Source organism: Aerococcaceae bacterium DSM 111021 (genome assembly GCA_020112395.1).
Lineage (GTDB): Bacteria > Bacillota > Bacilli > Lactobacillales > Aerococcaceae > Ruoffia.
Genome location: JACCEK010000001.1, coordinates 922,743 through 1,038,085 on the forward strand (window position 1 = coordinate 922,743; position 115,343 = coordinate 1,038,085).

A 115,343-nucleotide genomic window follows, 5' to 3' on the forward strand; every position below is an offset into this window, starting at 1 on the left:
TGCGAATGGGGCTGGAAAATCAACTTTTCTAAATATATTATCTGGTGAAATTTCACCAACTACCGGAAACGTTAGTATGGACCCAGATGAGCGTTTGGCTGTATTAAGCCAAAACCACTATGGTTTCGAAGACAACACTGTTATTGAAACTGTCATGATGGGTCATAAAGAATTATACGAAACAATGAAAGAAAAAGATGCTATCTATATGAAAGCAGACTTTACGGATGAAGATGGAATCCGTGCTGGTGAATTAGAAGGACTATTCTCTGAAATGGGTGGATGGGAAGCTGAATCTGAAGCAAGTGATATGCTTCAAGGTTTAGGTATCACTATCAGTATGCAAAACCAATTAATGCGTGAATTAAATGAGGCTGACAAAATTAAAGTTTTACTTGCTCAAGCACTATTTGGTAAACCTGATAACTTATTACTTGATGAGCCTACAAACGGTTTGGACGCTCCAGCAATTGATTGGTTAAGTGATTTTATTATGGACTTCCCTAACACAGTTATCGTTGTATCCCATGACCGTCACTTCTTAAACACCGTATGTACACATATGGCGGACGTGGACTTTGGTAAAATTAAATTATTCGTCGGTAACTACGATTTTTGGTTACAATCAAGTCAATTAGCTGCAAGAATGAATGCTGACCAAAATGCTAAAAAAGAAGAACAAATTAAAGAATTACAAGACTTTATTGCTCGCTTCTCTGCGAACGCTTCTAAATCTAAGCAAGCAACATCGCGTAAGAAAATGTTAGATAAAATCACTTTAGATGATATCCAACCTTCTTCACGTCGCTACCCATTCGTTGGATTCTCACCAGATCGTGAGATTGGAAATGACCTGTTACGTGTTGAAGGTATTTCTAAAACAATCGATGGAGAAAAAATATTAGATAACATAACCTTTACACTAAGTCGTGAAGATAAAGTTGCTTTCTCAAGTCGAAATGACAATGCAACTTCTGCATTATTCGAAATTTTGATGGGGAACATGGAACCAGATAGCGGAAAAGTTGAATGGGGAGTTACAACGTCTCAAACTTACTTACCTCGTAATTCTGGTGATGAATTCGACGGTGTCGAATTAAATATTGTTGATTGGTTAAGACAATATGCCTCTAAAGAAGAACAAGATAATACATTCCTACGTAGTTTCTTAGGTAGAATGTTATTTAGTGGTGAAGATGTTATGAAATCAGTCAATGTTTTATCTGGTGGGGAAAAGGTTCGCTGCCTACTATCTAAGATGATGCTTTCAAAAGCAAATGTTTTAGTATTAGACCAACCAACTAACCACTTGGACTTAGAGTCAATTACAGCCTTAAACGAAGGTTTAATTAAATTTAAAGGTGCCATTTTAATGGCTTCTCATGACTTTGAAGTATTGAATACAACATGTAATCGTGTTATTGAAATAACACCGAATGGTTCGTTTGACCGAATTAATTCAACATATGAAGATTTTGTAAACGATCAAGATGTTCAAAACCGTATTGAAGCTTTATACAACGCCTAAAACAGATTAAAAGGAGACTTAATTAATATAATGGAAGTTTTTGATTTTGAAGATGTGCAAATGATCCCTAATAAAAGTATCGTACAAAGTCGTTCTGAGTGTGATACTACAATCAAGTTTGGTCCTCGCGAGTTTAAAATTCCTGTGGTACCTGCTAACATGCAGACAGTCATGAATGAAGAATTAGCTGTATGGTTCGCCGAACAAGATTACTTTTATATTATGCACCGCTTTGATGAGCCGGGTCGTATTCCATTCATTAAAATGATGCATGAAAAAGGACTTTTCGCTTCGATTAGTGTAGGTATCAAAGATTATGAATATGACTTTGTTCGCCAACTAGCTAATGAAAATATTATTCCTGAATATATTACAATTGATGTCGCACATGGACATTCTGAGTATGTGATTGATATGATTCGCTTTGTTAAAGAGTACTTACCTGAAACATTCTTAATTGCAGGCAACGTTGGTACACCTGAAGCGGTTCGTGAATTAGAAAACGCTGGAGCTGACGCTACTAAAGTTGGTGTCGGACCTGGTCGTGTTTGTATCACTAAGCTAAAAACTGGTTTTGGAACTGGTGGATGGCAATTAGCTGCTATTCGCGCTTGTGCTAAAGCAGCAACTAAACCAATTGTTGCTGACGGTGGTATCCGCCATAATGGTGATATTGCTAAAGCAGTACGCTTCGGTGCATCTATGGTAATGATTGGTTCATTATTTGCAGCACACGAAGAAAGTCCTGGTAAGTCGCGCGAAATCGATGGTAAAATGTACAAAGAATACTTCGGTAGCGCTTCTGAACACCAAAAAGGTGAACACAAAAACGTTGAAGGTAAAATCGAAATGATCCGTGCACGCGGAAAATTAATCAACACTATGATTGAAATGCAACAAGATTTACAATCTGCTATTTCTTATGCTGGTGGTAATAAATTAGATGCATTACGTCATGTAGATTATGTTCTAGTTCGTAATACTATCTATAACGGTGATAAATAATCCATTAATTTAATAGTCAAATAAAGGATGTTATATTAGCTTAAATTGCTAATATAACATCCTTTTTCCTTTATATAATACTTCCTTCAGGCAAAACTAGACAATATAAACGTTAAACCAGCATAGATTAAAAAGTAAATTAAAGTATATACGATTAGAAGAATCAGATAGAGTTGGCGTTTAAAGTATAAATAACCAACAAATTCTCGAATAAAAGCATTCAATGTAAAATACCATTTTGTCCGCGACCCAAATCCAATACAATCTAAGCCCGCTTCTTTTGCAATAAGCAATGCTCTAAAGACATGGTAAGCGTTCGTTACAACAGCAAATTTTGCCCTCTTAGAGTCCATCATAGCGTGTGAGAATAGTATATTCTCTTCTGTGTTTGTCGCCTTGTCCTCGAGGATAATTGCCTCTTGAGGTACGCCTTTCTCTATTGCATAGACTGCCATTGCAGATGCCTCAGCTACAACTTCATCTTCACCCTGCCCACCGGTCATAATCAACTTAATCTTCGGATTCTTCTTGTAAAGTTTAATTGCCTTGTCCACTCTACTTGCCAAAAGAGGTGTCACCCTCTTACCATCAAGTCCAGCACCTAAAACAACCAAGTAGTCTAAGTCAGGTTTAGAAAAATGTGCTAAGTTTAATACCATTGTTATCGTATAAAGATTGATAACAACCAAAAAAAAGATAATCAATAGAGTGATATAGACATAAAATGTATTATAAATTGTGTGTTCAGTTAAATCTGAAACGACCGGCCATACAGTAAGATATAAAATCAGCGCAACAGCAAACAACAAAGATAAAAGATTATTAAATCTTAACCCTTCACGCTTTATCAGCATCAAGCCACTATATAAAAATCCACCTATAATAATAAAGGGTCCAATTAAGAAAATGATTAAAGACAGTATTGCCAATATAATGAGCAGTGCTATCTGAGCATTGCTCACTAGTAAATAAAAGATGGACACCCCAATACATAAAACAAATAATAGAAATGATAACCCTAACATTAATCTTCTTGGTTCAGTGTACCAAATGTACATAAGAAAAAAACCTGTAATGCCTGTAGATAGGAACAGTGTTAAAAACATACTTTCACCTACTTAAAATTTTATCGTACTTATATTTTATATACAGCATTATTTTATTATAAATGTTCGTCTAATATTATATCATTGATTCTACTTCGCTTACAAACATACTTGTCATAGTCATATTCTAGGTGTATACTTTTTATTATTATACTCATCAATTTATTATTTAACAATCAGTGTATCTATGGTTATAATGATATAAGATAATTAAAGAAAGAGAAGTGAAGTTAATGGGACGTAAATGGATGAATATCAGAGAAAAGAAAGCAAAACAAGATCAAGACACATCCCGTGTTTATGCAAAATTTGGTATTGAAATTTATGCAGCAGCAAAATCAGGTGAACCTGATCCCGAGTCAAATCAAAAATTAAAATTCGCCATAGAACGTGCTAAGACTTACGATGTTCCAAGACATATTATCGATCGAGCAGTTGATAAAGCGAAAGGGGCTGACGATGAGCAATTCCAAGAGTTACGTTATGAAGGTTTTGGTCCAAGCGGTACAATGGTCATCGTTGATGCTTTAACTAATAATGTTAACCGTACTGCCGGTAATGTCCGTTCTTTATACGGTAAAAATGGTGGAAATATGGGTGTGAGTGGTTCAGTTAGTTATCTTTTTGATAATACTGCTGTCTTTGTTGTAGCTGACCAAGATGCAGAAGAAGTGATGATGGCTCTACTCGAAGCAGATGTTGATGTTCGTGATGTTCAACAACAAGAAGAACAAGTTGTTGTTTATGGTGAACCAACTGATTTTAGTCATATTAAAGAAGCTTTAGAAGCATTCGGTATTGAGAAATTTGATGTAGCTGAACTTGAAATGCTTCCTAAATCCGAAGTATCACTTGGAGAAGATGATTTAGCACAATTTGAAAAACTTATTGACGCACTTGAAGATGACGAAGATGTTCAAAAGGTTTATCATAACGTTGATTTATAAGACAAACTAAATTTTAAAAAGGAGACATTATGCCACTACCAGACTTTTCACTTGTTCGAAGCAATGGTGAACCCTATCGCTTAAATGATTACAATAATCATGTACTGTTGATTGTTAATACAGCTACACAGTGTGGATTAAATAGTCAGTTTGAAGAACTTGAACAACTCTATAAAGATTTTCAAGAAAAAGATTTTACAGTCATTGGCTTTCCGAGCAATCAATTTAAACAAGAAGATCAATCAAATGACTCTATGGCCGAAAATTGTAAAATTAATTTCGGTGTCACTTTTCCGTTGAATGAACTAGTCATAGTAAATGGTAAAAACTCTGAACCCGTCTTCCAATGGTTAAAACAAGAAAAAGGCGGCTTACTCAATAGTGAAATAAAATGGAACTTTACAAAGTTCTTAATTAATCGTCAAGGTGAAGTAGTGAAACGATACCCCCCTACAACAAAACCAGCGAATATCAAGAAAGATATTCAAGACATATTATAAATAAAAAAATGGTGCTCTTTATTAAAATGAGCACCATTTTTTACTTTAAACTTATTTATTAGTTACTGATTTTACTACATAACCACGGTTTTCAATTGATTTTACTAATTCATCAATTTTATTTGAATTAACACTCATAACTATGCGAATCGCGTTTTGCACATGATAGTACACAATCATGTGCGTTAAGTTGTTTTCTGACTCAACAAGTGCGTCTCCAATCTCTTCGATAACACCTTCCTGGTCTTTAGGTAATTCAACGACCAATGTTGTACCCGGCTCACGCGAACCCGAGATATCAACGAACGCTTTAAAGATATCTTTATCAGTTATTACTCCAACTAAGTTATCTTCAGCTAAGACAACCAATACACCTAAATTATTTTCAGCCATAGTTGTTGCTGCTTGATCGAGTAAAGTATCTGGATTAACTGAGAATAACTTTTTAGCCATAATATCTTCAGCAGAAGTCTTCTCTAATAAGTAATTAATCTCGTTTCTACTTAAACTTGTTGCATTAGATGGTAAGTTACGGTTAATTAAATCTTTCGTAACCATACCAACTAGTTTGTTGTTCTTTAATACTGGTAAACGATTAATATCATGTTTACGTAATAAGTCTTGAGCCTCAGTTACAGAAGTCTGAGGTGTAATCGTAATTAATTCTGTTGTCATATAATCTTTTACGTACATTTTTATCCTCCTAAGTATGCTTTTTGAACTTCATCACTCGCTAATAACTCTTCACCAGATCCAGATAACACAACTTTACCTGTCTCAAGTACATAACCTCGTGTTGCTATCTGTAATGCCATATTAGCATTTTGTTCAATTAAAAGCACGGTTGTTCCCTGTTTTTGGATAGATTCAATAATACTAAAGATTTCTTTAATAAAGATTGGCGCTAATCCCATCGAAGGCTCATCTAGTAACAACAATCTAGGTTTGGACATCAGTGCTCGCCCCATTGCAACCATCTGCTGTTCCCCACCTGATAATGTCGCAGCATCTTGTTTTAACCTCTCACTTAAGACTGGGAAACGTTTATACACGTTTTGAAGATCTTCTTCCATCTGATCCTTATCTTTACGTAAGAACGCGCCTAATTCTAAATTCTCTTTTACACTTAGTCCTTTAAATACATGACGGCCTTCAGGTACTTGAGAAATACCGGCTTGAACAATCTTTTTAGGTGAAAACTTCTCTAAATTCTTACCTTCATATTCAATTGACCCACCTGATGCTTTAACTAAGCCAGAAATAGTTCTAAGAATCGTTGATTTACCAGCACCATTGGCACCGATTAAGGTAACAATTTCACCTTCGTTTACTTCAAAGCTAACATTACGCACCGCATTAATCATGCCGTAATTTACTTGGAGATTATTTACTTTTAACATTAACTATCCCCTCCTAAATATGCACGAACAACATCTTCATTTGACTGAATTTCTTTAGGTGTTCCTTCTGCAATCAAACGACCATACTCTAGTACATAAATTCTTTGACAAATATCCATAACTAATGACATATCATGCTCAATTAACACAATTGTCAACCCAAATTGCTCACGAATCTGCGCAATCAATGAAGTTAAATCAGCAGTTTCATTAGGGTTCATTCCTGCAGCCGGCTCATCTAAGAATAATATCTTTGGATTCGTTGCTAAGGCACGAACTATCTCTAATCGACGCTGTTGTCCATAAGCTAAATTTCTAGCTTTATCATTCGCGTGTTTTGCTAAGTTAAAAATTGATAACAGTTCAAATGCTTTTTCTCGCATTTGTTTTTCTGTTTGATAGTAAGCAGATGTTCTAAAAATACTTGAAATCACTGAATTGCCATTTTCACGATGCATCGCAACTTGAACATTCTCAAGTACAGTCATATCTGGGAATAAACGAATATTTTGGAATGTTCTAGCTAAGCCCATTCCATTAATCTTATCCGGTCTCTTACCATTCAGTTCTTTCATTTCGCCATCAACTTTTAAGTTAATTGTCCCTTCAGTAGGTTTATAAACACCTGTTAGAAGGTTGAAAAACGTTGTTTTACCTGCTCCGTTTGGACCAATTAATCCGACTAATTCACCTTCGTTTAGTTCTAATGAAACATTCGATACGGCTGCTAATCCACCGAAGTTTTTCGTTAATTTATTGACTTCTAATAGACTCATGAAATGGCCTCCTTATCTTCACGTCCAACTAATTTATTTACAATACTACCAAACTTAAACTCCCATGTTCCTAATAATCCACCTGGACGGAAAATCATAATTAGAACTAAAGCTAACGCATAAATTACCATACGTAATTGTCCGTAATCTTGTAAGACTAAGTTAAGTAAACCAAGTAAAATTGCTGCGATAAATGTACCAGTGTAACTACCGATACCACCAAATACTACAATAATTAAGACGTCAATCGATCGGTTAAATGTGTAGTCACTCGGAGTAACAATTCCAATAAATGTTGCTTGTAATGATCCACCAATCGCAGCAGTCATTGCCCCAATAACAAATGCCATTACTTTATATTTTGTAACGCTAACTCCCATTGCTTCTGCGGCAATTTCGTTTTGATTGATTGCTAATGTTGCTCGCCCACTACTACTATACGTGTAACAAACAATCACTGCCACAATAATAATTAAGAAAATATAAACTAAATCCCATGTTGTTACTAATGGAATACCACTAATCCCAGCAGGACCATTTGTAATATCACGTAAGTTATTAATTAAAACCCGGATAATTTCACTTACCCCTAGGGTTGCGATGGCTAAGTAGTCTCCTTTAAGTCTTAATGTTGGAACACCAACAAGCAAGGCAATAACCATCGCTATTACCATTCCAACAGCAATACCAACAAATAAACCAACAGTACTGTTATCCATCTCTTTAGTAAAAATCGCAGCTGAGTATGCTCCAATTGCAATAAAACCAGCATGTCCTAATGAGAATTGACCTGCAACTCCTAAAATTAGGTTTAATCCAGCTGCATAAATAATATTCAACATAATAGTCATTAATGTAATTCGGTAGAATGGATTAATAACTCCTGTAGAAGTTAGGAAAAAGATAGCCGCAAAGCCAAATAGCGCTAGCGCTAACCACGATATACTTCGTAAATGTATTCTCTGCATGTTCTCACCTAAACTTTCTCTTTAACGTTCTTACCAAATAATCCCGAAGGAAGTACTAGTAAGATAACAATTAATAAACCATAAACTACTGCGTCTTTATACATTGATCCACCCATAAAGGTTACGATTGTTTCTAGAATACCAATGACATATCCACCAACCATTGCCCCTGGAATCGACCCTACTCCACCAACAACGGCGGCAACAAAGGCTTTAAGTCCTAACGCAGTCCCCATACCTGGTGAGATTGAATTATAATATACCCCAACTAGGACACCAGCAATACCTGCAAGTCCTGAACCTAATGCGAATGTAAATGAAATAACACGGTTTACATCAATTCCCATTAATTGTGATGCTTCTGCGTCTACCGCAACAGCTCGCATCGCTTTTCCCATCTTTGACCGTTGAACAATAGTATAAAGTATAATCATTAAAATCATTGTAATCACAAATACTAATATTTGCTTAGAGTTAATAACAATATTACCTACACGATAAATCGTTGTCTCAAGAGGAGATGGAAATGCCCTAACTTCTGGACCTAAGAAATAAATCATTATATTCTGTAGAAAATAAGACACTCCAATAGCCGTAATTAATGAAGCAACACGAGTTGAATTACGTAAAGGCTTATATGCAACACGTTCAATAACGACTCCTAAAATTGCACAAAATAACATAGCAACAAACATTGCTAAAAATAAGTTCATCTCTAGAACTGTGACTAAGAAGTACCCAACAAAGGCACCCATCATAAAAATATCGGCATGTGCAAAGTTAATTAGTTTAATCGTACCATATACCATCGTATAACCTAGGGCCATCAATGCGTATATACTACCTAAAGCAACACCATTTACTAGTTGCTGCAAAAATAGTTGCATAATAAAAATCCTTTCTTGTTAAAATTTAATAATTTATAAGAGTATAATATAGACTTTCTAATATTACAACCGATTTTCTTAAAATAATTAGTGTTTCTCTAATAAAAGAGCCTTTATTTTAGAAGAAAACGTTTTATCTATATTTGTTAAGATAGTATTTGATTGATAATTTCTGAAAATCATTAGATATGTTTGGTTTTAATCTTTTTCTAATAAAAAAAGCTGTAAGCTAATAACAAAGCTTGTTAATAGCTTACAGCATTATGACTTTATTATATGCTGTTACTCATCAACACTAACAGCTTCTACATTTTCAACTTCACCGTTTGTTAATTTCAACATTAGAACTTCTTTAACTGGGTTATGTTCTTCATCAATTGAGAATGTTCCTGTTAAACCATCAAACTCTTCAGTTGCTGCAATAGCATCTGTTATTGCTTGAGGGTCAACTGATCCTGCACGCTCAACTGCATCTAATAATAACATTGTCGCATCGTAAGCTAATACCGCAAACTGATCGGCTTCTTTACCATATTCAGCTTCATAAGCTGCTAAGAATGCTTGTAAATCTTCATCTTCACTTAAAGGAGAGAAATGTGAAGTATAGTAAACATCATTAACATTGCTTGCTCCTGCTAATTCAACTAACGTTTGGTTACCAAGGCCATCTGCACCAAGAATCGGTTGAGTAATACCTAACTCACGCGCTTGTTTGATTAATAAACCAATTTCAGTATAGTATCCGGGCACATAAAGTACGTCAAATTCTTGTGATAATAATGAAGTTAACGACGCTGTAAAGTCAGTATCTCCAGATTGGAATGACTCAGTCGCAACAACTTGTCCACCTAATGCTTCAAACGAGTCTGAGAACGCTTGTTGTAATCCTGTTGCATAATCTGTTGATTGATCGACGAATAGTGCAGCATTTTGTGCACCTAATTCGTTACTCGCATATGTTGCAGCTGCACGTCCTTGGACTGCATCTTCAAACGGTACACGGAATAAATACTCAAAAACATCACCATTGTCATCTAATGTCATACCATTACCAGTTGCGGCAGGTAAAATTGCTGGAATCCCTGCTTCTTGGATAACTGGAATCTGTGCGCTAGAATCCCCTGTAGTTGCTGGCCCTACAATTCCTACAACACCTTCAGATACAAGACGCTGAGCAACTGATGCAGATTCAGTTAAATTTGATGTATTATCATACTCAATATATTCTACATCGCCACCTAAAAGACCACCATTTTCATTCACTTGTTTAATTGCAAATTTTGTTGCTTCTGACATAGGCGTACCATATGCGGCAGCATCTCCAGTTAATTCGTAGTTACCACCAATTTTTACAGTATCTTGTGCAGAGACTTGACCTGCTCCTAATAAACTCGAACCGACAGCTAAACCTGTTAATAACGACAACGCTAATTTTCTTAATTTCATTATTTGTTCCTCCTAAGGAATAATTTGTCAACAAAAAACCTGACCTAGAACTTTTATCTAGGTCAGGTCTGCTCGTCCACTAATCGAAAAGCGTAAACGTAAACCCATCCTAGACTTTAATCTATGCGGGCATCAAAATACCTCAGCACCTCATAGACACAAACGATAAATTTCCGTGTTTGCATCTACTTAGTTTAGACACAAACACTATCTAATGATAATGCTGATAATAACTTCTTGATTGTTTAATACACTTTTTTTCATAATGAATCCCTCTTGTCTTTTGTTGTTAAATATATATTAAACAATATATGAGAGAAAGTCAACATGTATTTTAATTTGATTCTCATCTTAGATTCATTTTTTAGTGTCATTTGATATATTTCACTCATATAGTATACTTTAATTTAATTATTTCTTTATATAATCATTCATTCATGTTTAAATAAGAATATGATTAAAATCTTAAATACAAGGAGTTTTACTAATGAAATCACAAAAATTAGCTATTATCGGTGTAGGACACGTAGGTGAACATGTTTTGGCTTACGCAAGTTCTTCTGATTTGTTCGCAGAAATTGTTGTTGTGGATACTCGACAAAATATTGCTTTCGGAGAAGCACTCGATCAAGTTCATGCGACTGGTTTATTATCAAGACACAACGTGAACATCTACTCCTCGACTGATTATAATGATGTACGCGATGCTGATGTCATTATAGTTGCTGCTACTCACGTGTATCCACATGGTGAGGTGCCTGCCGACCGTCAAGAGTTGATAACTAACAATGCTTCAATAATCCGCTCTATTATGAAGAATATTAGTGAAGTAACACAAGACGCTATTATTATTTTTATTACGAATCCTGCTGATACGGTTATTTATATGGCAGCTAATGAATTTGCATATCCTAAAGAACGCATGATGAGTACTGGTTGTATGCTTGATTCTGCCAGACTACGTTATATCATTGGTAAGCATTACGGCGTTGATCCGAAATCAGTGAGTGGTTACATGATGGGTGAGCATGGTTATAGTGCTGTTCCTATTCTAAGTCGTTTAAGTATCGCTGGAATTCCTTATGAAGAATTATCTGAATACTATCCTAATATTGAACCTTTAAAAGTTGAAGAGATACAAGAAAAAGTTGTTCAAGCTGCTTATGAAGTTTTTGATAACAAAGTGGGTGTTACAAACGCTGCAGTTGCTCAATCATCAATTGAGTTAGCTCGTGCTATTCTATTAGACGAGCATTCAATTTATCCTGTAAGTACGCCATTATTGGATGGGGAATATAATACAGACCACCCGGTAGCTTTCAGTACTCCTACGATTGTTACACGCCAAGGTTGGACAAAACGTTTTGAGGTTTCTTTAAACGAGTGGGAAACAGAGAAATTAAATGAATCAGCGGCAAGTATCCGTGCTTCAATTGATTTAGCTGAATCTTTATTATAAAACCATACTTTTAAGCTGAGATATTCCAATCTCAGCTTTTTTACTTGATCTTTTTGCTGTGAGTGTGTGTCATTGCGTTTACAGCTTATTTCAAATGAGTATGTGATAACTACGGAGTTGACTGAACTTGAGCCAAATGGGTAGGCGATATGTCTAGAGTTCGCCCAACTTGCGCCAAATGGCAGTTCGATATGTCTCAAGTTCTCCGAACTCAAACTTTATCAGAGCAAATAGAATTCAAGTTCAGCCAACTTAAACTTTATTGGAGCGGATAGAATTAAAATCATATTATTCACTTCAATTTAGTCGTGAAAAGAATCAATGTTAGATAGTTAATTCATATTGGAGGGTAACGGTAAATTCATGTGAGGCGTCAAAGAAGAACTACCGCATTAGAAACCGTGTTAACGATAGTGACCTACGGGTTTAATAGGTAGGGTAGCCGTAAGCTCTCATGTTTAATGCGGGAGTATTTGACTTGAGAGCTGAAGACGGTCTCGCATCAAAATGAATTTATCGTTACCACGGAAATATGCGAAACACTCATACACAGTAGTAAAATAGTTAATTTTCACCATATAAAAAGCAGAAGAGCTGAGCTCTTCTGCTTATATTATTTTGTCAGACTTATTCTGCAGTAACATTTTCTGCTGAAGCGATTTCTCCGTCTTGCAATTCAATCATAACCGCTGGTTTGACTGGGTTATGGTTTTCATCAATAGCAAAGGTACCTGTTACACCAGCAAACTCAGTTGTTTCTGCAATTGCATCTGTAATAGCTTGAGGATCCGTTGAACCACTACGTTCAATAGCATCTATAATTAACATTGCCGCATCATAACCAAGTGCATTCCAAGTACCGCCTTCTTTACCGAACTTAGCTTCAAATGCAGTAAGGAAATTTTGAACGGATTCTTCTTCACTTTCATTTGAGAAGTGATCAGTATAATAAACGTCACGCGCATTTTCAGCTCCAGCAAGTTCTACTAATACCTCACTTGAAAATCCATCTGGTCCGATAATAGGTTGTTCAATACCCATCTCACGTGCTTGCTTAATAATTAATCCTGCTTCTGTATAGTAAGCTGGGATATAAATAACATCAAAATCTTGTGACATAGCTGTTGTTAAAATAGCTGAGAAATCTGTATCTCCAGCAGTGAATGAATCTTCACTCACTATTGTTCCACCATGACTCTCAAATTCAATATTAAAATTGTCTGCTAATCCACGAGAATAATCTGATGATTGATCGACCAAGACTAGTGCGTTCGTTGCAGCTAAATTTTCAGCCGCAAATGCCGCTCCAGCACTTCCTTGATACGAATTATTAAAACATACTCTAAAGAAATACTCTAAAACATCACCAGCAGAATCGAATGTAATATCATCATCTGTTGCTGATGGTGATACCATAGGGATGTTTGCCTCACTAAAGATAGGCAACTGAGCTTGGGTATTACCTGTCGTAGCTGGTCCAACAACTCCGACTACACCATCTGAAACAAGTCTTTGAGCCACTGATGCAGATTCTGTCACATCGCTTTGGTTATCATAACTGACAATTTCTAACTGTTGCCCATCTAATACGCCACCATTTTCATTGATTTCTTCAACAGCTAATTCTAATCCCTCTAGCATTTGTGTACCATAAGAAGCAGCTTCACCTGATAATTCATAGTTAGCCCCAATTTTAACAGTATCTTGCGCTAATACGGGTGTTGATGAGAAAAGTGCCGATGCAATTGTCATGCCCGCAATAAGTTGTTTACCAATTCGTTTAATTTTAATATTCATATTCATGTTTTCCTCCAGTTTTTATAAGTTTTACCTTCCGGCAGGCTCAGTAATAACAGGCCTGCCACCATTAATCGACTATCGTTATCTAATTGCAAATTACTTTCTAAAGCACCCATTATTCCCTCCCCCTTCTTATAATAAACATATATATAGTATATATTATACAAAAAAATGAGAAATAGCAAGGCTATTTCTCATTTTTTTTTAATATTCAGTTTGTTTAATGATTTTTTGTATCTGGATTAGTCGGTTCGACAATCCCTTCTACTTGATCTAAAGTAGCTATATCTTGCTCTGTCAGTTTAAAGTCAAAAATATCTAAATTAGCTTTAATATTTTTTGGTGTCTCTGATTTTGGTAGTGGCAAGAAGCCTTTTGCAAGCGACCAATGTAAAGCCACTTGTGCTGGTGATTTACCTTCATAATGACTCGCCACTTCTATCACTGTTGCATCTTTGAATGCAGTTCCGTGTCCTAAGGGGCTATAAGCCTCAACTAAAATTTCTTTATCATTACAAAAATCAACAACTTCTTTTTCTTCCCAGCCGGGTGCTAATCTTATTTGATTAACCGCTGGCACAACTTGAGCAGTTTCAAGTATTGCTTCTAAATGATGAACATAAAAGTTTGATACACCTATTGATCGTACTTTACCTAACTTTCGTAATTCTTCTAAACCTCTCCACACTTTTTTATTTCGTTCTTTCCAACCATCATTTTCTCTAACCGCTTTAGGATTTGGCCAATGTATCAGAACTAAATCAATGTAGTCTACTTTTAGCTTTTCTAAGGATTCATCAATGGAAGATAAAGTGTCCTCGTATGTATGGATATTATTCCAGACTTTGGTTGTAAGATAGATAGTTTTGCGATCAATCCCTGAATCCTTAATCGCATCACCAATACTATTTTCATTACCGTAAATCTGTGCCGTATCGATATGACGGTAACCTGCTTTTAATGCTTCACTTACAGCATTATATGTAGCTTCACCTTCTTCAATCTGCCACGTTCCAAAACCGATTGCTGGGATTTTATGTCCATCATTTAATGTCATGCTTTCAATCATTCATGCATCCTCCACCTTTTTCACATTATCTAAGTGTACTTTAATATGTTTTATAAAATGTTTGAGTACTTCTACCCGTGCGTATTTTTTTCGATTCGTAGCTATCGTATACCAAGGAGCATTTGATGTGTTGGTACGATCCAACATTTCTTCCATCGCATTCACATAATTATCCCATTGTTTCCGATTACGCCAATCATCTTCAGTTATTTTATAGTTTTTAGAGGGTTCTTCTTGGCGATCTTCAAATCGTTGTTCTTGCTCATCCTCATCAATATACATAAAGAATTTCATCACAATGGAACCGTGATCTGTAAGAACCTTTTCGGTATGATTGATTTCATCATAAGCACGTTCCCATTCTGACTCAGAAGCAAATCCTTCCACTCGTTCAACAAGAACACGCCCATACCAAGTACGATCAAAGATAACCATGTCTCCATCTTTTGGAAATTTATTCCAAAATCTCCATAAATAATGATAAGTATTTTCTAATTCCGTTGGTGCTTTAATTCCATAAATACGGTAACTTCGGGGATCAATATGACGAGTTAGGCGTTGTATCGCTCCGCCTTTTCCTGCTGCATCAACACCTTCAAATGCTGTTATAATTGCAATACCTTTTGTAAAGCACTCATAGACTAAATCGGCTGCTTCTTTTTGTAAATCCTCTAATACATTATCGTACTCTTTATCTGATATAGTCTTCGTCAAATCATACTGTTCTAATTGAGCTTCTTCTAATTGGTAGTTACGATTAGACATATTAGTCCGCTCTCGTGCTAATGAAACACGTTCAATTCCAGATGTGATTTCTTCGATTGTTATTCCAAGAACTGTTTTAGCTGCTAACTTACGGTCTACACCATTAATAATATTCCAGGGACTTTCTGGAACATCTGTTTTCTTTAGTACTTTATCGAACCAGTCTAAATAATCATCATAGTGTTTATTTTGTTCATAATCATTATCTGACAATAAAAACTGTCGAAACTTAGATTCCTCTAAAGCAGCTATATTTTCGCTTTGAGTATCCTTTTGAATATGCAGAAAAAACTTAATAACAATTGTGCCGTCATCTAATAACATATGTTCTAGATTTAATAATTCTTCTGTTCTTTGTTTTAGCTTATCATCTGATCGTTCATCTTTATTGAATACTTGAGAGTAAAAACTTTGATCAAAAACAACCATCTCTTCGTGATTTGGTATTTTTTGCCAAAAACGCCAGACGCTTGGATGGAGATAGTCAATATCTGTACGTGAATCAAATAATTCAACTTTTACATATCGAGGATCTAATTCCCGTGTTAAATCATTGATAATATCCCCTTTTCCCGAACTTTCCCAACCATCTATTAAAATAAGTACAGGTATTTTTAATCGTTGGACAATCCGCTGTAGTTTATCGATTTCTTCACCTAAGTTAGAACGTTTAAAATTATCATAGCGATCATCAACATCATCGAAATTATAATTTTTTAACATATTTTCACTCTCCCTTTCAATATAATACAAACTTGAGATAAGATTATGATTGAATTTGTGCCTTTAGTGTCTATAACTCAATATCAAAATTCACTTCATAAACGCTTTCGGTAAGTAGCCCGTCATAGTCATATCGCCCAACAAGCATACTTAATTCTTCACTAGCATCGATGATTCTACCATTGATTTTTAAAATATCATTTTGAGTCCGTCCATCTTCCTGTGCGGTAAATGAACCTGACTTACCATCAATTGTTCCTTGAAACTCAGCGAATCCACGGATTAATTCTGGAGTTACATCCTCTTCAGATTGATGTATTAAATAATTCGCTTCAATCGTTCCAGTAATCTCTTTACTTCTAATTTCATAACTTACATTCCAAACAGTAATGGTTTTATTTTCATTATTAGTAGGTATACTTTGTTTAAAGTCTCTTTTTATTTTTCCTGTGGTTGACACTAACATGGCACTCATCCTTTCTTATTTCGTATAGTTTAGCATTATTCCACACTGAGTTCTAATAATACTCACTAATTATCAAATCAATCTCTATCAGACTTGATACTGATTGCAAATCGGAGAATTATTGGTTGTTTAAATAGATCTTTCTGTTTATAATTTAATTAATCATTGCTGAATGCAAACTTCTTCAGTATAATTTGATTGATATAAAATGAGAAAAAGGTGAGAATATGAATTATAAAAGTACCCGTAACTCGGAAAACATCGTAACACCCTCTCAAGCTATACTGCAAGGTCTTGCGACTGATGGTGGGTTATATGTTCCAGAATCATTCCCTAAATTTGACTTAGATTGGGATAAACTTAGCCAATTTACTTATCAAGAAATGGCACAGTTTATTTTAAAACCATTCCTATCTGATTTCTCAGATGACCAATTAGATCGTTGTATAGAACTAGCATACGATAATAAATTTGATACGGAAGCAATCGCTCCAGTTGTTGAAATCGATAATCATTACCACTTAGAACTATTCCATGGTTCTACGATTGCTTTTAAAGATATGGCATTATCAATCTTGCCATACTTGATGAAAACCTCAGCTGAAATTAATCATAATAATAATGAAATTGTTATATTAACAGCGACATCAGGTGATACTGGTAAAGCTGCTATGGCTGGTTTTTCAGATGTTCCTGGAACGAAAATCATTGTTTTCTATCCTAAAGGTGGAGTGAGCTCCATTCAAGAACAACAGATGTTGACTCAAACAGGTGAGAATACTCATGTTGTATCGATTGTTGGAAACTTTGATGACGCTCAAACTGAAGTTAAGAATTTATTCAACGACATCGTTTTGCGTGACGAACTCCAATCGTATAATAGTCAATTTTCATCAGCAAACTCTATGAATATTGGCCGTCTTGTTCCACAAATAGTATATTATTTTTACGCATATGCTCAACTTGTAAAACAAGGTAAAGTCAAAGCAGGTAGTGATATTGATTTTAGTGTTCCTACTGGAAACTTTGGTAATATATTAGCTGGCTACTATGCTAAACGTTCTGGCTTACCTATCGGTAAATTACTATGTGCTTCAAATGACAACAAAGTGTTGTATGATTTCTTCCAACAAGGTGAGTATAATCGTCAACGCGAATTTATCTTAACAATTTCTCCGTCAATGGACATTATTGTCTCTAGTAATCTAGAACGACTTGTTTTCCACGCGGTTGGAGAAGACAGTGCACGATTAAGCGAATTAATGAATCAGTTATCTCAAGATGGTCGTTATGCTCTGACAGATAATGAACGATCTCATTTTTCAAACTTCTTATCCGATTATGTTACTGAGGATGAAACGAAAGAAGAAATTAATTATGTATATAAACAAACTAACTACATTATGGATACACATACTGCGGTTGCATCTAAAGCTTGGAGAAATTTAAATCAACAAGGGCTTACAACAAATCCAACAATTATTGTCTCAACAGCAAGTCCATATAAGTTTCCAGAAGCCGTGTTATCTGCCCTTGGTGTTGAAGCTGAGTCCTTGAATGATAATGAGTTGCTGACTCAACTAAACAATCTATCTAAAGTACCCTTCCCACCAGCGATTGATGGTCTACTTGATGCAACAAGACTGCATGACACAACGATTGAAGTGTCAGAAATGCGTGAATTTGTTCAAAATGTTGCAAAAAAATAAATTATTTAAAAAGAGTTAAGGATACAATTAGATGTCCTTAACTCCTTTTTTAATGCATTGTCATACCGCCTGTTACATTAATTGCTTGACCTGTCATATAGGCTGATTCATCTTGGGTTAGAAACTCAACAACACCTGCAACATCCTCCGGTTGCGCTGTTCGACCAAGTGGTACTTGTGAACTATCTTCTGCATAAACTTCCTCAGCAGTCATCCCTCTTAACTTACCGCCATCTATTCGTTCACGGTGTTTCATTGGCGTTTCAACAATACCAGGACATACTGCATTCACTAATATGTTATGAGTTGCTAATTCAATTGCAGCAGTCTTAGTTAAACCGATTAAAGCATGCTTAGATGCAACATAGGCACTTAATCCTCTGTAGCCATTTTTACCGGCTTGAGAAGCGATATTAATAATTCTTCCCGATCGATTATTTTCGATTATTTGCCTAGCAAAGACTTTTGATAATTGACAGACAGCAAAAACATTTATATCAAAAATATCTTTCCAATCACTTAACTCACTCTCTACTAGAAAGTCCATTCTAGAAATACCGGCACTATTTATAATTACATCCGGTACACCGTGTGTATTAACAATGAATTGACTCCAATTCTTAAACTCTGTAAAGTGAGTTAAATTGAATAATTCTTGAAATTCTTTCTCATTACGACTAGCTTGAGTATGTTCTATATCAACATTGATAACTCGATGTCCTTTCTCTAGAAACCGTTTCACACATGCTTGTCCAATTCCTGAATTCCCACCGGTTACTAACACTAACTTCTCTGGCACTTCTTTGACCTCCTAACTAAATTTATTCTTTTTCTACATCAAATACTGGTACTAATGAATTTCCATAGTGTTCAGTAATAAAGTTCGCAACATTCTGTTGTTGATATGCTTCTACTACTTGTTGGTAAACTTCGCTCTCTTTATCCTCAGTTCTTGAAACAATAATATTTATATAAGGTTTCAAATCTTCTGCTTCTGGATCGATTTCTAACGCGAAAATTGCGTCATTTACTGGATCGATACCAAAGTCAATCGCCAAATCACTATTCGTAATTCCAGCTGCTACATCAACTAATGCTTGTGGAATAATAGCTGGATCTGTTTCTACTATGTCTAAATTTAACGGATTATCAATAATATCAATAATTTCTGGTAAGTGTCCTTTACTCTCATCCACCGTAATTAAACCTGCTCGATCTAAAACAATTAATGCTCTTCCCATATTTGTTGCATTGTTTGGAATTAGTATTGTATCATTCTCTTTTAATTCAGATATATCAGAAATATTTTCCGAAAAAATATTCATTGGACTAATATAAGTATTGCCAACAACTGAAAAATCATAGCCTTTATCGCTTATCTCTTGTTCTAAGAAAGCATTATGCTGAAAAGCAGTAATATCTAAATCACCTTCTGCTAGCGCTTGATTGGTGAAAATACCATCATTGAAACTAATTAACTCTATCTCGATATCATCACCTAAATTCTCTTGAACTTTTTCCCATATCGCATTATTTGAATCCCCAATAACACCCACCTTTACTGTAGTTTGAGCACTAGCAAAGACTGGACAAAGGATTGTAAAGGCAAATAGTACAACGATAATTTTTTTGATAATTTTCATAATATAGTTTCTCCTTCTTTGGCTTTAATAAGAAAATGTTAAATCTGTTACTTCATTTAAAACGTTATAATAGTTTTCACTAAAGTATCGTGCCATTGGCAGATTTTGGTCTAAAAAATTACCACAATCATGTGCAGATGCACCTGGTATCTCTCCTTCAAATTCAGAAATATATTTAAATGTTTTCTTTAATAAATTTAAAACACCTTTTGGTTCTACTTTGTCTGTTAAGATTAAATAAAATCCAGTACGACATCCCATTGGTCCGAAATAAATAACTTCATCCTTAAACTCAGGATCATTACGTAAATACGTTGCAGCAATATGTTCGATAGTATGTATTTCGGCTGTATTCAATACTGGTTCATAATTTGGAGCAACAAATCGTAAATCATATGACTTAAGAGTTTGTCCACCCACTTTGTCTTCTCTTGATAAATATAGACCAGGATTCAATGTTAAATGGTTTACTGTAAAACTTGCAATTTTATCCATATATCTTATTCCCCTTTTCTTTGTTTAGGCGTGTTTGGTTCATTAAGTGTTTATATTGTTTTACTGGCCAGTAATTTCAATATATTTAGATAGAATATCTTTCCATAAAAAAATACCCATCCCTTTATTTATCAATTACTTGATAAACAAAGGGACGGATACTTCCGTGTTACCACCCAAATTTATATTTGTTTTACAACAAATACCTCATCAATTCCATATTAAATTCATGAAACTTGGCAATATAACGGTTGCTTTCCGTTTAAATAGCGTTAACCACTTAAATACTCAGAGCTCATCTTCACTGTCTCAATAATTGTACCCTTTCTCACCATCCGGGCTCTCTTGACCATATTTCAACAGTTACTCTTCTCTTCAATGTAATATTATAAGATTAATATAAATCTAATGTTTAATGAATATTATCATCATTTTATAATATAGTCAACTGTTTTTAAATAAAAACCCTTAGAGACAAATTCTCTAAGGGTCTGATAATCTATGCTTTAGTTTTTTCTTCTTTAACCCACGTATCTATTGTTTCGATTTCTTTAACAATATATGCGTGTAGCGCTGTGTTTAACTCTTCAAATCCCGCGATTTCTCGTATTGGAGTAAAATCATTCACTAATTCACTCATGAATGCTTCTAATAACCCATCTTTTAAATCAAGTGATTTATTAATAATAGTATGTAAGCTACCAATTAATTGATAACGGCTTCCAATTAATTCCCCAAAATCATTCGACTTATCACGTTCTTTAATTAATACGACACGTCCTAAATAATAATCATAGAAAGCGATATAAGTTTTACCATTAAAGTAATAGTTTAATAAAACTTCACAGTCAGACAAAGAGAAGTCTTTCTTGCGCTTTAAACTAAGAGTATCATCTACAGATTTATTTACTGTAGAGAAAATATCTTTGGCAATACTTTCTTCATTTGTTAAATCAGAAGCAATGTCCTCAATATTAAATAAAGGTGTATTCCAAACAGATTCACGACGGCTAAAACGGAAGAAGTATTTATAATAATCGTGTAATAAGTAGCTACGACGACGAATGTTATAAACGATGTATTTTTGTGCTGAATCTTCCACATATTCAGATGCTAAACGGATTGCTTGACTCTCAGTAATATATTGCATTAATTTCTCTCCTTAATTATACTAATAATTAGTTATACCTATGATACCATTTTATAATTATCAATTGAATGCTTAAATGGTTAGTTTTGCTTATATTATTTTCAAAACTTACCACAAAAATAGAAATGAGGGTAATAATGTATATTAGACAAACAAAAACAAGTGAAATTCCAGAGGTTATAAAGATTATAGACTATGGTCGACAACTACAAAGAAAGAATGGGAATAATATTCAGTGGCCTCCACATTACCCTGTTGTGAGTGATATTGAAAAAGATATAGCGAATAATTTTAGCTATGTATGTGTGATTGACAATGATGATGATACTGATCTACCAGCAGAAAGTATCGTAGCTACGATGTGCATTCAAGAAGGTGATGACCCGACATATCAAATGATTGATGGTGCATGGTTGAATGATTTTCCTTATGTAACTATCCATCGAATTGCTTCAAACCAACAAGTTAAAGGCGCAGGAAGCTTTTGTATGCAGTATGTTCTGGATAACTATGATAATGTAAAAATAGATACACATGAGAAAAACTCGTCTATGATTGCATTGATTCAAAAGTTTGGTTTCGAACATTGTGGAGAAATTACGATTGCTGATGGTACACCACGTGTAGTTTTTCAGTACTCAAAACATTAATATCTACCTCTTAACTTGAATAAAAAGTTAAGAGGTTTTATTATGACTGATGTTGTATGTAAGCGTATGTACTTTAAACGCTTATTCCCGTGAGAACTGTTCGGTCACCAAAACTGTTGGACTGACTTCAGCAATTAACGACGGCTAACGCCTTGTTAAAGAATTTCTGATTTGGTTGACTACAGATTCTTTATGTCGCTTTCAGTTCTACGGACTCTTGTGCGTCAAATCATTTTTTTACTCCGGTACTTCACTGAAAACGTTCTGACATCACAGTAAATTTATCGATGTAACGGAAATATGTAACCCTCTGATACTAATATAATGACAGAAAAAACCTACAAGCGAATGCTCATAGGTTGTTGTTTTAATTATTTAAATGGATCTACTTCGTAGTCGACGCGCATTAAGAATAAACCATTTGGTGGGGCTGTTGGCCCTGCTTCATTACGGTCTTTTACATCCAACAAACGTTGCATCTCACTCACAGGTTTTAACCCATCTCCAATTTGAAGAAGAGTACCTACAAGAATTCGAACCATATTGTACAGGAAACCTTTCCCATAAAATCGAAATACTAATTCGTTTTCTACTTCATCTATCCAAGCTTCCGCTTCTAAGACATGACGAACTTTATTCTCGATTTCAGTCTTAGTAGAACAGAAACTTGAGAAATCATGTTCTCCAATTATGATATTTAGTGCATCTTGGATACGTCCTAAGTCAAAAGAGTAGGGATGATGTGTCGTATACAATCGTTTAAATGGATCAGGAAAATCATTTATATCTACGCGATATTGATATTCTTTACCAATCGCATGATACCTCGCATGAAATCCGTCTGATACTTGAGCTACATCGATGATTCTAATAGACTGGTCTAAGATACTGTTTAATGCTTTTCGCATCGAATTAGGCTGTATTTTTGCCGGATAATCAACATGTACTACTTGTCCAAGTGCATGAACTCCAGAGTCCGTTCTTCCTGACGTTGAATTTTTAATTAACTCACCTGGTTTAGACTTAGCCATTAAATGTAATGCTTTTTGTAACGATTCCTGAATGGATAGTCCATTGGGTTGTATTTGGTAGCCGACATAGTTAGTGCCATCATATTGAATTTTTAATGCATAACGTGTCGTCATTTACTTTCCCCTCCTAATTTCGTATCGTTTAGCCAACTACAAAGCGCAAAGCTATAAGCGATACAGTTACGAATAACAGTACAACAACAGCATAAGCGTCTATTTTAGAATATTTTAACTGTCTATATTTTGTTCGGCCTTCTCCGCCTCGATAACCACGCGCTTCCATAGCAACAGCCATCTCATCGGCTCGATTAAAAGCACTAACGAAAAGTGGAATTAAGATTGGTACCATCGCTTTAATGCGATCAATAAAACTACCTTCATCAAATTCAACTCCACGTGCTCTTTGTGCATTCATAATTTTTTGAGCTTCATCCATTAACGTTGGAACATAACGCAAAGCAATGGATAACATTAATGCTACTTCATGAGCTGGGAAGCCTAAGCGAGTTAATGGACGTAATAAGTGTTCTATTCCATCTGTTAACTCTAAAGGTGCTGTCGTTAAGGTCAAGATCGTTGACATCATAATAATTAATACTAAACGCATAAAGATATATACGGCATTCAGTACACCTAAGGATGTTATTGTGATTGGACCTAATTGAAAGTATACCGTTCCTCCAACTGTGAATAACATTTGAAAGACTACCGTAAACATAATTATCCATAACATCGGACGAATCCCACGTAAAAAATATGAAATAGAAATATCACTCAATTTAATAACTAAAAATACAAAAGCCGCAAGTAACAAGTATGACAACCAATGATTAGCAAGAAAAACAATTACGATAAAGAAAAAGCTTCCTAGTAATTTTGTTCTCGGGTCTAATTCATGAATGACTGACTCCCCTTGAATATAACGACCTAAAAGTAATTTATCAAACATTACTGTGACACCTCTTTTCCTAGTGTCTGTGACTGTTTAATTTTCACTATTTCATCTGCTAATTGATCAATTGTAATGGGTTGAGCTTCTTTAATATAATTCGTATGTAGATTGTTATCTATATCTTTGAAGAACTTCAGTGATTGTGGCAGCGACAATTGCAGTGATTCAAGCTTACTTTCATCACTAAAGATATCCAGTGGCGCACCAGATTTAGCAATCGTTCCGTTTTCCATGACTATAACATTATCAGCATATAAGGCCACATCTTCCATCTGATGAGTTACTAATACTAGAGTTAAGTTTTGTTCTTTGTGTAAATTCACAAACATCTCAAGCATATACTTTTGTCCTGCTGGGTCTAAACCAGCTGTTGGTTCATCTAATACAAGTACATTTGGCTCTAAGGCTAAGACCCCAGCAATAGCAACTCTTCTCATCTGTCCCCCACTCAAATCGAATGGTGAACGATCATACAAATTCTCTGGTAAACCAACTAATGATAGTTTTTCTCGTGCAATACGTTCAGCTTCTTCTTCTGATACTCCGAAATTTAATGGTCCAAACATAACATCTTTTAAAACAGTTTCTTCGAATAATTGAGATTCAGGAAATTGAAAAACAACACTTACTTGCTTTCTCAATGCTTTAAGATTTTTATTCTTAGAATCATGAGTGATTTTTTCACCATTTATTGTTATTGTACCTTGTGTTGGCCTCAGTAAAACATTTAAATGTTGAATCAGTGTCGATTTTCCAGATCCAGTATGTCCAATAATTGCAGTTATCTTTCCTTTTGGAATATTTAAACTGACATTACTTAACGCTGAAACAGCGAAAGGACTATTAGCATTATATACATGGTCTACGTTGTTAAATACGATTGGATTATCCATTGTAATAAAGCCTCCTCCTCGAAATATTCGTCAGGTACTTCCACTCCACGTTCTATTAATGCATGTTTCAACTTTTGAGTGAAAGGTAGATCAAGTCCCATATCAATTAAGTTTTCACCCAAATTAAAGATATCTTCAGGAACTCCTTCATTTTGCTTCTCTCCTGCTTGCATAACAATAATACGATCTGCTTTAGAAGCTTCGTCAATATCATGAGTAATAGAAATAACAGTTAAGTCATGCTGTTCTTTTACTTTTTCAATTGCTTCAATAACTTCTTCACGACCCAACGGATCTAACATTGCCGTTGCTTCATCAAGTAGAATAACATCCGGTCGTAATGCGATAACACTTGCTAAAGCAACACGTTGTTTTTGTCCTCCAGATAATCGAGCTGGTTCTTTCTTTTTATGATCTGACATTCTAACTTGCAGTAATGCTTCATCAACTCGTTGAATCATCTCTAGACGTTCTACTCCATTATTTTCGAGGCCGAATGCCACATCGTCTTCAACAGTTGCACCTACGAATTGGTTATCTGGATTTTGGAACACCATTCCAACTGATCTTCTAGCTTCCCAAACGGTTTCTTCATTTAATAATTGACCATTAATGAAGACTTCTCCACTTTCGGGTACTAACAGACCATTCATTATTTTAGCTAAAGTAGATTTACCAGAACCATTCGGTCCGATTAATGCAACCCATTCTCCTTTATGAATGGATAGATTCACATTTGATAGTGCAAACGAATCTACACCTTGATACTGAAATGATATATCTTTTAGTTCGATGATAGGGCTTGTCATAGTCATCTTCCTTTCGCGACGCATCTTGCTGTTTTTTTCATAGTTAAATATACCATTAATGTTGTGAAAATTTCTCACTAGAATCATAAACTTAACTATAAAAAAAGCACTTACGATAGAAGCACATTGATTGGAGGAGAAAATCTCCTCCAATCTAAGCAATAAAAATATTGCTTGTGCATTAGAGCTAGACCAAATTATTGATCATAACACTCTCCATCATTAAGTGACTAAACTATTGGTTCTTATTTAACTATTAAACTAACTCTAAGATTACCATTGGAGCTGCGTCACCACGTCTTGGACCTTTTTTAAGGATACGTGTATAACCTCCATTACGGCTTTCATAACGGTTAGCATAATTATCAAATAAACGATCTAATACTGATTCAATGATTACTTCGTCATCTTCGATACGAGCATCAGCTATTTCGCGGCGTAAGAATGAAGCTGCCTTACGACGTGAAGCTAAGTCACCTTTTTTACCTAATGTAATCATTTTTTCAACAGTTTTACGAACTTCTTTAGCACGAGCTTCAGTTGTTACGATACTTTCGTTGATAATTACATCAGTCGTTAAATCACGTAGTAATGCTTTACGTTGAGTACTTGTACGTCCTAATTTACGGTATGCCATTAAGATTCCTCCATTTCTTATATAATAAACCCTATTGATCTACTATTCGTCGTCTTTCAGACCTAGGCCAAGATCATCTAATTTGCCTTTAACTTCAGCTAATGATTTACGTCCTAAGTTACGAACTTTCATCATTTCTGCTTCTGTTTTGTTTGTAAGTTCTTGAATTGTATTAATTCCAGCACGTTTTAAGCAGTTGTAAGAACGAACAGATAAGTCTAGTTCCTCAATTGTCATGATAAGAACTTTTTCTTTTTCTGCTTCTTCCTTTTCAACCATAATTTCAGCTTCACGAGCTTCATCGTTTAAGTTTACAAAGATATTTAAATGTTCAGTCAATATTTTTGCAGCTAAACTTAATGATTTTTCTGGACTAATAGATCCGTCTGTCCAAATGTCTAAAGTTAATTTATCGAACACATTTTTTTGACCAATGCGAGTATTTTCTACTTGATAATTCACTTTTTCAATTGGTGTATAAATTGAATCGATTGGTAATACACCGATTGGCATATCATCAGTCTTATTGTAGTCGCTACGTGCATAGCCTCGACCGTTTGAAACATTAATTCGCATGTTCAATTCTGCGTCTTGAGCTAAGGTACAAATATGTAAATCAGGATTTAAAATTTGTACATCATTATCATGAATAATGTCTGCAGCAGTTACTGTTTTTGGACCCGTAACATTTAATTCAATTACTTTGCTTTCATCCGTGTGCAATTTAAGGGCTAACTTCTTTAAGTTTAAAATGATCGTTGGAACATCTTCAACTACACCATCGACTGTAGCAAACTCATGTAGTACACCATCAATTTGAATATTAGTTACTGCTGCACCTGGTAAGGAAGATAGCAGAATACGACGTAATGAGTTTCCAAGAGTTGTTCCATATCCACGTTCTAATGGTTCAATCACGATCTTGCCAAATTTTTCGTCTTCACTGACTTCAACCGTTGTAATCTCTGGTTTTTCAATCTCGATCATTAGTAATTTTCCCCTTTCAATACGTTATGTCTCAATGATAATTTTGTAGCAACATTAATATATTTCAATTATAAAGCAATTATCATTAAACACGACGACGTTTTGGTGGGCGAGCACCATTATGTGGGATTGGGGTAACGTCACGAATAGCTGATACTTCTAATCCAGCTGCTTGTAATGAACGAATTGCTGATTCACGACCAGAACCTGGTCCTTTAACTGCAACTTCTACAGATTTCATACCATGTTCCATTGCGCCTTTAGCAGCAACTTCTGATGCCATTTGAGCTGCGAATGGAGTAGATTTTTTTGATCCGCGGAATCCTAATGATCCAGCTGATGACCAAGAAAGTGCGTTACCATTCTCGTCAGTAATCATAACGATTGTGTTATTGAATGTAGAACGAATATGTGCAATTCCACGTTCAATATTTTTTCTGTCGCGACGACGTCTACGAGCTTGTTGTCTTTTTGCCATGAAGTCTTAACCTCCCTTTTAAATTAATTAATTATTTCTTACCTTGTACTGATTTCTTAGGACCTTTACGAGTACGTGCATTGTTTTTAGTGTTTTGTCCGCGAACTGGTAAGTTACGACGGTGACGGTTACCACGGTATGAACCGATTTCTTGTAATCGTTTGATGTCTAAACTTACTTCACGACGTAAGTCACCTTCAACTTTGATTCCGTCAACAATAGAACGTAAACGGTCTAATTCATCGTTTGAAAGATCTTGCACGCGAGTGTTCTCAGATACATTTGCATCTGCACAGATTTGTTTTGCTGTAGTATTCCCGATACCAAATACATATGTTAATGAAATAACGATACGTTTGTCACGTGGAATATCAACTCCTGCTATACGAGCCATAGACTAGTTTCCTCCTTCTTCTTAAAATTAACCTTGACGTTGTTTGTGTTTTGGATTTTCGCAAATTACCATTACTTTACCGTTACGGCGGATAACTTTGCATTTCTCACAAATTGGTTTTACTGATGCTCTAACTTTCATCATTTTCCCTCCTTAAACTTCTTAACCATCGACTATTTAAAGCGATATGTAATTCGACCTTTAGTCAAATCATAAGGAGACATTTCAACTGTTACTTTATCTCCTGGCAAAATACGGATATAGTTCATACGAATTTTACCTGAAACATGAGCTAAAATTTCGTGGCCATTTTCTAATTCAACTTTGAACATTGCATTTGGCAAGGTTTCTAAAATTATTCCTTCTACTTCAATAACATCATCTTTAGCCATTAATACTTCCTCCTTTTTTTACCAGTTAGTGAAATGCTTTTGTATCTATTCTCCAAGAATATTACGTATCTCACGATAAACTACTTCAATCGGATTTTCACCACTAATGCGGTGTAGTATGTTTTTATCATCGTAGAATTCTAAGATCGGTTTGATTGATTCCATCTGTAAGTTAATACGGTGTCTAACTTTTTCAGGTTTGTCGTCTTCACGTTGATAGAAATCGTGAGAACCACAGCTATCACAAACTCCGTCAACAGAAGGTGGATTGTATACTTTATGATAAGTAGCTCCACAGTCACGACAAATAATTCGACCACTTAGACGTTCTTCTAGGACTTCTGAATTAACATCAATATAAATAACAGCGTCAATATCAGAATTCATATCTTTTAAATTCTCTTCTAGTGCATGTGCTTGTTGAAGCGTTCTTGGGTAGCCGTCTAACATAAATCCATCAGCTTGAACATCTGTTTGTGATAAACGCTCGCGAACTAAGTTGTTCGTAACATCATCAGGCACAAGATTACCAGCATCAGTATATGATTTAGCTTCTAATCCCAATTTCGTTTCATTCTTTATTGCTTCACGGAAGATATCCCCTGTAGCAATATGTACCATTGGATAGTCTTTGGAGATATGTTCACTTTGTGTTCCTTTCCCTGCTCCGGGAAGGCCCATTAATAAAATATTCATATATAAATCGTCCTTACTTATTTAGTATCGATGAACTATTGATAAAGAAATCCTTTATAGCGACGTTTAACCATTCTACCTTCGATTTGTTTAGTTGTCTCAATTGCAACACCTACAACAATCAAAATACTTGTTCCACTTAGTGATATATTCATTGGTATTTCCCAGATAAATCCAGCAACAATCGGCAAGACGGCAATTAATGTTAGATATAATGCGCCGACCCCACTTAAACGATTAATTAGTCGTGTAATAAATGTCTCAGTATCATTACCAGGACGTACACTTGGAATATAAGCGCCTTGTTTCTGTAAGTTTTCTGCTACTTTTTCAGGGTTAACCTGAATTAATGAATAAAAGTATGTAAAGGCAATTAATAAGACAGTATAGAATACTGCACCTAATGGATGTTGTAAATTAAACAAGTTTCCGAAAAATTGCATCACGGGTCCAGCGTTTTCTGTACTTAAGAAAGAAAAGATAGTTTGCGGTGTTGTTATAAATGATGTTGCGAAAATCACGGGTATAACACCAGCAGAGTTAATCTTTAACGGCAGGTGAGCAGTATGTCTGGCACCTGAAGCTTTCTTAGAGTGATGAATTGGAATACGTCTTTGTGCTCTTTCCATTAGAACAACAATTACAATACTTATTACGATAACCATAACAATTGCTAGTAAAATTAACAAGTTTTGAGTAAGCTCGCTACCTGCTATACCAGAAATTGAGTTTTGGAAGAATCCGTAAAAGTCTTTAGGTACTTCTGCGATAATACCGGCAAAGATCAACATTGATACTCCGTTACCGACACCATTACGTGTGATTTGCTCACCTAACCATACTAGGAACATTGTTCCAGAAGTTAAGATTAAAGCTATCGTCAAGTATGTAGCAGTTGTTGGGTTATCAATTAGTCCTAAACCAGATAACTGGTTGAATCCAAATGATAAACCTAAAGATTGAATAAATCCTAAAACTATAGCCGCGTATGTAGTTGATTGATTTAACTTACGTCTACCGACCTCACCTTGTTTGGCCCACTCGGTAAATTTAGGTACTAAGTCCATCTGCAATAATTGCATAATGATTGATGCTGTAATGTATGGTGAAACACCCATCGCAAAGATAGAATATCTCTGAAGTGCTCCCCCACCAAAAGTATTCAATAAGCCTAATACCCCAGTATTACTTAATGATTGTAAAGCTCCAGCATTAACGCCTGGAACTGGGATATGTGAACCTAAACGGAATACTGCAAAGATAAACAAAGTAAAAAGAATTCTACGTCGAATATCTCTAACAGCGAATGCATTTTTCAAGAAGGAAAACATTAAATCACCTCGATCGATCCACCAGCAGCAGTGATTGCTTCTTCAGCAGATTTAGAGAACTTAGCAGCTTGTACTGTTAATTTCTTTTCTAAATTACCATCACCTAAAATTTTAACTCCTGACAATTCGTTTTTCACAACTCCAGATTCAATTAATAAAGCTGGTGTAACTGTTGTGCCATCTTCAAAACGGTTTAATGTTTCTAAGTTCACTACTGCATAATCTTTACGATTAATGTTAGTGAAACCACGTTTTGGTAAACGACGGAATAAAGGTTGTTGTCCACCTTCAAATCCTAAACGTACTCCTCCACCTGAGCGTGCTTTTTGACCTTTTTGTCCACGACCAGCAGTCTTTCCGTTACCTGAACCTTGACCACGCCCAACACGGTTACGTAATTTGCGAGATCCTTCAGCAGGTTGTAATGTATGAAGTTTCATTCCTTCGGCACCTCCTTATATAAGATTTTATACTTAAGCTTCTTTGACTTCTACCATATGGCTTATTGTACGAACCATTCCACGAACAGATTCATTATCTGGTTTTACTACAGTTTTATTAAGCTTTGTTAAACCTAATGCCTTTGCAGTTTGAATTTGGTTTTGTTTACGTCCAATAAAGCTACGTTTTAATGTAATTTCTAAGTTGGCCATTAAATGTCCTCCTATCCTAAAAGTTCTTCAACTGACTTGCCACGTAATGCAGCAACTTGTTCAGCTTCTTTAAGATTTTTTAGACCTTCAATAGTTGCAGTAATCATATTAATTGGTGTGTTTGAACCAAGTGATTTACTTGTTACGTCAGCAATTCCAGCTAACTCAATAACGGCACGAACTGGGCCACCAGCGGCAACTCCAGATCCGGCTGTTGCAGGTTTAAGTAATACTTGACCTCCACAGAATTCACCAATAACTTCATGAGGAATAGTTGTTCCTGATGTAGGTACTTTAATCATGTTTCTCTTAGCATCTTCGATTCCTTTACGGATAGCTTCTGGTACTTCTTGAGCTTTACCTGTACCGAAACCAACGTGACCATTTTTGTCACCAACGACTACTAAAGCAGAGAAACGTAGACGACGTCCACCTTTAACAACTTTAGTTACGCGGTTAATGGCAACTACGCGATCTTCAATTTCGCCTAATGTTGCTGGATTAATAAATTCCATTAAACAGTGTTCCCCTTTCTATTAAAATTCTAAGCCGTTTTCACGAGCAGCTACAGCTAATGCTTCAACGCGTCCGTGATATACATATCCACCACGGTCAAATACAACTGCTTTATGTCCAGCAGCTGTTGCGCGTTCAGCGATTAATTTACCAACTGATGCAGCTTGTTCGACTTTAGTTCCATTTGATTTAACTTCTTCGTCTTGAGAAGAGGCACTGACTAGCGTCACACCCGCTACGTCATCAATTAATTGAGCGTAGATGTTCGTATTCGAACGGAATACGTTTAAGCGTGGGCACTCTGCAGTACCAGAGATTCTATTACGGATACGTAAATGTCTTTTCTTACGTAATTTATTTCTTTCTGGTTTTGAAATCATTTTGTCACCTCTTTAATTTTATTTATTATTTACCAGTTTTACCTTCTTTACGGCGAACAAATTCACCAACATAGCGAATTCCTTTACCTTTATACGGCTCTGGTGGACGAACTGCACGAATGTTTGCTGCTAATTCTCCAACTTTTTCTTTGTTGAATCCTTGAACTACGATTTGTGTGTTTGAAGGAACTTCAAAATCAACACCTTCGCTTGCTTCAAATTCAACTGGATGTGATAAACCAACACTTAAAGTAAGTTTGTTACCTTGTTTTTGTGCACGGTAACCAACACCAATTAGTTCTAATTCTTTTTTAAATCCTGTAGATACACCCTCGATCATGTTAGCAATTAACGAACGAGTAGTACCATGGATTGAGCGGTTGGCTTTATTGTCATTTGGACGAGTGAAAGTGATTTCGTTATCCGCGATTTCTAATGAAATTACTGGTGATAATTCACGAGTTAATTCGCCTTTTGGCCCTTTAACAGTTGCTGTAGTACCATTTAGTTCTACGGTAACTCCTGATGGAATTACTACAGGTTTTTTACCTATACGACTCACAGTACCGCACCTCCTTATATTTTATAATATTTATCTACAAATTACCAAACGTATGCTAGGATTTCTCCACCGATACTTTCGTTTCTAGCAACTTTGTCAGTTACTAATCCACGAGAAGTTGAAACGATCGCGATTCCTAATCCGTTTAATACTTTAGGGATATCTTCTGATTTAGCGTAAACACGTAAACCAGGTTTTGAAATACGTTTTAGTCCAGTAATAACTTTTTCGTTATTACGTCCGTATTTTAAGTTTAATTTAATTACATTTTGTTTGTTATCTTCAGTTACCTCATAACCTTTGATGAAACCTTCGTTTTTTAAGATTTCAGCAATTGCCACTTTTGTATTAGAAGATGGTGCTGTTACAGATGTATGTTTTTGTGCGTTTGCATTACGGATTCTTGTTAAAAAATCTGCAATTGGATCTGTCATTACCATGTGTATTTACCTCCTTAGATTAAAAGTATTTGAATTACCAGCTTGCTTTCTTAACGCCAGGAATTTGTCCTTTATAAGCAAGTTCACGGAAGCAAATACGGCAAAGTTTGAACTTACGGTAAACTGAATGTGGACGACCACAACGTTCACAACGTGTATATTCTCTTACTTGGAATTTTGCTGTACGACGATTTTTTTCTACCATTGATTTTTTAGCCAATACGATTCGCCTCCTTTATTATTTTTTAAACGGCATACCTAACTCTTTAAGTAGGGCATGTGATTCTTCATCAGTTTTAGCTGTTGTAACGATAACAATGTCCATTCCTCGAACTTTATCTACGTTATCGTAGTTAATTTCCGGGAAAATTAATTGTTCTTTAACACCTAAAGTATAGTTTCCACGACCATCAAACGCTTTGTTTGAGATCCCTTGGAAGTCACGTACACGTGGTAATGATACTGAGATTAATTTATCTAAGAAATCATACATTCTTTGACCACGTAAAGTAACTTTAGCACCAATTGGCATTCCCTCACGAAGACGGAATCCAGCAATCGATTTCTTTGCTTTAGTAATAACTGGTTTTTGTCCAGTTAATAATGTTAATTCTGCAACTGCTTTGTCTAAGTTCTTAGCATTTGAAACGGCGTCACCAACACCCATGTTAACAACAATTTTGTCAACTTTTGGTACTTCCATTACTGAAGAATAGTTGAATTGTTCAACTAATTTGTTAGTGATTTCGTTTTTATATCTTTCTTTTAAACGGCTTTCCATTAAAGTTTGTCCTCCTTCCCAAAAAAATTAGTTAAGTGTTGTATCAGATTTTTTAGAGTAACGTACTTTTTTACCATCTTCGAAACGGTAACCAACACGTGTTGCTTCTCCGTTTGAATCTACTAATTTTACGTTTGATACATGAATTGGAGCAGGGAATTCTTCGATTCCACCTGTTGCCATTTGAGTAGGTTTTTGGTGACGTTTGTGGATATTTAACCCTTCAACGATCACTTTATCTTGCTTAGGTAAAGTTTTAAGAACTGTTCCTGTTTCGCCTTTATCTTTACCAGTAATAATTTTTACTGTATCTCCTGATTTAATGCGCATGAATTGTTTCCTCCTTCGTAATTGGATTAAAGAACTTCTGGAGCTAATGATACGATACGCATAAAGTTGTTTTCACGTAATTCACGTGCAACTGGTCCAAAAATACGTGTTCCACGAGGTGTCTTATCATCACGAATAATGACACATGCATTTTCGTCAAATTTAATATAAGACCCATCACTACGACGAGCTCCTGTTTTTGTGCGTACGATTACTGCTTTTACTACTTCACCTTTTTTGACAACTCCACCAGGTGTTGCATGTTTAACTGTTGCAACAATTACATCACCAATGTTAGCTGTTTTACGACCTGATCCACCCAGTACTTTAATAGTTAATACTTCACGTGCACCAGAGTTATCGGCAACCTTTAATCGACTTTCTTGTTGAATCATTCTGATGTCCTCCTTCCGGTTTCTTCTTTATGTATTAGATAATTACAGCTTCTTCAACGATATCTAATAAACGGAAGCGTTTCGTTTTAGATAAGGGACGAGTTTCCATAATACGAACGATGTCGCCTTCTTTAGCGCTATTGTTTTCATCATGTGCTGTATATTTCTTTGAATATTTAACACGTTTACCATATTTAGGGTGTACTACACGAGTCTCAACAACAACAGAAATTGTTTTATCTCCTTTGTCTGAAACGACACGACCACGGTAAACTTTACGTTTGTTACGTTCTTCAGTCATTTAACATCTGCCTCCTTTTATTATTTAGTCAGTTCTTGTTCACGTAAGACAGTTTTAATACGAGCAATTGTTTTACGTACTTGACGTAAACGGGCAGTGTTTTCTAATTGTCCTGTTGCTAATTGGAATCGAAGATTGAATAATTCTTTTTTATATTCTTTTTCTTTGTTAACCATATCAGCAGTGGATAATTCTCTAATATCTTTAATTTGCATTCGATTCACCACCATATTCTTCACGTTTTACGAATTTTGTTTTAATCGGTAATTTGTTTGATGCCAGACGGAAAGCTTCACGAGCTACCTCTTCAGAGACTCCATCAATTTCAAACATGATTTTACCACGTTTAACTGGTGCAACCCATCCTTCTGGAGCACCTTTACCTTTACCCATACGGATTCCGATTGGCTTAGATGTATACGACTTGTGAGGGAAGATTTTAATCCATACTTTCCCACCACGTTTCATATAACGTGTCATAGCGATACGAGCTGCTTCGATTTGACGGTTTGTGATCCATTTAGATTCAATAGCTCTTAAACCATATGTTCCAAAGTCAATGTTTTTTCCACCTTTTGCTTCTCCACGCATTTTACCACGGAATTCACGACGGTGTTTTACACGTTTAGGTACTAACATGATTAATTTCCTCCTCTCTGATTGTTTTCAGTTGCTGCAGGAAGGATTTCTCCACGACAGATCCATACTTTAACACCTAGTTTACCGTATGTAGTATCTGCTTCTTCCCAAGCGTAATCAATATCTGAGCGAAGTGTATGTAATGGAACTGTACCTTCACTGTAGTGTTCAGTACGTGCCATATCAGCACCATTTAAACGTCCAGATACTTGTGTTTTAACTCCTTGTGCACCAGCACGCATAACACGTTGGATAGCTTGCTTTTGAGCACGACGGAATGCAACACGGTTTTCTAATTGACGAGCAATATCTTCAGCTACTAATTTAGCATCTAAGTTTGCTTGTTTGATTTCTACAATGTTGATGTGTACTTTTTTACCAGTTAAGTTATTTAACTTAGTACGTAATGCATCAACTTCAGATCCACCTTTACCAATAACCATTCCTGGCTTAGCAGTATGAACTGAAACAATAACACGGTTAGCTGCACGTTCAATTTGGATTGTCGAAATTGAAGCGTCTGAAAGTTTACCGTAGATGTACTCACGAATGCGTAAATCTTCATGTAGGAATTCGGCATACTTCTTATCAGCATACCACTTAGCATCCCAATCACGGATTACGCCAACACGCATACCAATTGGATGTACTTTTTGACCCATGTATTATGCCTCCTCTTTCTCTGATACCACAATTGTGATGTGGCTTGTTCTCTTGTTAATTGGTGAAGCTGATCCTTTTGCACGTGGACGGAAACGTTTCATCGTTGGTCCTTCGTTCACGAATGCTTCACTAACAAATAAGTTCTCTAAATCTAAATCATAGTTGTGTTCCGCGTTAGCAATTGCTGACATTAAGACTTTCTCGACAGCAGGTGATGCTGATCTTGGTGTGAATTTCAGTATAGAAATTGCTTCACCTATGCTTTTTCCTCTAATTAAATCAGTTACTAGACGAACTTTACGAGGGGCAATGCGGATTGTTTTTGCTGTTGCTGTTGCAGATGTAATTTGTTCTGACATCTAAATTCCCTCCTTTATTAACGTCTTCCAGTTTTCTTATCGTCATTTGCATGACCTTTATATGTACGAGTTGGTGCGAATTCACCCAATTTATGCCCTACCATATCTTCTTGGATGTATACTGGGACATGTCTACGTCCATCATATACTGCAATTGTTAAACCAATGAAGTTTGGGAAAATTGTTGAACGACGCGACCATGTTTTAATAACTTGTTTTTTCTGAGCATCTGCTTGAGCTTCTACTTTTTTCATTAAGTGTGCATCAATAAATGGCCCTTTTTTCAAACTACGACTCACAGTGTAGCCTCCCTTCGAAAATTTAATCTATAGCGATTATTTCTTACGTCCACGAATAATTAATTTACTTGATTTTTTCTTCTTGTTACGAGTTTTAAGACCAAGTGTCTTTTTACCCCATGGTGACATTGGACTTGGGCGCCCGATTGGAGCTTTACCTTCACCACCACCGTGTGGGTGATCGTTAGGGTTCATTACAGATCCACGAACAGTTGGACGTTTAGATAACCAACGTTTACGACCTGCTTTACCAATGTTAATTAATTCGTGTTGCTCGTTACCAACAGTACCGATTGTTGCACGACATGTTGATAAGATCATACGAACTTCACCTGAAGCTAAACGTACTAATGTATATTTACCTTCTTGACCTAATACTTGAGCACTTGTACCAGCAGAACGAACTAATTGTCCACCTTTACCTGGTTTTAACTCAATATTATGAACAACAGAACCAACAGGAATGTTGATTAATGGTAATGCATTCCCTACTTTGATATCCGCGTCTGCACCAGATTCAATCTTTTGACCAACTTTTAGTCCTTTTGGTGCGATGATGTATGTTTTGATTCCATCTTCGTAGTTTACTAATGCGATGTTCGCGCTACGGTTTGGATCATATTCGATAGTTTTAACTGTTCCAACTACGTTATCTTTGTTACGTTTGAAGTCGATAACACGGTATGCACGTTTGTGTCCACCACCGTTGTGACGAACTGTAATTTTACCTTGGCTGTTACGACCAGCGTTTTGTTTTTTCGATTCTATTAATGATTTTTCAGGAGTTTTAGTTGTAATCTCTGAGAAGTCATAACCAGTCATATTACGACGACCGTTAGTTATCGGTTTGTAGTGTTTAATTGCCACTCGAATTCCCTCCTACTTGACTTATTTTAGTGAATTATTCTGCGTCTTCTGATTCGAATAATTCGATGTTAGCTGAATCAGCTTTTAATGTAACGATTGCTTTTTTGTATTTACGTGTGAATCCTGAATGACGACCCATACGTTTTGCTTTTCCATCAACGTTGATAGTATTTACTTTATCTACTTTAACGCCTTCAAACATAGCCTCAACAGCTTGTTTAATAAGGTTTTTGTTAGCACGACGATCTACTTCAAAAGTGTATTTATTATCGTCAATGTTATACATAGATTGCTCAGTAATTACTGGACGTAGGATTACTTCTGAAAATTCCATTATGCTAATGCCTCCTCTACTGTTGATAATGCTGCTTGTGTGATTAATACTCTGTCGTAATTTACAACATCTAATACGTTCATGTTGTTCTCATCAATAACTTTAACGTTATCAATGTTACGAGCTGATAAGTATGCGTTCTCGTTGTTGTTTTCTAAAACGATTAATGTTTTAGTATCTAAGCTTAAGTTAGATAAAATACCTTTAAGGTCTTTTGTTTTTGGTGCATCTAAGCTTAATCCATCAACAACTACAAATTTATCTTCAGCAACTTTTTGTGATAATGCTGATAAAATTGCTAAACGACGAACTTTTCTTGGTAATTTGTAACTGTATGAACGAGGTGTCGGACCAAAGACAACTCCTCCACCAACCCATTGTGGTGAGCGGATAGATCCTTGACGTGCACGACCTGTTCCTTTTTGTCTCCAAGGTTTACGTCCACCACCGCGAACTGCGCTACGGTTTTTAACTGCGTGCGAGCCTTGACGTAATGATGCACGTTGCATAATAATTGCATCGAACATAACACTTTCGTTTGGTTCGATACCAAAGATTGATTCGTTTAACTCAACTTCTCCAGCTTGCGATCCGTCTTGTTTAAATAAAGTAACTTTTGTCATTCTCGTTCCTCCCCTCTTAATTAGTTAGATTTAATTGCTTTTTTAATTTGTACTAAAGATTTTTTCGATCCCGGTACGTTACCTTTAATAAGGATAACATTATCTTCAGGATTAACTGCTACGATTTCTAAGTTTTGAATCGTTACTTGCTCACTACCAGTTTGTCCAGGTAATTTTTTACCTTTCAAAACACGTGATGGTGAAGCTGCCATTGCCATCGCACCTGGGCGACGATGGAAACGAGATCCATGAGACATTGGTCCACGAGCTTGGCCGTGACGTTTAATTACCCCTTGGAAACCTTTACCTTTTGAAGTTCCAGTTACATCGATGATGTCTCCGACTGCGAATGTTTCTACAGTGATTTCTTGCCCTACTTCATAATCTCCTAGCTCGACATCACGAAATTCGCGAATGAAGCGCTTAGGAGTAGCGTTTGCTTTCGCTACATGACCCTTATGAGGTTTGTTAGCTAATACTTCACGTTTGTCTTGGAAACCTAATTGTACAGATTCATATCCATCTGTTTCATTTGATTTCACTTGTAATACAACGTTTGGTTGAGCTTCAACTACTGTTACAGGGATCAGCTCACCATTCTCCGTAAAGAATTGCGTCATTCCTACTTTTGTTCCTAAGATTCCTTTGGTCATGAGTACACCTCCATTTTTTTATTTTGTTTTATAACTTAATTTCTACGTCTACACCACTTGGTAAATCTAATTTCATTAATGCATCAACTGTTTTAGCAGTTGGGTTAACGATATCGATTAAACGTTTGTGTGTGCGCATTTCAAATTGCTCACGTGAATCTTTGTATTTATGTGGTGAACGGATTACTGTATATACCGAACGTTCAGTTGGTAATGGGATTGGCCCTACAGTTTGTGCTCCTGTTCTTTGTGCAGATTCTACGATTTTATTCGCTGATACATCAAGTGCACGATGCTCATATGCTTTCAGACGAATACGAATTTTTTGGTTTGCCATTGTTTTTTCCTCCTCCGTCAAATTTGTTAAATTGACTTGCTCCGCAAGAATTACCGACTACACTGGTCATTGGCAACTCAGCCTAGCGTGTCGCAACCTCTCGCTTCATAGCTCGCCCGCCTCAAATAGCAGGGGGCTGTGTTACGTTCAGTAGAAGTAAATCTACTTATGACACAACGAATATTATAACGAAACTTCCGAATAGAATCAAGCTTTTTTTGCATTTATTTTCCAAAAAACTTTATTTGTTTTCTAGATGCCGTTATTATACGCTTTTGTGTCTTAATTTATCACTTTAAGTATTTTAATGCAAAACAATCTTAAATGAAAGTATTATATTTAATTATTTTCAATACTTTTTTTAATTGTACATATAATGGAAGGAACAGAAAAAAATAGCTAAGGAAATCCTTTTGAATTCCTTTAGCTACTTTAGTTTTTAAGTTTTTAACCATTCACAAGTTTTTCTCGGATTTTCGATGAGAAGTATTCAATCGCTAGGATTAAAATTATCAATCCTATTAGTATTGATCCAACCTCACTCCAGCGATAAGCATTCATCGCAAAGATTAGAGGCGCTCCAATACCACCTGCTCCTACTAAACCTAATACAGTTGCGTCTCGTAAGTTCATATCAAAGCGATATATTGTTGTTGATAAGAAGTTAGTGAAAAGTTGTGGAATGACACCATATCGAATCTTTTCGAATGTGTTACATCCCGCCGCTTCCATTGCTTCTAATATCCCACCGTCAATTTCTTCTATTGTATCAAGGTATAATTTAGAAACCATTCCAATAGAAGTAATAGACATTGTCAGAACACCAGCGTATGCTCCTGGTCCTGTCACTCGGATGAACATCAATCCATATACAAATGATGGAATCGTACGTACGATTACAAGTAAGGTCCTTACTATAAATGACAGGACTGGACCAACAATACTTTGTGACATTAAGAATGCGACCGGTATTGCAAGTATCGACCCAAAAATTGTTCCTAAAAATGCAATACAAATTGTTTCAAATAATAAGTACGGAACACCATCATCAGAGAAATTAAATAAGAATTCTAAATCCGGCGTAAAAATCCCTGTAATTATATTACTTGCGATTGTCGATCCTCTACTATCTATTCCGTTAAATTGAACTCCCGTCATCGACCAAATTAATAATCCAATTAAAATGGCGAATATTGTAATGTAGTATACTCGGCGGTCGGGTTCACGTTCGAGTTGTTTATTAATCATATTATTCATTCTTGATGCCTCTTTCTAAGTTAGTCGTTGGCGATAATATTCACTAATTTGTTCAATGATAAATACAACTACCATTAGTATTAATAAAATCATCCCTGCATTCGCATAATCACGCCAACCTAATTCTTGGTTTAAGATTAAGCCAATACCACCTGCACCTACGTATCCTAATATCGCTGCGTATCGAATATTACCTTCAAAAGCGAAAAGTGATACTGATAAGTACGTTGGCATAATTTGTGGTACCACTGCGTAACGGAATGCTTCGACTTTCGATAACCCCATTGACTCCATAGCTTCGAATGGTCCCATATCAATATTCTCAATGTTTTCATACATTAATTTACCAATATATGAGAAAGTAAAGATGAAGATTGCTATTGTCCCTGCAGTCGTTCCAATTCCGAATACAAATGTTGCAATTGAAGCTGTGATTAGTGTTGGTAATGTACGTGTAATTGACAAAAATAATTTAAAGATACCAGTAACCCAACGACTTTGGATTAAATTCGCAGAAGATAACATAGCAATAGGTATTGCTACAATCGCTCCAAGAACTGATCCTAATAAAGACATTTGAATTGTATCAATCATTGGTCGCCATATATTGCTTGAATACTTCCAATTTGGTGGAATCATTTGACCTAAGATTACAAAGAATTGCTCTCCTCGTTCAGCTAACACTGATAATTCAGTTTCAGTAACCCGAAGTGCTATAAATGTAAAAATTAATAATAATAAAATAATCAGTGGCACTCTTGTAGCTTTCTGATAAACGGACTTACCATTAGACAAAGTTATTTCTTTCGGTTTAAAAATGCGATCATAAAGTTTTAATTCCACTCATCTCGCCTCCTATAACGGTGTAATTGAAGATTCAACAACTTCAACTGGTTGGTTTTGGTAAATTTTGTTTAATACCTCTTGATTTACTTCACTTGAAGGACCGTCATAAACAACTTCACCTTTTGCAATTCCAATTATGCGATCTGCATACTCTAATGCTAAATCAACATGGTGAATATTTATAAGAACTGAAATATTCATTTCTGTATTAATACGTTTAAAGTCATCCATAACTACTTTTGCCGTTACGGGGTCAAGTGATGCTACTGGCTCATCTGCTAAAATAATCGATGGGTTTTGTGCTAACGTTCTTGCTAGGGCAACACGTTGTTGTTGTCCACCTGATAGTTGATCAACTCGTGTATAAGCTTTGTCTAAAATCCCTACTTTATCTAAAGCTTCTAATCCACGGATTTTATCCTCCTTCGTGAAACTTCCTGTAAGTTTTCGCCAAAAAGGTAAGCCTGGTACACTCGACACTAATACATTGTTTAACACACTAATACGTGTGACTAAGTTAAATGATTGGAAAATCATACCAATTTTACGGCGGAAACGTCTTAATTCTTTTGAGCTTAAACTTGTTACATTTTCATCATCAACAGTTAAAGTCCCTTCGGAAATACTGTGCATACGGTTAATACATCGTATTAAAGTTGATTTACCAGCACCCGATAAACCAATAATTGCGACAAACTCACCTTGTTCAATCGTTAAATTAACATCTTTTAGAGCTGTTACACCATTTGGATATTTTTTACTTACGTTTTCAAATTTAATCATATTATTACAAACCTTTCTTCAAGCAAATAAGAGCTAGGATAGATCCTAGCTCTTATATCTATATAGTAAATTTAGTTATTAGTTCGATTGGTCGCGCAAAATTTGTTGTGCTTGACGCTCTACATCGTAGTCAGCACTTTCTGCAATTTCATAACCTTCATGAGCATAGATAGCAATGATTTCTTTTCCTTCGTCAGTTTCAGAAATATTGATAAATGCTTCTTGTAAAGCTGCTTTCAATTCATCAGTCATAGCGTCTGAATTATTACTTACTGAAATAGTATCGTTATAAATACCTGGCGTTACACCAATAACATCTGTATCTGTCCAGATATCATTTTCTCCGCCTAATTCAGCTTCCCATTGATCAACATAGTCGCGACGTCCGTCAGCAAATACAGTTAAAACATCTACTTGTCCAGATGCTAAACGTGCAAATGAGTTTAAGTATGAATCAGCTTGCACTAAGTTTTCAAGGTCGCTTAAGTTATGTCCAAAGTTATCTTGTAACCAAATCGTTGGATAGATGTAGCCTGCTGAAGAAGATGGACTCATTACTGACCAGTTAGCAGAGTTTAAATCTTCAAACGATAATTCTTCACCGTTATTTACTTTATCAGCTAATTCGCGTCCTTTTTCAGACGGTCCAGCGATCATAATAGCACGGTAATAGGTAACTTGTTCATCTGTTGCTTCAGTTGGTTTGTTAGCATTCCATTCAGCTGGATTCTCTGAATCGTTACTTAAACCAGCACGCGTAGAAGTTAATATCACTTCAGCACCATCATCATATAGTACGTAAGTTCCACCAGGAATAAATCCTATATCAATTGTTCCAGCTGATAATCCTTCACCAACACCTTCATATGAAGTACCAACAGTGATATCAACAGAACCCACTTCATAACCTAGTTTTGCTAATTCATCAATCAATAATTGCTCTAAAGGCTCAGTTGCAGTAACAATTTCTTCTGGATCTCGCGATGGTACAAACCCAATGGATAACTCATCAATCTGGGTCGTTTCTTGAGCAGCTACAGCTGGCATTGCTACAGATACAAGTGTTGCAGCAGAAGCTACTGTTAGCGCTGCTTTCTTAAACCAATTTTTTAACATAAAAATAATTCCTCCCTTATTTTCATAACGTGTACATTATATAGCACTTTCATAAAAAAGACTAACCTATTTATGTAAATTTTATGTAAATTTTCTTTACATAGATTATTTATATTTGTTAATAAAAAAATGTTCATCTTATTTGTTGTAAAAACAAGAACTAGGAAGAGTAAATTTTTCTAATTAGTTAGCTATTCTAATGATTCTTTTCTTCTTCAAAGTAATTTGATGTTATATTAGAAATCAAAATCAATCTATTATTCTCTAAAATACTCAAAAAAGCTCACCTCGAAAGGTGAGCTTTTAACTTGAATTAATATTATTCAGCTGAGATTGTTATGTCTTTCAAGCTTACGTTACCTAAAGCATCTGGCTCTAAGTTTTGAACGTGGTCTTGAATTACATAGTTACTTGTGTAGTAATAAATTGGAATAACTGGCATCTCTTCCATGAAGATTGCTTCAGCATCTAATAACATTTGAGTACGTGCTGCTGGGTCTTCTTCAGCCGCAGAAGCATCAATTAATTCCTTGTACTCTTCATTTCCCCATCCAGTATCGTTGTTACCAGTTTCGGCAGTACGATACATATCTAAAAATGAGATAGCGTCGTTGAAGTCAGCAATCCATCCCATACGTCCAACTTGGTAGTCAAGAACGTTTAGACGGTCTAAGTATACTTGCCATTCTGTGGAATCAATTTCAGCGTTGATTCCTAAGTTAGATGCCCATCCAGCTTGGATAAATTGAGCAATTGTTGAGTGAGCTTCACTATCGTTAATTGAAATATTAACTGTAATTTCGCTTGGATCAGAATAACCTAATTCTTCCATAGCAAGTGCTAAGTATTCGTTTGCTTCTTCGAATGCAGCATCTTGCATGTAACCACGGTCTTCTTCAAATCCTTCAATTGTTGGAGGAACTACACCTAATGCTGGTAATTGTCCACCTTTAATGACGTTATCGATTAAACCTTGACGGTCAATAGCTAATGATAATGCTTTACGTAAGTTAACGTTTTGCATTAATTCATCCGTTGTATTTAATTTGTACCAGTAGATTGCTGCATAAGGAACTGTGTTTAACTCATCATTAGCACGGTACATGTCAATTGAGTCCAGAGAAACTGTTCCGTAAGGAGTTCCTAAATAATCTAAGTTACCAGCTTGGAATTCAGCGTTTGCTGTTGATTCTTGCTCGATAATTTGGATGTTAACTGTTTCTAAAGCTACATTGTCAGCATCCCAGTATTCTGCATTTTTAGCTAACACTAAGTCACTGTTGTGGTTCCATGTATCTAAACCAAAAGGTCCGTTAGTTACATATGTTTCACCAGCGTCAGCAGCCCAACCTGTAGCATCAGCATCAACTGTTGCTTGGTGAACTGGCATATAAGTGTAGAATGAAGTTAATTCTAAGAAGTATGGCGTTGGGTTGTTTAATGTTACTTCTAATGTGTAATCATCAACAGCAGTAACACCTACAGCGTCGGCTTCACCTTCACCAGAGTTAAATTCTTCAGCACCAGCAATTGGGTAAAGAATTGAAGCATATTGAGAAGCAGTTTCAGGGTTTAATGCACGTTTCCAAGCATACTCGAAATCGTTCGCTGTAACTGGATCTCCATTTGTCCATGTTGAATCTTGACGTAAAGTAAATGTCCATGTAAGGCCATCTTCACTTTCTTCCCATGATTCAGCAACACCCGGTTCAATCTCACCGTGGTTATTGTGTGTTAATCCTTCAAAAACGTTACGAATAACTGATCCTGAAGTAGAGTCTGTCGCTAGAGCAGGGTCTAACGTTGGTGGCTCTGTACCAATCGATAAGTTAAGTGTCGCTGCGTCTTGTGCAGATGCAGTAGTTTGCGCTAATGGCGCTACACTTAATAAAAATAAACTAACTAATGTAAGTACTTTTAAGAACTTTTTCATTAATGTTCCTCCTTTTAATTTATATCTAATAATATACAGTATTTATTAGAATTTAACAAGGGCACTTGACATATTTATTTAATTATTAAGCGGTTTAATGATTGATATACTAATAATCTGGCATTTACTCATATCGTCATTATTTTATAACGATTGATTCAAATAACTTATAATTAGGTAGATTTATTCACAGAATAGATTTTTAATCATATCAATATGTTCCTGAACTTTTTCCGGTGTAGGACCACCGTCTACTTGACGACGGTTAACACAAGCTGACAAATCAATCGCATCATAAATATCTTCTTCAAACAATGGATGCTCTGCTTGATACTCAGATAAAGCGAGTGTCTCTAATGTCTGATTCGTCTCCACACAGTGTTGAATAATGTTACCAGTCACTTGATAAGCATCACGAAACGGTAAGCCTTTAGCAACTAAATAATCTGCACAATCAGTTGAATTAATGAAACCAGTACTCGCTGCCTGATACATCTTATCTTTATTGGCAATTGTCTCATCAATCATTTTAGGTAATAATGATACCATCATTTTGATTGTATCTATCGCATCGAATAACCGTTCTTTCTCTTCTTGAATATCTTTGTTATAAGCTAATGGGATTCCTTTCATGATTGTTAACACAGCCATTAAATCTCCATATATTCTCCCAGACTTGCCTCTAAAGAGTTCATGGATATCAGCGTTCTTCTTCTGTGGCATAATCGAAGACCCGGTAGAAAATGTATCTTTTAAAGACAAAAATTGAAATTCTTGCGATGTCCATATAATTACTTCCTCACTGTAACGACTTAAATGCATACTCAAGATTGAAAAAGCAGATAATAATTCAATACTATAATCTCTATCTGACACAGCATCTAGACTATTACTTGAGTAGTTATCAAATCCTAACAACTCCGTTGTATATTCACGGTCTAAAGGAAATGTGGTTGTCGCTAATGCTCCAGCACCTAGCGGCATCGTTTTTTTAATTCGTTTAGCTACATCTTCTAAACGTCCGTGATCTCGACGGAACATCTCTACATAAGCCATTAAGTAATGTCCATATGTTATTGGCTGGGCGCGTTGTAAGTGAGTGTAACTCGGCATGATCGTTTCTAAATGCACCTGTGCTTCATCAGTGAACGCAAGCATCACTTTTTCTAAAGCATTGATAATCAATTCAACTTCATCTAAAGCGTAAACTTTCATTGCTGTTGCTACTTGATCGTTACGACTTCTTCCTGTATGAATCTTCTTACCAATATCTCCTAACCTTCGCGTTAATTCTGCTTCTATAAAACTATGTATATCTTCTTCCTCTAAGTCAATTTGAAGTGTTTTATCTACATATTCACTTCTCATTGACTCCAACTCTTCTACCAAACGCTTGGCTTCATCGGTCTCAATAATACCTTGCTTACCTAGCATTTTTGCATGGGCAATACTTCCACGCAAATCTGCATCGAATAATCGAATATCTACAATAATTGATTGATTGAATTGATAAGCTGATTGAGACATTTCTTGATGAAATTCATTGCTCCAAATTGCCATGTATAAACCTCCCTTTCTTAACGTTTGTTAGAGAAGACCCAATCTCTTTTGAATCTTCGTTGGTAAAGTAATTACATTAATATATCCTTCTGCGTCATGATGATCGAATAAATCATCTTCTCCAAAGCCTGATACATCTTCATCAAATAAGGCAAACTCACTTTTCAATCCATGAGGTATTATGTTTCCTTTATATAATTTCAGTTTCACTTCACCCGTTACTGAGGATTGTGTATGATTCATAAAGGCTAAAATAGAATCGCTAGCCATTGAATACCATTGACCGTTGTAGATTAACTCTGCGAACTCCATAGATAAATGTTGTTTTAATTTTATTGTTTCTTTCGTTAGAGTTAAACTTTCTAAACGTTCATGTGCATCCATTAAAAGTGTGGCACCAGGTGTCTCGTATATACCTCTCGATTTCATACCAATCGTTCTGTCTTCAATCCAATCAAGTACTCCGATTCCATGTTTCCCTGCAATTTTATTTAATCTTTCTAACACTTCATGTGGTTTCATTGTTTCGTTATTCACAGCCGTTGCCTTCCCATGTTCAAATGTAATTTGAACAACTTCAGCTTCATCCGGAGTAGCTTCTAATGCCTTAGTAATATGTAAAATACTTGAGTAATCAACTGCATTTTCTGGACTTTCGATGTCACCACCTTCGTGACTGATGTGCATTAAGTTTTCATCTTCTGAGTATATCTTTTCAATTGTAGATGTAACAGGCACTCCTTTTAAAGCCGCATATTCAATGGCATCTTCACGTGATTTAATATCCCAAATTCTCCATGGTGCTACTATTTTCATCTCTGGATCGAAAGCAGCAATACCTGTTTCAAAACGTACTTGATCGTTCCCTTTACCTGTACAACCATGACATATTGCAATTGCCCCTTCACTATGAGCAACAGCTACTAATTCTTTTGCAATTAGTGGACGCGCTAAGGCTGTACCTAATAAGTATGTACCTTGATATTTTAAATTGCTTTGAATAGCTGGATAGACATATTCCTCTACCAAGACATCTGCAACATGTGGGTTATAAAACTTGCTTGCGCCTGATGCAATAGCTTTTTTCTCTACTGCTTCCCAGTCTTCCTTCTGACCAACATCGACACACACTGCGATAATATCCGCATCATAATTTTCTTTCAACCATGGAATCGTTATCGACGTATCTAATCCACCTGAATATGCTAATACAATTTTATCTTTACTCATAATTATTCTCCTTTAAGTTCCGTTTTTAATAATTGCTTGTCATACTCTACCGCAACCGTAATCAACATCTTCAAACCTACCTTCAATACATCTTCATCAATGTTAAACCTTGGATGATGTAAAGGATATTGCGTTTCTTTAGTATTATTATTACTCCCTAGCATAGCGAAGGTAGCAGGGATGACTTGACTATAAGCCGAGAAATCTTCGCCAAACATTCCCGGATTACGGCTTATTACTTTCACTTTTAGTGAATTTTCCACGATTGTTTTAATCATTCTTGTCTTAACTTTGTCATTCGAGACCGAACGCGCCCCATGTTCAAAATTAAATTCATAAGTAGCATCGTAATAACCACAAATGCCATCTAATATTTGTTTCATTTTGGCTTCGATACTTTCAGCTACCTCTTTATCAAAGGTTCTAATATTACCACCAAATTCTAAGGTATCAGGGATAATGTTAAGTGAGACACTATTACCTGCATTAATGTAAGTATTAGATACAACTGCTGATTTCTGTGCATCTATTTGCTGCGACGGGATTTCAGTGAACGCTTGTATAAGCTTACTAACAATATTAAGAGGATTAACTGCTCTATATGGATCGGAAGCGTGTCCTCCTAAACCATAGAGTGTAATTTTGTATACATCTGAACTGGCAGTAACAGGACCTTCTTTAATATCAATGTATCCAACTTCAAATTCTGGTGATACATGTTGTCCGTAGACAAAGTCTAAATCATCTAGCAGTCCTGTTTTCATTATTTCTTCCGCTCCTCCAGGAGGTAGCTCTTCAGCATGTTGGAAGATACAGTAAATATCGCCAGTTAATATATCAAAATGATCGTCCAGCCATTGGCAAGCGGTCATTAACATCGCAGTGTGTCCATCATGGCCACACGCGTGCATAACACCTTCATTTTGTGAGCAATATATTAATTCCTCTAATTCTTCTTGAATTGGAAGTGCATCGAGATCAGCCCGTAAACCAATTTTACTTCCTGGATTCGCTGTTTTGAATATCCCAATAACACTCGTTTTTGTCGGTTTAATCACTTCTACATGATTCAGTGTTTTTAGGAACTGCTCAACATAATTAACAGTACTATGTTCATTAAAAGATGTTTCAGGATATTGGTGTAAATGTCGTCTACGATGAATTAGTACATCTTCGTATTGGTTTAAATTGTTTAAATATTCAAGTGTCACTTTAATTCCCTCATTTTTCTTATTCTTGTGCGGCGCTAGCTTTTTGAATATTCTCTTCAAAAACTTTATCTAAGTCTCCATTCTCTTTTGCTTCAGTAATAACTTTATTAACAATTTCTAGCAATTCTTTATTGCCTTTTGTCATCGCAACAGATGTTCCTAGGAGTTCATTATCTATGTCAATGCCTTCCACCACTGTCATAATATCCCCATAATTATTTAAATATTGTTGAAGTGTTAAGTCAGACATAAAGATTGCATCCACCTTTTTAGCTTTTAATCCTTCAACCAAATCTCCATTTTTACTCATTGATACTAATTCAACTTCAGGTAAATGTTCTTTCAAATAAATTTCTTGAGTTGATGTTAATAAAGCTCCTACTTTCTTTCCTTTGAAATCTTCCAGAGTTTTAAAGTTATCAATTTGATCACTCGCTACCGAAAATTGACTAACGGGTTCATAGTATGAAACTGAGAAATCAACTACGTTTGCTCGTTCCTCTGTATTAGACATTCCGGATATAATTAAATCTATTTTATTCGTATTCAATGTTGGTATTAAAGAATCAAATGCACGGTTATCAATGACGAGCTCTACACCAATCTCATCGGCAATCATCTTCCCTAGTGATGCGTCGATTCCAACAACAACTGCCTCGCCGTCTACTATCTCAACCCATTCAAAAGGCGGATACTCTGCATTCATTCCTACAACGAGTTGACCTTTTTCTTTTATTTCTTCTAATGTGGCTGCCTTAACATTTACCGCTGATAATACAAAAATACTCGCAACAAAGATTAATATTATTTTATATATTTTTTTCATTTGATTTGCTCCTAATTTGTTATTTTTATTAAGAAATAAACACTCGACTAAGCTTTTTATGGTATAAAAAAACTCCGTCTCTATCGCTGCATAAAAAAATGCAACGATAGAGACGGAGTTTAATCCGCGGTACCACTCTAGTTAACTCGTTCATATGGCCATATGAACTTCATTCACTCTGTTTGTTAACGCTCAGACAGCGAAGTTAGCTATGTGTTCACTAACTTGTCTCATAAGTGCGGTTCAACTACTCATAGATAAATAGGCTTCCACTCTGTCCTATCTCGCTGTTATCGAATCGTAATTTACTCTCTTATTCTTTGACTTATTTATTAACTTGAAAGTATTCTACCAACTCAAAAAGTGAATGTCAACACTTTAATTAAAATTATATTAGATTCTGATTATATTGCTGAGTTTTTTCTTACTATTCACATTATAATTAGTATAAAATCGTTGCTCTTATAATATAAAAACACAAGTACCGAAACGATACTTGTGTCTAAACAATCCTTATTAAATTGTTGTTTGTTGTCCCATCCATCTGTCTAAGTCAGTCTTAGCTGCGTAAACATAATGTTCTGGTCCGACTTCATGAGTTGAAATTTCTTCGTCGAGCACTTCTTCGTGTGAGTATGGTACACGTTGACGCTTACTCTCACTAATTGGATCAGGTTTAGGTACAGCTGATAACAATGATTTTGTATAAGGATGCACTGGATTATTGTAAATCTCATCTGCATTCCCTAACTCAACAATCTTACCACGATACATAACAGCAATACGATCTGAGATGTATTTAACCATTGATAAATCATGGGCAATGAATAAATATGTTAACCCTTGCTCACGTTGGAACTTCTTCATTAAGTTAACAACTTGCGCTTGAATCGAAACATCTAAGGCAGAGATAGGCTCATCCGCAATGATAAATTTAGGTTCTAAAGCCAATGCACGGGCAATTCCGATACGTTGTCTTTGTCCACCTGAGAATTCATGGGCGTAACGTCCAGCATGCTCAGCGTTTAATCCAACTGATGTTAATAACTCATCAATTCGATCAAGTCGTTCTTGACGATTCTTGTACAAACCATGAATGTCAAAACCTTCACTTATGATTTCTCCAACAGTCATACGCGGATTTAAAGAAGCATATGGATCTTGGAAAATCATTTGAATGTCAGTAGCTAATGCTTTAGCTTCATCATGTGATTTATCTCCACTAATAAGTCTTCCATCATAATGAATTTCTCCATCAGTGATGTTATATAATCCAATAATAGAACGTCCAGTTGTTGACTTACCACTTCCAGATTCCCCTACTAAACCAAGTACTTCACCTTCATAAATATCAAAGGAAACACCATCTACCGCTTTAACTGGATTTTTTTTCTTACCAAAATATTGTTTTAAATTCTTAACTTCTAGTAATTTTTTTCTCTCCATCAATTATGCATCTCCTTTCGCTTGTGATGTATAACGATCGATACGACTTTGAATTACTTCCGGAACCGGGATATTAGGCGCGTCTTCGTGCATTAACCATGATTTAACATAATGTTCGTCATTCACTTTAAATAATGGTGGTTCTTCTTCATAATCAATTGCTAAAGCGAATTGATTACGCGGAGCGAATGCGTCCCCTTTAGGTGGATCAATTAAGTTTGGTGGAGCACCTGGAATTGTATATAAATCTTCGTCATTATTACTATCTAAATCTGGCATCGAGCCTAGTAATCCCCATGTGTATGGATGTTTCGGATTATAATAAATTTCATTAGCTGAACCATACTCAACAATTTGTCCAGCATACATTACTGCAACCTTATCAGCTACGTTCGCCACAACACCTAAGTCATGCGTAATAAAAATAATCGCTGTTTCAGTTGTTTGTTGAATTTCTTTCATTAATTCAAGTATTTGAGCTTGAATTGTAACATCCAAGGCTGTTGTGGGTTCATCAGCAATAAGTAACTTTGGCTCAGCTGCTAATGCTATCGCAATAACCACACGTTGTCTCATTCCTCCAGAGAATTCATGAGGGTATTGTTCAAAGCGTTCTTCCGGGAAAGGAATTCCAACTAATTCTAATAACTCAATCGCGCGACGTTTTGCATCTGCATTATCTATATCTTTACGGTGAATTTTGAATACTTCAGTAATTTGATGTCCAATTTTGATTGTTGGATTTAAAGCAGTCATCGGATCTTGGAAAATCATTGCAATATCATTCCCGCGAATCTGTGTCACTTCATCTTCACTCAAGTCTAATATATTCTTACCGTCAAAGATAATCTCTCCTTGATCGTAGTTACCTGGAGGTTGAGGAACTAAGCGCATAATCGCGTTACTCGTTACACTCTTACCTGATCCAGATTCACCAACGATAGCTAGTGTTTCACCTTTTTTTAGTTCAAAATTAACCCCACGAACTGCGTGTATTTTACCAGCATACGTTTTAAAAGAGATATGTAAATCTTTAACTTCTAATAAATTATCTGTCATTTATATCACCTTATTTCCGTAATTTAGGGTCAAGTGCATCACGTAAACCATCACCAACAGCATTAAATCCAAAAATTGTAATTGAAATTAATAAAGCTGGGAATAATAGTCTCCATGGTGCCGTTAGGATTGCTTCATTTCCTTCTGAAGCCATAGTACCCCAACTTGCAAGTGGCGGTGTAACACCTAAACCAATATAACTTAAGAATGCCTCATTAAAAATAGCTGCTGGTATTTGTAAAGTCATTGTTACAATGATTGAACCCATTGCATTAGGAATTAAATGTTTGCGAATCAAATGAGATGCTGAAGCACCTAATGTTCTAGAAGCTAGTACATATTCTTGTTCTTTTAATGACATAACTTCTGCACGGACGATACGTGCCATTCGAATCCAACCAGTTAATGACAATGCGATAATCATCGGTACTAAACCTTGTTGTAATACTACTAATAACAAGATGATGATTAATAATTCTGGTACAGAGTTTAAAATATCACAAATACGCATCATGATATTATCAACACGTCCTCCAATTAAACCAGAAACACTACCGTAAACAACTCCAACAACTAAGTTAATAATTGCTGCTGATATACCGATTAGTAGAGAGATTCTTGCCCCTACCCATGAACGCACAAAAACGTCACGTCCTAAGTTATCTGTTCCAAACCAGAATTCCGCCGATGGCGCAGCGTTATACACACCTGTTTGTTCTGCATAATCATATTGAGATAGGATTGGTGCAAAAACAGCCATAATCGCGATAAATCCTAAAATAGTAATACCAACAATAGCTAACTTATTACGGATAAATGCACGCATAACCTCGCCCCAGAAAGAGATCGACTTCTCACTTAAGATGTCTGTATCTGCTTCACGACCACCAACTACTTCAAAATTCTTTTGCGATAGTACTTGTTCTTCAGTCATAATTAGTTGTCATCCCCTTCTAGTTTTATACGTGGATCTAGAAATACATACAAAATATCAACAATTAATACAGCTGCTAAAAGTACAATAGCAAAGAACACTGTAATACCCATGATTAATGTATAGTCACGGTTATTGATACTTTGAACAAAGTGTCGACCAAGTCCAGGAATGGCGAATATATTTTCAATAACAAAACTACCCGTTAAAACCCCGGCTATTAATGGACCTAAATAGGTCACTACTGGTAGTAGTGCATTTTTTAGTGAGTGTTTAAAAACGATTCCCCATTTTTTTAATCCTTTAGCTTTAGCTAACTTGACATATTCGGAGGTGTTTTGTTCCAACAAACTAGACCGTGTCAATTTAGCTATATTCCCCATAAAACCTAAACCTAATGCAACTGCCGGTAAAAGGATATGCATGGATGTCTTCCACCCACTGATTGGGAACCAGCCTAATTTTAAACCTAATTGGTACTGCATTAACCCTGCAAGTACAAATGATGGAATCGAGATTCCTAATACCGAAATAATTGTTGCGATATAATCTCCTGCTTTATTATGGTACATTGCAGAGATTATACCTAATAATACTCCAAAACCAATTGCAAAAAATAATGACGCCGCACCTAATGTTACTGATACTGGGAAGCTTTCTGCGATCATATCATTCGTTGATCTTCCTCGATATTTCATCGACTCTCCAAAATCAAATGTTGCAACATTTTTTACATAAGTAAAATATTGCTCATACCATGGATCATTTAATCCATATGCTTCGTTCAACTGTTCTTGAATTTGTGGTGTAACCACTTGTTGCTCAGCCGCAAAAGGATTACCTGGTGCTAGTCGCATTAGAAAGAATGTAACAGTTACAATTACGAATAATGCCAAAAGGCTGTGCCCAAAGCGTTTCAAGATATACTTAGTCACGAAATTTCCTCCTTATTTATTACATCATAATTTATGATGTGATTTTAAATCAAATTCCTTTTCAAATTTGAATTTTCCTTAGAATTATATTATACCAACGCTATTATCAATACGCTTCTGTTATCAATAATTACCAAACGTTAAATAACACCCCTATCGTGCAATGCACACAGAGGGTCAATATAATCATTCATACATTATATCAGAAACGAATGCGAATAAAAATGTTAGATGAGTATAAAGTTAGTTTATTTAAAAAGTTTGTTATTATAATTTCATTTTTATAAGTTTTACTTATAAAATTCGAATAAACTACACATTTTTCTAAACAAATAATGCAATCCAAAATAATAAACCTCTAAAGATCAGCACGACATTGTGCACCTTAGAGGTTTAATATATATTTGATTTTTAGTTTGAACTTCCATCTACTTCATAGATATTTGCTACTTCTCCATCAACTAAGTGTAGCATTGGTGCTGGTTTAACAGCATTATGCTCTTCATCAATGTAAAACTCACCTGTAACCCCACCCGTAAAGCTTTCCATGTTTTCGATTGCATCTCTTACTGCTGTTCGATCAGTTGAACCTGCGTCTTCAATTGCTTGGAATAATAATTTAGCTCCATCGTAACCTAATGCTCCAAAAGTATCTGGTGTTTTACCAAATTTCTCTTCATATGCGTCTACGAATGCTTTTCCTGCTGGGTCTTCAGTTCCTGTATAGAAGTTTGATGTAAAGTATACGTCTGTTGCATTACTTGCTCCAGCTAACTCTACGTAAGCATCACTTGCAAAACCATGTCCACTTAAGATTGGTTGAGTTAAGCCCATTTCACGCGCTTGTTTAGTGATTAACCCACCTTCAGTATAGAATGCTGGTAAATAGATAACATCAAATTCTGTTGCTAATAATGTTGTTAATACAGCTGAGAAATCTGTATCTCCACTTGTATATGACTCTTCTAAAACAACTTCATTTCCTAGTGCTTCCCATTCAGCGATGAACGGCGCTGCTTGCCCTACTGAATAGTCATTTGATTGATCAACTAAAACAACTGCTTTTTGTGCATCTAATTCATCTGTAGCAAAACGTGCTGCAGCATTTGCTTGGTACGTATAAGAAAACGCTAAACGGAATACCCAGTCTAGTACATTTCCATCATCATCTAAGGTCAAATCATCAGCGGTTGCAGCAGGAATAACCGCTGGAATTTCTGCTTGTTGCGCTACTGGACTTTGTGCTAAAACTAAGTCTGTTGCTCCGGGACCGATTAGTGCTACGGCTCCCTCTTCAACTAAACGTGTCGCTACAGATGCTGTCTCCGTCTTGTCTGATTTATTATCATAGTGCAAGATTTCTACTTGTTGTCCATCCAATAATCCACCTTCAGCATTCACTTCTTCTACAGCCAATTGTAGTGCTTCATACATTGCTTGACCATACGATGCTGAGTACCCTGACGTTTCCATATTAGCTCCAACTTTAATTGTTTCGCTCTCCTCTTGTGCTAATACAGATAAACTAGATGAAGATGCGAATAAAGTGACACCAGCTAAAAGACTTAAACCTAATTTTTTAAAGTTCATAATATTCCTCCTGTTTGTTTGGATAATAAGTATCGATGAATAATCTTAATATAATAATATCGGAAATGTCATATTCTATAACTAATCACTTCTTTCCAGATTTAACAAAAAAAGTAGCCACCCATTCGTTGAATGGATGACTACTATCAAGCCCCATTCATAACTTACACGAATAGGACTGAAACACATTAGATTTTTAATCTAAGGTTTAAGTCCTGGTCTTAATAATAATAATAATGTTATTATTCTGTAAGTTATGCATAGTTCTCTCTCTTTCCGTTAATCATTTTCTAATACACTTATAATATACTTTACTCTTTATAATTGCAAGGAGTTTCTATGATATTCTGTATACAACCTCAAATATTTCACCTACTACGAGTGAATCTTCAGTGAACTCGGTTCCATATCTCGATGCTTCTTCTTTAAAGAACTCTATATGGACGCGTCGCCAATACTCTAATGACCGATCTCCTTCGCCTTCAATGTAAGCAAATTTCTCATCAAACTCTTTAAAAGGCTGAATTATAACTTGAGAATTTTTAATAATACATTGTGCATTATTCTGGCTATCCAAAATTACACTATATGTCATGTTATTTGGAACAGGTTCATCTTCAAATTCATAACCTTCGTATAATGAAGCAGTCGCACATTTCGTTCCTTCTAGAACTAAAGCTAGTAATTTATCAGGTGCTGCCCCAAATTGCCAAGCATCATATCTTTCATGACTTAAATCCATATGGCCTTTTTGTTGATACTCCTGCCATAATTCTGATGCATTCATGTTTATTCTGCTCCTTCTATCTCTAACCATGATTGAATGAGTTCATTTAACCGGGAATAATCTTCGTGTTTGATTATAGAATATCGAACTGTATTCTTTAAGTTTTCATCATCGTAGAAGCGACCAACATATCCATTTTTCTCTAAATATCGACCTAATTTCAATGCTTTACCTCCATACGTAAACACAAAATTCGTATGACTTTCATTTACATACATCACATTACTTACTTGATTAAAAGCTTTAACTAACATATCTCGAGCATCTAACTGATAAGTTGCAAATTCATTTACCCAAGCTTCATCTTCTAAAAATACTGTCGCTAGATTCATACCTACATGATCCAATGGATATGGATGATTTATTCGAGTTATTTTATCGTATGTTAAGCCTTGAGCTATAATGATTCCAATTCTTAAACCTGCTAATCCATAAATTTTGCTCATTGTACGAATAATTAAAATATGGTCACCTTGAGGTCGTTTATAGGATTCACCAAATTCAATGTATGCTTCATCTATAACAAAATATCCTTGAATATTTTCCATAGCATCTGCAACTTGTTGTAGCTCTTCTTCACTAAACATCAAACCTGTTGGATTATGTGGATTAGAAAGTATAAATAACGATGGTTTTTCAATATTTATCAATTCAATTATTTTTTGAATTTCAAACGTATAGTCACTTTCACTTTCCACTTCATAAAAAGGTAATTGTAATTGTTCAGCGTAGTCTCTATACATAAAGAAATCGGGTGTAATTGTCATAACACCCTTTTGTCCTAATGTAATAAAAGCTTTTTGAATCCACTCATCTGCACCACTTGCTAATTCAATTTGAGTTGGATCTAAATCATTTTGTTTGGCATATATTTCTTTTAATTGTCCTAATTCAGTATCTGGATACTCTTGAAATTGTGTTCTTTTAAAAACTTCATCCATATATTCTTTTTTGATAGGTGATATCGGACTAGTGTTCCTATTCATAATAATCATCATTCTACCTCTTCTCGTGAAATATATTCTATTATATCACTAATATTTTTAATTGAAATCTAATAATTATTATTGTTTCAACAAAAAAAGCATTCCCAAGGGAATGCTTTTCATTGTTTGTTGTTTTGGAATTATTTGTTAATTGAAATAACAGTTCCAGCACCAACAGTACGTCCACCTTCACGGATAGAGAAACGAGTTCCCTCTTCCATAGCGATTGGGTGAATTAATTCTACAGTGATTGTTACGTTATCTCCAGGCATTACCATTTCAGTTCCTTCTGGTAAGTTGATGATTCCTGTAACATCAGTTGTTGTAAAGTAGAATTGTGGGCGGTAGTTATCGAAGAATGGAGTATGACGTCCACCCTCTTCTTTAGATAATACATAGATCTCAGCCGAGAAAGTAGTATGTGGCGTAATTGATCCAGGTTTAGCTAAGATTTGTCCACGTTCGATGTCATCACGTGTAACACCACGTAATAAAGCACCAATGTTGTCCCCTGCTTCAGCATAGTCTAACATTTTACGGAACATTTCAACACCAGTTACGATTGATTTTTGAGTATCTTTGATACCAACAATTTCAATTTCGTCTCCAACTGTAACTTGTCCACGTTCAACACGTCCTGTTGCAACAGTACCACGACCAGTAATTGAGAATACGTCCTCAACTGGCATCATGAATGGTTTGTCGATTTCACGTTCTGGTTCTGGAATGAATGTATCTACAGCTTCCATTAATTCTAAGATTTTAGCTTCGTAATCAGCGTCGCCTTCTAAAGCTTTTAATGAAGAACCAACGATTACAGGAACATCGTCCCCTGGGTAATCGTATTCTGATAATAAGTCACGAACTTCTAATTCAACAAGTTCTAATAACTCTTCATCATCAACCATATCAGCTTTGTTTAAGTATACTACGAAATGTGGTACACCAACTTGACGTGATAATAAGATATGCTCACGAGTTTGTGGCATTGGACCATCAGCTGCAGATACTACTAAGATAGCACCATCCATTTGAGCAGCTCCAGTGATCATGTTTTTAACGTAGTCCGCATGTCCTGGCGCATCGATATGTGCGTAGTGACGGTTAGCAGTTTCATACTCAATATGTGAAGTATTGATTGTGATTCCACGTTCTTTTTCTTCAGGTGCGTTATCGATTGAAGCATAATCTTGTGCTTCACCGAAACCATTTTTAGCTAAAACTGTTGCGATTGCAGCAGATGTAGTTGTTTTACCGTGGTCAACGTGTCCTAAAGTCCCAATATTAACATGGGGTTTCGTACGTTCAAATTTTTCTTTTCCCATTATGTAATCCTCCTAAAATATATGTAATCTAATTATAGATTATTTTTTAACCTATCGAAATGATTATACCGCGAAAGGAAGGTAAATTCAACCATTTACCTTCCATATATTCACGATAGTAGCAAGCCTTGTGCTTACTATTTTAACGGATTATCTACCGCTATGTTTTTCGATAATTTCTTGTTGAATTGATTTTGGAACAGCTTCATAGTGGTCGAATTGCATAGTAAATGTACCACGACCTTGAGTAGCTGAACGTAAAGTTGTCGCATATCCGAACATTTCAGATAAAGGAATGAATCCTCTAACAATTTGCGCGTTACCACGAGCAGTTGTACCATCGATGTGTCCACGTCTAGAGCTCACGTGTCCCATTACATCTCCTAAGTACTCTTCAGGAACTGTAACTTCTACTAACATCATTGGCTCTAAGATTGCTGGATCAGCTTTCTTAGCTGCTTCACGTAATGCTAATGAAGCTGCAACTTTAAAGGCAGTCTCAGATGAATCGACATCATGGTATGAACCATCGTAAAGCTTAGCTTTAACATCGATTAATTGGAATCCAGCTAATACACCGTTTTCCATTGCATCTTTAAGTCCTGCATCTACTGCTGGGATGAATTCACGAGGAACTGTACCACCAACGATTGCATCTTCGAATTCATATCCGCCACCTTCTTCATTAGGTGAGAATTCAATCCAAACATGTCCGAATTGACCTTTACCACCCGATTGACGAACGAATTTACCTTCAGCTTTAGTTGAAGCACGGAAAGTCTCACGGTATGAAACTTGTGGAGCACCAACAGTAGCTGAAACTTTGAATTCACGTTTTAGACGGTCAACAATGATGTCTAAGTGTAACTCACCCATACCAGCGATGATAGTTTGTCCAGTTTCGTGGTCAGTTGTCGCACGGAAAGTTGGATCTTCTTCAGCTAGTTTAGCTAAGGCTGTAGACATTTTGTCTTGGTCTGCTTTTGAATCTGGTTCAATCGCAACGTTAATAACTGGCTCTGGGAAGTCCATAGATTCAAGGATCACTGGAGCGTTCTCAGCACATAAAGTATCACCAGTAGTTGTATTCTTAAGACCTACCGCAGCAGCGATATCTCCTGAGAATACTTCTGGGATTTCTTCACGTGAATTCGCGTGCATTTGTAAGATACGTCCTACACGCTCACGGTTATCTTTAGTAGCATTCAATACATAAGAACCTGCTGCTAAAGTTCCTGAATATACACGGAAGAATGTTAAACGACCAACGAATGGATCTGTCATAACTTTAAATGCTAATGCAGCAAAGTCTTCAGAGTCATCCGCGTGATGTTCTAGAGTGTCATCCGTTCCAGGGATAGTACCAATAATTGGTGGTACTTCTAAAGGTGATGGTAAGAAATCAATAACACCGTTTAGTAATAATTGAACACCTTTGTTCTTGAATGAAGAACCAACATATACAGGGTAGAACTCAACCGCAACTGTTGCTTTACGGATTGCCGCTTTAAGAGTATCAACATCGATTTCTTCACCTTCAAGGTAAGACATCATAATGTTTTCGTCTAAGTCAGCAACAGCTTCAATTAAGTTAGTACGCCATGTGTTAGCTAAGTCTTTCATGTCTTCTGGGATTTCGATTTCTTCAACGTTTTCCCCTAAGTCATCATGATAGTGGAATGCTTTCATTTCAATTAAGTCAATGATTCCGTTGAAGTTATCTTCGGCACCAATTGGTAATTGAACTGGGTGAGCATTAGCTTCTAAACGAGCATGAAGAGTTTCAGTCGCGTTTAAGAAGTCTGCACCTAGTTTATCCATCTTATTGATATATACAATACGAGGAACACCGTATGTAGTAGCTTGACGCCAAACTGTTTCAGTTTGAGGTTCAACACCTGATTGAGCATCAAGTACAGTTACTGCACCATCAAGTACACGTAATGAACGCTCTACTTCTACAGTAAAGTCCACGTGACCTGGAGTATCAATAATGTTTACGCGGTGGTCATTCCATTGTGCAGTAGTTGCAGCAGATGTAATTGTAATTCCACGCTCTTGTTCTTGTTCCATCCAGTCCATTTGTGATCCACCATCGTGAGTTTCACCGATTTTGTGAATACGTCCTGTATAGTAAAGAATACGCTCTGTAGTAGTTGTCTTACCAGCATCAATATGGGCCATAATACCGATGTTACGCGTTTTATCAAGAGAAAATTCTCTCTTTGCCATTCTATTTTACCCCTCTTTCAAATGTATAATGAGCAATTGTTCTTCGCTTATGCAATTTTTTGCATAAAACAACTAGCAAATTTTTACCAGCGGAAGTGAGCGAAGGCTTTATTAGCTTCAGCCATTTTATGGATGTCTTCACGTTTCTTAACAGAAGCACCTGTATTATTAGCTGCATCCATTAATTCTCGTGCAAGACGAGTTTCCATTGTTTTCTCCCCACGTAAACGTGAGTATTGAGTTAACCAACGGATAGCTAAAGTATAACGACGTTCTGGACGAACTTCAACTGGTACTTGATAGTTAGAACCTCCGACACGACGAGCTTTAACTTCTAACAATGGCATAATATTTTCGATTGCTTGGTCAAATACTTCTAACGGTTCTTGACCTGTTTCTTCACGAATAATATCGAAAGCTGAGTATAAGATTTTAGAAGCTTTTCCACGTTTACCATCAACCATAATACGGTTAATTGTACGTGTAACTAATTTTGAATTGTAAATTGGATCTGCTAATACTTCACGTTTAGCAACATTACCTTTACGAGGCATTCAAACTCCTCCTTTCATAAGGAATTAATTTTATTTTTTAATTTATTTAGGTTTTTTAGTTCCGTATTTAGAACGGCTTTGACGACGATCTGTAACACCAGCAGTATCTAGTGCTCCACGAACGATATGGTAACGTACCCCTGGTAAGTCTTTCACACGTCCTCCACGTAATAACACAACACTATGTTCTTGTAAGTTGTGTCCTTCACCTGGAATATATGCTGTAACTTCCATTAAGTTAGATAAACGAACACGCGCGTATTTACGTAACGCCGAGTTAGGTTTCTTAGGTGTCATAGTACCAACACGTGTACATACACCACGTTTTTGTGGAGACATAGTCGTTGTTGTTTTACGTTTATAACTGTTATATCCAACGTTTAAGGCTGGAGAGTTTGATTTAGTCGTTTTAGCTTTACGAGGCTTATTAACTAATTGATTAATTGTAGGCATGAATTGTCCTCCTCCCGTCTTCTTTTCTTAGTCCACACTTCCAAGTGTGTCATTTTAAAGTAAAAATTCAATTAAACAACATCCCTGTTGTTTAAGGTAAGAGTTTTAAAGCAGTCAGCACGACTGATGACCAGGTATCTGTCATTAAAACACCTTAGGTATAGTATCATGAGGATTTGTTTTCGTCAATAGTATTGAGCAATTTTTTTAAAAATAATCCGGCTATCTGATTAATTCCTGCAGATAGTCGGATTATTTTGTTTATTTATCAGCATTGATGAAATCATATTTTTCTGGTTCATCTCGAAACTTTCTTACAACATAGGGACAAGTCGCTTTAATTTTCTTACCTTCTTTGTCCATTGTAGAAACTAATTCATCTACTAGTTTACCTGCAATACCTTGCCCTCTTAGAGATGGGTCAGTATATGTATGGTCAGCGATTACCACTTGATCGTTTGATGAACTAGGTGGAAATGTAATTTCTGCCAGCATCTTATTTGATTCATCGCGATAAACAATTGCGTTACCTTCACGTTTAAACTCCATTAAATCGCCTCCTTGATATCTATACTAATAGTTTATCACGGATAGTTGAATTAACTAAATTTAATGCTTTTGGGTATCAAGTAAGTATAAACTCTAGTTGTTACGTAATGTTGGGAATAATAATACATCACGGATTGATTGTGCATTCGTTAATAACATAACTAAACGGTCAATTCCGATTCCTAATCCACCAGTTGGTGGCATACCATATTCTAATGACTCTAAGAAATCCTCATCAACTGGATGCGCTTCGTCGTTTCCTTGATCTTTCTCATCCATCTGAGCTTCAAACCGCTCACGTTGATCGATTGGATCTGTTAACTCTGTAAAGGCATTCCCATATTCATGTCCAGCAATAAAGAGTTCGAATCGATCTGTAAATCTTGGATCTTCTTGATTTTTACGTGCTAATGGCGAAATTTCAACTGGGTGGCCGTAAACAAATGTTGGTTGAACTATTGTATCCTCACACTTATCTTCAAAGAAATTATTAATAATGTGACCAATAGTTGTGTCATGATCATTAACTGTTACGTGATGTTCTTTAGCTAGTGCTTTCGCTTCTTCGTATGTCATTTCTTGCCAGAAGTCTACATCTGTTGTGTCTTTAATGATATCTACCATATGTACACGACGCCAATTAGTCTCTAAGTCAATTGTTTGGCCATTATACTCAACAATACCTGAACCTAATACTTTATTAGCAACATGTTTAATTAATGACTCTGTTAAGTCCATTACGTCTGTATAGATACTATAAGCTGTATACACTTCTAACATAGTAAATTCCGGGTTATGTGTTGTATCAACACCTTCATTACGGAATACACGCCCAATTTCGTATACACGTTCAAATCCACCTACTACAAGACGTTTTAGATGTAACTCTAAAGCGATACGTAAGTAAAGTTCCATATCTAATGCATTATGGTGTGTAATAAATGGTCTAGCGTTCGCTCCACCCGCTAAATTATGTAAAACAGGTGTCTCTACTTCCATATATCCATGATCATCTAAGTAGCGACGGATTTCAGATATAATCTGTGAACGATTAACAAAACGCTCACGGCTCTCATCATTACTAATTAAATCTAAGTAACGTTGACGGTAACGTTGCTCAACGTTTGATAATCCATGATATTTATCTGGTAACGGGCGTAAAGCTTTTGTTAAAGGTGTGAATGATGTTGCACGGACTGACAATTCACCTGTATTTGTTTTGAATAAATATCCTTCAACACCAACAATATCACCTAAATCGGCTTGTTTGTACCATTCATAGCTCTCTTCACCAATCATATCTTTACGTACATAAAGTTGAATACGACCTTTCATATCTTGGATATGTGCAAATCCAGCCTTACCTTTACCACGTTTTGAAACCATACGACCTGCTACTTTAACGTTAATATTTTCAGCTTCTGCTAATTCTTCTTTTTCAAGATGATCGAATTCACTTACGATAGCTGTTGAATAGTGTGTTCTTTCAAATCCCGCATCAAATGGATTTACACTATCTGATTCTGACATCGATGTCATTTTCTCACGACGAACTACCAATTGGTCATTTAGTTCTTCATGTGTTTGTTCTTGATTATCACTCACGACGTTCACTCCTTATTCCTTAATTACTGCTCTTGAAAATTAAAGCACATATACCAAATAAAAACAACGATTGTATCCATTATTCTATTCTTATACTGCGCATCTTATCTTTGTTTTAGTCTTAATCTAGCAATGCATTCAATTCTTCTTCACTGAAGTTGTATGTCTCGTTACAATAGTGACATACAACTTCTGCTCCATGATCTTCATCAATTAACTCTTGAATATCATCATTTCCTAACAGTTGTATCCCATCAGAGAATCGTTCTTTCGTACAATGACAATTAAAATTTACATCTAGGTAATCTAATATCTTAGAATTATGTTCCCCAACTAATCTATCTAGTAATTGTTCTACAGTTAGACCGCTATTTAATAGATCAGATACCCGACCTAAATTATTAATTTTATCTTCTAAAGCAGAAATAGTTTCTTCTGTTGCCCCTGGCATGACTTGAATCATAAAGCCGCCGGCTTGTGCAACAATATCCCCTTTATCAACTAAAACACTTAGTCCAATAGATGAAGGCGTTTGTTCTGACACCGCCATATAATAGGTAAAGTCTTCTGCAAGCTCCCCACTGATTAATGGCACTTGGCCTGTGTAAGGTTCGTAGTTTTCAATTTGTTTACTTACTTTTAAGAACCCTGGTAAGCCTACGGCACCTTTGACATCAATTTTGCCTTCTTCATTTGAATCTAAGGCAACTTGTGGGTTATTTACAAAACCTCTCAAGTTCATTTTTGCATCACTTGTCGCTAGGATTCGACCTATTGGTCCTTCCCCTGTGATATCTGCAGTTATTTGGTCATTCCCTTTTAAATTCGCAGCGAGTAAGGCTGTCCCAATTAAAGTTCTCCCTAATGCAGCTGTTGCAGTGCGCCAAGTATCGTGACGTCTTCTTGCTTCTTCAACTGTATTTTTCGCATCAATCACATACACTTTAACTTGCCCATCAAAGGCAAGCGCACGTAATAATTTATCAGTCATATGTTCATTCCTCCATGAAAATTCCATGTTGCATTATAATGTATTACCTTTTTATTTTCAACTAACATATAATAACACACATTCTTTAGTGAAATCATCATCAAAAGGTCTTTTCTCACTTTCACATATCTTACCACCAAGTCAGTGAAAATACACACAGAATAGAACAAAGCTCTCCAAGTTTTCACTTGTAAGAGCTTTGTTTTATTTATTCTTTTATATAGTCTCTTAAATTCCATGATTTACTGTAGTAACTTGAGTCAATCTTTTTCAGTTTGTCTGAAATCAGAGGTTCAAACTCCATCCAATCTAAGATATCTTTTTCTAAGTCCAGTCCTTGAGCAATTTCAGTTAGCACAAGTTTTGAATCTTTATTAATTTCAAATACAGCTCTGTCCGTCACAATGATGATTTCTTTGCCATTAGCAATGGCTTCCTTACTTGAGAAAGTAATATATGACAAGTCTGATTTAAACTTCTTATCGACACCTGCGTGATTAATGACTAGTTGTCCATTCTCTACGCTAGTTTCCCCTTTAACAGTAAAGGTTCCAATAAAGATTATTTTTGAAGCACTTGCTGAAATATCGATCATACCACCTGGACCAATGAGCATATCTCCAATTTGTGTAGTATTCATATTCCCATTAACATCCATCTGACCAAAGCCCAACACAGTTGTATCTACGCCACCCCCGTGATAATAATCAAACATATCTAATGTATTGATAATCGCATCTGCATTATAGTTCGTACCATAATTATAATCTGAGGCTGTCATTCCACCGATTGCACCTAAGTCTGTGTTCAGAGTGAACTGTTCTAATAGATCGGCCTCATTAATTAACCGTGACACTTTATCTGCCATTCCAACGCCAATATTGATAAAACTGTTTGGCTTTAACTCTCGCACCGCCCGTCTTGCGATTACTGTTTTGTTATCGAGGGGTAACTTCCGACTCTTCACTTTTGGTGTTCTAATTTCATTGGATAAGAGCGGACTATACTGGGTCATAAAGGTTTGTTGATGGTATTCTGGTTTAGCTTTTACAACATAATCAACAAGTACACCTGGTACGTCAACTTCTTTAGGTGGAAGCGTTCCAGTTGCTACGACGTCCTCAACTTGAGCAATGACAATTCCACCTGCGTTCTTCGCTGCCATCGCAAGCGTCAGTGCTTCGAGTTTCAAGGGTTCATGAGTAAAGGCTAAGTTCCCTTTTGGATCTGCATAAGTCGCTTTAATAAAAGTCACATTGATGGGTAAAGGTTTAAAATACAACCATTCCTCCCCATTCACTTCCGTAACTTCTACCAATTCTCCGGCTGCTTTTGCACGATCATTAATGCGTCCCCCATCTTGGCGAGGGTCTACAAAGGTTCCAATACCTACTTTACTCCACACACCCGGTCCTTTGGCTGCAGCATCTCGGTAGAGTTTACCAATCACTCCTTGTGGAATCATATATAATTCATACTGATTTGCGAGAGCGGCTTTTGCTGATAAGGGCGCTCCACTCATATGAGTTCCGATAAAACGTTTTAGTAAACCGGGTTCAAGTAAGTAATCCATCCCCGTTCCTTCACCGCGACTCATTCCTGCCACAGCTAATAAAGTAACGTCTTTTGGGTGTTGATTTTCTTTGTAGTAGGCGCCTAGTTCTTTTAATAACTCTTCTGGCATACCTCCTAAACCATAGGTCGTTGTCGCAATCTGAGCCTGATCTGGAACATATTGCATCACATCTTTTACTGAGATTTCTTTTGTATCCATCTATACACCTCTTATATTGTTGATAAAAAAGTAGACTCAGTGTTTGCCACTCAGTCTACTCAATGAATTTTTATTTAGTTGACCTTTAATTCGCTTAATTTGAATTTAATTGTGTCATTCGTGTGTGGACTTGATCAAAGTCTTCGAGCATTTCAGTGAAGATATCCGATACCGGCTTAATCTCGTGTACTCGACCAATGCCTTGTCCCATACTTAATTGTGATCCATCGATATCTCCATTTTGCATCGCTTCATAAGAGCGTCTACCTGAAATTAATGGCATCAATTCTTCTAAAGTTGCTCCATTCGCTTCTGCTTTAAGAATATCTTGAGCCATCTTATTATTAGCTACGCGCATCGCATTGCGGAGTGACTTCATTGTTAAGACTGTCCCATACTCTGGAACGGATAATAACGCTTGGCGATATGCATCAGATGCATTCACTTCAGGCGTCGCAAGGAATCGAGTTGACATTAACACACCGTCCACCCCTAAAGCCATGGCCGCATACATACTTTTACCATCAACAATTCCACCTGCCGCAAGAACAGGTACATCTAACTCTTCAGCGGCTTTTGCCCAAAGAATTTGACCACTAACTTGATCTAAGCCTGGATGACCGCCGCCTTCTGCTCCAACCATTGTTATGATATCCGCCCCGTCAGATTGAGCGGCTAAAGCGTGTCGAATTGACGTCACTTTATGAATGACTATGATCCCAGCATCTTTCAGTGGTTTAATAAATTTGTCTGGTCTTTGTCCTGAGGTTTCAACAACCGGTACCTTTTCATCAATTAATACTTGAATATAATCATTAATTACCGCCGGCATCACAACTTCTGGCACTAAAGAAATATTAAAAGCAAAAGGTTTATCGGTTAAGCTACGCATTTTTCGAATCTCTTCTCGCAAGGCATCAACATCTGGAAAAGCCATCGCTGGTACAATTCCCAATCCACCTGCGTTAGATACTGCTGACGCTAACTCTGCTAGCGACATATATTGCATGGCTCCTTGAATAATTGGGTACTTAATGTTTAATAGTTCAGTGACTCTTGTTTGCATCGAATCATCTCTCCTTCAAATTTCGATGATGATAGAGCGATGATTTTAAACAAATAACAAACTATTTTCTATTAAGTTTTGTTACCCATTCCTAGCTCATATCTAATCATCTAATAAAAAATCGTATTTTAATGTGTCATTTTCAAAATGAAAATTATTATATATAGATTGAAAAACAAAATCTTCCACTTTAGAATAATGCTGCTTCTTCTCTCGCATTAATGTTGGGATATACGGAATTGGATCCTCAAAACGCTTTTCTACTACACCGATTTGATTCAGCCTTGAAATAAACATACTAAAGTAGACTGTTGGTAAAAGAGCGATTAATTCGTTGTAGATCACTGTTTCTATCATATAATCCCACGAACTTGAGGTAAATAATTGCTTTGCTGTACTATTATTTTCTTTTAATTTGTCTTCAACAAAATAATATACAGCATCTTTTTTGTTATAGGTTACATAATGATAGCTGTCTAAGTGGTTCCATTTTAATAAACGTTTTGTAACGAGTGGATGCTCGGGTCCCATAAAGGCCACAACTTCAGTTCGAACTAAGGGGTGCACTTCATAATTAGACGTATCAAAATCTTTCGGTGGAGCTAGAACTGCGATATGAATCACATTATCTTCTAGCATTTGTTGTAACTCATTCGTACCTGCTTCAACAATTTCGATATGTGCATCTGGATTCTCAATCAGAAAGCGAGGAATAAACTTATTGAAGAAGAATCGTAAATACGTTGGGTGAATCCCAATTTTAATCGTCCCTTTTTGGAATAAAGATTCCCTTTCGATGACATGCTCAAGGCCATTATATTGATTTAATACTTTTAGTGCGGATTGATACACATGCATTCCCGAATCAGATACATTCACGATTCGCCCATTTTTTCGATTGAATAAAGAAACTCCCTGTTGATGTTCAAAGTTTTTAATAAACTGACTCAACGCTGACTGAGAAACAAATAAATTCTCAGCCGCGACAGTCAGGTTACAATCTGATTGTACAATTTCTACAAAATATTGCATTTGACTAATTTCCATCATTCTAAGCACCTCAAATTCTTAATATTTCTGAATAGTATTGTATGCTTACAGTGTATCACAGCAATACTAATTCCCTTTGAATTTTGGTTGCCTTTTACTTAAAAATGCTGCAACCGCTTCAGAATGATCATCACTTAACGAACTAGCCCTCATATACTTCGCTTCTAAAAGGTTCGTATCATCCATTTGAGGATATAAGATGCTCGCTAATAAAGCTTTTTGGTATGCTAATGTTTGAGTCGGTCCATGAGCTAGCTTTTGTGCTAATGCTTGGGCTTCATCAAGTAAATCTTCATCTGCAACTTTACTATAAGCGAGGCCATATTCGACTGCCAATTCCGCATTAATTGGTTCATTCAACATAATATGTTTCATCGTTCGGTATGATCCTAAAGCTTGTTGTAAATTGTACATCAACCCAGTATCTCCCGGGAAAGCCATATTAATAAACGCCGTAAGTAAGCGACTCTGAGTCCCCATCACAATGAAATCACATGATAATGCGAGTCCTAAGCCTGCTCCTGCAGCCACACCATTAATGGCTGCAATCACGGGTTTTGAATTTTGTCGGATACTTCGAACCATTTCTCCTGTTTTAAGGACACCGTCTTCTGGTATTCCTTGTCCGGTATCAATGAGGTGTTGGAAGTATTTAACATCTCCTCCTGCACAGAAATACTTGCCTGCTCCTGTTAAGATAACCGCCTTTACTTCTGGATTTTGATCGATATCTACCATTACATCAATAATTTCTTGATATGTCGTTTCTGAAAAAGCATTTCCATACTCTTCTCGATTAATTGTAACGGTCGCGACTTGGTTCTCTATTGTGTATAGAATCGTTTGATACATTACTTATCTCCTTACTTTCATTAATTAAGGTTTAGTACTAATGAATATATTCAAAAATACCTGCAGCACCCATACCGGCTCCGATACACATTGATACCATTCCATATTTCGAATCTTTACGTTTACCCATCTCAGCTAATAAGCGTGATGTCAGCACTGCTCCGGTTGCACCCAGTGGATGTCCTAAAGCAATTGCTCCTCCGTTAACGTTTGTAATATCTGTGTTTATTCCTAATTCACGAATTGAAGCTAGCGCTTGAGAAGCAAAGGCTTCGTTTAATTCGATTAAGTCCAAATCTTCTAGTTTTAAGCCCGTTAATTCTAAAACTTCTGGAATAGCATAGGCTGGTCCGATCCCCATATATTTCGGATCGACCCCTACAGCTTTATAACCAACAAAGCGGGCGATTGGCTTCACGCCTAATTCTTTTACCTTTTCGCCTGACATGATGACAACAAAACTTGCGCCGTCACTTACTTGCGATGATGTTCCTGCAGTGACAGATCCGTCTGCTTTAAAGATTGTTCTTAGTTTCCCTAAAGTTTCAGTTGTTGATTCTGGACGAATTCCTTCATCTTTGTCGAATTTTACCTCTTTAACTTGAGGTCCATTTTTTGTGTATTCAACTTTATGTGTTGTTACGGGGATGATTTCATCATCAAAGCGTCCTTCTGTTTGTGCAGCATGTGCACGTTGATGACTTTGCACTCCAAATTCATCCTGATCTTCTCGAGTGACATTATATTTAGTTGCGACATTTTCAGCAGTGAGTCCCATTGGATACGAAACACCTGAATCTTCTGCTTGTAGTGTAGGGTTGTTTGTTACTTCATTGCCTCCCATTGGGACTGAACTCATGAACTCAACTCCACCTGCTACCAATACTTCTGATTGACCAGCCATAATGGCATTTGCAGCAATGGCAATCGTTTGTAATCCTGATGAGCAGTAACGGTTCACTGTCTGTCCTGCAACAGAGTAAGGTAATCCTGCTCTTAAAGCAATCGTACGAGCAAAATTCATACCTTGAATTCCTTCTGGGAAGGCACAACCAACAATCACATCTTCGATAAGCGCTGGATCAAAGTCGCCATCAACACGATCGATGACACCCTTTAATACTTCAGCTGCAATATCATCTGGACGGTCGTTGGCAAGGGCTCCATTCGCTTTTCCTTTTCCAATAGCCGAACGTCCATAAGCAACGATATAAGCATCTTGCATAATTAATTCATTCCTTTCAAGTTTCCGTATTAATTTCTTAACGGTTTACGCGTTTGTAACATATGCGAAATTCGTTCGAATGTCTTTTGATTTTTACTTAATTTTAGGAAATGTAGTTTCTCAAGATGTTGTAACCATTCTTGATTAACATAGGTTCCTTCTGGGAGCTCTCCACCTGTCATTACATCTGCAATCGCCAGTCCTAACTCCATGTCATAATCACTAATAAAGTGTCCTAGGCGCATTGAATCTAATTGCCCTTCGACCACTGCTTTAAAGTTTGTTCCTAAGGCTGGGAAGTTAACTTTTGTTCTTTGAATGTAATTTACTTTAGTTAAATAAGTTAATTTCTCAATGGCTACGTCCACAACTTTATCCGCATTCATAATAATGTCATCTGACCCTCTTAAGTAATATTTACGACGGGCTTCATAAGCACTCATTGAAACATCTCCAGATGCAATACGTGTAATAACTGCACCTAAAGTCTTCATCTTACTTGCTTTTTGCTCGTCTCGAGTCATTACGCGTTCTGTTAATTCTGCTAGGCCACCGCCACCAGGAATAAGTCCTACACCGACTTCAACTAAACCGATATAACTTTCTGCCGCTGCTACAACATAAGGAGAGGCTAACATTAGTTCGGCTCCACCACCTAAAGCGCGTCCTCTAACTGCTGTAACAATCGGTTTACTACTGTAGCGAACGCGGTTCACTGCTTCATGTAACTCGCTTATTGTTTTACCTATTAAAGTATCGACTTCCTCGAGTTCAATGGCTTTCTTCATCATATTCAAGTTAGCTCCCGGACTAAAATGTGGTCCATCCGAGTAAATAACCATTCCAGAATAATGACCTGACTCTAACTCGTCTACAGCTTTTATCAGCCCTTTTGTTAGTCCTTCATCAATGGTGTTGTTTGGTGTATGGAACTTGAATAATAATTGATCTGTGTTTATTACACTTAATGTTGTATCGTCATCTTTCCAAATTTCTTTCTCTATACGATCTTCAATCGGTGTAATATTTTCAAGTACATCGCCTTCCTTATAGAAGCTTTCTGTTCTATTTGCTACCCATTCAGGTAATTCACCCACTTCGGCTTGGATTCTTTCTTTTACACGGTCAAAGCCCATTAAATCCCACAGTTGAAAAGGTCCGACTTTCCAGTTAAAGCCCCAAACCATTGCCCGGTCAATGTCTTTATAATCATTTGCCGCTTTTGGAACATTATTTGCCGCATAGAAAAATGTGCTTCTCAATGTTTCCCATAAGAATTTACCCGCCTTGTCTTCTGCTTTAAAGATAACATCTAAGTTTTCTTTTAAGTCACGTCCAAAATGAGATAATATTTCTAATTGAGGTTTGCTTGGCTCGACGTACTCCATAGTTTCGGGATCTAATACTAGACGTTTACGTCCTTCTTTTTTGTAGAATCCATAACCTGCTTTATTTCCCAAAGCTCCTTTTTCTAATAGTTTTGGTAAAAGCGATGAGTTGTTGAAGTAAGGTTGCTCACTAGGATCTTTCATTAATCCACCTACAACAAAGGCAGCAATATCATTTCCGACTAAGTCTGATAAACCATAAGTTCCTGTTCGAGGTCTTCCAATTGCTTTACCTGTTAAAGCATCCACCTCAACAATTGATAAGCCGTCACGCTCTGCACGGTACATAATGTCTGCCATCGCATGTGTTCCTGTTCTATTGGCGATAAAGGCTGGGACATCATTAGCAATCACAACACCCTTTCCTAAGACATCTTCTGAGAATTGTTTAACTACTTCTACCGTTTCTTCAGATGTATTCTTCGTTGGAATAATTTCTAATAATTTCATATAGCGCGGTGGATTGAAGAAATGCATCCCTAAGAAACGTTCTTGTTCGCCGCTTTCGAACACTTTAGCAATTGCTTCAATTGGGATTCCAGATGTATTTGTTGCTAGAATTGCTTCTTCTTTAGCGACCTGTTTAATCTTTGTCCAAATATCGTGCTTGATTTTAATATCTTCTTTAACAGCTTCAATAAAGATATCTGAATCTGATGGTTCCACTAAATCATCGGCAAAATTTCCATAAGATAAGTTCCCTTCGAAATTCAAATCATATAACATCGATTTCTTTTTGTTTGTAATTCTGTCATAACCCGCTTTAGATAGTTTATTACGATTTTCTTCGTCAATTACAACGTCTAATAATTGCACTTTAATCCCTGCATTTACAAGTAGGGCTGCAATTTGACTTCCCATGACACCTGCACCTAATACGGTTGCTTTTCTAATTGTCATTATTATTTCCCTCCAAAATATATCGTTTTACTTTAAAAGTGACTCAGCCATTTCCAAATTTGTTTGGAAATGACTGTCTCTTGATAAATATTAGTTAAATGCTGATTGTCCAGTCATTGCTCGTCCAATTACTAAGGCATTAATTTCGTGTGTACCCTCATATGTATAAACAGCTTCTGCATCAGAGAAGAATCTTGCGATATCGTAATCGACAACAATTCCGTTCCCCCCACAAATTCCTCGACCCATTGCTACAGTCTCACGTAAGCGAAGAGCATTAATCATCTTACCTACTGAAGTAACGATTTCGTTGTAGTCACCATTCTCTTGTTGGCGAGCAATTTGTGAACAAAGGGCCATGGCAGATGTTACGTTTGCTTGCATCATCGCTAATTTCTCTTGAACTAATTGGTAATTTGAGATGTCTTTTCCAAATTGTTTACGTTCAGTTACATATTTAAGGGTTGCTTGAAGTGCTCCTGCCATCGCTCCTGTTGCCATGAAAGCTACGCCTGCACGAGTTGAGTAAAGAACTTTAGCAATATCTTTGAAACTATTGATGTTTTGTAGGCGATCACTTTCATCTACTACGACATCTTTTAAGTGAATATTTGCGTTTGGTACAATACGAAGTGCAATTTTATTTTCAATAATGTCAATGTCTAATCCTTCTTGACCTGCTTTGACGATAAAGCATTTTGGTTTGTTTGTTTCTTCGTCTCTTGCATAAACTGGAATCAAGTCAGCGACTGATGCGCCACCAATCCAACGTTTAGCTCCATTAAGAATCCATTTGTCACCTTCACGACGTGCTGTCGTATCTAAGCCCCAAGCAACGTCAGATCCATGATCAGGTTCTGTTAAAGCGAAGCAAGTACGTAATTCATGACTCGCTAATTTAGGGACATATTTTTGAACTTGTTCTGGACTACCTCCAAATAAGAATGAATTAAACCCTAAGCCCGAGTGAACTCCAATTAAAGTATTTAATGATACGTCAAATCTCGACATAGCAAAGGCAAAGAAAAATTGGAATAATTGACTCGTTTGTTTCTTACCTTCTCGACCTTCGAATAATAAGGGGTTTGTATAGTATCCTAATTTACCGATATCTTCAAAAAACCCTTCTGGCACTTCAGCATCAACCCAAGCTTGATTAACTACTGGACGATACTTTGTTTCTAGCAGTTCCACTAATTGTCTTAAAAACTCAACTTCTCCATCTGTTAAACCTTCGCTAATGTTTAAAATATCCTCAGGGAATAATTGTTTTAATACTTCTTTTCTGTTGTCCATTTTTAATTGCCTCCTAAAATTTTCAATAACATTTATTACTTACACAAAAATGATAACGTTTACAATTCATATAATACGCTGTTAACTGGACCCCGTGAAATAACGGAACCTTATCTTATACATTAGAATGCTTAATAAAGAGGCGTATTATTATTTTTGCTCATTTAAACGGTTGAGTTATTAGCACAACTAATAACATTCATAAGAACTACATGGGTAAACGGCTGTCCTGAGCGGAAGTTTATCATTGTGTATTATGTAAACTTAATAGACAGCATAAAAAATCCCGACTATTCAGCCGGGACTTCAACCTTAAATATTCAATTCATCAGCTATTGTTGATTTTGCATAGTCATTCATCATCTTCCCTAATTCTAGACGATCTGGCTTTCCAACAGAGTTTACTGGAATTTCATCAATCTCTAAGTATAGTTTTGGTACTTTATAACCTGCAAGGTTTTTCAAGCAGTATTCATCTAAGACTTCTCTGTAATTATCTGAACCGAGGGCTTCTTTATTCAGCATGATAGCCGCAGATACAGATTCACCAAATTTAGGATGTTCATATCCTAAGACAATTGCCGAGCGAATTAGAGGATGTTGACTTAGAATCGCTTCGACTTCTGATGGCAACACGTTTTCTCCACCTGTAATAATTAATTCTTTCAGGCGGTTAACTATAGTAATCTCACCTAATTCATTAATAAAGCCCATGTCTCCTGTTCTAAAGAAGCCATCATGGAAGGCTTTTTCATTTTCTTCTGGTAAATTCCAGTAGCCTGGTGTGACATTTTTACCTTTAACGAGTAATTCTCCGATGTCTCCCACTGGGACTTCTTCTAAATCTTCATTAACAATTTTCGCTTCAACAAACATCAGCGCTTGTCCAATTGATTGTGGATTGTTCACTGCATATTCGTATTTATTAAAGGTTAATAATGGTGCTTCAGTTAAACCATAGGCATTAATAATAATTTTACCCATTTGTTGGAACACTTTTTGAACTGCTGGTAAAGGAGGTGAACCCCCAGAAACAAGTAGTTCAATATTCATAACATTCTCAGGTTTAAATTCCGGATGGGCGATAATGGCATAGTACATCGTTGGGATTAAAACTAGAACAGTCGGTTCATACTTCACGATCCAATCATTAATGGTTTCATGATTGAAGTATCTTTCTAATACGATTGTTCCTCCAACCATTAACATCGGAATGACAATATCAATAAAACCTAAGATATGGAACATAGGCGCACTCGCAATTGTTTTCCAATCACTCGTCATATTCCAAGATAAGTTTTGATTAAAACCATTATTTAAGTAACTTTCATGCGTGTGTATAACACCTTTCGGTCTACCCGTTGATCCACTCGTATAAATTAACATGGCGATGTCTTGTAAGTCTAAATTAACACTTTCAAAAGGTGTATAATTCTCAAGATTCACGATTTCATTATATTCTGGTCCATCTACATTATATTTAATAAATTCCTGCGGAACTTCAGTCAGTCGTTCAAGATGATTAGTTGCGTAAACGATATATTCTAAACCAGCATCTTTAACTACTTTTCCAATTTCGATCGGTTTTAATCTCCAATTAAGTGGAACAAAAACAGCCCCAATTTTTATCGCAGCCAACAGAAAATCAATAATGGCAATATCATTCGGGACAAAGGTACCAATACGGTCTCCTCGTTTAATTCCTTCATTCTCCACTAAATGTCGTGCTAACATTTCAGCACGTTGATTTAGTTGTTCATAAGTAAATTCCGTTTGTTTAATAGGATCAATTACAGCCACCTTGTCAGGTGTGTCAATCGCACGCGTTTTTATCCAATCCAAATTCATTGTCTTATTCTCCTTAGACTTTAAATTTGTAAACGCTATCATTTTTTGTTACTTTCATTCTACTAAAGATAATCGATTTGTCTAGTGTTTTATTGCTTATTATAAAGTTTTATATGTATTTCACTCTCAAATTTGCCACATTCTTTCGTTAGAAACCTCAACATATCAGTCTTTTTATAAATATATTTCTAAATTAAAACAAACAAAAAAATCGACTACCCAAAAAGGATAATCGATTTCTTTCATGACTTATAAATCTCTGTCTTGATTAATGTGAGAATTTCTTTCTTCTGTGTCATCAGATGGTACTTCATCTGGTTCAACATAAGTTGTCTCTTCTTCAGCACGATCATACACATCTGAATGATTTTCATCATCTTTTGCTTTTTCTTTCGCATCTTTGAAGCTATCAGGTTCATCTGGTAATTCTGGTTTATCCTTTGAATCTGTATCTTCAGGCGCAGGCATTTGGCCAGTTTCGAATAAAGATTTGATCGCTCTTTGGTCTAATGTTTCAATTTCTAATAATTTTTCAGCAATTGTATTTAATTGCTCTCGGTGTTCGTTAATAATCTCGTGTGCTTCTGTTAACGCCATATCAATAATACGTCGAATTTCAGAATCGATTTCGTAAGCAATTTGCTCAGAATATGTCACATTTTGACCATATTGACGTCCAGCGAATGGTTTTTGATTTCCTTCATACTGAACCGTTCCTAATTTTTCAGACATACCATACTCAGTAATCATTGAACGAACAATTTGAGTAGCTTGTTGGAAGTCATTGCTTGCTCCAGTAGATTGGTGATTAAACACAATCTCTTCAGCAGCACGTCCACCAAGTAAACCGACAACTTGTTCATATAATTCTTTCTCAGTAATAATATATTGATCTTCTTTAGGAAGCATAATCGCATACCCACCAGCACGTCCACGAGGTACAATGGTAACTTTATGAACTACGCGCGCATCACTTAATACCATTCCAACAATCGTATGTCCCGCTTCGTGATATGCAACGGTTTCGCGTTGTTTCACTGACATTTCACGATTTGTCTTAGCTGGCCCAGCAATCACACGATCATGTGCTTCATCAATATCAGCTGCATGAATCATTTTATGATCCACACGTGCAGCAATTAATGCCGCTTCGTTTAATAGGTTTTCTAAGTCAGCTCCAGAGAAACCTGGTGTTTGTTGCGCGATAACTTTCAAGTCCACATCGTTAGCTAATTGCTTGTTACGAGAATGAACAAGTAGTATTTCTTCACGACCTTTTACATCTGGGTTCCCAACAAGAATCTGTCTATCAAAACGACCGGGACGAAGTAAAGCAGGGTCTAATACGTCAGAACGGTTTGTTGCCGCCATAACGATAATACCTTCATTACCTTCGAATCCGTCCATTTCAACAAGTAATTGGTTAAGTGTTTGTTCACGTTCATCGTGACCTCCACCCATACCAGCTCCACGTTGACGACCTACAGCATCAATCTCATCAATAAAGATAATTGATGGTGCATTTTTCTTGGCATTTTCGAATAAATCTCTTACACGACTCGCTCCCACTCCAACAAACATCTCAACAAATTCTGAACCTGAGATACTATAGAATGGTACACCCGCTTCACCAGCAACAGCCTTAGCTAATAACGTCTTACCTGTACCTGGAGGTCCTTCTAATAGAACACCAGCTGGAATACGTGCACCAAGCTTTGTGAATCGATCTGGATCTTTTAAGAATTCTACAACTTCGACTAATTCTTGTTTTTCTTCTTCTGCACCAGCAACATCAGAGAAACGAACTTTAATGTTTTGTTTTGAAACGTCTTTTGATTTAGACTTTCCAAAGTTCATTACACCTTTTCCGCCACCTGATCCTTGTTGTGTCATAGAATAGATCAAGAAAAATGTTGGGATTAATAAGATTAAGAATGGTAAAAAGCTTAACCATAATCCTGCACTAGATTCCGGTATTGTCTGAATTTTTGTATCATTTTCTAAAGCAATATCCGTTACCATATTCAATGTTGCGTCATTACCTAGAACAGTGGTCTCAAATAAACTTACTTCATTAGATCCTTGAATAACTTGTAGGAAGTTATCTTCTTCCTGTTCAACCGTTTCATTTGGTGTACGATACTCACCTCGTACTGTATATGCTCCTGACCCTATTTGAATGTCAAATGTTTCAATATTTCCACTTTCCAATTCACTGATAAATTCAGATGATGATATCTCTTCAGTTTGCCCAGCATAACCTAAGTTACCTGAGAAGACTTGAAACATACCAACTATAGCTAAAAATATAAGGATATAGGGTAAGGTTCCCCGAAAGAAATTACGATTTGGGTTTGGATTTCGATTATTCATCTATCTATCTCCTCCTTACTTACATATTATTATGTATCTTAGTTATAATAGCACAATTAAGCCTAATTGCACTATTATAATGCTTTATTACTTAATTTTAAATTATTGATAAATTTCAGGTTTAAGCACACCGATATATGGTAAATTACGATATTTTTGTTCGAAGTCTAGTCCATACCCAACAACGAATTCATCTGGCACTTCAAGCCCTACGTAATTTGGGATAATATCTTTAACCACACGACGTGCGGGCTTATCTAATAACGTACATACTTGCACAGATGCAGCTTTACGGTATTTAAATAAATCAACTAAGTACTTTAATGTACGTCCTGTATCAATGATATCTTCTACAACTAGAACATGACGACCTTCTAGATGTGTATCTAAATCTTTGATGATTTTAACTTCACCAGAAGATTCAAAGGCATGTCCATAACTCGATACGTCCATGAAATCAATCTCTAAATAGACATCCATCGCTCGAACAATATCCGCCATAAAAATAGAAGCCCCACGTAAGATTCCAACGACTACTACCTCTTTGTCTTTATATTCCTTTGTCAACTCTTCACCTAATCGGTTAACAGCTTCCTGAATCTCTTCTGGGGTTACTAATACTTCTTTTATGTCTTGTTCTAACATTTACTTTCTCCTTTATTATGTATTATCTTTTATTCATAATAACTACTATTTAATATCTTGCTTTTATAAATAAAAGCAAATAGTTAGCGTTATTGATATTATGAAGTAAATGTTACCATATTATCAAGTATTATTCTTGCTTTTTTGATATATAAATAGGTGAGTTTGGTTTTCTATCATATTATAATAATTTTCATCTTTACTAATATGAGGTAACATCCCCAATACTTCACCTTTATTACTTTCAAGAATCCAGTATTCATCACGTTTTGATTTTGGTACTTTTTGATCAATCATCACTCGGGATACTTTCTTGTGATAACTCGTTCCATTCGGTCTACGTAATGTAAGTGTATCACCATTCCCCCGGTGTCTAAGCGTTGGGAGCGGCTCTCCTTTAGTTAAAGTTAAAGGTATCTCAATATATAGATCTTTTTTTAAGTCAGTCGCAATAGCACCTATTTCAAAAACACCTGCTGATTCATGTTTGTTGAGTTTATACCAGTGATTAATCCGGTTAAACTTTATTTCACTTTGCTCAGTCATTTCAGCTACAAATTCTTGAGGTTGTACCCATATATAATCATATTCTCTTAACGCGACCCAATTATTTGCAATATTAATCGTCATATTTGGCGCATCAGTTTGTGTAATTAAACGTTCTAATTGTTTTACTGCAGCCTTATTGTAAGATTGAATCTGATGAATTAATCTTTCTTCTAAGAAAATCGCTAAGTAAATCTGGATTAAATCTTTTGACAACTCAAGAAATTTAGGTACATACAGAAGCCAACGTTCACCTGATAACTGCATTAATAGTTCAGGTTCAGTTTTTAAATATTGGTTATAATGCGCATCATAACTCGCTTCTAACTGTTCTGTCAAAAGTAACAAATTAGATAGAAACTGTGGATTCTCCTCTTCTAGAAAAGGCAGCATCTTGTGTCTCATTCGATTTCTCATATAGGTCAAGTCAGCATTCGTCTGATCTTCATTATATGGAACTTGATGTTCTTCTGCATATTCATACAATGCCTCTTTTTTTGCTGAACTTAATGGACGGAGTACACGAACTGATTTCGAATGTTTTGTCGATGTTGTCAGAATACGTTGGTAGTTTGAACGAATGCCTCGAACCCCACGCAATGACGTTCCACGAATCAAACGCATCAATACAGTTTCTCCTAAATCATTCAGATGATGCGCTGTCATTAATGTGTCGCTATTCGTCTTTACCATGACATCTCCAAAGAATTGATAACGAGCGTCCCGAGCACTAGCCTCTACATTCACTGTAGCCGGCTCATCCCATTGACTTATAAAGTATGTTAACTCATGCTCTTTTGAATACTCTTTTACCAACTGAGCATCTTGATCACTTTCATCTCTTAATTGATGATTAAAATGAGCAACAATAAATTCTTTTTTATCTTCTTTAGCTAATTGTTCATTTACTTGAAGCATAATATTCAATAAAACCATTGAATCTAACCCTCCCGAAACGGCAAGTAATATTCTTTTGCTTCGAGTCCAATGTGTCCATTCATTCAACTGTTGTTTAACATTATTCAACAAATTACTCATACATCATCACCTCGCTTTCTCAGTAACGAAGTATATTTTAACACGATTAGAGATAAAGTATAGAATAATTATATTAACTATACATTAAGTATATTAATCTTTCGCGCTTAATTCATTTTGATCTCTAATCTATCATGTTATTATATAGTTACGTACTCTAATATATTCTTTAATTTTCAAACTCCATTTTTAGTATAAACTTCCTTTTAATTTTTTAAAAGTAAAAGTTTAAGTTACGTGACTTTTCCAGATAAAGGAGACACTATGAAAAATATAAAAGCAATCGGTTGGGATTTAGACGATACTTTATATCAACGCGGAGATTTTTATCGCTCTGTATTCGAAACTATGCAACAGAATGTTATTAAAATCAATCACTCATTCAAAGAGTTTTACCGCATTTTTGAAATTCAATCAGATATTGAGTATGAGAAATTTATTCGAGAAGGCAAAGAAAAAGATGATTATCAAATAGACCGTGTTATTTCTACTTATAATCATTTCAATTATCAGATTTCACGAGATCAAGCAATTATCTTTACTTCACTCTATCTCTATTACCGTAATCACTTAAAACTTCATAACGATGTGTCGAATGTTTTCAAACACCTAATTGACTCAGGTTATGAATTATTTATATTAACAAATGGCCCTTCAATCGATCAACGAAATAAATTATCCAAGTTACAAATAGCTAATTGGATCCCAGAGAACAGGTGGTTTATCTCTGAAGAGCTTAACTATTCAAAACCTGATATTGAGTTATTCAAACAAGTCGAACATACATTAGGCTATCAAAGCCACGAACTTGCATATATTGGAGATAATTATCAGAATGATATTTTCGGCTCAACTCAAGCTGGTTGGCACGCTGTCCATTATTTTCACCCTGCGAATAACGGGAAAGAGTTGAATCATCCAGCAACCATTCATCATATAAAAGAGGTCATTAATCTTTTTTCTTAGAATGTGTCTATGTTATTGGATAGCTTCATAAATAGTTAACACTATCATGCTAGATTAAACCTAATATATAGGAGGAATTCAAATGACAAAAATATTAATCATAGAAGATGATTTGGAACTAGCTAATATGTTCAAATCTGTTCTAGAACATGCTGATTATGATGTTGAAACAGCTGGCAACGGAGTGTTCGCTCTTGATTATCTCGATAAAGAATATGTTGATTTAATTATTACAGATATTATGATGCCTGAAATGGATGGTTATGAGTTTGCTGATGCAATGCGTCAAATCGGTGATGAGGTACCCATCTTAGTTATCTCTGCCAAAGATGATTACGAAGATAAGAAACTTGGCTTTAGAATCGGTGTTGATGACTATATGGTTAAGCCGATTGATGTTAAAGAAATGGTACTGAGAGTTGAAGCTTTATTGCGTCGTTCAAAAATCACGAACAGCCGACACTTGATTGTAGGCGAAACAACTTTAAACCAAGATAACTTTTCAGTTACTACTGGTGAAGATGTGTCATCTTTACCTCAAAAAGAATTTTTACTTTTACAAAAGCTTTTATCATACCCAGATAAAATTTTCACACGCCAACAACTCATGGACCAAATTTGGGGCTTAGATACACAAACTGATGAGCGAACAATCGACGTTCATATCAAACGTTTACGTGATCGTTTTTCTAATAATGATGACTTTAGTATTTTAACGATTCGTGGACTTGGCTACAAAGCAGATATTAACCAATGAAAAAGTGGCTAGAATCACGTTTATGGATTTACTTTTCATTCGTAACTTTACTACTAACTATTATATTTGCTGCTACTTTAATCATTATTGTCTTAACTTTAGAACAATTTTCTCTATTACCTGACTTTGATTCCTCGCCTAAGTTATCTTGGGTGATTCCAATCACTTTCAGTAGTGTCATTGGTGTTGTAATTTCTGGAATTGTTATGATCCAATTACTCAATCCAATTATTAAACTAAAAAAAGCTATGAGTAAAGTAATTGAGAGTGATTTCTCTGTTCAATTAGATGAAAATCAACGTATCGCAGAAGTATCAGAATTGTATCATTCTTTCAATTTGATGGTGAACGAGCTGAATAGTATTCAAAGATTACAGAGTGATTTTACCTCAGTCATCTCGCACGAATTCAAGACGCCTTTATCATCAATTCAAGGTTATGCGCAATTGCTTCAATCGCCTGATTTATCACAAAGTGAACGTGAGACCTATCAACATCGTATTATCGTAGCAACTAAACAACTATCTGGACTTTCAGAAAATATATTAAAGTTATCTAAACTGGATAATCAATCGATCTCAATCGAGAGAAAATCTTACCGCCTAGATGAACAAATTCGTGAAAGTATTCTTAGTCTCTATAATCAATGGGATGAGAAAAACTTAACTATGACCATCGATCTAGATTCAACTGTTCTTTATGCTAATGAAGATTTATTGAATCAAGTTTGGATTAACTTACTAGATAACGCGATTAAGTATAGTGAGCAAAATGGTCAAATCATTATTCATCTGAAAGATTCTAAAGATTATGTGGAAATCATTATTGAAGATACTGGTATTGGTATCCCTTCAGAAAAATTAGATATTATTTTCGAACGATTCTTCCAAGTAGACGGCAGTCGGTTTACTTCTGGTAATGGGCTTGGGTTAGCTATTGTGAAACGTATTATCGAAAATCACGAAGGTACGATTGAGTACCAAAGTGAATTAGGCGATGGAACCAAAGTTATTATCATGCTTCCACACAAAAAAGTTGTACACACCAAATAATAAAGACCTTTAAATACGAAGAGTATAAATGTAAATATCACATATATTTCTGTGACAAAAACAAATTCATTGTGACGCTGGAATAAACGATTAAATAATCTTCAGCATATTCATAACAAGTTTTGTCTAAAATGTAAATAAAAAGAGCGGATTCCATATTGCAATGGAATCCGCTCTTTTCTGTATCATAAATAGATTAGTTGCGACGGCCTCCGCGACCTCCGCGTTTACCTTCAGTATTACGACGTAAAGAAGATAAGTTATCTTCACTATCTTTAAGGAATTGATTCATTAATGAATCAAAATCATTTCCTCCACCACTGTTGTTATTGTTGTTGCTTCTACTTTGTTGTGGTCTACTGCTTGAACTGTGGCTTGGTTTGCTATAGCCACCTTTATTGCTACTATGACTTTGCCCTTTATATTCACTCGGTTTTCTATCTCGTGAAGGTGCAGGTCTTGATGTTGCTTGATCTGGTTGCGCTTGTTCATTCGCTTTACGAATTGACAAGTTAATCTTTCCATCTGGGGTGATTTTAAGAACTTTAACTGTGACTTCATCGCCTACTGATAAGATATCGTTAATATCTTTTACGAATCCATCTGAAACTTCACTAATATGAACGAGTCCCGATTGATTTTCTGGTAACGAAACAAATGCACCAAAGTTTGTTATACCTGTAACTTTACCTGAAACCTTTTGACCTACTTCAACTGACATTAATTACAATTTCCTCCTTGATTTTCTATCTTATTGTAACGAGTAAGGGATTATTCTTGAACGTCTCCTAAATCAAAAATAATTTCACCTGGTTTACTATAATAATAGTCACGTCTTGCAACATCCGCGAGGTATTCAGCGTCTTGCATATGTTTATACTCTTCTTGAGCCTGAATATTCTCTTGCATTGCTTCCTTTTCTTGTTCTTTTGCAGTAGCTAACTCTTGTGTTAACACTTCTGATTCCCAATAAGCTTGCACTAATGGGACTGTTGCTAGTGTTACTCCAATAATACCTATTGCAAGAACACCTAATGTTTGCATTTTAAATGCATTATTAGGCTTTTTCTTTTTCTCTACGGGTTCAGCCATATTAGGACGTTCTCCCCGTTGATTCGGAAGATACACAACTTTTTCATTATTTCTATGATTGTTTGTTTTCGTTTGTTGCATACGTTTCACCCCTTATTCATATCCGAGTATAACAGTATTTTTGTTAAATATCCATTATAAATGAAAAAATAAAGGGAACTCACTCCATTAATAAGACTGTTCTAGACGTTCTTCTGAAATGATTTTATACATGTTTTGAGCATCTTCTTTTTTCGTTGATTCTTGTAACTCATTTACTTCAACAGTCATGATACGATTACCGAATCGAACGCTTAATTCATCTCCAACTGAAACAGCTGAACTTGACTTAGCTACATTGCCATTGATTGTAATTCGACCTTGGTCTGCGACTTCTTTCGCGACAGTTCTTCGCTTAATTAAACGAGACACTTTCAAAAACTTATCTAAACGCATATCTACACCTCCTGTGTTGCTTGGCTCAATACATTAGCAGTATCTCTGGTGAAATGAATCAACGCAGCTAACCACTGATCATTGGCTTTATTATAAGCGTTTAAGCTCACTTCTAATTTATTCGTATTAATTTGAACCTTCGCTTGTAATGGTATATTTTGTAAAGCTTCAAATATATTTGCACCTTGTAAATGCTTTGTAGCTTGTTCATTAAACGTAGCAATAATCTCTTGACGCTTACGTTTAAATGATATAATTCCGGCTTCAATACTATAATGTTTGATTAAGGCAATATCTAATAAATCTGATACTTCGTCTGGAAACTCTCCAAATCGGTCAATCAATTCATCTTGTAAGCTTCGATACTCTTCTTCAGAGCTAATGTTTTGAATGGATTTATAGACACCAATTTTTTGAATATCATCATCAATATATTCACCAGGAATATAGGCATCAATATTAATCTGCCATTCAAATGTGTCAGATTGAGTACTTGATTTCACGCCATTACCTTGGCGTGAATCAACCGCATCTTTCAACATCTGGGTATATAAATCATACCCTACTGAGTCAATAAATCCAGATTGTTGCTTACCTAGTAAGTCTCCAGCACCACGAATAGATAAGTCTCGCATCGCTATCTTAAACCCAGATCCTAATTCAGTAAATTCACGAATGGCATTCAAACGCTTCTCACTAATCTCATTTAGCTGCTTAAACGGCTCATACATGAGGTAGGCATAGGCTAAACGGTGAGTACGTCCAACACGTCCTCTTAACTGATACAGGGTCGAGAGCCCCATATGGTCTGCATTTTCGACAAATAATGTATTCGCATTTGGTATATCTACACCCGTTTCAATAATCGTGGTTGTAACTAAAACATCATATTCCCCACCAATAAAATCAACGAGGACACGTTCTAATTCAACTTCAGATAATTGCCCATGCGCGACGGCAACTCTTGCATCTGGTACAAGCGTTGATATCTCTTCTGCTTTTTGATGAATAGTTGCTACTCGATTATGCAAGTAAAACACTTGACCACCACGAGCTAGTTCCCGTTCAATACCTGTCTTAACAACACCTGCATTGAGTTCCATCACATAAGTTTGTACTGGGAATCTGTTCTGAGGCGGTGTTTCGATTAGTGATAGATCTCGGACACCAATCATCGACATATGTAGTGTTCTTGGAATTGGTGTGGCCGTTAACGTCAATACATCCACGTCTGCTTTAAGTTGTTTTAAACGTTCTTTATGCTTCACACCAAAACGTTGCTCTTCATCGACAATCAAGAGACCTAAATCATTAAATTCAATATCTTTCGAGAGTAAGCGGTGAGTCCCAATAATAATTGAGAGCTCGCCAGATTTAATTTTTTTAATGTTTTTCGTTTGTTCAGCTTTTGAAACGAAACGACTTAACATACCTATCTCGAATGGCCAATCACTAAATCGCTCTTTAATTGAATTGTAGTGTTGTTGTGCCAGAATGGTTGTAGGAACTAAAAGAGCTACTTGTTTACCGTCCATAACAGCTTTAAATATCGCTCTAATCGCTACTTCGGTCTTACCGTAACCTACATCCCCTACAAGCAAACGATCCATCGGTCGAATCTTTTCCATATCCTTTTTAATTTCTTGCGCACTCCGTAATTGATCATCTGTTTCTACATATGGAAAGGCATTTTCAAATTCTTTTTGCTCATCTGTATCTGGGCTAAATGTGTACCCTTTTTGTTGTTCACGTTGAGCATATAATGTAATTAATTCATCCGCAATATCTTCTACTTTAGACTGGACTTTTTTAACGGTCTTCTTCCATTCCGTTCCACCTAATTTATTCAGTCTTGGTGTTTTAGACTCTGACGCAACGTATTTTTGTAGTTGATTTATATTTTCAACTGGAAGCAAAACACGGGCATTATCTTCATACTCAATCGCTACTAAGTCTTTATGGACACCACTAATGTCCATCGTTTCGATACCGACGTAACGTCCGATTCCGTGACTTAGATGAACAACATAATCTCCAACGTTTAACTCATTATAGCTTTTAATACGTTCAGAGTTTGATAAGCCTTGTGGTGTTGCTTTCTTTCGTCTTAATTGATTGAATAACTCTAACTCTGTTACTACTACCCATTTTTCATTAGGTAGTTCAAACCCTTTTGCTAAAGGTGTTATTACAATATTAACTGCACCTTCTTGAGGTATATTTCCTTCTTGAATAATAGTTGGGGAGATATTATTCTCTTCAAATAAATTTAACGCTTTCGTTGCATCTTTATCAGTTGAAACTGTCACTTGAATCATCATACCTTGCTTCAACCATTGATCCATCTCACCTTTAATTAACGGCATCTGATGAAAGAACTGATTCATACTTCGGTATTGATAAGTGAATACATCTGAAAATCGAATATTAGCTAAACCACCTTGCATCAATGAAAAGTATTGCGTTAACTTTTTATTGCTTGCTTGTCTAATTTCTTCGTACGCATCTAATTGAATAGAAATACCAGGTAAAAGTTGGCCTTTAGTTATTTCTTGTTCAATCCAAAATTGGTCTTGTTCTATGGCATGAAATTCATTTTGTTGAATTCGTCCCATCTCCATAATAATCAGCTGAGCATCACTCTTCAAGTAATCTACTAAAGAAGTGCCTTCTTCGTCCCACAAGCTTAAGTAAGCGTTGCTATATTTTAATGGTTCGCCTTGCTCTAATAAGGTATATTGTTCAGTTTGAACTGACTTCAATTGCAGCTTTAACTCTTCATCTTCCATCCTATTCAGATGTTTTTCTAAGTGTTTTTTTAGTTTAGGTAAGATTGATCGTTGATCAGTTGGTGTAAATAATACATCTTGTGCCGGATAGAACTCCGTCTGCTCAAGATTCTCCATCGACTCTTGAGTATCAGGGTTAAATAATCGAATTGAATCTAATTCTGTATCAAAAAAATCAAGTCGAATTGGTTGTGATGCATTGAGTGGATAGAAATCAACGATACTTCCTCGAATACTATATTCTCCAGGAGATTGAACCATTCCTTCTCGTCGATAACCATATTGATTGAACAGTCGTTCGAGTTGATCCCGTTCAAATTCCATACCAACTTCCATCATAAAGACAGCTTCTTTCCACCTTTCAATTGGTGTAAGTCTCATACGTAAAGCACCTGATGAAGCCACAACAATACATGGTTCACCACTCATTAAGGCATTCAATGTTTTAACTCGTTCAGCAGTATTATCCATTGAAGATATTGAATATGTTACAGCAAGTGATTCTTCGTTGGGAAATAGCAAGACAGGAACATCTGGTAATAAACTAGCTAAATCTTCATAAAGTTCATTTTGTTGCTTACTTCTCGGTTCAATCACCAAATATTGTTTTGGATGGTTGATATATTGTTGAGCAATGAATACTGAACGCGCACTGTCATCCAAACCTGTAATCAGTTTTGGATCCTTATCCGTTGAATTGTTTATATGGTTGATGATTTGTTTAAATGGTTGATTATACATAGTTGTCATTCTCTATATTTTCTCCTTTCTTTTAAAAAATTAAATACGGATCGAGGGGCTCATTTCACTGACCCCCTTCAATCCTTTATATTTTTTTATTCACTGTAACTTTATTCTATCATATTTTACTTATTATATTCACTCATAACGTTCAAGAATTCCTTGCCATCAAGCCAAGCTTCGATAGCATCTACACAATGGTCGACTGCTTCATCGACTGCAATACGATCTTCTGCAGTAAATCTCGCCAATACATGATCAACTACTTTCCAACCACCTTTAGGTCGTCCGATTCCGATTTTAGCACGATTAAATTCATTCGTTCCAAGCATATCGATAATGCTTTTCACTCCGTTTTGTCCGCCTGAACTTCCTTTTTTACGAAGACGCACACGGCCTGGTTCCAAATCTAAATCATCATGAATTACTAAAATATCATCAATATCAACACCGTAGTAACTCATGGTTGGTAGTAGAGCTTCACCAGAAAGGTTCATGTATGTGAAAGGTTTCATTAATAAAACTTTTTCGCCGTTTCTATGCCAAATTGTAAAGTCTGATCTAAACTTTTGCTCAGTCATTTGTAATTGATTGCGTCTTAGTATCTCATCAATAACGTCAAAACCGATATTGTGACGACTACCTTTATACTTACTTCCAGGATTTCCCAAACCTATAATTAACTTCACTTATATCACCTATCATTCCTTAATAAAATCTCTTCGGTAGTATATCATAATCCTACTTATAAATCTTAGGTATGAATTATTTTCAATTTGGAAACGTTTAAATTATAATAACTATTGTGAAGTTTAAATGCATTGTGATATACTGAGCTTATAATGAAAGGGGATTTTTATTATGACAGACACATTAGATAAAATTATATTAATTGGTGACGGAGCTGTAGGGTCAAGTTTTGCATTCTCACTTACACTACAAGGTGTAGGACGTGAGTTAGGTATTATTGATATAGATGTAGATAAAACAGTTGGAGATGCGATGGATCTATCCAGTGCCTTAGCATACCATTCTACTAAGAACATCTACTCTGCAAATTATTCAGATTGTCATGACGCAGATATAGTTGTCATTACTGCAGGAGCAGCACAAAAGCCTGGCGAAACACGTTTAGATTTAGTACATAAAAACTTAAAAATCTTTAAATCAATTGTCGAAGAAGTTGTTGCTTCTGGATTTAATGGCATATTCTTAGTTGCCACAAACCCAGTCGATATCTTAACTTATGCGACTTGGAAATTTAGTGGCTTCCCGAAAGAACGAGTTATTGGTTCAGGAACTTCTTTAGATACTGCTCGGTTCCGTCAAGAAATTGCTTCACTAGTTGATGTCGATGCTCGTAATGTTCATGGATATATTCTTGGTGAACATGGCGACACCGAATTCCCAGTTTGGTCACATGCTAACATCGGTGGTTTACAAATCTACGAATGGATTAAAGACAATCCAGGAACTAACGAAGAAGAATTAGCTAATGTATTCTTTAAAGTCCGAGATGCAGCCTATGAAATTATCAAACGAAAAGGAGCAACATACTACGGTATTGCTGCATCGCTCACAGCAATCTGTCGAGCTATTCTTGATAATACTCATTCTATCTTCCCTGTGTCTGCCTATCTTGACGGAGAATACAATCAAAATGATGTATTTATCGGTGTTCCTGCTGTCATTGGCCGCAAAGGTATTATATCAACCGTTGAAATTCCTTTAAACGAATTAGAACAAAGTCGTATGCAACATTCAGCTGATACATTACGTGGTATCATTGAGGACGGTTTTAAAAGCCTAGATGCAGAATAAATATAGTCAAAAAGAAGCGAGAGGCATTTTGCCTCTCGCTTCTTTTTGAATAAAAAATCCTTAGCTATTCACAAGACGCTAGTGAATAGCTAAAGTATTTACCATTATTTATAAATAACTACTTGAATTCTAATTCAATTGTATTCGTTAATACATCACGGTAGCTATAACTAATGCGATCAAAATCATTTTCATCCTGATTTAAATCTACTACAAAGACTGAGCGGTAAGTTTCTTTAAGGACACCTTTACGTTCCTTTTTCTTCTTACGACCCATCTGAACAGTTACACTGATCTCTTCGCCGACACGATCTTCCAAATAAGTCTTTATCTCTGATAATTCATTTGGCATTCCCAATCACCTCACCGAACCATTGTAACACATAGTGAACAAAAAATCAATGATACCATACATGAGGTGACGTGACAAGTGAATATTTAATTAAATTTTATTTAATTCATTATATAATGCTTCAAATTCATAGACAGTTAATGTCTCAGCTCGACGTTTTGGATCGATACCAACTCGTTCAAAGCCTTCAGCTAATGCAATTTGATCTGCTTCACCATTTTGATAATAGTTTCGAACATTATTCCATAAAGTTTTACGACGTTGAGTAAAAGCGATTTGAATGAATTTCTCAAAATTTTCTGGTTGATTTACTTCAACTAAAGGCTCATCTCTACGGTTCAACATAAGAACTGCGGAGTCGACATTCGGTTTGGGTACAAAAACGCTTTTTGAGACAATAAATGAAATTTTAGCTTCCATCTTATTTTGAATTGCTATCGTTAATGAATTATATGCTTTCGTTCCAACTTCTGCCGTCATTCGTTCCGCTACTTCTTTTTGCATCATCATAGCTAAGCGGTTAAAAGGTAAATTACTATCCAATAAGTGCATAATAATCGGTGTCGTGATGTAATACGGTAAGTTTGCTACTACGACCAAGTCTTCAACGTCCTTTAAATGAGCAAATGCTTCATCTTTAAAGTTCACTTTTAAAATATCCTCATGAACGACATTTACGTTCTCATATTCTGATAGTGTATCCGATAGAATCCTCACAAAACGCGGATCGATTTCAAAGGCAATAACTTCTTTAGCTGATAATGCTAAGAACTCAGTCAATGCACCTATACCTGGGCCAATTTCGATGACAGTTGTATTCTCAGTAATACCTGCTGATTGAATCATCTTGTCTAAAATAGATGGTTCAATCAAAAAGTTTTGACCTAAGCTTTTTTTCATTTTTATATCGTAACGTTTCATAATTTCCGCGGTTCTTGTTGGTGTTGCGATTAATCGTTTAGATGTTTCCATTTTGTTCACCTTCCTTCAATTGTTTTTTTAATTCTTCATAATTAATTTGATACATAGCTAATTTTTTTTGCAATTGCTTACCATTAATGTGACCTAAGCGGTAATGTTGAGAGATATAATCTCGACGATTTTTGGCTTCTGGATGACCAATTAACTTGAGCTGCATCAAGTCAGCTTTATGTATATAATCCATCTCCGTCGTATTCGGTGTCATAACTGCTTCTAGAGCATTTATAATGCTGTCATTTGTTGCATGTTCGACTCCTAGACTCTTACCCTTCTTAAAAGCATTCGCTTCCTCCGGCTTTATATAAGCGTGTTTGACACTTGGGAGTGCTTGTTCGATAATTCGGCGTATACGTTTGCCTTGAAAGTCAGGGTCTGTTAAAACAATCACTCCCAATTTTTCATGGGCAGTTTTTATTTGCTCTAGTGTATCTTGATTGATTGCTGAACCATTTGTCTCAATTGTCTTAACCGTATTGCCAAATGTTTCAATCAGTCTTTTAGTATCATCACGTCCTTCAACAACAATAACTTCATGCGGTGGATTTGCTTGTCCTTTATATTGCATATTCTAAGCCTCAGGATGCCATTTGAATAATTCAAATGCATTATTGGTTGTCAGTGTTGCTATCTCATCTAAAGGAACTTCCTTAACCTGTGCTAGTACTTCAGCAACATACCGAACATAAGCCGGTTCATTACGCTTACCTCGTTTAGGTACAGGTGCTAAGTAAGGCGCATCTGTTTCGATTAAAAGACGGTTATTTGGTACAATTTTGGCTGCCTCTCGGACTGATACCGTTTTTTTGAATGTGAGAACGCCACTGAAACTAATGTGCATACCTAAGTCTAAGAATTTATATACTTCTTCTTTCGATTCGCCATAAGAATGCATAATTCCGCCTGCTTTTGGAATACCTTCTTCTTTTAAAATTTTATAAACATCATCTGTTGCATCTCGGTTATGGATTGTAATTGGCAAATTATGCTCCTTAGCCATTGCGATTAAACGCCTGAATACTCGGTGTTGGTCTTCCTTTGTTGAGTCTGGCCAATAGTAATCTAGCCCAATCTCGCCTAACATCTGAACTTTAGGTTCAGTTAGCTTTTCTTCTAATCGTTTTTCTATTGCTTGACTATAACGCGAGGCTTCAGTAGGATGCCAACCAATAACACTAATGATATGATCATTTTGTTGACTTAACAATAAGCTCTTGTCAATTGTCTTTTCATCAAATCCTACTACTGCCATATACTCTACGTCATTATTTTTTGCTTGTTGGATGATCTCAGCTTCGATTCCTTCAAATTGATCAGCATTTAAATGCGTATGGGTATCAAATAATTTCAAAATATCTTACCTTCCTTATTCAAGTCTCGCTTATACAGATTAACTGAATAAAACCCTAATCTCAATCAATAAGTGAGACTAAGGTTTTATATTTAAGTATTATCCGATTAAACTTCCATTGTCAGCTTCAGGGTCAGCGAATAACAATGATAACTTACCATTTGATTCTGCTGAAAGTATCATTCCTTGACTAATATATCCCATCATCTTACGTGGTTTCAGGTTCGCTACCACGATAACTTTCTTACCAATTAAAGATTCATGGTCTGGGTAATATTTAGCAATTCCAGATAGAATCTGACGATGACCTTTATCTCCAGCATCTAAGCGGAATCTAAGTAGCTTATTTGATCCGTCTACTTGTGCAACATCAATCACTTCAGCAACTTTCATTTCTGTCTTAATAAAATCCGGAAACTCAACTGATTCAGTTTCTTCATGTACTAATTCAACTGATTCTGGATCCCAATCTGCATCGTCTACTTTACCGGTTGATTCATTACTTGATTTTCCACCCATTGCTTCTTGAATGAATTCAATCTCTTCTTCTGTATCAAGACGCGGGAAAATCGGAACACCTTTTTTAATGACCGTTGTATTGTCCGGAACTTGGTTTAAAGCGAGTTTTGTTAGTAATCGATCATTTTCAGTAGGCATGCCTAATTGTTCGAATATTTGAGCAGGCGAATTCGGCATAAACGGACGTAATAAATGAGCAACTACGCGCAATGAATCCGCTAAGTGATACATTACTGATGCTAATTGAGCGCGAGTAGCTTCTTCTTTGGCTAGCGTCCAAGGCATTGTTTCATCGATATATTTATTCGTACGTGAGACAACAGTCATAACATTGTTTAAAGCTGAGTTAAATGCTAAGTTATCCATAGATTCATGATAGTCAGCTATTTCTTTTTCAATAAAAGCTTCCATTGATGAATCGAAGTTAGTATTTTCAAAGCCTTTTAAATCTGTTGGGATTTCGCCATCAAAATATTTGTTCATCATTGCAATCGTACGGTTTAATAAGTTTCCTAAGTCATTTGCTAATTCAAAGTTAATATGGTTAACAAAATCTTCTGGCGTAAATACAGTATCGTTACCTTGTGTCATTTCTCTTAATAGATAAAAACGTGTCGCATCTAAGCCGTAACGATCAATTAAAATATCAGGATAAATGACATTACCTTTAGATTTAGACATTTTACCATCTTTCATTAATAGCCATCCATGAGCAAAAACTTTCTTAGGTAATGGAATGTCTAACGCCATTAATAATACTGGCCAATAAATCATATGGAAACGTGAAATATCTTTCCCAATGACATGTACATCCGCTGGCCAATAGTGATTAAATTTACTGTTATCTTCACTTCCATAGCCAAGGGCCGTAATATAATTTGATAATGCATCAATCCATACATAAATTACATGCTTAGGATCCGATTTAACCGGTACTCCCCATGTAAACGATGTTCTAGATACAGCTAAATCTTCCAAGCCTGGTTTGATGAAATTATTCACCATTTCAGTCTTACGAAATGCGGGTTGTAAAAATTCTGGATGAGCATCGTAGTAAGCTTCTAATCGCTCTGCATAGTTACTTAATTTGAAAAAATAAGATTCTTCTTTAACCAATTCAACTTCGTGTCCAGATGGTGCTACCCCACCTGTCATGTTACCTTTTTCATCGCGGTATACTTCAGTTAATTGACTCTCTGTAAAGTATTCTTCATCGCTCACTGAGTACCATCCAGAATATTCACCTAGATAGATATCACCTTGTTCAAGTAAGCGTTCAAAAATTGCTTGAGTTGCTTTTTCATGATAATCATCTGTTGTTCTAATAAATGCATCATTAGTAATTTCTAATGATTTCCATAATGCTTTAATTGATTCAGCCATATTATCTACATAAGTTTGTGGCTCAATTCCTAATTCATCAGCTTTTGCTTCGATTTTTTGTCCATGTTCATCAGTTCCAGTTAAGAAAAAGACGTCAAAATCCATTAAGCGTTTGTAACGTGCCATCGCATCGCACGCTAAAGTTGAATAGGCATTACCAATATGTAATTTACCACTTGGATAATAAATTGGCGTTGTAATATAATAAGTTGGTTTTGTTTGTTCGGTCACGAATGAGTGCCTCCTACATAATATAATTTTAATACATTATAGCACACTCCTATTTGTTATGCTTTATTCATTGAAATTCGATATAAATATATTTAAATTTTAACTTTAAATGTTGCTCGATTATTTTAGAACAGCTCTTAAGAAACTTTTATCAAGTTAAACATAAAAAATAACCAAGGCAGAAAATTCTGACTTGGTTAGTGAGTTATTTATTAATTATTTGTTAACGCGTAATGCGAAACTTGGCATAAAGTATGAACTTACTGAATTATACTCTAAAGGTGTTCCTGGTTGTGAAGCATGGATATAGTTTCCGTTACCTGTTGCGATTGCAACGTGATAAGTTGAACCTGGTGTACCCCAGAAATATAAGTCTCCAGCCTGTGCTTCTCCAACGCTGATGTGTGATCCAGCATTTTCTTGAGCGCCAGTCCATCCACCGACGTTAATTCCATAAGTTTCTTGGAATACGTGTTGTACGAATCCTGAACAGTCAAAACCTGAAGGTGATTTTCCGCCCCAGACATAAGGCGTTCCAAGATATTGTGACGCGTTTGATAATAATGCATCAACACTTCCTTGAGCTGCTTCTGCTTCGGCTGCTGCTTCGGCTGCCGCTTGAGCTGCTGCTTCTGCTTCTGCTTGAGCTTGTGCTGCTGCCGCTTCGGCTGCTGCTTGTGCTTCAGCTTCTGCCGCCGCTTGAGCTGCTGCTTCTGCTTGAGCTGCTGCTTCTGCTTGAGCCGCTGCTTCTGCTTCGGCTGCCGCTTGAGCCGCTGCTTCTGCGTCAATAGCTGCTTGGTTATCAGTTGCTGGTACTTCTTCGACAACTTCCCATGCAGGTGTATCAGCAATAATTTCTTCTTCTACTACTGGTACTTCTTCAACCACTGGAGTCTCTTCTACTACAGGTGCTTCTTCAACTACTGGAGTTTCTTCTACTACAGGTGCTTCTTCAACTACTGGAGTTTCTTCTACTACAGGTGTTTCTTCAACCACTGGAGTTTCTTCTACTACAGGTGTTTCTTCAACCACTGGAGTTTCTTCTACTACAGGTGTTTGATCAACTACTGCTTGTGCTTCTTCTGCCGCTTGCGCTGCTGCTTCAGCTTCTGCTTGAGCTAATGCCGCTGCATCAGCTTGTGCTTGTGCGTTTGCTTGAGCGTCTGCGATTGCCTGTGCTTCAGCTTGTGCCGCTGCTTGAGCTGCCGCTTCGGCTTCTGCAATTGCTTGAGCTTGTGCCGCTGCTGCTTGTTCTGCCGCAATACGTTGTGCTTCTTCGAAAGCTGCACGTTCAGCAACTAATGCATCACGGTGAGATGCTGCTAATGAAATATCATTTGTTAACTGGTTATAAAATTCTTCTGAAGCAACAGTTTGTGCTGATAATTCAGCTTTTAATGCTTCAAGTTCAACCATTTTGTCAACTTTTTGATTTTTTGTCGTTTCAGTTTCAGATTTTTTGCTTTCAACTGATTCTTTATCTGTAATTTGAACATTTAATAAATCTTTGTTTGCAGATACCATTTTGTTAATGACATCAACACGACCAACAAAATCACTTACTGAATCTGATGATGCTACATAGTTTAAATAATTAGATGATCCACCACTTACTTGAACAGCACGCGCTTGATCAGCTAATAAGCCTTCACGTTTACTAATAATATCTTCAAGTTGAGTAATTTCTTCTTCTAATTCAGCGATTAACGCATCGTCTTGTGCTACTGCTTCAAGGACTACTGTTGCCTCTGCTTGAATTGTATCAATCTCAGCATATGCTGTAGCTAGTTGTGCGTATAGTGCTGTTTGTTGAGCACTTAAACCTTCGATTTGTACTTCCGCTTCATTAATCAATGCATCGTAGTTTTGTGCCGAAGCTAAAACTGGTGCTGCAACTGAACTTAATGCTAATGCAGATGTAAATAAAGTTTTGAATAGGCTCTTAGAAAAAGTTTTCTTCATTATTTATTGCTCCTTTGTTATCCGTTGTATTTTAAGTTTAAATTTTAAATTCATATTATATTCATTAAATCTTCTTGTTTTCGACCTGAAGAGATAATAACACACCTTTGACTGCAAAAGTTGAATTTCTTTGATTCGTATAATGTTTGTAACACGATTGTAAAATATCGTTTATTTTGTCATTTAAGTCCATTTTTGTAACATTTTCGCGACATCGCTTTCAATGTTGTTTATTCTTTATTTGTATATTTAATTTCTAACAGAACGTTGATTAACTACTGACAAATCCCTATAATAAGGATATCTATTCAATTGTATAAAGGAGACTCACAATGCATATTCTAGAAGATTTAGAGTGGCGCGGAGCCATCAATCAACAAACAGACTCAGAAGGTTTAAAAAAATTAACAAATGAAAAAGCAATTAGTCTATATTGCGGTGTTGACCCTACTGGGGACTCGATGCATATTGGGCATTTAATTCCATTCATGGTTCTTAAACGATTCCAAATAGCAGGCCACAATCCTGTTGTCGTTATCGGAGGAGCTACCGGTTCTATTGGTGATCCAAGTGGTCGTAATAGCGAACGTCAGTTACAAACAATGGATGTTGTTAAAGATAATGCGAATAAACTTACTCAGCAAATGGATAAGTTATTTTTAAAAGGCGATGAAGCAAATAGTGGCTTCCGTGTCGTTAATAATTACGATTGGTTAAGTGAATTATCTTTATTAGATTTCTTACGTGACTACGGTAAACACTTCAATATTAATACAATGCTTGCTAAAGATATTGTTGCATCACGTTTAGAAGTTGGTATCTCATTCACTGAGTTTACTTACCAAATATTACAATCGATTGACTTCCATTACTTATACAAACATATGGACGTTCAACTGCAAGTTGGTGGAGCGGATCAATGGGGTAATATTACAGCTGGTCTTGATTTTATTCGTCGAATGGAAGGCTCAGAAGCTGAGGCTTATGGTCTAACAATTCCTTTAATGCTAAAATCTGACGGAACAAAATTTGGTAAATCTGCTGGAAACGCGATCTGGTTAGACCCAGAACAAACAACTCCATATGAATTCTACCAATTTTGGATTAACCAACAAGATTCAGATGTGCCTAAATTCCTAAAATACTTCACATTCTTATCTAAGGAAGAAATTGAAGCATTGGAAGTTGAAATCACAGAAAATCCACACTTACGTGTTGCTCAAAGACGTTTAGCTGAAGAGATTACTCGCTTTGTTCACAGTCAAGAATCACTTGAGGAAGCTCAGCAAATCACTGAAGCACTCTTTACCGGGAATGTGGGTCAACTTTCTGCGAAACAAATTAAAGAAGGTTTCAAAAACATGCCACAAAGTACCGTATCAAAAGAGACAGCTAATTTAGCAGTTTGGCTTGTTGATACAGGTATCGTAGATTCAAGAAGACAATCACGTGAATTTATTCATAACAATGCGATTTCAATTAACGGTGAGAAAATTGCTGATGTTGATTATGAGATTGGACCAGATGACGCCATTGATGGCAAGTACATTATTGTTCGTCGCGGTAAAAAGAAATATCATTTAGTTATATTAGAAGACTAATCAAGGCACATAAAAAAGGCGTCGCTTACTTTTCGAAGTAAATGACGCCTTTCTTTATTCATTCCAGTTTTCTGGACTCCAACTCATTCCATCCAACTTGCCTTTTTGATTCTCAATACGCTTTTCTTGTTCTTTGAATAAATTCATTGCAGCAACTAACAATGCCTTTGTTGGATAATCCGTTGCTTGTTCGACCCATTCTTTATGAAAATCATCAAATTGTTTATTCATTCAAGCAACCTCCTTACCACCGATCTGTTAAATCGAATAATTCACTGACTTCATCTGCTTGGTCTTCTAGCATATTTTTCCATAACTCAAATAATACTTCTTGTTCAGCTGATAAATTCAGTTGCTCAGACTCAGTAGTATCTAACTTCTCCAATAAGAATCGCTGGTACTTCAAATAACTCAGATGCGTTCCTTCTACTAAGTAACAAGCATACTGATACATCAATTCCATTTTTTCTAGTTCGCTCATGTATGCGAATTGATGGACTGAAAAAATAGGTAAATAAGTCATATTATAATAATGAGCCAAAGATTCAAATGGGGATAATAACTCTGATAGTGTGCGCTTCTCTCTCCCACCTGCTTGATACTGTCCCTCGTTAACACCCGCCACTACAACTAATCCTAATTCTTTTGACACTAATTGTCTCGCGAACTGTGAATTCATCTGTCTATCTTGAAGAACATTATCTAACCATAGCTTCAATATAGCCGGGGCTTGGTACCAATAAAGATGAAATTGAAAAATAATTCGGTCGTAACTCAATAAGCGCGCCCGTTCCTTTTCACTATCGAACAGACCTTTATTTTCAAATTCACTTTGTAAATCAATATAAGTTACGTCCGTTATTTGTTTACCCGAACTTAATAGAAATTGCTGACTACTTGAAGTAGCTACATCTGGATGGGCTACATATACAATCGTTCTACTCATTCAATCCTCCTAGTTTATTCACTTGCGAATAAACGCTTCAAATACGGTGATATTTCCATCGCGTTTTTTAATTCTTGATTGTTCAAAATATCTATATCGCTCGCATTTACCGCTTTGACAACACTGATTGCATAGGTTTGAAAAGCCTCATTCAGCTTATTAACCAGTGTTTGGTTATAAACAAGGGCGTATGCTTCTTCAGCTTCTTTCAATCCACGCGCAATGGCTTCAAAATAACCTAGCTCAATGGGGATAAAACCTAAGTTATTTAATTTTGATAAAGCTAACTCATAATTTAAAGTTTGAGATAGACCATCATCAATAAGTAAATTAATTGTCTCTTGATAGTAATCCTCTGGTTCTTCAAATCGGTATGGTTCGGCCTCTTGCTGCAGCAAACTGTGCTCTATATTATCAATAAAAGGGATATTTCCTTTAACCAGTCCCCCGATAATCACAGGTTCTACGTACATTGAATTGACTTCGCGGCGCGCAAAGTAGCGTCGATGTAAATCGTTGTAGGCACTAATTTGTTTTGGCGACAAAACCATAGATTCTTCTAATTCACTCATAAATGACTGGATATTCACTAAGTCATCTTCTGTCAAATCTTCAACTATAAAGCCACTTTGTCTATCAACAAAAAAAACATCGATTTGTTGATATACTTCGTTAGCATATGCCTCTTGTCGGTGTATGTTCTTTACTTGATACTGAGAGTAAAAAAACAAACCTAATTGAATGATTACCGCAATAAGTACAATACATGCGAATGACACTAATATTTTGGCTTTCCTAGTCATTACGGCTCCTTTCAATTTTTACGTTTTATTTTCATGAGGTAACTTGACTGTAAATACTGACCCTACCCCTAATTCACTTTCAACTTCAATCTTACCGCCATGAGCTTCAATAAGAGATTGAACTACAGCCAATCCGATACCTGACTCTCCAAACTCTGTATTCTTTCTCGATTCGTCAACTTTATAGAATCGTTCCCATATACTCTTGATTTGTTTTGAATCAATTCCAATTCCATGATCAATAACTTTAATCTCGCTACACTCTTCGTGCATCGTTCCTTTAATTAAAATATCACTATCTTCTGAGAATTGAATCGCATTGGTTACCAAATTAATTAAAATTTGAATGATTCGATCATAATCAGCCCAAATAATTAAATGCTCGTTTGCTTCAACATAAATGTTAATGTTTTTCTTGGCAGCTTTACGAGATAGCTGCTCCTTAATTTGTACTAAAAGCTTTCTTCCATTATTGGCTTGCTTCGTCAGGACGAATTGTTGGCTACGGATTTTTTCATAGTCTAAGTTTTCATTGACGAGTCGCGTTAATCGTTGACTTTCACGCTGAATAAGCTCCAAACTTCTACCTCGTTGCTTCTCTGGAATCATATTATGTTGCAACCCTTCAAGAAGTCCACTCATTGTCGTGAGAGGCGTTCGCATCTCATGAGCAACATCCATCATAAACTGGCGCCGGAGTTCTTCCTGTCGGCGAATCTCTTCTTGTGATTCCAGCAAAGATCGTGACATCTTTTGGAAGTCTCTTGCTAAGTCTCCAAACTCATCTTGTCCCTCTGTATCAATCGCTACGTTATAATTACCTTGCCCAATTTGCCTCGTCGCATATTGAAGGCGATGAATTTTGCGTGTTTGCAATACTGAGTAAACCCCACTAATAATGATACCCATTATGATTGCAAGTATTAATGAGATAAATATATTCTGTCTCACCGCATCAAGCCTTGATTGCAAGTCATTTAAAGGTGCAGCTAAACTAATAAAGCCCGAAGGGAACTCTCCTACGTCTTGATGGGGGAGATAAACCGTAAGATATGGTTCAACTTGGCCATCTTGGTTGTAACGATTCACTGTTCGAAAACCGAGATATTGTCCTGATTGAATTAAATTTAACTCTTCTTGAGATAAGTTCGCATCAAAACGTTGATCATACATTGGATAAATCGTCCGACCATCCAACAAGTAGACTTGTATCATAATATTCTCACTCGCTAATAGCTGTGATGTTCTGACCAAATCATCTCGCGAGAAGTTATTGTTTACGATATTATAACCATAATTTAGTAGTTGTTGTTCACGCGTTTGTTCTATTTCAGTTGTCATCTCATCTTCAATTCGGTAAGCAAATAAAGCGACCGTTGCAATAATGACTAATAAAAAGGCAATTACCTGTTGCCATAAAACTTTCATTATTCCTCACCTGGTGACTCGTATTTATAACCGACTCCCCAGACAGTTTGGATAATTTGTGGACCAACTTGTTCAATTTTCTGTCGTAATTTTTTAATATGTGCATCAACTGTTCGTTCATCACCATAAAATGGGTCTTCCCATAGACTTGTTAACAAATCCTCGCGGCTAAATACGCGCTTTGGATGTTCTGTAAAGGCAACTAATAAATCAAACTCTTTTGGTGTTAAATTCTCAATTGGCTTGTCATTATAATAAGCCTCACGTGTTGATGTATTAATATGAATAATCTCTGTCTCAACATCAAAATCCGATGGTATCTCAACCTCTTCTTGTGTTGATGTTACGTGGGCTCTACGGTGTAGAGCCTTCATACGAGCCAGTAATGTTATCGGGCTAAATGGTTTTGTAACATAATCATCTGCACCAATCTCAAGTCCAATCACTTGATCACTTTCGGAGTCTCGCGCCGTTAACATAATGATGGGCGTTTCATTTGAAATTTTTCGTATATTCCGGCATATTTGCATCCCATCCATTGATGGCAGGTTCAAGTCTAATATGACGATATCCCATTTAGTTGGTTCGTTTTTGTAAGCCTCGTAACCCTCAGCACCATCTTGGTGGAAAGTAGCTTCATAGCCTTCTGTTTCAAAAAACATTGACATCATTTCACTTACTGATTCATTATCTTCTATCATTAGTACGTTCATAATTGTCTCTTGCCTCCTCTTGCACTGTCTTTTGTGCCTTGTAATGATTATTATACATGATTCTTGTGATTTTAAGCAATTTGAACACATTATGACTATTCTATTCACAAAATTCACACTTTAATCATAATTTAAAATACATATCCAAAGTGTTCTATAAAACCGAGAGTAATCACCCTATTTCCGTGGCAAGAGACATTCTTTGTGATAGGCGGTATTGTAGCTTTTAGTATTTCAACACCTAGAGATATCTGTGCGAAGTGCAACATAGCGAGACTCAAACTCAATCACGAAGCGACATCCGGTGTGATTAGCTAGAGGCCCTCCACTAAGGTTACCGAAACGTTCTCCCAACAATAAGCGAATGACACTCGCTTTTACCGTTCAATATCTTATTTTCCACTTTAGACAAAAAAATGCTTAACGCAATCTACCTTATTGATTATCTACGTCATTGCTTTGGAGGGTTTAGACGTAAATTCAAGGTGTTGATTGCATTAAGCATTTGCTATTAATTGTAAATCGGGTTGAGGTGTTTATTGAAAAATTATGGTTATTTGTAAAACATTGCGAGCAGTTTTTGAAAAATTAGAATTAAGACACTTTACTGTGCCATCATTGCACGAATACTTTCTTCGTCAATTTGTTGGTTGGCTTCTTGGGTTGGGCCGGCTTGCGTTTCACTAGTTTGCGTTTGTTTAGAACTATTATTATCGCGGGGTTGAATTAATTTTAGTTCTTCAACAAGGCATTCAACAATGTAACGGTCATTGTTGTCACTATCTGTGTATTTGCGGCTTTGCATCTTACCAGTTATGGCAATCTGGTGGCCTTTAGCAGTGTAGCTAACAAGCAGATCTGCTAGATGATTCCATGCAACAAATGGAATGAAATCAGCTTGACGATCGCCTTTGGCATCTTTTTGGTATTGATTAATCGCAACAACATTATTTACGACTCTACCATGATTACCAACTTTTTTAAGTTTAACGTCTCGTACAATTCTTCCGACAAACATTGCTTTATTCAAAAAATCACTCCTTTCTTTTTGGTCTATATATATATACGTAAAAAAGGAGCGATTCCATTAATTTATTTTCATCTTTACATAATCTTAACAATTAGGCTATCTCTTCTGCCATTTTTACAATTTTTCTTAAACGATGATTGACCCCAGATTTTGATATAGGTCCTCCTGGAATTTGTTCCCCTAATTCTTTTAAACTCATATCTGGATTACTCAATCTAAATTCTGCCATATCTTTCAGTTTATCTGGCAATGAAGTTAACCCTTGATACTCATCAATCAATCGAATCGCTTCAAGTTGACGCTGCGATGCATCAATGGTTTTGTTCATATTAGCATTCTCACAGTTAACCAATCGATTCACAGAATTACGCATATCACGCACAATACGAATATCTTCAAATCGCAACACTCCACCTGATGCACCAATAATAGCTAAAAAGTCAGATATTTTCTCTGCTTCTTTGATATATGTAATGTACCCATTACGTCGATTAATTGTTTTAGCATTCAAATCAAAATCATTCATAATCTGACAAACATCTTTATTATGTTCATCATAGCTAGAATAAATCTCTAAATGATAATTAGTTGATTCTGGATTATTAACCGAACCTCCTGCTAAGAAAGCCCCACGTAAGTATGAACGTTTCTTTTGTTCGTTATCCATAATATCATTTGTAACTTTTGTATTAAGCCCAATTCCAACCATATCTAATATATTCAAATCTTCAAGAATTCCTTTTACATTAATACGACTGCGTACAATGTAAACATTATTCTTTTTAAGCTTCATCTTGCGTCGAACAATTAATTCACCTTCAACTTGATAGTGATCTTTTAAAAGAGTATAAATTCTTCGGGCAATGGCTGCATTTTCACTTTGAATATTTAGTATGAATTTCTGTTGGTAAATACTCACAGCACCATTCATTCGAATCAGCGCAGTTAATTCAGCTTTAGCATGTTCACGGTGTACTTCTAACAGTGTACATTCTTTTTTTACGTCTGAAGCAAATGTCATCGTGCCTCACCTCTCTATCCTTATTGCTTTTGTAGCTTTTTGGGGGCCAACTTTAATGAATTCAACAAGTAACCTAATTCTTCAACGACTTTCTCAGTATCATGATACGCCCCACCATATTTCATGCTAAGAAATTCACTTGATATAATTCGACAGTTTTGCTCTCGAATCCCTTTAAAATCATGTTTTACTTGTAGTAAATATTCTTCATTTGGTTGTGTTCTAATATAGTCTTCTGGTACTTCTGTTGTATTAACAAGAACAGTGTCAATAAACTGATTTTTTAAATGTTCATGTAATACTTCGACATGGTCAGCATCGGTAAAGTTCTCAGTCTCACCTAATTGGGTCATAATATTACATATATAGACAACTTCTGCGTCTGTCTTCACAATTGCATCGCCAATTTCTTTAATCATTAGATTGGGCAAGATACTTGTATAAAGACTTCCTGGCCCCAATATAATCATATCTGCTTCCATTATCGCATCAACCACTCGTGGCGAAGATTTTATCGCTTCTTCACCTTCAGTTGTTGTTACTAATACTTCTTTAATTTTTTTACGATGTGAGGCAATACTGGACTCCCCCACAGCAATTGTTCCATCTTCAAATAAAGCATTCAATACAAGTGCTTCTTGGGCTGCAGGCAGAATTTGCCCTTGAATATGCATCCATTTTGATAATATATCAATCGCATCTTGCATTGAGCCATGCATTTCTTTTAAGGCCGCAATTAATAAATTACCGATCGCATGTCCCGCTAAAAAATCATCACTTGATTCAAAGCGGTACTGAAATAAATCTATAAAATCAGCTTCACGCTCCGATAAAGCGCTCATGCAATTTCGAATATCTCCGGGGGGAACCACATTTATATAGTCTCTAATCACTCCACTACTACCACCATCATCTGCGACAGTGACAATTGCGGAAATACTTGCATTCAAATGTTTTAACCCGCGAAGTATTACAGGCAGACCTGTTCCTCCACCGATAACAGCTACTTTATATCGTGGTTTTACTTTCTCATTCATGATCGATTAACCGATTCTTTATTTTTAAATTTATCGCGGTGTGAGACATTCACCACATAATGATCATTTTCTAACTCTGTGCCGATTCGCTTAGCTAAGGCAACTGAACGATGTTTTCCACCTGTACAACCTATAGCTACTGTTACACTTGATTTACCCTCTTTTTTGTATCCTGGTAAACAATATTTAATTAAGCTCATAAAACGCGTATAGAATTCTTCTGTTTCTGGCTGTTTCATGACGTAATCATATACTTCTGTATCGAGTCCTGTTTTAGGTCTTAATTCATCAACATAATGCGGATTAGGCAAGAATCTTACATCCATTACAATATCAGCGTCAATTGGCACGCCAAATTTAAAGCCAAAAGATACAACCTCAACATGAAATGGTTGATAAGTATCGGCAGCGAACACTTCGATAATCTTTTCACGTAATTGTCTTGGTGATAATTCAGTTGTATCAACAATCATTTGAGAACGTGCTCTAATATCACGTAACATTTCTCGTTCTTTTTGGATACCTGTTATCGTTCTTTCTTGTGTTGCTAGAGGATGCTTTCTACGTGTTTCTTTATATCTTGAAACTAAAGCTTGATCATTGGCCTCTAAGAAAACAATGCGTGTTGTTATAAATTGAGTGTTATCCATCTTTCCAATAACATTCTCAAGTTCGCTAAAGAATTCGCGTGTTCTTAAATCAATAACTAACGCAATACGCGTTATCTTCCCTGATTCTTTCATTAATTCCCAAAATGTTGGAAGTAAATTTGGTGGCATGTTGTCGATGCAATAATACCCTAAGTCCTCAAAACTTTGTACTGCGACAGTTTTACCTGCCCCACTCATACCGGTAATTATTACTAATTCTAATGTATCAGACATGCATCTCGCCTCTTTCCCATGATTTTAATATATTATAACATAATCAAATTGATTTGATTATGATTTCCATTTGAATATTGATTTAGTCAAAATTTGCTTTATCATATTATCAATAATCTACTATAGAAAGCAATTAATTTTGGTGTTTCATATAAAAATCCAAACGATTATTAATAATCCACTGGCTCACTTCATGACACCATCTCATCATATAGATAGATATTCACATGATTAAGCCAAGTAATCCTATTAATTAACGTTTGGATACACTTACTAATAATATGTTAGTTGGTTTACTCAGTTAGTTTTCGCATATCAGCTTCAATGGCAAACGCTTTTTGATCGACTTCCTCACGGTTGTCTCCACGTACACCTAAATACAACTTAATCTTAGGCTCTGTACCACTTGGTCTAAATGCAACCCAGCTACCATCTTCTAATGTATACTTTAATGCGTCCGATGATGGATAGTCTAATCTTGTTGCTTTACCTTCTGCATATTTAACTGTTCCCTCTAAATAGTCAGCTGCTTTCTTGATAGAAATCCCACCTAATTCTGACGGTGCGTTTTCACGTACTTGACTCATGATATTAGCCATCTTCTCTTTACCAGAAAGTCCTGGGAATGAAACTGAAATAGTTTTCTCAACAAAATACCCATGCTTATCATAGATTTCTTCTAATGCATCGCCTAAAGTGCGTCCAGCTTTTTTATGGAATGCTGTTAATTCTGCTAAGATAACTAAAGCTTGAATCGCATCTTTATCACGCACGAATGGTTGAACTAAATAACCATAACTTTCTTCGAATCCCATTAAGAAAGTATGTTCATTTGTTTCTTCATATTCTTTGATCTTTTCAGCAATAAATTTGAATCCTGTCAATACTTCAACCATCTCTAAACCATAACTCTCAATAATAGCATCTGCTAAATCAGTTGATACAATTGATTTCACAGCTACACCATTCTCAGGTAATTCGCCTTTTTCACGACGTGCATTAAGAATATAATCTAGCATAATTGAAGCAATCTGATTCCCAGTTAATAATTGATATGAACCATCTGCAACACGAATCATTGCACCTAGACGGTCTGCATCTGGGTCAGTAGCTAACAGAATATCTGCATCGATTGAACGTCCTAATTCCTCTGCTTCAACAAAAGCATCTGCAGATTCTGGGTTCGGTGATTTAACCGTTGGGAAATCTCCATCAGAGTCTGCCTGTGATTTAACAACTTGAATGTTATTGAAACCAATTTGCTCTAATGCTTTCATCCCGATCATTAAACCCGTACCGTGTAATGGTGTGAAGACAATATTTACATCATCTTTCATCGATTCAACTAAATCTAAATCAACCGTCACGCTCTTCATCTCTTCTAAGTAAGCATGATCAATTCGTTCACCAATAATTTCAATCGTACCTGAGCCAAGTAAATCTGTCTTATCCCCAACGACGACTTCAAGTGGATTATCAATTGCACGTACGTATTCAGTTAATTTGTCCGCATCTTCTGGTGGCATTTGCCCACCATCTTCACCATAGACTTTATATCCATTGTATTCTGCAGGATTATGACTTGCGGTAATCATAATTCCAGCATATGTATTTAAATGACGAACTGCAAATGAAAGAACTGGTGTTGGTCTTAAACTTTCATACACATAACTTTTTATCCCATGTTGTCCTAAAACCATCGCGGCTTCCATTGCAAATTCAGGTGAATAATGACGAGAATCGTAAGCAATTGCAACACCGCGTTTTTTAGCTGCTTCCCCGGCATCTTCGATTAACTTGGCTAATCCTTCAGTAGCTTGGCGAATTGTATAGATATTCATGCGGTTTGTACCAGGCCCTAACACGCCACGCATTCCAGCTGTTCCAAAACTTAAGTTTGCTCCGAATGCGTCTTCTGTGTCTTCGCGTGATAATTGACCTAACTCTTTTTTTAATTCTTTATCTAGTGATTCATGATTTTCCCATAATTGATACATAGCTTCCCAAGACATAATTATCCCACCTTTTCTAATGTTATTATTATTATAACATCAATTTATAATACAACAAAGATTAATCCACCAATAATTAAAGCCTTTTCAAACCAGGTTCGTATTCACTATATATTATAAGGCAATATTATGATGGTCTAAAGTGAGATAAACCTCATTTAACGCACTAACCTGCCCAATATAATCATAGTGCTTCCCGATATTTTTAGATTATAAATATATCTTTATTTTTCTTTTTGATAAATTAACGTGAACAATCTTCTCAATTACTTCTAAATCAATTTGCTTTATCTATTTATAAATATTTGATAATTGGTTGTTTTGATAGTTATTCTTATTACTAAATTTAATTAATTTTATACGTCATTAAAAATCTTCTCAAGTAGAGCTTAAGGAAGTGACAATGGTGAGGTACCGTAGTATCAGGACGACTGTGCGCACATAAAAGCGTAGGAGCGAATAGTGGTTACTCATGCTTTCACAAATCAATTCATTTGAATCAAAAAAAGCCATCTAAAATAGATGGCTGTTTACATATATTTAGTTTACTTGGTTAACCGGGTCTTTCAAACTTTGAACGTAATCAAACGCACCCTGTCCAGCGATACTTCCATCTCCAGCAGCTGTAACAATTTGACGAAGATGTTTTTGTCGAATATCTCCAACAGCGAATAAACCTGGAACAGTCGTTTCCATACGCTCGTTAGTTATAATCCAACCTTCATTATCCGTTACGCCTAAATTGTCTACAACATATGAATTCGGGATCAAGCCAACATAGACGAAGACACCATTCGTTGGTACCTCTTCAATTTTGTTCGTTTTTACGTTACGAACTGATACTGATTCTACACCGTGTTCACCTTTAATCTCTTCAACAACACTATCCCAAATAAAATCAACTTTAGGATTATTGAACGCGCGGTCTTGTAGAATTTGTTGGGCTCTTAATTGATCACGACGGTGAACAATTGTGACTTTATCAGCGAATTGAGTCAAGTAGTTTCCTTCCTCAACAGCCGAATCTCCACCCCCAACAACAATTAAATTACGGTTACGGAAGAAGAAACCGTCACACACGGCACAGTATGAAACACCTGAGCCGCTTAAACGCTCTTCTCCAGGAATACCTAACTCACGGTGATGTGCACCTGTAGCAATAATAACAGCTGGTGCGATATAGATTTTGTCTGTCGTGTGAACATACTTTGTTGTACCTGACACTTCAATATGAGTCACATCACCGTATAAGTGCTCAGCACCAAATTCCATCGCACTTTCAAAGAATTTCCCAGCCAATTCTGGTCCACCTATTTTAGTAAAACCAGGGTAGTTCTCTACATCGGCAGTATTTATTAATTCCCCACCTGGTGCACCTTTTTCAATCATAATTGTTTTTAAATTTGCACGTGATGCATATAATGCTGCAGTCATTCCACCAGGACCCGCACCAATTATAATGACATCTGCTTCAATACGTTCTTTTGTTATTTCTACCACTCACTCTAACCTCCTAGGTTCGTCTGTTTAGTATTGTATATCATAGGTCTTCAGCCCATGTATTTCAATTTATTTGCTCGTTAAGTTTTTTACTCTTATTTATCGAGAGATTCTTCTTGCTTGCCTTCTCGTAACATTAACGTTTTAATAGCCGCTTCAACTGATATATTCTTATCTTCATAGAGTGCTAAATAAAGCATCTCGGTAATTGGCATATCAATTCCGTGCTCTTGAGCTAATTGATAAGCAACCTTTACTGTCAGTACTCCCTCGACAACCATAAACATCTGCTCAGTTACTTCGTCCATAGTATAACCTTTAGCTATTAACGTTCCAGCTTGGAAGTTTCGTGAATGCGGACTGGTACACGTTACGATTAAATCACCCACGCCACTTAAGCCGATAAAGGTTAAAGGATCAGCACCTAAGGCAATTCCTAATCGCGATATCTCAGCCAAACCCCGAGTAATTAGAGCTGCTTTAGCGTTATCTCCATAACCTAAGCCAGAAATTATCCCCGCTCCTACAGCAATAATATTTTTTAACGCTCCGCCTAATTCAACTCCAACAACATCCGTATTTGTATAGACTCTAAAATAGCTGTTCATGAAGGCTTGTTGAACCTCTTTAGCAGAATTTAAATTATGGCTAGCTGCAGTCAATGTCGTAACATCTTTACGTGCTACTTCCTCAGCATGACTTGGGCCTGATAGAACAACGATATCTTGGTAGTTCGCTTCATCAAGGACATCTTCTAGCACTTCACTAATTCTTAATTGTGTATTCATCTCTAAGCCTTTAGATGCGTGAACGATGGTTGGTGTATAGTCTTGTTTACTAAGTAAAGGATTCAAATCTTGAGCCATATTTCTAATCGCATTCGTTGGTATCACTAGTAAAATCATTGATACATTATTGATCGCTTCAGATAAAATCGTTGTTGCGCTAATCATGGTTGGTAAAGTCACATTGGGTAAATACTTTTCATTCGAATGATTCTGATTAATTTCGTCTACAATCGTTTGGCTTCGCCCCCAAATGATAACATCATGATTGTTTTCGCTTAATACTTTCGCTAAAGCGGATCCCCAAGACCCCGTTCCAATAACAGCGATTTTCATTCTACTTCCTCATTTCTTAGAATCGGTAATCGATTATCTGTGTAAAAGGGTACATTTTCTTTCCCTTTTACGCGTGTCCAAAATACAATTCCTAAACCTACAAAGATTAATATAAGCGATAATATTTGAGACACTCTTAATGGTCCGATAAATAGACTGTCTGTTCGTAAACCTTCAATCCAGAAACGTCCTATTCCATACCAAATCATATAGAAAGCGACAAGCTCTCCTTGTTTAAATAGCTTTTTACGTGGTCTTAAGATTAATAAGATAACGAGTCCTACTAAGTTCCATAATGATTCATATAAGAAAGTTGGATGATAGTAAGTACCGTTAATATTCATCTGTTCAATGATAAAATTTGGTAAAGATAAATCTTCAAGAAACGATTTTGACACTGAGCCTCCATGAGCCTCTTGATTCATAAAGTTTCCCCAGCGACCGATTAATTGTCCAGCCATCAATGCTGGCACAGCAGTGTCAAAAACATCAATCACATTAATCTTATATTTTTGACACAGAATATAAATGGTCAATGCTCCACCAATAACTCCACCATAAATTGCCATACCACCTTCCCAAACTCGGAAAACACTTAATGGATCTGACAAGTAGGATTGTGATGAGAAGATAACGTAATAAATTCTTGCTCCAACTAGACCAAAAATGACTGTCCAAAATAATAAATCAAAGGAAGTATCCGAATCGATTCCTTTACGGCTAGCTTCGCGCGTGAATAAAATATAGCCGATTAATATAGCCAGTCCAATAATGACACCATACCATCGAACGGGCCACCCTAATATTTCAAAGGCAATCGGATCAATGGCTAATAAGTTCAGTAACATTCTATTACTCACCACGGTTCTGTTGGATTAAGTCACGCAATTTACTATTAAATGTTACTTTTGCATCATAACCCATTTGAGTGGCACGGAAATTCATCGCAGCTGACTCAACAATCGCCGCTAAGTTACGCCCGGTCTTCACTGGAATACGAATTGAAGGAACTTGTACTTCAAAAATTTGCTCATACTCTTTATCATAACCTAAACGATCATATTGCGTCTGACCATCATCTAACACTAAGTTAATGATTAACTCCAAACGTTTACTACGACGAATAGCTGATACTCCGTATAAGCTCATAACATCAATAATTCCTAGTCCACGAATTTCAATCATGTTTTGTAGAATATCTGGCGATTCTCCAACTAATGTTAATTCATCAATTTGATATAACTCGACACGATCATCAGCAATCAGACGATGCCCACGTTGAATTAATTCTAAACCAGTCTCAGATTTACCTACACCACTCGCTCCAACTAATAGAACACCCATTCCGAATACTTCTACAAATACACCGTGTTTAGATAAGCGTTCAGCTAATTTTCCTTCAAGGAAATTTGTGATGTTTGCTAACACACGACTTGTTTTTGATCGTGCAGATAAGATAGGGATACCTAATGAATCAGCAACTGGGATTAATTCCTCTGGTATATCAATCTCGCGTGAAACGACAATTGCTGGTGTTTCGTCCGTACACATTAACGAGAAGATATTAGATCTCTCTTCTGATGTTTTTTCGCTTAAAAAGGACATTTCAGTTCTACCAATTAATTGGATACGTTCGTGAGGATAGTATTCTTTATATCCTGTTAGAACAAGTCCAGGTCTTGATACTTCACTTGAATAGATTTTATTTACCTTATATTCCTCGCCGTATTCTAAATTGATATCCAGCGTGTCTACTAACTCTTGTACAGATACTGTATTAGTCATGACCTTTATTCCCCCTGTGATTTAACTTATTTACTCTTAAATGTTATCACACAACTCCTCAACAAGCACGAACCAAATAGCGAATCACTCTATTTAAATTTCGAAATAAAAAGCCTATATACGTTGATTTTCAACGTGTATAGGCTATGTTTAAGTTATTTAATTGTTATGTATTAGAAATCATCCCAACTGTCATCATTTTCTGGTGTAACATCTTTAGGTTTATTACTTGATGATTTTCTTTCTGGTCCGAATGGGTTTGATTTATTGCTTTGCCCACCTTTTACTTGAAAGTCATAAGGTAAGACTAAACCTAATACAATATACAACCAAAAGCCTGATGAGCCAGCCATTAATAATACAACGAAGATTACTCGAACAATTGTTGGGTCAATATTGAAGAATTCTGCTAATCCCCCACACACACCCATAATATGTTTATCTGTTGATGATTTAAATAATTTTTTTGCTTGATTTGACATTTTATATCCCTCCATATCATTAATGTCTAAATGTTTATTCTATTATAACTCTTTTTTACTGTCTTTTAAAAATATATCGCCCGACGTTGTGGTGATATTAACTAAAGCATTATTTGTT

121 protein-coding genes and 2 other annotated features (2 of these 123 cut by a window edge) are annotated in these 115,343 nt (G+C 36.1%); of the genes, 12 read left to right on the top strand and 109 right to left on the bottom strand.

The features are described from left to right. Together HYQ40_04195 and guaC are read left to right on the top strand one after the other, a co-directional pair. Positions 1-1,528 carry the 3' portion of an ATP-binding cassette domain-containing protein gene (locus HYQ40_04195; GenBank protein ID MBZ6526966.1) on the top strand. The gene continues 101 nt to the left of window position 1, outside the view, so 1,528 of the gene's 1,629 nt are visible here — the last part of the coding sequence; its start codon lies beyond the left edge, outside the window; it ends in the stop codon at positions 1,526-1,528. 30 nt (positions 1,529-1,558) lie between these two features. Then, on the top strand, positions 1,559-2,533 hold the full coding sequence (gene guaC / locus HYQ40_04200) for a GMP reductase (protein ID MBZ6526967.1): 975 nt from the start codon (positions 1,559-1,561) through the stop codon (positions 2,531-2,533). 86 nt (positions 2,534-2,619) lie between these two features. On the opposite strand, the gene HYQ40_04205 is transcribed toward guaC, so the two are convergent. After that, positions 2,620-3,639 (bottom strand): YdcF family protein, encoded by a 1,020-nt coding sequence (locus HYQ40_04205; GenBank protein ID MBZ6526968.1) that lies wholly within the window; start codon positions 3,637-3,639, stop codon positions 2,620-2,622. Positions 3,640-3,872: 233 nt separating this feature from the next. On the opposite strand from HYQ40_04205, the gene HYQ40_04210 reads away from it, so the two are divergent. Together HYQ40_04210 and HYQ40_04215 are read left to right on the top strand one after the other, a co-directional pair. Further along, the gene (locus tag HYQ40_04210; GenBank protein MBZ6526969.1) at positions 3,873-4,586 is read left to right on the top strand and encodes a YebC/PmpR family DNA-binding transcriptional regulator; all 714 of its coding nucleotides are present in this window, start codon (positions 3,873-3,875) and stop codon (positions 4,584-4,586) included. Between the two features lie 29 nt (positions 4,587-4,615). Next, on the top strand, positions 4,616-5,086 hold the full coding sequence (locus HYQ40_04215) for a glutathione peroxidase (GenBank protein MBZ6526970.1): 471 nt from the start codon (positions 4,616-4,618) through the stop codon (positions 5,084-5,086). Between the two features lie 51 nt (positions 5,087-5,137). Here HYQ40_04215 and HYQ40_04220 read toward each other — a convergent pair whose 3' ends face one another. The 6 genes from HYQ40_04220 to HYQ40_04245 form a co-directional block, all read right to left on the bottom strand. Next, positions 5,138-5,779 (bottom strand): CBS domain-containing protein, encoded by a 642-nt coding sequence (locus HYQ40_04220; protein ID MBZ6526971.1) that lies wholly within the window; start codon positions 5,777-5,779, stop codon positions 5,138-5,140. Between the two features lie 2 nt (positions 5,780-5,781). Further along, positions 5,782-6,486, bottom strand: coding sequence for an ABC transporter ATP-binding protein (locus tag HYQ40_04225; GenBank protein ID MBZ6526972.1), 705 nt, complete (start codon positions 6,484-6,486; stop codon positions 5,782-5,784). Then, a complete protein-coding gene (locus tag HYQ40_04230) occupies positions 6,486-7,262 on the bottom strand; it encodes an ABC transporter ATP-binding protein (GenBank protein ID MBZ6526973.1) in 777 nt (258 codons plus the stop codon). The genes HYQ40_04225 and HYQ40_04230 overlap by 1 nt, the downstream gene beginning before the upstream one ends. Beyond that, positions 7,259-8,230: a branched-chain amino acid ABC transporter permease gene (locus tag HYQ40_04235; protein ID MBZ6526974.1), complete on the bottom strand. Its 972-nt coding sequence runs from the start codon at positions 8,228-8,230 to the stop codon at positions 7,259-7,261. The genes HYQ40_04230 and HYQ40_04235 overlap by 4 nt, the downstream gene beginning before the upstream one ends. 8 nt (positions 8,231-8,238) lie before the next feature. After that, on the bottom strand, positions 8,239-9,117 hold the full coding sequence (locus HYQ40_04240; protein MBZ6526975.1) for a branched-chain amino acid ABC transporter permease: 879 nt from the start codon (positions 9,115-9,117) through the stop codon (positions 8,239-8,241). Positions 9,118-9,399: 282 nt separating this feature from the next. Beyond that, positions 9,400-10,563, bottom strand: coding sequence for an ABC transporter substrate-binding protein (locus tag HYQ40_04245; protein MBZ6526976.1), 1,164 nt, complete (start codon positions 10,561-10,563; stop codon positions 9,400-9,402). A 487-nt stretch (positions 10,564-11,050) separates the two neighbouring features. Here HYQ40_04245 and HYQ40_04250 point away from each other — a divergent pair, with 487 nt between their 5' ends. Beyond that, complete coding sequence (locus HYQ40_04250; GenBank protein ID MBZ6526977.1) at positions 11,051-12,022, top strand: L-lactate dehydrogenase; 972 nt, start codon at positions 11,051-11,053, stop codon at positions 12,020-12,022. A gap of 627 nt (positions 12,023-12,649) precedes the next feature. Here HYQ40_04250 and HYQ40_04255 read toward each other — a convergent pair. From HYQ40_04255 to HYQ40_04270, 4 genes are all read right to left on the bottom strand, one after another. After that, positions 12,650-13,819, bottom strand: coding sequence for an ABC transporter substrate-binding protein (locus HYQ40_04255; GenBank protein MBZ6526978.1), 1,170 nt, complete (start codon positions 13,817-13,819; stop codon positions 12,650-12,652). Positions 13,820-14,042: 223 nt separating this feature from the next. After that, entirely contained in the window at positions 14,043-14,888 is an 846-nt protein-coding gene (locus tag HYQ40_04260) for an aldo/keto reductase (protein ID MBZ6526979.1), read from the bottom strand. A gap of 3 nt (positions 14,889-14,891) precedes the next feature. Then, complete coding sequence (locus HYQ40_04265; GenBank protein ID MBZ6526980.1) at positions 14,892-16,379, bottom strand: hypothetical protein; 1,488 nt, start codon at positions 16,377-16,379, stop codon at positions 14,892-14,894. A 70-nt stretch (positions 16,380-16,449) separates the two neighbouring features. Continuing rightward, on the bottom strand, positions 16,450-16,845 hold the full coding sequence (locus HYQ40_04270; protein MBZ6526981.1) for a DUF3224 domain-containing protein: 396 nt from the start codon (positions 16,843-16,845) through the stop codon (positions 16,450-16,452). Between the two features lie 227 nt (positions 16,846-17,072). Between HYQ40_04270 and HYQ40_04275 the strand changes: the two genes are divergently transcribed. After that, a complete protein-coding gene (locus HYQ40_04275; protein MBZ6526982.1) occupies positions 17,073-18,554 on the top strand; it encodes a threonine synthase in 1,482 nt (493 codons plus the stop codon). A 49-nt stretch (positions 18,555-18,603) separates the two neighbouring features. Here HYQ40_04275 and HYQ40_04280 read toward each other — a convergent pair whose 3' ends face one another. The 4 genes from HYQ40_04280 to HYQ40_04295 all read right to left on the bottom strand — a co-directional run bounded on the left by HYQ40_04280 (position 18,604) and on the right by HYQ40_04295 (position 21,842). Continuing rightward, positions 18,604-19,353: an SDR family oxidoreductase gene (locus HYQ40_04280; protein ID MBZ6526983.1), complete on the bottom strand. Its 750-nt coding sequence runs from the start codon at positions 19,351-19,353 to the stop codon at positions 18,604-18,606. A 22-nt stretch (positions 19,354-19,375) separates the two neighbouring features. Beyond that, positions 19,376-20,197 carry a hypothetical protein gene (locus tag HYQ40_04285; GenBank protein MBZ6526984.1) on the bottom strand — a complete coding sequence of 274 codons (822 nt, stop codon included), beginning with the start codon at positions 20,195-20,197 and terminating at the stop codon, positions 19,376-19,378. Positions 20,198-20,221: 24 nt separating this feature from the next. After that, positions 20,222-20,692, bottom strand: coding sequence for an S-ribosylhomocysteine lyase (locus HYQ40_04290; protein MBZ6526985.1), 471 nt, complete (start codon positions 20,690-20,692; stop codon positions 20,222-20,224). Between the two features lie 147 nt (positions 20,693-20,839). After that, positions 20,840-21,080: a binding site (T-box leader), on the bottom strand. Positions 21,081-21,191: 111 nt separating this feature from the next. Beyond that, complete coding sequence (locus tag HYQ40_04295) at positions 21,192-21,842, bottom strand: hypothetical protein (GenBank protein ID MBZ6526986.1); 651 nt, start codon at positions 21,840-21,842, stop codon at positions 21,192-21,194. Positions 21,843-21,979: 137 nt separating this feature from the next. On the opposite strand from HYQ40_04295, the gene HYQ40_04300 reads away from it, so the two are divergent. Beyond that, a complete protein-coding gene (locus tag HYQ40_04300; protein ID MBZ6526987.1) occupies positions 21,980-22,492 on the top strand; it encodes a GNAT family N-acetyltransferase in 513 nt (170 codons plus the stop codon). Between the two features lie 371 nt (positions 22,493-22,863). Here HYQ40_04300 and truA read toward each other — a convergent pair whose 3' ends face one another. From truA to tilS, 67 genes are all read right to left on the bottom strand, one after another. Beyond that, positions 22,864-23,637 (bottom strand): tRNA pseudouridine(38-40) synthase TruA, encoded by a 774-nt coding sequence (truA, locus tag HYQ40_04305; protein ID MBZ6526988.1) that lies wholly within the window; start codon positions 23,635-23,637, stop codon positions 22,864-22,866. Positions 23,638-23,665: 28 nt separating this feature from the next. After that, positions 23,666-24,472: an energy-coupling factor transporter transmembrane protein EcfT gene (locus tag HYQ40_04310; GenBank protein MBZ6526989.1), complete on the bottom strand. Its 807-nt coding sequence runs from the start codon at positions 24,470-24,472 to the stop codon at positions 23,666-23,668. Then, positions 24,472-25,368, bottom strand: coding sequence for an energy-coupling factor ABC transporter ATP-binding protein (locus HYQ40_04315; protein MBZ6526990.1), 897 nt, complete (start codon positions 25,366-25,368; stop codon positions 24,472-24,474). Before HYQ40_04315 ends, HYQ40_04310 begins: the two co-directional genes overlap by 1 nt. Further along, a complete protein-coding gene (locus HYQ40_04320; protein ID MBZ6526991.1) occupies positions 25,338-26,177 on the bottom strand; it encodes an energy-coupling factor ABC transporter ATP-binding protein in 840 nt (279 codons plus the stop codon). Before HYQ40_04320 ends, HYQ40_04315 begins: the two co-directional genes overlap by 31 nt. Before the next feature lie 256 nt (positions 26,178-26,433). After that, positions 26,434-26,814 (bottom strand): 50S ribosomal protein L17, encoded by a 381-nt coding sequence (rplQ, locus tag HYQ40_04325; GenBank protein MBZ6526992.1) that lies wholly within the window; start codon positions 26,812-26,814, stop codon positions 26,434-26,436. A 42-nt stretch (positions 26,815-26,856) separates the two neighbouring features. Then, complete coding sequence (locus HYQ40_04330) at positions 26,857-27,801, bottom strand: DNA-directed RNA polymerase subunit alpha (protein MBZ6526993.1); 945 nt, start codon at positions 27,799-27,801, stop codon at positions 26,857-26,859. Between the two features lie 85 nt (positions 27,802-27,886). Then, positions 27,887-28,279: a 30S ribosomal protein S11 gene (gene rpsK / locus HYQ40_04335; GenBank protein MBZ6526994.1), complete on the bottom strand. Its 393-nt coding sequence runs from the start codon at positions 28,277-28,279 to the stop codon at positions 27,887-27,889. A gap of 31 nt (positions 28,280-28,310) precedes the next feature. Then, positions 28,311-28,673: a 30S ribosomal protein S13 gene (rpsM, locus tag HYQ40_04340; GenBank protein ID MBZ6526995.1), complete on the bottom strand. Its 363-nt coding sequence runs from the start codon at positions 28,671-28,673 to the stop codon at positions 28,311-28,313. A gap of 27 nt (positions 28,674-28,700) precedes the next feature. Further along, positions 28,701-28,814 carry a 50S ribosomal protein L36 gene (gene rpmJ / locus HYQ40_04345; protein ID MBZ6526996.1) on the bottom strand — a complete coding sequence of 38 codons (114 nt, stop codon included), beginning with the start codon at positions 28,812-28,814 and terminating at the stop codon, positions 28,701-28,703. A 32-nt stretch (positions 28,815-28,846) separates the two neighbouring features. After that, positions 28,847-29,065: a translation initiation factor IF-1 gene (infA, locus tag HYQ40_04350; GenBank protein ID MBZ6526997.1), complete on the bottom strand. Its 219-nt coding sequence runs from the start codon at positions 29,063-29,065 to the stop codon at positions 28,847-28,849. Positions 29,066-29,110: 45 nt separating this feature from the next. Next, the gene (locus HYQ40_04355) at positions 29,111-29,761 is read right to left on the bottom strand and encodes an adenylate kinase (protein MBZ6526998.1); all 651 of its coding nucleotides are present in this window, start codon (positions 29,759-29,761) and stop codon (positions 29,111-29,113) included. 35 nt (positions 29,762-29,796) lie between these two features. Further along, complete coding sequence (gene secY, locus HYQ40_04360) at positions 29,797-31,092, bottom strand: preprotein translocase subunit SecY (protein ID MBZ6526999.1); 1,296 nt, start codon at positions 31,090-31,092, stop codon at positions 29,797-29,799. Further along, positions 31,092-31,532 (bottom strand): 50S ribosomal protein L15, encoded by a 441-nt coding sequence (rplO, locus tag HYQ40_04365; GenBank protein ID MBZ6527000.1) that lies wholly within the window; start codon positions 31,530-31,532, stop codon positions 31,092-31,094. The genes secY and rplO overlap by 1 nt, the downstream gene beginning before the upstream one ends. A 33-nt stretch (positions 31,533-31,565) precedes the next feature. Then, positions 31,566-31,745, bottom strand: a complete 180-nt coding sequence (rpmD, locus tag HYQ40_04370) for a 50S ribosomal protein L30 (protein ID MBZ6527001.1) — start codon at positions 31,743-31,745, stop codon at positions 31,566-31,568. An 11-nt stretch (positions 31,746-31,756) separates the two neighbouring features. Then, a complete protein-coding gene (gene rpsE / locus HYQ40_04375; protein MBZ6527002.1) occupies positions 31,757-32,260 on the bottom strand; it encodes a 30S ribosomal protein S5 in 504 nt (167 codons plus the stop codon). A gap of 21 nt (positions 32,261-32,281) precedes the next feature. Then, complete coding sequence (rplR, locus tag HYQ40_04380; GenBank protein MBZ6527003.1) at positions 32,282-32,641, bottom strand: 50S ribosomal protein L18; 360 nt, start codon at positions 32,639-32,641, stop codon at positions 32,282-32,284. Positions 32,642-32,666: 25 nt separating this feature from the next. Then, positions 32,667-33,203: a 50S ribosomal protein L6 gene (gene rplF / locus HYQ40_04385; GenBank protein ID MBZ6527004.1), complete on the bottom strand. Its 537-nt coding sequence runs from the start codon at positions 33,201-33,203 to the stop codon at positions 32,667-32,669. A 41-nt stretch (positions 33,204-33,244) separates the two neighbouring features. Beyond that, complete coding sequence (gene rpsH / locus HYQ40_04390; protein ID MBZ6527005.1) at positions 33,245-33,643, bottom strand: 30S ribosomal protein S8; 399 nt, start codon at positions 33,641-33,643, stop codon at positions 33,245-33,247. A 34-nt stretch (positions 33,644-33,677) separates the two neighbouring features. Beyond that, positions 33,678-33,863: a type Z 30S ribosomal protein S14 gene (locus HYQ40_04395; GenBank protein ID MBZ6527006.1), complete on the bottom strand. Its 186-nt coding sequence runs from the start codon at positions 33,861-33,863 to the stop codon at positions 33,678-33,680. Positions 33,864-33,881: 18 nt separating this feature from the next. Continuing rightward, entirely contained in the window at positions 33,882-34,424 is a 543-nt protein-coding gene (gene rplE / locus HYQ40_04400) for a 50S ribosomal protein L5 (GenBank protein MBZ6527007.1), read from the bottom strand. A gap of 27 nt (positions 34,425-34,451) precedes the next feature. Then, positions 34,452-34,754 carry a 50S ribosomal protein L24 gene (gene rplX, locus HYQ40_04405; GenBank protein ID MBZ6527008.1) on the bottom strand — a complete coding sequence of 101 codons (303 nt, stop codon included), beginning with the start codon at positions 34,752-34,754 and terminating at the stop codon, positions 34,452-34,454. A 26-nt stretch (positions 34,755-34,780) separates the two neighbouring features. Then, positions 34,781-35,149: a 50S ribosomal protein L14 gene (gene rplN, locus HYQ40_04410; GenBank protein MBZ6527009.1), complete on the bottom strand. Its 369-nt coding sequence runs from the start codon at positions 35,147-35,149 to the stop codon at positions 34,781-34,783. 34 nt (positions 35,150-35,183) lie between these two features. Further along, positions 35,184-35,450: a 30S ribosomal protein S17 gene (gene rpsQ, locus HYQ40_04415; protein MBZ6527010.1), complete on the bottom strand. Its 267-nt coding sequence runs from the start codon at positions 35,448-35,450 to the stop codon at positions 35,184-35,186. Positions 35,451-35,470: 20 nt separating this feature from the next. After that, positions 35,471-35,665, bottom strand: coding sequence for a 50S ribosomal protein L29 (gene rpmC, locus HYQ40_04420; GenBank protein MBZ6527011.1), 195 nt, complete (start codon positions 35,663-35,665; stop codon positions 35,471-35,473). Further along, positions 35,655-36,089: a 50S ribosomal protein L16 gene (gene rplP, locus HYQ40_04425; GenBank protein MBZ6527012.1), complete on the bottom strand. Its 435-nt coding sequence runs from the start codon at positions 36,087-36,089 to the stop codon at positions 35,655-35,657. Before rplP ends, rpmC begins: the two co-directional genes overlap by 11 nt. Before the next feature lie 2 nt (positions 36,090-36,091). Next, positions 36,092-36,751 (bottom strand): 30S ribosomal protein S3, encoded by a 660-nt coding sequence (gene rpsC / locus HYQ40_04430; protein MBZ6527013.1) that lies wholly within the window; start codon positions 36,749-36,751, stop codon positions 36,092-36,094. Positions 36,752-36,754: 3 nt separating this feature from the next. Further along, positions 36,755-37,111 carry a 50S ribosomal protein L22 gene (gene rplV / locus HYQ40_04435; protein ID MBZ6527014.1) on the bottom strand — a complete coding sequence of 119 codons (357 nt, stop codon included), beginning with the start codon at positions 37,109-37,111 and terminating at the stop codon, positions 36,755-36,757. A 17-nt stretch (positions 37,112-37,128) separates the two neighbouring features. Next, positions 37,129-37,410: a 30S ribosomal protein S19 gene (gene rpsS / locus HYQ40_04440; protein ID MBZ6527015.1), complete on the bottom strand. Its 282-nt coding sequence runs from the start codon at positions 37,408-37,410 to the stop codon at positions 37,129-37,131. Positions 37,411-37,446: 36 nt separating this feature from the next. Then, on the bottom strand, positions 37,447-38,277 hold the full coding sequence (gene rplB / locus HYQ40_04445) for a 50S ribosomal protein L2 (GenBank protein ID MBZ6527016.1): 831 nt from the start codon (positions 38,275-38,277) through the stop codon (positions 37,447-37,449). Between the two features lie 34 nt (positions 38,278-38,311). After that, positions 38,312-38,611 carry a 50S ribosomal protein L23 gene (rplW, locus tag HYQ40_04450; GenBank protein MBZ6527017.1) on the bottom strand — a complete coding sequence of 100 codons (300 nt, stop codon included), beginning with the start codon at positions 38,609-38,611 and terminating at the stop codon, positions 38,312-38,314. Then, positions 38,611-39,234 carry a 50S ribosomal protein L4 gene (gene rplD / locus HYQ40_04455; GenBank protein ID MBZ6527018.1) on the bottom strand — a complete coding sequence of 208 codons (624 nt, stop codon included), beginning with the start codon at positions 39,232-39,234 and terminating at the stop codon, positions 38,611-38,613. Before rplD ends, rplW begins: the two co-directional genes overlap by 1 nt. Positions 39,235-39,254: 20 nt before the next feature. Continuing rightward, positions 39,255-39,887, bottom strand: a complete 633-nt coding sequence (gene rplC, locus HYQ40_04460) for a 50S ribosomal protein L3 (GenBank protein MBZ6527019.1) — start codon at positions 39,885-39,887, stop codon at positions 39,255-39,257. 28 nt (positions 39,888-39,915) lie between these two features. After that, positions 39,916-40,224 carry a 30S ribosomal protein S10 gene (gene rpsJ, locus HYQ40_04465; protein MBZ6527020.1) on the bottom strand — a complete coding sequence of 103 codons (309 nt, stop codon included), beginning with the start codon at positions 40,222-40,224 and terminating at the stop codon, positions 39,916-39,918. Between the two features lie 447 nt (positions 40,225-40,671). Next, positions 40,672-41,481, bottom strand: coding sequence for a phosphonate ABC transporter, permease protein PhnE (gene phnE / locus HYQ40_04470; protein ID MBZ6527021.1), 810 nt, complete (start codon positions 41,479-41,481; stop codon positions 40,672-40,674). Positions 41,482-41,496: 15 nt separating this feature from the next. Next, the gene (gene phnE, locus HYQ40_04475; GenBank protein MBZ6527022.1) at positions 41,497-42,300 is read right to left on the bottom strand and encodes a phosphonate ABC transporter, permease protein PhnE; all 804 of its coding nucleotides are present in this window, start codon (positions 42,298-42,300) and stop codon (positions 41,497-41,499) included. 36 nt (positions 42,301-42,336) lie between these two features. Then, positions 42,337-43,110: a phosphonate ABC transporter ATP-binding protein gene (phnC, locus tag HYQ40_04480; protein ID MBZ6527023.1), complete on the bottom strand. Its 774-nt coding sequence runs from the start codon at positions 43,108-43,110 to the stop codon at positions 42,337-42,339. A gap of 78 nt (positions 43,111-43,188) precedes the next feature. Then, on the bottom strand, positions 43,189-44,226 hold the full coding sequence (locus HYQ40_04485; GenBank protein MBZ6527024.1) for a PhnD/SsuA/transferrin family substrate-binding protein: 1,038 nt from the start codon (positions 44,224-44,226) through the stop codon (positions 43,189-43,191). Between the two features lie 319 nt (positions 44,227-44,545). After that, positions 44,546-46,159, bottom strand: a complete 1,614-nt coding sequence (locus HYQ40_04490) for a peptide ABC transporter substrate-binding protein (GenBank protein ID MBZ6527025.1) — start codon at positions 46,157-46,159, stop codon at positions 44,546-44,548. A 183-nt stretch (positions 46,160-46,342) separates the two neighbouring features. After that, complete coding sequence (argH, locus tag HYQ40_04495; protein ID MBZ6527026.1) at positions 46,343-47,719, bottom strand: argininosuccinate lyase; 1,377 nt, start codon at positions 47,717-47,719, stop codon at positions 46,343-46,345. A gap of 27 nt (positions 47,720-47,746) precedes the next feature. After that, on the bottom strand, positions 47,747-48,949 hold the full coding sequence (locus HYQ40_04500; GenBank protein ID MBZ6527027.1) for an argininosuccinate synthase: 1,203 nt from the start codon (positions 48,947-48,949) through the stop codon (positions 47,747-47,749). 2 nt (positions 48,950-48,951) lie between these two features. After that, the gene (locus HYQ40_04505; GenBank protein ID MBZ6527028.1) at positions 48,952-50,160 is read right to left on the bottom strand and encodes an amidohydrolase; all 1,209 of its coding nucleotides are present in this window, start codon (positions 50,158-50,160) and stop codon (positions 48,952-48,954) included. A gap of 19 nt (positions 50,161-50,179) precedes the next feature. After that, a complete protein-coding gene (locus HYQ40_04510) occupies positions 50,180-50,986 on the bottom strand; it encodes a transporter substrate-binding domain-containing protein (GenBank protein ID MBZ6527029.1) in 807 nt (268 codons plus the stop codon). 105 nt (positions 50,987-51,091) lie between these two features. Next, positions 51,092-51,316: a binding site (T-box leader), on the bottom strand. 186 nt (positions 51,317-51,502) lie between these two features. Beyond that, the gene (locus tag HYQ40_04515; protein ID MBZ6527030.1) at positions 51,503-52,432 is read right to left on the bottom strand and encodes an ATP-binding cassette domain-containing protein; all 930 of its coding nucleotides are present in this window, start codon (positions 52,430-52,432) and stop codon (positions 51,503-51,505) included. Positions 52,433-52,435: 3 nt separating this feature from the next. Continuing rightward, positions 52,436-53,491, bottom strand: a complete 1,056-nt coding sequence (locus HYQ40_04520) for an ABC transporter ATP-binding protein (GenBank protein MBZ6527031.1) — start codon at positions 53,489-53,491, stop codon at positions 52,436-52,438. 10 nt (positions 53,492-53,501) lie between these two features. Next, positions 53,502-54,425 (bottom strand): ABC transporter permease, encoded by a 924-nt coding sequence (locus HYQ40_04525; protein ID MBZ6527032.1) that lies wholly within the window; start codon positions 54,423-54,425, stop codon positions 53,502-53,504. Between the two features lie 2 nt (positions 54,426-54,427). Beyond that, positions 54,428-55,360, bottom strand: a complete 933-nt coding sequence (locus HYQ40_04530) for an ABC transporter permease (GenBank protein ID MBZ6527033.1) — start codon at positions 55,358-55,360, stop codon at positions 54,428-54,430. 411 nt (positions 55,361-55,771) lie between these two features. Next, a complete protein-coding gene (locus tag HYQ40_04535) occupies positions 55,772-56,950 on the bottom strand; it encodes an ABC transporter substrate-binding protein (GenBank protein MBZ6527034.1) in 1,179 nt (392 codons plus the stop codon). 337 nt (positions 56,951-57,287) lie between these two features. After that, complete coding sequence (locus HYQ40_04540) at positions 57,288-57,737, bottom strand: ASCH domain-containing protein (GenBank protein ID MBZ6527035.1); 450 nt, start codon at positions 57,735-57,737, stop codon at positions 57,288-57,290. Positions 57,738-57,739: 2 nt separating this feature from the next. Continuing rightward, positions 57,740-58,732, bottom strand: coding sequence for a histidinol-phosphate aminotransferase family protein (locus HYQ40_04545; GenBank protein ID MBZ6527036.1), 993 nt, complete (start codon positions 58,730-58,732; stop codon positions 57,740-57,742). Positions 58,733-58,863: 131 nt separating this feature from the next. Further along, complete coding sequence (tuf, locus tag HYQ40_04550) at positions 58,864-60,048, bottom strand: elongation factor Tu (protein MBZ6527037.1); 1,185 nt, start codon at positions 60,046-60,048, stop codon at positions 58,864-58,866. A gap of 150 nt (positions 60,049-60,198) precedes the next feature. Then, complete coding sequence (gene fusA / locus HYQ40_04555) at positions 60,199-62,280, bottom strand: elongation factor G (protein ID MBZ6527038.1); 2,082 nt, start codon at positions 62,278-62,280, stop codon at positions 60,199-60,201. Positions 62,281-62,363: 83 nt separating this feature from the next. Next, on the bottom strand, positions 62,364-62,834 hold the full coding sequence (rpsG, locus tag HYQ40_04560) for a 30S ribosomal protein S7 (GenBank protein MBZ6527039.1): 471 nt from the start codon (positions 62,832-62,834) through the stop codon (positions 62,364-62,366). A gap of 42 nt (positions 62,835-62,876) precedes the next feature. Next, on the bottom strand, positions 62,877-63,287 hold the full coding sequence (rpsL, locus tag HYQ40_04565; GenBank protein MBZ6527040.1) for a 30S ribosomal protein S12: 411 nt from the start codon (positions 63,285-63,287) through the stop codon (positions 62,877-62,879). Positions 63,288-63,548: 261 nt separating this feature from the next. Then, entirely contained in the window at positions 63,549-63,836 is a 288-nt protein-coding gene (locus tag HYQ40_04570) for an N-acetyltransferase (GenBank protein ID MBZ6527041.1), read from the bottom strand. Between the two features lie 93 nt (positions 63,837-63,929). Further along, positions 63,930-65,441, bottom strand: coding sequence for a lysine--tRNA ligase (gene lysS / locus HYQ40_04575; protein MBZ6527042.1), 1,512 nt, complete (start codon positions 65,439-65,441; stop codon positions 63,930-63,932). 121 nt (positions 65,442-65,562) lie between these two features. Then, a complete protein-coding gene (gene hslO / locus HYQ40_04580; protein ID MBZ6527043.1) occupies positions 65,563-66,432 on the bottom strand; it encodes an Hsp33 family molecular chaperone HslO in 870 nt (289 codons plus the stop codon). Between the two features lie 208 nt (positions 66,433-66,640). After that, on the bottom strand, positions 66,641-68,206 hold the full coding sequence (locus HYQ40_04585; protein ID MBZ6527044.1) for a malonate decarboxylase subunit alpha: 1,566 nt from the start codon (positions 68,204-68,206) through the stop codon (positions 66,641-66,643). A gap of 94 nt (positions 68,207-68,300) precedes the next feature. Then, positions 68,301-69,272: a nitronate monooxygenase gene (locus tag HYQ40_04590; GenBank protein MBZ6527045.1), complete on the bottom strand. Its 972-nt coding sequence runs from the start codon at positions 69,270-69,272 to the stop codon at positions 68,301-68,303. A gap of 102 nt (positions 69,273-69,374) precedes the next feature. Then, positions 69,375-70,322 carry a LysR family transcriptional regulator gene (locus HYQ40_04595; GenBank protein ID MBZ6527046.1) on the bottom strand — a complete coding sequence of 316 codons (948 nt, stop codon included), beginning with the start codon at positions 70,320-70,322 and terminating at the stop codon, positions 69,375-69,377. A 66-nt stretch (positions 70,323-70,388) separates the two neighbouring features. Beyond that, positions 70,389-71,174 carry an enoyl-CoA hydratase/isomerase family protein gene (locus HYQ40_04600; GenBank protein ID MBZ6527047.1) on the bottom strand — a complete coding sequence of 262 codons (786 nt, stop codon included), beginning with the start codon at positions 71,172-71,174 and terminating at the stop codon, positions 70,389-70,391. Positions 71,175-71,211: 37 nt separating this feature from the next. Beyond that, the gene (locus HYQ40_04605) at positions 71,212-72,399 is read right to left on the bottom strand and encodes a thiolase family protein (protein ID MBZ6527048.1); all 1,188 of its coding nucleotides are present in this window, start codon (positions 72,397-72,399) and stop codon (positions 71,212-71,214) included. Between the two features lie 29 nt (positions 72,400-72,428). Continuing rightward, a complete protein-coding gene (locus tag HYQ40_04610; GenBank protein ID MBZ6527049.1) occupies positions 72,429-74,687 on the bottom strand; it encodes an enoyl-CoA hydratase/isomerase family protein in 2,259 nt (752 codons plus the stop codon). 90 nt (positions 74,688-74,777) lie between these two features. Beyond that, positions 74,778-75,983, bottom strand: a complete 1,206-nt coding sequence (locus HYQ40_04615; GenBank protein ID MBZ6527050.1) for an acyl-CoA dehydrogenase family protein — start codon at positions 75,981-75,983, stop codon at positions 74,778-74,780. Between the two features lie 312 nt (positions 75,984-76,295). Further along, positions 76,296-77,831, bottom strand: coding sequence for an acyl--CoA ligase (locus HYQ40_04620; GenBank protein MBZ6527051.1), 1,536 nt, complete (start codon positions 77,829-77,831; stop codon positions 76,296-76,298). Between the two features lie 249 nt (positions 77,832-78,080). Beyond that, on the bottom strand, positions 78,081-80,204 hold the full coding sequence (locus HYQ40_04625; protein MBZ6527052.1) for an ATP-dependent metallopeptidase FtsH/Yme1/Tma family protein: 2,124 nt from the start codon (positions 80,202-80,204) through the stop codon (positions 78,081-78,083). 102 nt (positions 80,205-80,306) lie between these two features. Continuing rightward, entirely contained in the window at positions 80,307-80,849 is a 543-nt protein-coding gene (hpt, locus tag HYQ40_04630; protein MBZ6527053.1) for a hypoxanthine phosphoribosyltransferase, read from the bottom strand. A 123-nt stretch (positions 80,850-80,972) separates the two neighbouring features. Further along, entirely contained in the window at positions 80,973-82,433 is a 1,461-nt protein-coding gene (gene tilS / locus HYQ40_04635; protein MBZ6527054.1) for a tRNA lysidine(34) synthetase TilS, read from the bottom strand. A gap of 264 nt (positions 82,434-82,697) precedes the next feature. On the opposite strand from tilS, the gene HYQ40_04640 reads away from it, so the two are divergent. The 3 genes from HYQ40_04640 (at position 82,698) to HYQ40_04650 (ending at position 85,208) form a co-directional block, all read left to right on the top strand. Further along, positions 82,698-83,399 carry an HAD family hydrolase gene (locus HYQ40_04640; protein MBZ6527055.1) on the top strand — a complete coding sequence of 234 codons (702 nt, stop codon included), beginning with the start codon at positions 82,698-82,700 and terminating at the stop codon, positions 83,397-83,399. A gap of 82 nt (positions 83,400-83,481) precedes the next feature. Beyond that, positions 83,482-84,156, top strand: coding sequence for a response regulator transcription factor (locus HYQ40_04645; GenBank protein MBZ6527056.1), 675 nt, complete (start codon positions 83,482-83,484; stop codon positions 84,154-84,156). Then, positions 84,153-85,208, top strand: coding sequence for a HAMP domain-containing histidine kinase (locus tag HYQ40_04650; protein ID MBZ6527057.1), 1,056 nt, complete (start codon positions 84,153-84,155; stop codon positions 85,206-85,208). The genes HYQ40_04645 and HYQ40_04650 overlap by 4 nt, the downstream gene beginning before the upstream one ends. 196 nt (positions 85,209-85,404) lie before the next feature. Here the strand turns inward: HYQ40_04650 and HYQ40_04655 are convergent, their stop codons facing one another. The 5 genes from HYQ40_04655 to HYQ40_04675 form a co-directional block, all read right to left on the bottom strand. Then, a complete protein-coding gene (locus HYQ40_04655) occupies positions 85,405-85,929 on the bottom strand; it encodes an RNA-binding protein S1 (protein MBZ6527058.1) in 525 nt (174 codons plus the stop codon). A 50-nt stretch (positions 85,930-85,979) separates the two neighbouring features. Then, positions 85,980-86,381, bottom strand: coding sequence for a septum formation initiator family protein (locus HYQ40_04660; protein ID MBZ6527059.1), 402 nt, complete (start codon positions 86,379-86,381; stop codon positions 85,980-85,982). An 87-nt stretch (positions 86,382-86,468) separates the two neighbouring features. After that, positions 86,469-86,735, bottom strand: a complete 267-nt coding sequence (locus HYQ40_04665) for an RNA-binding S4 domain-containing protein (protein ID MBZ6527060.1) — start codon at positions 86,733-86,735, stop codon at positions 86,469-86,471. 2 nt (positions 86,736-86,737) lie between these two features. Next, positions 86,738-90,274: a transcription-repair coupling factor gene (gene mfd, locus HYQ40_04670; GenBank protein MBZ6527061.1), complete on the bottom strand. Its 3,537-nt coding sequence runs from the start codon at positions 90,272-90,274 to the stop codon at positions 86,738-86,740. Between the two features lie 116 nt (positions 90,275-90,390). Then, complete coding sequence (locus tag HYQ40_04675; GenBank protein MBZ6527062.1) at positions 90,391-90,954, bottom strand: aminoacyl-tRNA hydrolase; 564 nt, start codon at positions 90,952-90,954, stop codon at positions 90,391-90,393. Between the two features lie 172 nt (positions 90,955-91,126). Here HYQ40_04675 and HYQ40_04680 point away from each other — a divergent pair, with 172 nt between their 5' ends. Continuing rightward, entirely contained in the window at positions 91,127-92,086 is a 960-nt protein-coding gene (locus HYQ40_04680; protein ID MBZ6527063.1) for an L-lactate dehydrogenase, read from the top strand. A 118-nt stretch (positions 92,087-92,204) separates the two neighbouring features. Here the strand turns inward: HYQ40_04680 and HYQ40_04685 are convergent, their stop codons facing one another. From HYQ40_04685 to HYQ40_04710, 6 genes are all read right to left on the bottom strand, one after another. Then, positions 92,205-92,438, bottom strand: coding sequence for a Veg family protein (locus HYQ40_04685; GenBank protein MBZ6527064.1), 234 nt, complete (start codon positions 92,436-92,438; stop codon positions 92,205-92,207). Positions 92,439-92,528: 90 nt separating this feature from the next. Beyond that, on the bottom strand, positions 92,529-93,410 hold the full coding sequence (gene rsmA / locus HYQ40_04690) for a 16S rRNA (adenine(1518)-N(6)/adenine(1519)-N(6))-dimethyltransferase RsmA (protein MBZ6527065.1): 882 nt from the start codon (positions 93,408-93,410) through the stop codon (positions 92,529-92,531). Continuing rightward, positions 93,397-93,984, bottom strand: a complete 588-nt coding sequence (gene rnmV, locus HYQ40_04695; protein ID MBZ6527066.1) for a ribonuclease M5 — start codon at positions 93,982-93,984, stop codon at positions 93,397-93,399. Before rnmV ends, rsmA begins: the two co-directional genes overlap by 14 nt. Before the next feature lie 3 nt (positions 93,985-93,987). Beyond that, the gene (locus HYQ40_04700; GenBank protein ID MBZ6527067.1) at positions 93,988-94,767 is read right to left on the bottom strand and encodes a TatD family hydrolase; all 780 of its coding nucleotides are present in this window, start codon (positions 94,765-94,767) and stop codon (positions 93,988-93,990) included. A 99-nt stretch (positions 94,768-94,866) separates the two neighbouring features. Then, positions 94,867-96,900 (bottom strand): methionine--tRNA ligase, encoded by a 2,034-nt coding sequence (gene metG / locus HYQ40_04705; protein MBZ6527068.1) that lies wholly within the window; start codon positions 96,898-96,900, stop codon positions 94,867-94,869. Between the two features lie 216 nt (positions 96,901-97,116). Next, complete coding sequence (locus HYQ40_04710) at positions 97,117-98,862, bottom strand: C40 family peptidase (protein MBZ6527069.1); 1,746 nt, start codon at positions 98,860-98,862, stop codon at positions 97,117-97,119. Positions 98,863-99,194: 332 nt separating this feature from the next. Between HYQ40_04710 and HYQ40_04715 the strand changes: the two genes are divergently transcribed. Then, complete coding sequence (locus tag HYQ40_04715) at positions 99,195-100,463, top strand: tyrosine--tRNA ligase (GenBank protein ID MBZ6527070.1); 1,269 nt, start codon at positions 99,195-99,197, stop codon at positions 100,461-100,463. Positions 100,464-100,517: 54 nt separating this feature from the next. On the opposite strand, the gene HYQ40_04720 is transcribed toward HYQ40_04715, so the two are convergent. The 16 genes from HYQ40_04720 to HYQ40_04795 form a co-directional block, all read right to left on the bottom strand. After that, positions 100,518-100,694, bottom strand: a complete 177-nt coding sequence (locus HYQ40_04720; GenBank protein MBZ6527071.1) for a hypothetical protein — start codon at positions 100,692-100,694, stop codon at positions 100,518-100,520. Positions 100,695-100,707: 13 nt separating this feature from the next. Then, positions 100,708-101,409, bottom strand: coding sequence for an NAD(P)H-dependent oxidoreductase (locus tag HYQ40_04725; GenBank protein ID MBZ6527072.1), 702 nt, complete (start codon positions 101,407-101,409; stop codon positions 100,708-100,710). Positions 101,410-101,423: 14 nt separating this feature from the next. Further along, positions 101,424-102,212, bottom strand: coding sequence for a hypothetical protein (locus HYQ40_04730; GenBank protein ID MBZ6527073.1), 789 nt, complete (start codon positions 102,210-102,212; stop codon positions 101,424-101,426). 18 nt (positions 102,213-102,230) lie between these two features. Then, a complete protein-coding gene (locus tag HYQ40_04735; protein MBZ6527074.1) occupies positions 102,231-103,640 on the bottom strand; it encodes a HAMP domain-containing histidine kinase in 1,410 nt (469 codons plus the stop codon). After that, positions 103,640-104,353 carry a response regulator transcription factor gene (locus HYQ40_04740; GenBank protein MBZ6527075.1) on the bottom strand — a complete coding sequence of 238 codons (714 nt, stop codon included), beginning with the start codon at positions 104,351-104,353 and terminating at the stop codon, positions 103,640-103,642. The genes HYQ40_04735 and HYQ40_04740 overlap by 1 nt, the downstream gene beginning before the upstream one ends. 604 nt (positions 104,354-104,957) lie before the next feature. Next, positions 104,958-105,383, bottom strand: a complete 426-nt coding sequence (locus HYQ40_04745; GenBank protein MBZ6527076.1) for a single-stranded DNA-binding protein — start codon at positions 105,381-105,383, stop codon at positions 104,958-104,960. 91 nt (positions 105,384-105,474) lie between these two features. After that, positions 105,475-106,404, bottom strand: a complete 930-nt coding sequence (gene whiA, locus HYQ40_04750) for a DNA-binding protein WhiA (GenBank protein ID MBZ6527077.1) — start codon at positions 106,402-106,404, stop codon at positions 105,475-105,477. 20 nt (positions 106,405-106,424) lie between these two features. Continuing rightward, positions 106,425-107,441: a YvcK family protein gene (locus tag HYQ40_04755; GenBank protein ID MBZ6527078.1), complete on the bottom strand. Its 1,017-nt coding sequence runs from the start codon at positions 107,439-107,441 to the stop codon at positions 106,425-106,427. Beyond that, complete coding sequence (rapZ, locus tag HYQ40_04760) at positions 107,438-108,325, bottom strand: RNase adapter RapZ (GenBank protein ID MBZ6527079.1); 888 nt, start codon at positions 108,323-108,325, stop codon at positions 107,438-107,440. Before rapZ ends, HYQ40_04755 begins: the two co-directional genes overlap by 4 nt. Before the next feature lie 293 nt (positions 108,326-108,618). Further along, entirely contained in the window at positions 108,619-110,337 is a 1,719-nt protein-coding gene (locus HYQ40_04765) for a phospho-sugar mutase (GenBank protein ID MBZ6527080.1), read from the bottom strand. 540 nt (positions 110,338-110,877) lie between these two features. After that, positions 110,878-111,828, bottom strand: coding sequence for a thioredoxin-disulfide reductase (gene trxB / locus HYQ40_04770; protein ID MBZ6527081.1), 951 nt, complete (start codon positions 111,826-111,828; stop codon positions 110,878-110,880). Between the two features lie 104 nt (positions 111,829-111,932). Beyond that, positions 111,933-112,958, bottom strand: a complete 1,026-nt coding sequence (locus HYQ40_04775) for an NAD(P)H-dependent glycerol-3-phosphate dehydrogenase (GenBank protein MBZ6527082.1) — start codon at positions 112,956-112,958, stop codon at positions 111,933-111,935. After that, positions 112,955-113,806 (bottom strand): prolipoprotein diacylglyceryl transferase, encoded by an 852-nt coding sequence (locus tag HYQ40_04780; protein MBZ6527083.1) that lies wholly within the window; start codon positions 113,804-113,806, stop codon positions 112,955-112,957. The genes HYQ40_04775 and HYQ40_04780 overlap by 4 nt, the downstream gene beginning before the upstream one ends. A gap of 4 nt (positions 113,807-113,810) precedes the next feature. Beyond that, positions 113,811-114,743 carry an HPr kinase/phosphorylase gene (locus HYQ40_04785; GenBank protein MBZ6527084.1) on the bottom strand — a complete coding sequence of 311 codons (933 nt, stop codon included), beginning with the start codon at positions 114,741-114,743 and terminating at the stop codon, positions 113,811-113,813. Positions 114,744-114,916: 173 nt separating this feature from the next. Then, positions 114,917-115,225 carry a PspC domain-containing protein gene (locus tag HYQ40_04790; GenBank protein ID MBZ6527085.1) on the bottom strand — a complete coding sequence of 103 codons (309 nt, stop codon included), beginning with the start codon at positions 115,223-115,225 and terminating at the stop codon, positions 114,917-114,919. Positions 115,226-115,267: 42 nt separating this feature from the next. After that, positions 115,268-115,343, bottom strand: partial view of a DUF4097 family beta strand repeat protein gene (locus tag HYQ40_04795; protein ID MBZ6527086.1) — the 3' portion only. Its footprint extends 1,544 nt past the window's final position; the window shows 76 of its 1,620 coding nt (coding positions 1,545-1,620); its start codon lies beyond the right edge, outside the window; the stop codon is at positions 115,268-115,270.

Excerpts from the sequence above, each read along its gene's own strand:
- rplV (MBZ6527014.1), bottom strand. The coding sequence starts at position 37,111 with ATGTCAGAACAAATTACATCTGCAACAGCAACAGCAAAAACAATCCGC.
- HYQ40_04595 (MBZ6527046.1), bottom strand. The coding sequence starts at position 70,322 with ATGATGGAAATTAGTCAAATGCAATATTTTGTAGAAATTGTACAATCA.
- HYQ40_04755 (MBZ6527078.1), bottom strand. The coding sequence starts at position 107,441 with ATGAATGAGAAAGTAAAACCACGATATAAAGTAGCTGTTATCGGTGGA.
- HYQ40_04330 (MBZ6526993.1), bottom strand. The coding sequence starts at position 27,801 with ATGATCGAGATTGAAAAACCAGAGATTACAACGGTTGAAGTCAGTGAA.
- tilS (MBZ6527054.1), bottom strand. The coding sequence starts at position 82,433 with ATGAGTAATTTGTTGAATAATGTTAAACAACAGTTGAATGAATGGACA.
- HYQ40_04320 (MBZ6526991.1), bottom strand. The coding sequence starts at position 26,177 with ATGACAAGCCCTATCATCGAACTAAAAGATATATCATTTCAGTATCAA.
- HYQ40_04290 (MBZ6526985.1), bottom strand. The coding sequence starts at position 20,692 with ATGGATAAAATTGCAAGTTTTACAGTAAACCATTTAACATTGAATCCT.
- HYQ40_04730 (MBZ6527073.1), bottom strand. The coding sequence starts at position 102,212 with ATGACTAGGAAAGCCAAAATATTAGTGTCATTCGCATGTATTGTACTT.
- rpsC (MBZ6527013.1), bottom strand. The coding sequence starts at position 36,751 with ATGGGTCAAAAAGTACATCCAATTGGTATGCGTGTTGGCGTAATCCGT.
- HYQ40_04790 (MBZ6527085.1), bottom strand. The coding sequence starts at position 115,225 with ATGTCAAATCAAGCAAAAAAATTATTTAAATCATCAACAGATAAACAT.
- rpsJ (MBZ6527020.1), bottom strand. The coding sequence starts at position 40,224 with ATGGCAAACCAAAAAATTCGTATTCGTCTGAAAGCATATGAGCATCGT.
- hpt (MBZ6527053.1), bottom strand. The coding sequence starts at position 80,849 with ATGTTAGAACAAGACATAAAAGAAGTATTAGTAACCCCAGAAGAGATT.
- HYQ40_04765 (MBZ6527080.1), bottom strand. The coding sequence starts at position 110,337 with ATGTCTTGGGAAGCTATGTATCAATTATGGGAAAATCATGAATCACTA.
- rpmJ (MBZ6526996.1), bottom strand. The coding sequence starts at position 28,814 with ATGAAAGTTAGAGCATCAGTAAAACCAATTTGTGAGAAATGCAAAGTT.
- HYQ40_04645 (MBZ6527056.1), top strand. The coding sequence starts at position 83,482 with ATGACAAAAATATTAATCATAGAAGATGATTTGGAACTAGCTAATATG.
- phnC (MBZ6527023.1), bottom strand. The coding sequence starts at position 43,110 with ATGATTAAATTTGAAAACGTAAGTAAAAAATATCCAAATGGTGTAACA.
- mfd (MBZ6527061.1), bottom strand. The coding sequence starts at position 90,274 with ATGACAACTATGTATAATCAACCATTTAAACAAATCATCAACCATATA.
- HYQ40_04710 (MBZ6527069.1), bottom strand. The coding sequence starts at position 98,862 with ATGAAGAAAACTTTTTCTAAGAGCCTATTCAAAACTTTATTTACATCT.
- HYQ40_04525 (MBZ6527032.1), bottom strand. The coding sequence starts at position 54,425 with ATGACTGAAGAACAAGTACTATCGCAAAAGAATTTTGAAGTAGTTGGT.
- rplN (MBZ6527009.1), bottom strand. The coding sequence starts at position 35,149 with ATGATTCAACAAGAAAGTCGATTAAAGGTTGCCGATAACTCTGGTGCA.
- rplE (MBZ6527007.1), bottom strand. The coding sequence starts at position 34,424 with ATGGAAAGCCGTTTAAAAGAAAGATATAAAAACGAAATCACTAACAAA.
- phnE (MBZ6527021.1), bottom strand. The coding sequence starts at position 41,481 with ATGAATAATATGATTAATAAACAACTCGAACGTGAACCCGACCGCCGA.
- rnmV (MBZ6527066.1), bottom strand. The coding sequence starts at position 93,984 with ATGCAATATAAAGGACAAGCAAATCCACCGCATGAAGTTATTGTTGTT.
- fusA (MBZ6527038.1), bottom strand. The coding sequence starts at position 62,280 with ATGGCAAAGAGAGAATTTTCTCTTGATAAAACGCGTAACATCGGTATT.
- rpsM (MBZ6526995.1), bottom strand. The coding sequence starts at position 28,673 with ATGGCTCGTATAGCAGGAGTTGATATTCCACGTGACAAACGTATCGTT.
- HYQ40_04640 (MBZ6527055.1), top strand. The coding sequence starts at position 82,698 with ATGAAAAATATAAAAGCAATCGGTTGGGATTTAGACGATACTTTATAT.
- HYQ40_04665 (MBZ6527060.1), bottom strand. The coding sequence starts at position 86,735 with ATGCGTTTAGATAAGTTTTTGAAAGTGTCTCGTTTAATTAAGCGAAGA.
- HYQ40_04230 (MBZ6526973.1), bottom strand. The coding sequence starts at position 7,262 with ATGAGTCTATTAGAAGTCAATAAATTAACGAAAAACTTCGGTGGATTA.
- HYQ40_04275 (MBZ6526982.1), top strand. The coding sequence starts at position 17,073 with ATGAATTATAAAAGTACCCGTAACTCGGAAAACATCGTAACACCCTCT.
- rapZ (MBZ6527079.1), bottom strand. The coding sequence starts at position 108,325 with ATGTCTGATACATTAGAATTAGTAATAATTACCGGTATGAGTGGGGCA.
- HYQ40_04540 (MBZ6527035.1), bottom strand. The coding sequence starts at position 57,737 with ATGAATGCATCAGAATTATGGCAGGAGTATCAACAAAAAGGCCATATG.
- rplX (MBZ6527008.1), bottom strand. The coding sequence starts at position 34,754 with ATGCGCATTAAATCAGGAGATACAGTAAAAATTATTACTGGTAAAGAT.
- rsmA (MBZ6527065.1), bottom strand. The coding sequence starts at position 93,410 with ATGGAAACATCTAAACGATTAATCGCAACACCAACAAGAACCGCGGAA.
- HYQ40_04240 (MBZ6526975.1), bottom strand. The coding sequence starts at position 9,117 with ATGCAACTATTTTTGCAGCAACTAGTAAATGGTGTTGCTTTAGGTAGT.
- HYQ40_04235 (MBZ6526974.1), bottom strand. The coding sequence starts at position 8,230 with ATGCAGAGAATACATTTACGAAGTATATCGTGGTTAGCGCTAGCGCTA.
- HYQ40_04315 (MBZ6526990.1), bottom strand. The coding sequence starts at position 25,368 with ATGGATAATCCAATCGTATTTAACAACGTAGACCATGTATATAATGCT.
- HYQ40_04310 (MBZ6526989.1), bottom strand. The coding sequence starts at position 24,472 with ATGTTTGATAAATTACTTTTAGGTCGTTATATTCAAGGGGAGTCAGTC.
- HYQ40_04205 (MBZ6526968.1), bottom strand. The coding sequence starts at position 3,639 with ATGTTTTTAACACTGTTCCTATCTACAGGCATTACAGGTTTTTTTCTT.
- HYQ40_04500 (MBZ6527027.1), bottom strand. The coding sequence starts at position 48,949 with ATGAGTAAAGATAAAATTGTATTAGCATATTCAGGTGGATTAGATACG.
- whiA (MBZ6527077.1), bottom strand. The coding sequence starts at position 106,404 with ATGACATTTGCTTCAGACGTAAAAAAAGAATGTACACTGTTAGAAGTA.
- HYQ40_04570 (MBZ6527041.1), bottom strand. The coding sequence starts at position 63,836 with ATGGAGTTTAAACGTGAAGGTAACGCAATTGTTTATCGCGATGAATCA.
- HYQ40_04610 (MBZ6527049.1), bottom strand. The coding sequence starts at position 74,687 with ATGACAATTAGAAAAGCAACCGTATTAGGTGCAGGTGTCATGGGAAGT.
- rplR (MBZ6527003.1), bottom strand. The coding sequence starts at position 32,641 with ATGATTTCAAAACCAGAAAGAAATAAATTACGTAAGAAAAGACATTTA.
- HYQ40_04255 (MBZ6526978.1), bottom strand. The coding sequence starts at position 13,819 with ATGAATATTAAAATTAAACGAATTGGTAAACAACTTATTGCGGGCATG.
- rpsQ (MBZ6527010.1), bottom strand. The coding sequence starts at position 35,450 with ATGACTGAAGAACGTAACAAACGTAAAGTTTACCGTGGTCGTGTCGTT.
- HYQ40_04515 (MBZ6527030.1), bottom strand. The coding sequence starts at position 52,432 with ATGGAGAGAAAAAAATTACTAGAAGTTAAGAATTTAAAACAATATTTT.
- rplC (MBZ6527019.1), bottom strand. The coding sequence starts at position 39,887 with ATGACCAAAGGAATCTTAGGAACAAAAGTAGGAATGACGCAATTCTTT.
- rpsK (MBZ6526994.1), bottom strand. The coding sequence starts at position 28,279 with ATGGCAAAAAGACAACAAGCTCGTAGACGTCGTCGCGACAGAAAAAAT.
- argH (MBZ6527026.1), bottom strand. The coding sequence starts at position 47,719 with ATGGCAATTTGGAGCAATGAATTTCATCAAGAAATGTCTCAATCAGCT.
- HYQ40_04720 (MBZ6527071.1), bottom strand. The coding sequence starts at position 100,694 with ATGAATAAACAATTTGATGATTTTCATAAAGAATGGGTCGAACAAGCA.
- HYQ40_04545 (MBZ6527036.1), bottom strand. The coding sequence starts at position 58,732 with ATGATTATTATGAATAGGAACACTAGTCCGATATCACCTATCAAAAAA.
- HYQ40_04625 (MBZ6527052.1), bottom strand. The coding sequence starts at position 80,204 with ATGAATAATCGAAATCCAAACCCAAATCGTAATTTCTTTCGGGGAACC.
- HYQ40_04485 (MBZ6527024.1), bottom strand. The coding sequence starts at position 44,226 with ATGTTAAAAAATTGGTTTAAGAAAGCAGCGCTAACAGTAGCTTCTGCT.
- rplO (MBZ6527000.1), bottom strand. The coding sequence starts at position 31,532 with ATGAAACTTCATACATTACAACCTGCTGAAGGATCTCGCAAATTACGT.
- HYQ40_04285 (MBZ6526984.1), bottom strand. The coding sequence starts at position 20,197 with ATGAAAATTATCAAAAAAATTATCGTTGTACTATTTGCCTTTACAATC.
- HYQ40_04215 (MBZ6526970.1), top strand. The coding sequence starts at position 4,616 with ATGCCACTACCAGACTTTTCACTTGTTCGAAGCAATGGTGAACCCTAT.
- rplQ (MBZ6526992.1), bottom strand. The coding sequence starts at position 26,814 with ATGGCATACCGTAAATTAGGACGTACAAGTACTCAACGTAAAGCATTA.
- HYQ40_04715 (MBZ6527070.1), top strand. The coding sequence starts at position 99,195 with ATGCATATTCTAGAAGATTTAGAGTGGCGCGGAGCCATCAATCAACAA.
- HYQ40_04510 (MBZ6527029.1), bottom strand. The coding sequence starts at position 50,986 with ATGAAAAAAATATATAAAATAATATTAATCTTTGTTGCGAGTATTTTT.
- HYQ40_04295 (MBZ6526986.1), bottom strand. The coding sequence starts at position 21,842 with ATGCAATATATTACTGAGAGTCAAGCAATCCGTTTAGCATCTGAATAT.
- rpmC (MBZ6527011.1), bottom strand. The coding sequence starts at position 35,665 with ATGCAAATTAAAGATATTAGAGAATTATCCACTGCTGATATGGTTAAC.
- HYQ40_04740 (MBZ6527075.1), bottom strand. The coding sequence starts at position 104,353 with ATGAACGTACTAATGATAGAAGATAATGAATCAGTAAGTGAAATGATG.
- HYQ40_04685 (MBZ6527064.1), bottom strand. The coding sequence starts at position 92,438 with ATGCCAAATGAATTATCAGAGATAAAGACTTATTTGGAAGATCGTGTC.
- HYQ40_04735 (MBZ6527074.1), bottom strand. The coding sequence starts at position 103,640 with ATGAAAGTTTTATGGCAACAGGTAATTGCCTTTTTATTAGTCATTATT.
- rpsL (MBZ6527040.1), bottom strand. The coding sequence starts at position 63,287 with ATGCCTACAATTAATCAATTAGTTAATAAGCCTCGTAAAGCTAAAACG.
- HYQ40_04650 (MBZ6527057.1), top strand. The coding sequence starts at position 84,153 with ATGAAAAAGTGGCTAGAATCACGTTTATGGATTTACTTTTCATTCGTA.
- truA (MBZ6526988.1), bottom strand. The coding sequence starts at position 23,637 with ATGACGACACGTTATGCATTAAAAATTCAATATGATGGCACTAACTAT.
- HYQ40_04520 (MBZ6527031.1), bottom strand. The coding sequence starts at position 53,491 with ATGACAGATAATTTATTAGAAGTTAAAGATTTACATATCTCTTTTAAA.
- HYQ40_04780 (MBZ6527083.1), bottom strand. The coding sequence starts at position 113,806 with ATGTTACTGAACTTATTAGCCATTGATCCGATTGCCTTTGAAATATTA.
- HYQ40_04220 (MBZ6526971.1), bottom strand. The coding sequence starts at position 5,779 with ATGTACGTAAAAGATTATATGACAACAGAATTAATTACGATTACACCT.
- rplP (MBZ6527012.1), bottom strand. The coding sequence starts at position 36,089 with ATGTTAGTACCTAAACGTGTAAAACACCGTCGTGAATTCCGTGGTAAA.
- rpsH (MBZ6527005.1), bottom strand. The coding sequence starts at position 33,643 with ATGGTAATGACAGATCCAATTGCAGATTTTTTAACAAGAATCCGTAAT.
- rpsG (MBZ6527039.1), bottom strand. The coding sequence starts at position 62,834 with ATGCCTCGTAAAGGTAATGTTGCTAAACGTGAAGTATTAGCAGATCCA.
- rplW (MBZ6527017.1), bottom strand. The coding sequence starts at position 38,611 with ATGGAATTTTCAGAAGTAATCCTACGTCCAGTAATTACTGAGCAATCT.
- rplD (MBZ6527018.1), bottom strand. The coding sequence starts at position 39,234 with ATGACAAAAGTTACTTTATTTAAACAAGACGGATCGCAAGCTGGAGAA.
- HYQ40_04245 (MBZ6526976.1), bottom strand. The coding sequence starts at position 10,563 with ATGAAATTAAGAAAATTAGCGTTGTCGTTATTAACAGGTTTAGCTGTC.
- HYQ40_04490 (MBZ6527025.1), bottom strand. The coding sequence starts at position 46,159 with ATGAAAAAGTTCTTAAAAGTACTTACATTAGTTAGTTTATTTTTATTA.
- infA (MBZ6526997.1), bottom strand. The coding sequence starts at position 29,065 with ATGGCTAAAGATGATGTTATTGAAGTAGAAGGAATAATTTTAGAAACC.
- HYQ40_04270 (MBZ6526981.1), bottom strand. The coding sequence starts at position 16,845 with ATGTTAGTGTCAACCACAGGAAAAATAAAAAGAGACTTTAAACAAAGT.
- rpsE (MBZ6527002.1), bottom strand. The coding sequence starts at position 32,260 with ATGGAATTTATTAATCCAGCAACATTAGGCGAAATTGAAGATCGCGTA.
- hslO (MBZ6527043.1), bottom strand. The coding sequence starts at position 66,432 with ATGACTGATAAATTATTACGTGCGCTTGCCTTTGATGGGCAAGTTAAA.
- HYQ40_04615 (MBZ6527050.1), bottom strand. The coding sequence starts at position 75,983 with ATGGACAACAGAAAAGAAGTATTAAAACAATTATTCCCTGAGGATATT.
- HYQ40_04265 (MBZ6526980.1), bottom strand. The coding sequence starts at position 16,379 with ATGTTAAAAAATTATAATTTCGATGATGTTGATGATCGCTATGATAAT.
- HYQ40_04785 (MBZ6527084.1), bottom strand. The coding sequence starts at position 114,743 with ATGACTAATACAGTATCTGTACAAGAGTTAGTAGACACGCTGGATATC.
- HYQ40_04535 (MBZ6527034.1), bottom strand. The coding sequence starts at position 56,950 with ATGAACTTTAAAAAATTAGGTTTAAGTCTTTTAGCTGGTGTCACTTTA.
- HYQ40_04225 (MBZ6526972.1), bottom strand. The coding sequence starts at position 6,486 with ATGTTAAAAGTAAATAATCTCCAAGTAAATTACGGCATGATTAATGCG.
- HYQ40_04775 (MBZ6527082.1), bottom strand. The coding sequence starts at position 112,958 with ATGAAAATCGCTGTTATTGGAACGGGGTCTTGGGGATCCGCTTTAGCG.
- HYQ40_04210 (MBZ6526969.1), top strand. The coding sequence starts at position 3,873 with ATGGGACGTAAATGGATGAATATCAGAGAAAAGAAAGCAAAACAAGAT.
- tuf (MBZ6527037.1), bottom strand. The coding sequence starts at position 60,048 with ATGGGAAAAGAAAAATTTGAACGTACGAAACCCCATGTTAATATTGGG.
- HYQ40_04585 (MBZ6527044.1), bottom strand. The coding sequence starts at position 68,206 with ATGGATACAAAAGAAATCTCAGTAAAAGATGTGATGCAATATGTTCCA.
- HYQ40_04680 (MBZ6527063.1), top strand. The coding sequence starts at position 91,127 with ATGACAGACACATTAGATAAAATTATATTAATTGGTGACGGAGCTGTA.
- secY (MBZ6526999.1), bottom strand. The coding sequence starts at position 31,092 with ATGTTTTCCTTCTTGAAAAATGCATTCGCTGTTAGAGATATTCGACGT.
- HYQ40_04620 (MBZ6527051.1), bottom strand. The coding sequence starts at position 77,831 with ATGAATTTGGATTGGATAAAAACGCGTGCGATTGACACACCTGACAAG.
- HYQ40_04590 (MBZ6527045.1), bottom strand. The coding sequence starts at position 69,272 with ATGCAAACAAGAGTCACTGAACTATTAAACATTAAGTACCCAATTATT.
- HYQ40_04655 (MBZ6527058.1), bottom strand. The coding sequence starts at position 85,929 with ATGTCAGTTGAAGTAGGTCAAAAGGTTTCAGGTAAAGTTACAGGTATA.
- HYQ40_04300 (MBZ6526987.1), top strand. The coding sequence starts at position 21,980 with ATGTATATTAGACAAACAAAAACAAGTGAAATTCCAGAGGTTATAAAG.
- HYQ40_04250 (MBZ6526977.1), top strand. The coding sequence starts at position 11,051 with ATGAAATCACAAAAATTAGCTATTATCGGTGTAGGACACGTAGGTGAA.
- HYQ40_04355 (MBZ6526998.1), bottom strand. The coding sequence starts at position 29,761 with ATGAATATTTTATTAATGGGCCTTCCCGGAGCAGGGAAAGGAACACAA.
- HYQ40_04725 (MBZ6527072.1), bottom strand. The coding sequence starts at position 101,409 with ATGAGTAGAACGATTGTATATGTAGCCCATCCAGATGTAGCTACTTCA.
- HYQ40_04605 (MBZ6527048.1), bottom strand. The coding sequence starts at position 72,399 with ATGCAAGATGCTTATATCGTTGCTTATGGACGTTCGGCTATTGGAAAA.
- rpmD (MBZ6527001.1), bottom strand. The coding sequence starts at position 31,745 with ATGGCCAACTTAGAAATTACATTAAAACGTAGCTTTATTGGACGTAAA.
- guaC (MBZ6526967.1), top strand. The coding sequence starts at position 1,559 with ATGGAAGTTTTTGATTTTGAAGATGTGCAAATGATCCCTAATAAAAGT.
- HYQ40_04600 (MBZ6527047.1), bottom strand. The coding sequence starts at position 71,174 with ATGTATCAAACGATTCTATACACAATAGAGAACCAAGTCGCGACCGTT.
- HYQ40_04660 (MBZ6527059.1), bottom strand. The coding sequence starts at position 86,381 with ATGCAACAAACGAAAACAAACAATCATAGAAATAATGAAAAAGTTGTG.